This is a genomic window from Pandoraea aquatica (genome assembly GCF_902459565.1).
Classification (GTDB): domain Bacteria; phylum Pseudomonadota; class Gammaproteobacteria; order Burkholderiales; family Burkholderiaceae; genus Pandoraea; species Pandoraea aquatica.
The window spans coordinates 971,850-1,083,593 of sequence record NZ_CABPSN010000001.1; the positions used below are offsets into that span (position 1 = coordinate 971,850).

At 61.9% G+C, this 111,744-nt stretch carries 113 protein-coding genes, 5 tRNA genes and 2 pseudogenes (2 of these 120 running past the window's edge); 43 read left to right on the forward strand and 77 right to left on the reverse strand.

What is annotated here, in order from left to right:
- On the reverse strand, positions 1 to 16 hold the beginning of the coding sequence (locus PAQ31011_RS04130; RefSeq protein ID WP_150574588.1) for a hypothetical protein. Its footprint begins 1,085 nt before the window's first position; the window shows 16 of its 1,101 coding nt (coding positions 1-16); the start codon lies at positions 14 to 16; its stop codon lies beyond the left edge, outside the window.
- 206 nt (positions 17 to 222) lie between these two features.
- On the opposite strand from PAQ31011_RS04130, the gene PAQ31011_RS04135 reads away from it, so the two are divergent.
- Both PAQ31011_RS04135 and PAQ31011_RS26880 read left to right on the forward strand, forming a co-directional pair.
- Positions 223 to 462 carry a hypothetical protein gene (locus PAQ31011_RS04135; protein ID WP_246179328.1) on the forward strand — a complete coding sequence of 80 codons (240 nt, stop codon included), beginning with the start codon at positions 223 to 225 and terminating at the stop codon, positions 460 to 462.
- A gap of 127 nt (positions 463 to 589) precedes the next feature.
- Positions 590 to 712, forward strand: coding sequence for a hypothetical protein (locus tag PAQ31011_RS26880; RefSeq protein WP_281349966.1), 123 nt, complete (start codon positions 590 to 592; stop codon positions 710 to 712).
- A gap of 73 nt (positions 713 to 785) precedes the next feature.
- Here the strand turns inward: PAQ31011_RS26880 and PAQ31011_RS04140 are convergent, their stop codons facing one another.
- From PAQ31011_RS04140 to PAQ31011_RS04240, 21 genes are all read right to left on the reverse strand, one after another.
- Complete coding sequence (locus PAQ31011_RS04140) at positions 786 to 1,271, reverse strand: DUF2514 family protein (protein WP_150574590.1); 486 nt, start codon at positions 1,269 to 1,271, stop codon at positions 786 to 788.
- Positions 1,271 to 1,747 (reverse strand): glycoside hydrolase family 24 protein, encoded by a 477-nt coding sequence (locus PAQ31011_RS04145; RefSeq protein ID WP_150574591.1) that lies wholly within the window; start codon positions 1,745 to 1,747, stop codon positions 1,271 to 1,273. Before PAQ31011_RS04145 ends, PAQ31011_RS04140 begins: the two co-directional genes overlap by 1 nt.
- 67 nt (positions 1,748 to 1,814) lie before the next feature.
- Positions 1,815 to 2,108: a phage holin family protein gene (locus PAQ31011_RS04150; protein WP_150574592.1), complete on the reverse strand. Its 294-nt coding sequence runs from the start codon at positions 2,106 to 2,108 to the stop codon at positions 1,815 to 1,817.
- A gap of 103 nt (positions 2,109 to 2,211) precedes the next feature.
- Positions 2,212 to 2,421 carry a hypothetical protein gene (locus tag PAQ31011_RS04155; RefSeq protein ID WP_150574593.1) on the reverse strand — a complete coding sequence of 70 codons (210 nt, stop codon included), beginning with the start codon at positions 2,419 to 2,421 and terminating at the stop codon, positions 2,212 to 2,214.
- A 7-nt stretch (positions 2,422 to 2,428) separates the two neighbouring features.
- Entirely contained in the window at positions 2,429 to 3,436 is a 1,008-nt protein-coding gene (locus tag PAQ31011_RS04160) for a hypothetical protein (RefSeq protein WP_150574594.1), read from the reverse strand.
- Between the two features lie 54 nt (positions 3,437 to 3,490).
- Positions 3,491 to 4,153, reverse strand: coding sequence for a DUF2612 domain-containing protein (locus tag PAQ31011_RS04165; protein ID WP_150574595.1), 663 nt, complete (start codon positions 4,151 to 4,153; stop codon positions 3,491 to 3,493).
- 1 nt (position 4,154) lies between these two features.
- A complete protein-coding gene (locus PAQ31011_RS04170; RefSeq protein WP_150574596.1) occupies positions 4,155 to 5,336 on the reverse strand; it encodes a baseplate J/gp47 family protein in 1,182 nt (393 codons plus the stop codon).
- Positions 5,333 to 5,680, reverse strand: a complete 348-nt coding sequence (locus PAQ31011_RS04175) for a contractile injection system sheath initiator (RefSeq protein WP_150574597.1) — start codon at positions 5,678 to 5,680, stop codon at positions 5,333 to 5,335. Before PAQ31011_RS04175 ends, PAQ31011_RS04170 begins: the two co-directional genes overlap by 4 nt.
- Before the next feature lie 2 nt (positions 5,681 to 5,682).
- Positions 5,683 to 6,429, reverse strand: a complete 747-nt coding sequence (locus tag PAQ31011_RS04180) for a Gp138 family membrane-puncturing spike protein (RefSeq protein ID WP_150574598.1) — start codon at positions 6,427 to 6,429, stop codon at positions 5,683 to 5,685.
- A gap of 76 nt (positions 6,430 to 6,505) precedes the next feature.
- Positions 6,506 to 7,498, reverse strand: a complete 993-nt coding sequence (locus PAQ31011_RS04185; RefSeq protein ID WP_150574599.1) for a phage protein — start codon at positions 7,496 to 7,498, stop codon at positions 6,506 to 6,508.
- Positions 7,498 to 7,812 carry a phage baseplate plug family protein gene (locus tag PAQ31011_RS04190; protein WP_150574600.1) on the reverse strand — a complete coding sequence of 105 codons (315 nt, stop codon included), beginning with the start codon at positions 7,810 to 7,812 and terminating at the stop codon, positions 7,498 to 7,500. The genes PAQ31011_RS04185 and PAQ31011_RS04190 overlap by 1 nt, the downstream gene beginning before the upstream one ends.
- A gap of 1 nt (position 7,813) precedes the next feature.
- Entirely contained in the window at positions 7,814 to 8,398 is a 585-nt protein-coding gene (locus PAQ31011_RS04195; protein WP_150574601.1) for a phage baseplate protein, read from the reverse strand.
- Positions 8,395 to 10,143 carry a phage tail tape measure protein gene (locus PAQ31011_RS04200; RefSeq protein ID WP_150574602.1) on the reverse strand — a complete coding sequence of 583 codons (1,749 nt, stop codon included), beginning with the start codon at positions 10,141 to 10,143 and terminating at the stop codon, positions 8,395 to 8,397. Before PAQ31011_RS04200 ends, PAQ31011_RS04195 begins: the two co-directional genes overlap by 4 nt.
- Positions 10,136 to 10,291, reverse strand: a complete 156-nt coding sequence (locus PAQ31011_RS04205; protein ID WP_174989813.1) for a DUF6889 family protein — start codon at positions 10,289 to 10,291, stop codon at positions 10,136 to 10,138. Before PAQ31011_RS04205 ends, PAQ31011_RS04200 begins: the two co-directional genes overlap by 8 nt.
- A gap of 32 nt (positions 10,292 to 10,323) precedes the next feature.
- On the reverse strand, positions 10,324 to 10,815 hold the full coding sequence (locus tag PAQ31011_RS04210) for a phage tail assembly chaperone (RefSeq protein ID WP_150574604.1): 492 nt from the start codon (positions 10,813 to 10,815) through the stop codon (positions 10,324 to 10,326).
- Positions 10,815 to 11,255, reverse strand: coding sequence for a phage structural protein (locus PAQ31011_RS04215; protein WP_150574605.1), 441 nt, complete (start codon positions 11,253 to 11,255; stop codon positions 10,815 to 10,817). Before PAQ31011_RS04215 ends, PAQ31011_RS04210 begins: the two co-directional genes overlap by 1 nt.
- A gap of 12 nt (positions 11,256 to 11,267) precedes the next feature.
- Positions 11,268 to 12,743, reverse strand: a complete 1,476-nt coding sequence (locus PAQ31011_RS04220; protein WP_150574606.1) for a DUF3383 domain-containing protein — start codon at positions 12,741 to 12,743, stop codon at positions 11,268 to 11,270.
- 154 nt (positions 12,744 to 12,897) lie between these two features.
- Positions 12,898 to 13,452, reverse strand: a complete 555-nt coding sequence (locus PAQ31011_RS04225) for a phage neck terminator protein (RefSeq protein WP_150574607.1) — start codon at positions 13,450 to 13,452, stop codon at positions 12,898 to 12,900.
- Between the two features lie 143 nt (positions 13,453 to 13,595).
- Positions 13,596 to 14,219 (reverse strand): hypothetical protein, encoded by a 624-nt coding sequence (locus PAQ31011_RS04230; protein WP_150574608.1) that lies wholly within the window; start codon positions 14,217 to 14,219, stop codon positions 13,596 to 13,598.
- The gene (locus PAQ31011_RS04235; protein ID WP_150574609.1) at positions 14,216 to 14,911 is read right to left on the reverse strand and encodes a hypothetical protein; all 696 of its coding nucleotides are present in this window, start codon (positions 14,909 to 14,911) and stop codon (positions 14,216 to 14,218) included. The genes PAQ31011_RS04230 and PAQ31011_RS04235 overlap by 4 nt, the downstream gene beginning before the upstream one ends.
- Positions 14,862 to 15,770 (reverse strand): hypothetical protein, encoded by a 909-nt coding sequence (locus tag PAQ31011_RS04240; RefSeq protein ID WP_150574610.1) that lies wholly within the window; start codon positions 15,768 to 15,770, stop codon positions 14,862 to 14,864. Before PAQ31011_RS04240 ends, PAQ31011_RS04235 begins: the two co-directional genes overlap by 50 nt.
- 44 nt (positions 15,771 to 15,814) lie before the next feature.
- Between PAQ31011_RS04240 and PAQ31011_RS04245 the strand changes: the two genes are divergently transcribed.
- The 3 genes from PAQ31011_RS04245 (at position 15,815) to PAQ31011_RS04255 (ending at position 18,983) form a co-directional block, all read left to right on the forward strand.
- Entirely contained in the window at positions 15,815 to 16,675 is an 861-nt protein-coding gene (locus tag PAQ31011_RS04245) for a LexA family protein (RefSeq protein WP_246179329.1), read from the forward strand.
- Positions 16,647 to 17,666, forward strand: coding sequence for a LexA family protein (locus tag PAQ31011_RS26700; RefSeq protein WP_246179330.1), 1,020 nt, complete (start codon positions 16,647 to 16,649; stop codon positions 17,664 to 17,666). Before PAQ31011_RS04245 ends, PAQ31011_RS26700 begins: the two co-directional genes overlap by 29 nt.
- Positions 17,667 to 17,897: 231 nt before the next feature.
- Positions 17,898 to 18,983, forward strand: a complete 1,086-nt coding sequence (locus PAQ31011_RS04255; RefSeq protein ID WP_150574611.1) for an acyltransferase family protein — start codon at positions 17,898 to 17,900, stop codon at positions 18,981 to 18,983.
- A 34-nt stretch (positions 18,984 to 19,017) separates the two neighbouring features.
- Here the strand turns inward: PAQ31011_RS04255 and PAQ31011_RS04260 are convergent, their stop codons facing one another.
- The 5 genes from PAQ31011_RS04260 to PAQ31011_RS04280 form a co-directional block, all read right to left on the reverse strand.
- On the reverse strand, positions 19,018 to 19,341 hold the full coding sequence (locus tag PAQ31011_RS04260; protein ID WP_150574612.1) for a hypothetical protein: 324 nt from the start codon (positions 19,339 to 19,341) through the stop codon (positions 19,018 to 19,020).
- 145 nt (positions 19,342 to 19,486) lie between these two features.
- Positions 19,487 to 21,958, reverse strand: coding sequence for a putative bifunctional diguanylate cyclase/phosphodiesterase (locus tag PAQ31011_RS04265; protein WP_246179331.1), 2,472 nt, complete (start codon positions 21,956 to 21,958; stop codon positions 19,487 to 19,489).
- Positions 21,959 to 21,961: 3 nt separating this feature from the next.
- The gene (locus PAQ31011_RS04270; RefSeq protein ID WP_150574613.1) at positions 21,962 to 22,603 is read right to left on the reverse strand and encodes a methylamine utilization protein; all 642 of its coding nucleotides are present in this window, start codon (positions 22,601 to 22,603) and stop codon (positions 21,962 to 21,964) included.
- 327 nt (positions 22,604 to 22,930) lie between these two features.
- A complete protein-coding gene (locus PAQ31011_RS04275; protein ID WP_150574614.1) occupies positions 22,931 to 23,425 on the reverse strand; it encodes a DUF934 domain-containing protein in 495 nt (164 codons plus the stop codon).
- A complete protein-coding gene (locus PAQ31011_RS04280) occupies positions 23,415 to 25,421 on the reverse strand; it encodes a DUF2849 domain-containing protein (protein ID WP_150574615.1) in 2,007 nt (668 codons plus the stop codon). Before PAQ31011_RS04280 ends, PAQ31011_RS04275 begins: the two co-directional genes overlap by 11 nt.
- A gap of 219 nt (positions 25,422 to 25,640) precedes the next feature.
- Between PAQ31011_RS04280 and PAQ31011_RS04285 the strand changes: the two genes are divergently transcribed.
- Positions 25,641 to 25,886 carry a hypothetical protein gene (locus PAQ31011_RS04285; protein ID WP_039402924.1) on the forward strand — a complete coding sequence of 82 codons (246 nt, stop codon included), beginning with the start codon at positions 25,641 to 25,643 and terminating at the stop codon, positions 25,884 to 25,886.
- A 27-nt stretch (positions 25,887 to 25,913) separates the two neighbouring features.
- Here PAQ31011_RS04285 and PAQ31011_RS04290 read toward each other — a convergent pair whose 3' ends face one another.
- The 3 genes and pseudogenes from PAQ31011_RS04290 to PAQ31011_RS04305 form a co-directional block, all read right to left on the reverse strand.
- Positions 25,914 to 26,273: a hypothetical protein gene (locus PAQ31011_RS04290; RefSeq protein WP_150574616.1), complete on the reverse strand. Its 360-nt coding sequence runs from the start codon at positions 26,271 to 26,273 to the stop codon at positions 25,914 to 25,916.
- Between the two features lie 80 nt (positions 26,274 to 26,353).
- Positions 26,354 to 27,949, reverse strand: a pseudogene (locus PAQ31011_RS26940) (GGDEF domain-containing protein).
- Between the two features lie 73 nt (positions 27,950 to 28,022).
- The gene (locus tag PAQ31011_RS04305) at positions 28,023 to 28,772 is read right to left on the reverse strand and encodes a YoaK family protein (RefSeq protein WP_150574619.1); all 750 of its coding nucleotides are present in this window, start codon (positions 28,770 to 28,772) and stop codon (positions 28,023 to 28,025) included.
- 87 nt (positions 28,773 to 28,859) lie between these two features.
- Here PAQ31011_RS04305 and PAQ31011_RS04310 point away from each other — a divergent pair, with 87 nt between their 5' ends.
- Positions 28,860 to 29,255 carry a BLUF domain-containing protein gene (locus PAQ31011_RS04310; protein WP_150574620.1) on the forward strand — a complete coding sequence of 132 codons (396 nt, stop codon included), beginning with the start codon at positions 28,860 to 28,862 and terminating at the stop codon, positions 29,253 to 29,255.
- 37 nt (positions 29,256 to 29,292) lie between these two features.
- Here the strand turns inward: PAQ31011_RS04310 and PAQ31011_RS04315 are convergent, their stop codons facing one another.
- The 7 genes from PAQ31011_RS04315 to PAQ31011_RS04345 form a co-directional block, all read right to left on the reverse strand.
- Entirely contained in the window at positions 29,293 to 30,339 is a 1,047-nt protein-coding gene (locus PAQ31011_RS04315; RefSeq protein WP_150574621.1) for an ABC transporter substrate-binding protein, read from the reverse strand.
- Between the two features lie 93 nt (positions 30,340 to 30,432).
- Positions 30,433 to 31,578, reverse strand: coding sequence for an NAD(P)/FAD-dependent oxidoreductase (locus PAQ31011_RS04320; RefSeq protein ID WP_150574622.1), 1,146 nt, complete (start codon positions 31,576 to 31,578; stop codon positions 30,433 to 30,435).
- Positions 31,571 to 33,025 (reverse strand): FAD/NAD(P)-dependent oxidoreductase, encoded by a 1,455-nt coding sequence (locus PAQ31011_RS04325; protein ID WP_150574623.1) that lies wholly within the window; start codon positions 33,023 to 33,025, stop codon positions 31,571 to 31,573. The genes PAQ31011_RS04320 and PAQ31011_RS04325 overlap by 8 nt, the downstream gene beginning before the upstream one ends.
- The gene (locus tag PAQ31011_RS04330) at positions 33,018 to 33,416 is read right to left on the reverse strand and encodes a (2Fe-2S)-binding protein (protein ID WP_150574624.1); all 399 of its coding nucleotides are present in this window, start codon (positions 33,414 to 33,416) and stop codon (positions 33,018 to 33,020) included. The genes PAQ31011_RS04325 and PAQ31011_RS04330 overlap by 8 nt, the downstream gene beginning before the upstream one ends.
- A gap of 23 nt (positions 33,417 to 33,439) precedes the next feature.
- Complete coding sequence (locus PAQ31011_RS04335; RefSeq protein WP_150574625.1) at positions 33,440 to 34,234, reverse strand: ABC transporter permease; 795 nt, start codon at positions 34,232 to 34,234, stop codon at positions 33,440 to 33,442.
- A gap of 46 nt (positions 34,235 to 34,280) precedes the next feature.
- Positions 34,281 to 35,186, reverse strand: a complete 906-nt coding sequence (locus tag PAQ31011_RS04340) for an ABC transporter permease (protein WP_039397742.1) — start codon at positions 35,184 to 35,186, stop codon at positions 34,281 to 34,283.
- Positions 35,179 to 36,273 (reverse strand): ABC transporter ATP-binding protein, encoded by a 1,095-nt coding sequence (locus PAQ31011_RS04345; RefSeq protein ID WP_150574626.1) that lies wholly within the window; start codon positions 36,271 to 36,273, stop codon positions 35,179 to 35,181. The genes PAQ31011_RS04340 and PAQ31011_RS04345 overlap by 8 nt, the downstream gene beginning before the upstream one ends.
- A gap of 297 nt (positions 36,274 to 36,570) precedes the next feature.
- On the opposite strand from PAQ31011_RS04345, the gene PAQ31011_RS04350 reads away from it, so the two are divergent.
- The 3 genes from PAQ31011_RS04350 to PAQ31011_RS04360 all read left to right on the forward strand — a co-directional run bounded on the left by PAQ31011_RS04350 (position 36,571) and on the right by PAQ31011_RS04360 (position 39,033).
- Positions 36,571 to 37,440 carry an IclR family transcriptional regulator gene (locus PAQ31011_RS04350; RefSeq protein ID WP_150574627.1) on the forward strand — a complete coding sequence of 290 codons (870 nt, stop codon included), beginning with the start codon at positions 36,571 to 36,573 and terminating at the stop codon, positions 37,438 to 37,440.
- A 177-nt stretch (positions 37,441 to 37,617) separates the two neighbouring features.
- On the forward strand, positions 37,618 to 38,094 hold the full coding sequence (locus PAQ31011_RS04355) for an OsmC family protein (protein WP_150574628.1): 477 nt from the start codon (positions 37,618 to 37,620) through the stop codon (positions 38,092 to 38,094).
- Positions 38,095 to 38,226: 132 nt separating this feature from the next.
- Positions 38,227 to 39,033, forward strand: coding sequence for an alpha/beta fold hydrolase (locus tag PAQ31011_RS04360; protein ID WP_150574629.1), 807 nt, complete (start codon positions 38,227 to 38,229; stop codon positions 39,031 to 39,033).
- A 20-nt stretch (positions 39,034 to 39,053) separates the two neighbouring features.
- Here PAQ31011_RS04360 and PAQ31011_RS04365 read toward each other — a convergent pair.
- A pseudogene (locus PAQ31011_RS04365) lies at positions 39,054 to 39,954 on the reverse strand (DUF72 domain-containing protein).
- 398 nt (positions 39,955 to 40,352) lie between these two features.
- Between PAQ31011_RS04365 and PAQ31011_RS04370 the strand changes: the two are divergent.
- From PAQ31011_RS04370 to PAQ31011_RS04390, 5 genes are all read left to right on the forward strand, one after another.
- A complete protein-coding gene (locus PAQ31011_RS04370; protein WP_150574630.1) occupies positions 40,353 to 40,925 on the forward strand; it encodes a flavin reductase family protein in 573 nt (190 codons plus the stop codon).
- A gap of 351 nt (positions 40,926 to 41,276) precedes the next feature.
- The gene (locus PAQ31011_RS04375) at positions 41,277 to 42,521 is read left to right on the forward strand and encodes a GGDEF domain-containing protein (RefSeq protein ID WP_246179332.1); all 1,245 of its coding nucleotides are present in this window, start codon (positions 41,277 to 41,279) and stop codon (positions 42,519 to 42,521) included.
- A gap of 71 nt (positions 42,522 to 42,592) precedes the next feature.
- Positions 42,593 to 43,171: a TMEM175 family protein gene (locus PAQ31011_RS04380; protein WP_150574631.1), complete on the forward strand. Its 579-nt coding sequence runs from the start codon at positions 42,593 to 42,595 to the stop codon at positions 43,169 to 43,171.
- Between the two features lie 75 nt (positions 43,172 to 43,246).
- Positions 43,247 to 43,465 (forward strand): RNA-binding S4 domain-containing protein, encoded by a 219-nt coding sequence (locus PAQ31011_RS04385; protein WP_046292298.1) that lies wholly within the window; start codon positions 43,247 to 43,249, stop codon positions 43,463 to 43,465.
- Positions 43,466 to 43,603: 138 nt separating this feature from the next.
- On the forward strand, positions 43,604 to 46,240 hold the full coding sequence (locus tag PAQ31011_RS04390; protein ID WP_150574632.1) for a sensor domain-containing protein: 2,637 nt from the start codon (positions 43,604 to 43,606) through the stop codon (positions 46,238 to 46,240).
- Position 46,241: 1 nt separating this feature from the next.
- Here PAQ31011_RS04390 and PAQ31011_RS04395 read toward each other — a convergent pair whose 3' ends face one another.
- Positions 46,242 to 46,475: a DUF3717 domain-containing protein gene (locus tag PAQ31011_RS04395; RefSeq protein ID WP_150574633.1), complete on the reverse strand. Its 234-nt coding sequence runs from the start codon at positions 46,473 to 46,475 to the stop codon at positions 46,242 to 46,244.
- Positions 46,476 to 46,887: 412 nt separating this feature from the next.
- Between PAQ31011_RS04395 and PAQ31011_RS04400 the strand changes: the two genes are divergently transcribed.
- From PAQ31011_RS04400 to PAQ31011_RS04415, 4 genes are all read left to right on the forward strand, one after another.
- Positions 46,888 to 47,253 carry a hypothetical protein gene (locus PAQ31011_RS04400; protein WP_150574634.1) on the forward strand — a complete coding sequence of 122 codons (366 nt, stop codon included), beginning with the start codon at positions 46,888 to 46,890 and terminating at the stop codon, positions 47,251 to 47,253.
- A 100-nt stretch (positions 47,254 to 47,353) separates the two neighbouring features.
- On the forward strand, positions 47,354 to 47,680 hold the full coding sequence (locus PAQ31011_RS04405) for a hypothetical protein (RefSeq protein WP_150574635.1): 327 nt from the start codon (positions 47,354 to 47,356) through the stop codon (positions 47,678 to 47,680).
- A 387-nt stretch (positions 47,681 to 48,067) separates the two neighbouring features.
- On the forward strand, positions 48,068 to 48,412 hold the full coding sequence (locus PAQ31011_RS04410; protein WP_150574636.1) for a hypothetical protein: 345 nt from the start codon (positions 48,068 to 48,070) through the stop codon (positions 48,410 to 48,412).
- A 204-nt stretch (positions 48,413 to 48,616) separates the two neighbouring features.
- Complete coding sequence (locus PAQ31011_RS04415) at positions 48,617 to 48,811, forward strand: rubredoxin (protein WP_039397716.1); 195 nt, start codon at positions 48,617 to 48,619, stop codon at positions 48,809 to 48,811.
- A gap of 93 nt (positions 48,812 to 48,904) precedes the next feature.
- On the opposite strand, the gene PAQ31011_RS04420 is transcribed toward PAQ31011_RS04415, so the two are convergent.
- The 15 genes from PAQ31011_RS04420 to PAQ31011_RS04490 form a co-directional block, all read right to left on the reverse strand.
- Entirely contained in the window at positions 48,905 to 49,165 is a 261-nt protein-coding gene (locus PAQ31011_RS04420) for a hypothetical protein (RefSeq protein WP_246179333.1), read from the reverse strand.
- Between the two features lie 267 nt (positions 49,166 to 49,432).
- Positions 49,433 to 51,016 carry a sensor domain-containing diguanylate cyclase gene (locus PAQ31011_RS04425; RefSeq protein WP_150574637.1) on the reverse strand — a complete coding sequence of 528 codons (1,584 nt, stop codon included), beginning with the start codon at positions 51,014 to 51,016 and terminating at the stop codon, positions 49,433 to 49,435.
- A gap of 464 nt (positions 51,017 to 51,480) precedes the next feature.
- Positions 51,481 to 53,751: a bifunctional diguanylate cyclase/phosphodiesterase gene (locus PAQ31011_RS04430; protein ID WP_246179334.1), complete on the reverse strand. Its 2,271-nt coding sequence runs from the start codon at positions 53,749 to 53,751 to the stop codon at positions 51,481 to 51,483.
- 322 nt (positions 53,752 to 54,073) lie between these two features.
- Positions 54,074 to 54,469 carry a MerR family transcriptional regulator gene (locus PAQ31011_RS04435; RefSeq protein ID WP_150574638.1) on the reverse strand — a complete coding sequence of 132 codons (396 nt, stop codon included), beginning with the start codon at positions 54,467 to 54,469 and terminating at the stop codon, positions 54,074 to 54,076.
- 81 nt (positions 54,470 to 54,550) lie between these two features.
- Positions 54,551 to 54,943, reverse strand: a complete 393-nt coding sequence (locus tag PAQ31011_RS04440; protein ID WP_039397708.1) for an integration host factor subunit alpha — start codon at positions 54,941 to 54,943, stop codon at positions 54,551 to 54,553.
- 64 nt (positions 54,944 to 55,007) lie between these two features.
- Positions 55,008 to 57,446, reverse strand: coding sequence for a phenylalanine--tRNA ligase subunit beta (gene pheT / locus PAQ31011_RS04445; RefSeq protein WP_150574639.1), 2,439 nt, complete (start codon positions 57,444 to 57,446; stop codon positions 55,008 to 55,010).
- A gap of 84 nt (positions 57,447 to 57,530) precedes the next feature.
- Complete coding sequence (gene pheS / locus PAQ31011_RS04450; protein ID WP_039397704.1) at positions 57,531 to 58,544, reverse strand: phenylalanine--tRNA ligase subunit alpha; 1,014 nt, start codon at positions 58,542 to 58,544, stop codon at positions 57,531 to 57,533.
- A 149-nt stretch (positions 58,545 to 58,693) separates the two neighbouring features.
- Positions 58,694 to 59,053 (reverse strand): 50S ribosomal protein L20, encoded by a 360-nt coding sequence (gene rplT, locus PAQ31011_RS04455; RefSeq protein WP_010806048.1) that lies wholly within the window; start codon positions 59,051 to 59,053, stop codon positions 58,694 to 58,696.
- A gap of 25 nt (positions 59,054 to 59,078) precedes the next feature.
- Positions 59,079 to 59,276, reverse strand: a complete 198-nt coding sequence (gene rpmI / locus PAQ31011_RS04460; protein ID WP_010806049.1) for a 50S ribosomal protein L35 — start codon at positions 59,274 to 59,276, stop codon at positions 59,079 to 59,081.
- A gap of 178 nt (positions 59,277 to 59,454) precedes the next feature.
- Positions 59,455 to 59,973 carry a translation initiation factor IF-3 gene (gene infC, locus PAQ31011_RS04465; protein WP_425495086.1) on the reverse strand — a complete coding sequence of 173 codons (519 nt, stop codon included), beginning with the start codon at positions 59,971 to 59,973 and terminating at the stop codon, positions 59,455 to 59,457.
- A 52-nt stretch (positions 59,974 to 60,025) separates the two neighbouring features.
- Positions 60,026 to 61,933 carry a threonine--tRNA ligase gene (gene thrS, locus PAQ31011_RS04470; protein WP_150574641.1) on the reverse strand — a complete coding sequence of 636 codons (1,908 nt, stop codon included), beginning with the start codon at positions 61,931 to 61,933 and terminating at the stop codon, positions 60,026 to 60,028.
- Between the two features lie 237 nt (positions 61,934 to 62,170).
- A tRNA-Val gene (locus PAQ31011_RS04475) sits at positions 62,171 to 62,247 on the reverse strand.
- Positions 62,248 to 62,427: 180 nt separating this feature from the next.
- A complete protein-coding gene (locus PAQ31011_RS04480) occupies positions 62,428 to 64,698 on the reverse strand; it encodes a RelA/SpoT family protein (protein ID WP_150574642.1) in 2,271 nt (756 codons plus the stop codon).
- A 47-nt stretch (positions 64,699 to 64,745) separates the two neighbouring features.
- A complete protein-coding gene (locus tag PAQ31011_RS04485; RefSeq protein ID WP_039397700.1) occupies positions 64,746 to 65,102 on the reverse strand; it encodes a RidA family protein in 357 nt (118 codons plus the stop codon).
- 66 nt (positions 65,103 to 65,168) lie between these two features.
- Positions 65,169 to 66,047 (reverse strand): alpha/beta fold hydrolase, encoded by an 879-nt coding sequence (locus PAQ31011_RS04490; protein ID WP_150574643.1) that lies wholly within the window; start codon positions 66,045 to 66,047, stop codon positions 65,169 to 65,171.
- A gap of 164 nt (positions 66,048 to 66,211) precedes the next feature.
- Between PAQ31011_RS04490 and PAQ31011_RS04495 the strand changes: the two genes are divergently transcribed.
- The gene (locus PAQ31011_RS04495) at positions 66,212 to 67,003 is read left to right on the forward strand and encodes a 3-hydroxybutyrate dehydrogenase (protein ID WP_150574644.1); all 792 of its coding nucleotides are present in this window, start codon (positions 66,212 to 66,214) and stop codon (positions 67,001 to 67,003) included.
- Positions 67,004 to 67,235: 232 nt separating this feature from the next.
- Here PAQ31011_RS04495 and PAQ31011_RS04500 read toward each other — a convergent pair whose 3' ends face one another.
- Together PAQ31011_RS04500 and PAQ31011_RS04505 are read right to left on the reverse strand one after the other, a co-directional pair.
- The gene (locus PAQ31011_RS04500; RefSeq protein ID WP_039397694.1) at positions 67,236 to 67,874 is read right to left on the reverse strand and encodes a CoA transferase subunit B; all 639 of its coding nucleotides are present in this window, start codon (positions 67,872 to 67,874) and stop codon (positions 67,236 to 67,238) included.
- 23 nt (positions 67,875 to 67,897) lie between these two features.
- Positions 67,898 to 68,596 (reverse strand): CoA transferase subunit A, encoded by a 699-nt coding sequence (locus tag PAQ31011_RS04505; protein ID WP_150574645.1) that lies wholly within the window; start codon positions 68,594 to 68,596, stop codon positions 67,898 to 67,900.
- A 227-nt stretch (positions 68,597 to 68,823) separates the two neighbouring features.
- Here PAQ31011_RS04505 and PAQ31011_RS04510 point away from each other — a divergent pair, with 227 nt between their 5' ends.
- Positions 68,824 to 69,369, forward strand: coding sequence for a PAS and helix-turn-helix domain-containing protein (locus tag PAQ31011_RS04510; protein ID WP_039397689.1), 546 nt, complete (start codon positions 68,824 to 68,826; stop codon positions 69,367 to 69,369).
- 3 nt (positions 69,370 to 69,372) lie between these two features.
- Here PAQ31011_RS04510 and PAQ31011_RS04515 read toward each other — a convergent pair whose 3' ends face one another.
- From PAQ31011_RS04515 to PAQ31011_RS04525, 3 genes are all read right to left on the reverse strand, one after another.
- On the reverse strand, positions 69,373 to 69,846 hold the full coding sequence (locus PAQ31011_RS04515; RefSeq protein WP_150574646.1) for an acyl-CoA thioesterase: 474 nt from the start codon (positions 69,844 to 69,846) through the stop codon (positions 69,373 to 69,375).
- 196 nt (positions 69,847 to 70,042) lie between these two features.
- Positions 70,043 to 71,107, reverse strand: coding sequence for a DctP family TRAP transporter solute-binding subunit (locus tag PAQ31011_RS04520; RefSeq protein WP_150574647.1), 1,065 nt, complete (start codon positions 71,105 to 71,107; stop codon positions 70,043 to 70,045).
- Positions 71,108 to 71,334: 227 nt separating this feature from the next.
- Positions 71,335 to 72,111 (reverse strand): SDR family oxidoreductase, encoded by a 777-nt coding sequence (locus PAQ31011_RS04525; RefSeq protein ID WP_150574648.1) that lies wholly within the window; start codon positions 72,109 to 72,111, stop codon positions 71,335 to 71,337.
- Positions 72,112 to 72,289: 178 nt separating this feature from the next.
- Here PAQ31011_RS04525 and PAQ31011_RS04530 point away from each other — a divergent pair, with 178 nt between their 5' ends.
- A complete protein-coding gene (locus tag PAQ31011_RS04530; protein ID WP_150574649.1) occupies positions 72,290 to 73,960 on the forward strand; it encodes an electron transfer flavoprotein-ubiquinone oxidoreductase in 1,671 nt (556 codons plus the stop codon).
- A 53-nt stretch (positions 73,961 to 74,013) separates the two neighbouring features.
- The gene (locus tag PAQ31011_RS04535) at positions 74,014 to 74,331 is read left to right on the forward strand and encodes an MliC family protein (protein ID WP_150574650.1); all 318 of its coding nucleotides are present in this window, start codon (positions 74,014 to 74,016) and stop codon (positions 74,329 to 74,331) included.
- A 122-nt stretch (positions 74,332 to 74,453) separates the two neighbouring features.
- On the opposite strand, the gene aroC is transcribed toward PAQ31011_RS04535, so the two are convergent.
- Genes aroC through PAQ31011_RS04550 form a run of 3 tightly spaced genes read right to left on the reverse strand, consistent with a single transcriptional unit; the run spans position 74,454 to position 77,965 of the window.
- The gene (aroC, locus tag PAQ31011_RS04540) at positions 74,454 to 75,557 is read right to left on the reverse strand and encodes a chorismate synthase (protein ID WP_150574651.1); all 1,104 of its coding nucleotides are present in this window, start codon (positions 75,555 to 75,557) and stop codon (positions 74,454 to 74,456) included.
- 36 nt (positions 75,558 to 75,593) lie between these two features.
- On the reverse strand, positions 75,594 to 77,513 hold the full coding sequence (locus PAQ31011_RS04545) for an MFS transporter (RefSeq protein WP_150574652.1): 1,920 nt from the start codon (positions 77,511 to 77,513) through the stop codon (positions 75,594 to 75,596).
- On the reverse strand, positions 77,510 to 77,965 hold the full coding sequence (locus PAQ31011_RS04550) for a CBS domain-containing protein (RefSeq protein ID WP_039397675.1): 456 nt from the start codon (positions 77,963 to 77,965) through the stop codon (positions 77,510 to 77,512). Before PAQ31011_RS04550 ends, PAQ31011_RS04545 begins: the two co-directional genes overlap by 4 nt.
- A gap of 375 nt (positions 77,966 to 78,340) precedes the next feature.
- On the opposite strand from PAQ31011_RS04550, the gene PAQ31011_RS04555 reads away from it, so the two are divergent.
- The 3 genes from PAQ31011_RS04555 to PAQ31011_RS04565 all read left to right on the forward strand — a co-directional run bounded on the left by PAQ31011_RS04555 (position 78,341) and on the right by PAQ31011_RS04565 (position 80,897).
- The gene (locus PAQ31011_RS04555) at positions 78,341 to 79,648 is read left to right on the forward strand and encodes an O-acetylhomoserine aminocarboxypropyltransferase (protein ID WP_150574653.1); all 1,308 of its coding nucleotides are present in this window, start codon (positions 78,341 to 78,343) and stop codon (positions 79,646 to 79,648) included.
- Positions 79,645 to 80,460 (forward strand): alpha/beta fold hydrolase, encoded by an 816-nt coding sequence (locus tag PAQ31011_RS04560; RefSeq protein WP_150574654.1) that lies wholly within the window; start codon positions 79,645 to 79,647, stop codon positions 80,458 to 80,460. The genes PAQ31011_RS04555 and PAQ31011_RS04560 overlap by 4 nt, the downstream gene beginning before the upstream one ends.
- A gap of 104 nt (positions 80,461 to 80,564) precedes the next feature.
- Positions 80,565 to 80,897: an Mpo1-like protein gene (locus tag PAQ31011_RS04565; RefSeq protein ID WP_150574655.1), complete on the forward strand. Its 333-nt coding sequence runs from the start codon at positions 80,565 to 80,567 to the stop codon at positions 80,895 to 80,897.
- Here PAQ31011_RS04565 and PAQ31011_RS04570 read toward each other — a convergent pair.
- A complete protein-coding gene (locus tag PAQ31011_RS04570) occupies positions 80,894 to 82,300 on the reverse strand; it encodes a YihY family inner membrane protein (RefSeq protein ID WP_246179337.1) in 1,407 nt (468 codons plus the stop codon). The genes PAQ31011_RS04565 and PAQ31011_RS04570 overlap by 4 nt on opposite strands.
- 313 nt (positions 82,301 to 82,613) lie before the next feature.
- Between PAQ31011_RS04570 and wrbA the strand changes: the two genes are divergently transcribed.
- From wrbA to gudD, 11 genes are all read left to right on the forward strand, one after another.
- Positions 82,614 to 83,201 (forward strand): NAD(P)H:quinone oxidoreductase, encoded by a 588-nt coding sequence (gene wrbA, locus PAQ31011_RS04575; RefSeq protein ID WP_150574656.1) that lies wholly within the window; start codon positions 82,614 to 82,616, stop codon positions 83,199 to 83,201.
- Positions 83,202 to 83,250: 49 nt separating this feature from the next.
- Positions 83,251 to 83,688, forward strand: a complete 438-nt coding sequence (locus PAQ31011_RS04580) for a DUF2069 domain-containing protein (RefSeq protein ID WP_150574657.1) — start codon at positions 83,251 to 83,253, stop codon at positions 83,686 to 83,688.
- A gap of 86 nt (positions 83,689 to 83,774) precedes the next feature.
- Positions 83,775 to 85,196 (forward strand): FAD-binding oxidoreductase, encoded by a 1,422-nt coding sequence (locus tag PAQ31011_RS04585; RefSeq protein WP_150574658.1) that lies wholly within the window; start codon positions 83,775 to 83,777, stop codon positions 85,194 to 85,196.
- A 648-nt stretch (positions 85,197 to 85,844) separates the two neighbouring features.
- On the forward strand, positions 85,845 to 86,231 hold the full coding sequence (locus tag PAQ31011_RS04590; protein WP_150574659.1) for a hypothetical protein: 387 nt from the start codon (positions 85,845 to 85,847) through the stop codon (positions 86,229 to 86,231).
- A gap of 194 nt (positions 86,232 to 86,425) precedes the next feature.
- Complete coding sequence (locus PAQ31011_RS04595) at positions 86,426 to 86,950, forward strand: MerR family transcriptional regulator (protein WP_150574660.1); 525 nt, start codon at positions 86,426 to 86,428, stop codon at positions 86,948 to 86,950.
- A gap of 35 nt (positions 86,951 to 86,985) precedes the next feature.
- Positions 86,986 to 88,590 carry an MFS transporter gene (locus PAQ31011_RS04600; RefSeq protein WP_150574661.1) on the forward strand — a complete coding sequence of 535 codons (1,605 nt, stop codon included), beginning with the start codon at positions 86,986 to 86,988 and terminating at the stop codon, positions 88,588 to 88,590.
- 96 nt (positions 88,591 to 88,686) lie between these two features.
- A complete protein-coding gene (locus PAQ31011_RS04605; RefSeq protein WP_150574662.1) occupies positions 88,687 to 89,538 on the forward strand; it encodes a M90 family metallopeptidase in 852 nt (283 codons plus the stop codon).
- 153 nt (positions 89,539 to 89,691) lie between these two features.
- Positions 89,692 to 89,958: a type B 50S ribosomal protein L31 gene (locus PAQ31011_RS04610; protein WP_150574663.1), complete on the forward strand. Its 267-nt coding sequence runs from the start codon at positions 89,692 to 89,694 to the stop codon at positions 89,956 to 89,958.
- 319 nt (positions 89,959 to 90,277) lie between these two features.
- Positions 90,278 to 92,008 (forward strand): ArnT family glycosyltransferase, encoded by a 1,731-nt coding sequence (locus tag PAQ31011_RS04615; RefSeq protein WP_150574664.1) that lies wholly within the window; start codon positions 90,278 to 90,280, stop codon positions 92,006 to 92,008.
- Between the two features lie 21 nt (positions 92,009 to 92,029).
- Positions 92,030 to 93,409 (forward strand): MATE family efflux transporter, encoded by a 1,380-nt coding sequence (locus tag PAQ31011_RS04620; RefSeq protein WP_150574665.1) that lies wholly within the window; start codon positions 92,030 to 92,032, stop codon positions 93,407 to 93,409.
- Positions 93,410 to 93,696: 287 nt separating this feature from the next.
- Positions 93,697 to 95,025 (forward strand): glucarate dehydratase, encoded by a 1,329-nt coding sequence (gene gudD, locus PAQ31011_RS04625; RefSeq protein ID WP_150574666.1) that lies wholly within the window; start codon positions 93,697 to 93,699, stop codon positions 95,023 to 95,025.
- 288 nt (positions 95,026 to 95,313) lie between these two features.
- Here gudD and PAQ31011_RS04630 read toward each other — a convergent pair.
- The 7 genes from PAQ31011_RS04630 to PAQ31011_RS04660 all read right to left on the reverse strand — a co-directional run bounded on the left by PAQ31011_RS04630 (position 95,314) and on the right by PAQ31011_RS04660 (position 100,480).
- Positions 95,314 to 95,390 (reverse strand) — tRNA-Asp (locus PAQ31011_RS04630).
- Between the two features lie 99 nt (positions 95,391 to 95,489).
- A tRNA-Asp gene (locus tag PAQ31011_RS04635) sits at positions 95,490 to 95,566 on the reverse strand.
- Between the two features lie 98 nt (positions 95,567 to 95,664).
- Positions 95,665 to 95,740: transfer RNA gene (locus PAQ31011_RS04640), tRNA-Glu, on the reverse strand.
- A gap of 169 nt (positions 95,741 to 95,909) precedes the next feature.
- Positions 95,910 to 95,985 (reverse strand) — tRNA-Ala (locus PAQ31011_RS04645).
- Positions 95,986 to 96,168: 183 nt separating this feature from the next.
- Positions 96,169 to 98,325, reverse strand: coding sequence for a polyribonucleotide nucleotidyltransferase (pnp, locus tag PAQ31011_RS04650; protein ID WP_150574667.1), 2,157 nt, complete (start codon positions 98,323 to 98,325; stop codon positions 96,169 to 96,171).
- Positions 98,326 to 98,648: 323 nt separating this feature from the next.
- The gene (gene rpsO / locus PAQ31011_RS04655) at positions 98,649 to 98,918 is read right to left on the reverse strand and encodes a 30S ribosomal protein S15 (RefSeq protein ID WP_039397648.1); all 270 of its coding nucleotides are present in this window, start codon (positions 98,916 to 98,918) and stop codon (positions 98,649 to 98,651) included.
- 287 nt (positions 98,919 to 99,205) lie between these two features.
- Positions 99,206 to 100,480 carry a branched-chain amino acid ABC transporter substrate-binding protein gene (locus PAQ31011_RS04660; RefSeq protein WP_150574668.1) on the reverse strand — a complete coding sequence of 425 codons (1,275 nt, stop codon included), beginning with the start codon at positions 100,478 to 100,480 and terminating at the stop codon, positions 99,206 to 99,208.
- A 154-nt stretch (positions 100,481 to 100,634) separates the two neighbouring features.
- Between PAQ31011_RS04660 and PAQ31011_RS04665 the strand changes: the two genes are divergently transcribed.
- The 5 genes from PAQ31011_RS04665 (at position 100,635) to PAQ31011_RS04685 (ending at position 103,115) form a co-directional block, all read left to right on the forward strand.
- Positions 100,635 to 101,231: a hypothetical protein gene (locus tag PAQ31011_RS04665; RefSeq protein WP_246179338.1), complete on the forward strand. Its 597-nt coding sequence runs from the start codon at positions 100,635 to 100,637 to the stop codon at positions 101,229 to 101,231.
- Between the two features lie 16 nt (positions 101,232 to 101,247).
- Positions 101,248 to 101,841 carry a sigma-70 family RNA polymerase sigma factor gene (locus PAQ31011_RS04670; RefSeq protein ID WP_150574669.1) on the forward strand — a complete coding sequence of 198 codons (594 nt, stop codon included), beginning with the start codon at positions 101,248 to 101,250 and terminating at the stop codon, positions 101,839 to 101,841.
- Positions 101,828 to 102,037, forward strand: a complete 210-nt coding sequence (locus PAQ31011_RS04675) for a zf-HC2 domain-containing protein (RefSeq protein ID WP_150574670.1) — start codon at positions 101,828 to 101,830, stop codon at positions 102,035 to 102,037. Before PAQ31011_RS04670 ends, PAQ31011_RS04675 begins: the two co-directional genes overlap by 14 nt.
- A gap of 134 nt (positions 102,038 to 102,171) precedes the next feature.
- Positions 102,172 to 102,558 (forward strand): DUF4148 domain-containing protein, encoded by a 387-nt coding sequence (locus PAQ31011_RS04680; protein ID WP_150574671.1) that lies wholly within the window; start codon positions 102,172 to 102,174, stop codon positions 102,556 to 102,558.
- A 77-nt stretch (positions 102,559 to 102,635) separates the two neighbouring features.
- Positions 102,636 to 103,115, forward strand: coding sequence for a DUF417 family protein (locus tag PAQ31011_RS04685; protein WP_150574672.1), 480 nt, complete (start codon positions 102,636 to 102,638; stop codon positions 103,113 to 103,115).
- A gap of 135 nt (positions 103,116 to 103,250) precedes the next feature.
- On the opposite strand, the gene PAQ31011_RS04690 is transcribed toward PAQ31011_RS04685, so the two are convergent.
- The 7 genes from PAQ31011_RS04690 to PAQ31011_RS04720 form a co-directional block, all read right to left on the reverse strand.
- Entirely contained in the window at positions 103,251 to 104,795 is a 1,545-nt protein-coding gene (locus tag PAQ31011_RS04690; RefSeq protein WP_150574673.1) for a 2-isopropylmalate synthase, read from the reverse strand.
- A 349-nt stretch (positions 104,796 to 105,144) separates the two neighbouring features.
- On the reverse strand, positions 105,145 to 105,633 hold the full coding sequence (gene lysM, locus PAQ31011_RS04695) for a peptidoglycan-binding protein LysM (RefSeq protein WP_150574674.1): 489 nt from the start codon (positions 105,631 to 105,633) through the stop codon (positions 105,145 to 105,147).
- A gap of 194 nt (positions 105,634 to 105,827) precedes the next feature.
- Complete coding sequence (locus tag PAQ31011_RS04700) at positions 105,828 to 106,703, reverse strand: CDP-alcohol phosphatidyltransferase family protein (RefSeq protein WP_150574675.1); 876 nt, start codon at positions 106,701 to 106,703, stop codon at positions 105,828 to 105,830.
- 214 nt (positions 106,704 to 106,917) lie between these two features.
- Positions 106,918 to 107,553 carry a phosphatidylserine decarboxylase gene (locus PAQ31011_RS04705; protein WP_150574676.1) on the reverse strand — a complete coding sequence of 212 codons (636 nt, stop codon included), beginning with the start codon at positions 107,551 to 107,553 and terminating at the stop codon, positions 106,918 to 106,920.
- Positions 107,554 to 107,763: 210 nt separating this feature from the next.
- Positions 107,764 to 108,780: a ketol-acid reductoisomerase gene (gene ilvC / locus PAQ31011_RS04710; protein WP_039397631.1), complete on the reverse strand. Its 1,017-nt coding sequence runs from the start codon at positions 108,778 to 108,780 to the stop codon at positions 107,764 to 107,766.
- Positions 108,781 to 108,857: 77 nt separating this feature from the next.
- Positions 108,858 to 109,349 (reverse strand): acetolactate synthase small subunit, encoded by a 492-nt coding sequence (ilvN, locus tag PAQ31011_RS04715; protein ID WP_069343112.1) that lies wholly within the window; start codon positions 109,347 to 109,349, stop codon positions 108,858 to 108,860.
- Between the two features lie 90 nt (positions 109,350 to 109,439).
- A complete protein-coding gene (locus PAQ31011_RS04720) occupies positions 109,440 to 111,209 on the reverse strand; it encodes an acetolactate synthase 3 catalytic subunit (protein ID WP_150574677.1) in 1,770 nt (589 codons plus the stop codon).
- 458 nt (positions 111,210 to 111,667) lie between these two features.
- Here PAQ31011_RS04720 and PAQ31011_RS04725 point away from each other — a divergent pair, with 458 nt between their 5' ends.
- On the forward strand, positions 111,668 to 111,744 hold the beginning of the coding sequence (locus tag PAQ31011_RS04725) for an RNA polymerase sigma factor (RefSeq protein WP_046292342.1). It continues 496 nt past the right edge of the window; the window shows 77 of its 573 coding nt (coding positions 1-77); its start codon is at positions 111,668 to 111,670; the stop codon falls past the right edge of the window.

A 111,744-nucleotide genomic window follows, 5' to 3' on the forward strand; every position in this document is an offset into this window, starting at 1 on the left:
CATAAGCCGTCGTCATATTCTTTCCTAATTTAGTAGTACTTACAAAATAAAACCGACCAGGGTGTCGGTTACCTTAAGTTCCGGGACCACGACGAAGATTTCGCCAGTGCCGCGCTAGCACTTTTGGACTGACAACTTACGTCGCGCCGGTATACTGTTTTTTTATACAGCATTTATCAAACACATCTCGGAATCAATCAAGCCATGCGAAATCGATCTGACATGAAATTCATCGTCGTCCCTTTCCGTAAAGGGCCGGACGGTAATTTGCTGCCCGCCGAAGTCCGATCAGCCGGTACCGACGTCGGGGCGGTTCGTGTAGCGCACTCGATGCGCGAGAGGCACGCTGGAGTTGCCGCCTACGAAGTTCTATTCGATCCCGAAACGGGCGCGATGTACGCGCCCAAGGTCCTCTTTCAGCACGGCCGCGTACCAGCGCTCGACGAGCATGCGACGGCTTAGCAGACACGGAAATCTGCACCGGTGAACTGCGATTTATCTCAGATGACCGTGAGTTCGAGGCTCGCTATTCTGGCAACACGTCGAAAGCATCTTTCCTCAAGCACTCACTGAAATCCGGAGATTGATCATGCCCCTCGCAGCCCTCACTTATCTTGGTGCAAAGTGCGCCGTCGGTGCCGGTGCCCTCGTCGGCGTACTCAAAGTGAACTCGATGGTTTTTGACTACGCGCTTTCATTGATCGGCGGCTGAGTGTCCAGTTGAGTACTCAAAACCACGCACTAAAAAGATAACAACAACTATCTTTTTAGTTGTTTTGATCACTTTAATTATCTTTTTTCGTCAACGCATCGTAGCTCCGCTCACAGGCAAGTCCTGCGATGTGGGCATCGTCAGCGAATTTAGCGAGCGCTCCCGCAGCTTCGTCAGTCCGATTGAGCAGCCCTGAGAGCATATCGAGGGGATCTTCTCCTCCATCGGTTGGCGCGCTTCCGCTGGCAGCGGAGGAACGTCGTGCGGCAACGACGTACTGGCCGAGTTGCTTGCGCAGCCCGTCAGCGACGAGATCAGAAGTACGAGCGGCAGCATTCGCGGCATCGGCAGATCTTTTTGCATCGATCGATATCCCAGCCAGCGTTTGCGTCGTCTGGCGATAGAGGTTGTTGGCAGCGGTGAGGTCGCCGATCCGCTTGGCTTGCAAAGCAACCGTTGCCGACTGACCGGCGTCATGGCGCCCCTTCCAATAGCCACCGCCAGCAGCCAGCACGATGGCGAGCAATAGCCCGCCCCACAGGCGAGGATCGAACCACATCACATTGAACCTCCGGCCTTCACATACTGTTGAAGCAACGGCGCGAGCGCGTGCTCCATCTGACCGTAACCCGCGCCGGGCAAACTGGCCCAGATGTTTCTGCACTTCGAAATCGCCGACTCGATCCTTCCCGCCATGATGTCGGGCAGCGCACCGCGCTCGCAAATCTGCTGTATCGCGATCTTGTCCTGACTCACGGGCGAGAAATCCGGCAGGCCCAATTGCCGCTTGTACACGTCGTAATAGCGCGAGAGCAACTGATACCGCCCAGCCGCCGTCGACCACACATTGAAGCGCGAGATCCACACCGATTTCCTCGGATGGTCCGCGTAGCTGGTGAACGTCCCACCGCCGACGATCACGTTGTAGCCGTCGTCCGAACCTGCGATGCGTGATGTGAATTCGGACCACGCCAGCATGTCGAGGAACGCGCACACGTTCTGATCACTTGCCATGACCAAGTCAATCCGAGCCATGTCCCCTCCCCTTGTTCAAGCGCGACGCCGGTCTGCCCAACGAGTATGAGAACTTCATGACCATCGCTCATCCCTTCCCGCTTCGAAACGATCCTGCGCGACGCTTCAGCTGCAATTCGATGAACTGCGCGCCGACCGTACCAAGCACACTGCCAATGCCAAGCAGCGCCAGCGGCGGAATGTCCGGTATCTGGATGAGTGCGACGCCCGCGATCATCGAAGCACCTGCGCCCAAAATCGCGCGGCCGACAATCAGCCGCCACGTCAAAATCTCATCGCTGACGAGCAGCTTCCCTACGCCCATCACAGCGCCCAATACCAAAAGACCCAGAATCGTCCAGGTAGTCTTGTGGTCGTCCATCGATAATTCCCCGCTTACGAAAGAATGACGCCGCCCGCGCGCGTAGATGCGGCAGGCGGCGAGACGAGTGTGTTTTCTCGTTGACCGTAGCCAGCATGGCGCATCAGGGCGCTGCGTCTGGCCCGGCTGGTTGGATCATCCACAGCCGCGAGCGGGCGTAAGCATCGATTTTGTCGAGAAACGCGTCGTACCGCGGATCATTGCTTTGAACAACGCCCTGGTGCCGGTACACCTCTGGATCACCGACACCCCCAAGAAGCGCAACGACCTCCTCTTCGGTTTGGTCAAAAAATTGCACGTAAATCCGTTCCATAGTCACCTCAGAATCGATAGCCAATTACCCCGACTGAGTACGTCGGCGATCCTCCGCCAGACACCCGGCGGCTATAAAGTGTCTGGGTAGCGACAATCGGCACCCAGCCGTTTGCTGTGCGCCCCGTGCCGACAACCGGGAGAAGGCCGTCGCAGACAAGCAACGCGCTTCCCAACGCATCTGACGCAACATCGAGTTCCATCGTGATGTTTGCCGTTCCATTTGAAATCGACGAAACGACGTTCACGGCGACCGCCCCCGGTGCGACAACAGCCCCAACAGGAAAACTCGTAAAGGTGGACTGATTTGTCGTGGTCGAAAGCACATTGACCGCGGCAAACGAAATGTCTCGGTCGCGCAAAATGCAAGGGGTGAACTGCCTGGAGGCGTTGGTCAGGAAAATCCCGCGCAGCGACGAAGCCGTGTATCCCGTCGGCATGTTTGCCCCGGGATAGATTTCAGTAGGGGTGCCCGTCACATTCCAACCGAGCATCGCTTTCGCACCGGTAGCAGGGTTGTAAATGAGATACAACGCCACGAAGCCGGTTGCCGGCGCAGTGCCCGTGTCCATGCCCCCCGCGCCAGTAGTGGCGAGATTGATCGACGCACTGACACCAGACAGGCAGTATTTGAGACCACCAAGCGCGGACGAGACAACAACCTCGTCGGCTGTGAATGTCGCGCTCGAAGCAACAGTCGTGATCGTCATTGCCGCGTTACGACTGGCCCCTGCGACGCCGACGGATCGAGCGCTAACGGCCGCTTTCAGATTCGCAAGAAGCGTGGCCGTCGTGCCGTCGTCGACTGCGTTCTGCCCTGTCGTGTCGACGATCAGTTGCGCCAGAACGGCCGCCATGATGCTGGACTGCCGCCAGACCTTGTTCACCTGCGCGGACTGGGCCGTTCCCGCCTGAAAGCCTGACGCCAGAAGCGCGCTCAGCGCTGCGTAGTCCGCTTGTGAAAGTACATTCGCCGAGGCACCGCTAGCGAAAGCCAGGAAATCGTTTGTGGTCATGTCTTACCCATAAAAAAAGCCGCCCGAAGGCGGCTGATGGAACTGAGAAGTGAATCAGAGCGGTGTTGCCCACGCGCCGACGTCAAAACCGGCGACATACTCGTTCGACACGTCGAACCCGAAAATCGGCGAGTCGTTGACTGACGTGACGATGTAGAAGTTAATCCGAACGGACTGCGGCTTGATCGGGATATACCCGCCTGACAGCAGCGCGAGAAAAAGGGCCGAAGGAATCTTGCCGGAAATGCCGACCGTGATCGACATGTCCTGATTGTCCTGAATAAACACGTGGGTGCCGGTGTTGAAAATCTGGCCGAGAATCGCCTTCGATCCCGCCAGCGTTCCATCCCAATGGTTCGCGCCGATACGCGCTCGGATGAGAAGCCGGCAGGTCTCGTCATCCAGCGTCGTCAACCCTGTGTCCGGATCGAACGGACCTCTCCATACCCCTTGATCGAAGCCTAGCCCCGCCATATCGAACGAGAAGTACACCCCGGACAACGGTGCACGGATGTGGCGGGACACACCCACCCACAGCCCCACGTCGTCGAGCTGCTTCCCTACAGCGCGGTCCAGATCAAAACGTGCGGGCAGGCTTGAGAGCGCATTCTTCACGTCGACAAAGCACTGCGTGACTGCACGAACCATCGCCGCATAGCGCGGCTTGTCCGCATGCTCAGACGTGATCTTTCCGGTGTAATCGGTAATGTCAGCCATATCAAACCGGTGTCAAAGTGATGCTGGCAGGCGTGCACGTTGCGGCCTGATTGAACGCAAGTGGCACGTCCGGGGAGCCAGCCCCAGTCGGGCCGCTCAACGTGAGGGATTTGATCTTGAACGTGGTCGCCCCCGGCACGCTCTTGGCGGCCGCAATGCACGCGTCCCACTCGACGACGCCGGGCGTGCCGCCGCCAATCGCCACAGCGTTGATGTAGTCCGAGATGGCCTGCTGAACCGACTGACCGATGGCCGTAGTGAACCCGGCAAGGGCGTTGAACTGCACCACCGCTGTCATCGCCTGGGGCACGGGCCGATAGAACCGGATGACGATTGGACGCCCGTACACGTCGTTGACGCTGACGGCTGTCGTCCCGTATGTGCCTCCGCCCGGCCCCTTCTTCGCAGCGATCGCATTCGCGATAGCCATCGCGTCGCCCCCCTCTACAACCAACGAGATGGTGTGCGGCGGCAACGTGTTCGCGTCAGTGGCATTGGTGTCGTTCTCATAACCGGCGCATCGCGTCACACCCTGCACATTGGCCACGGCACCGATCGTCCCCTCGAACACCGTCAGCGACGGAATCGCGGTCGACGTCTTTTGACGAGCACGCAGCGCAGCGTCCGACTCGACGGGTGCCCCTGTCGTTGCGGACGTCAGGTTCGTCACCGTCTGCCAGCCGCGCGTGGGCGTCACGATTCTGGTGATGGTACCGGCGGGCGCGCCGACTGCACCAATCTTCGTGCACGTCACCGTCACCGTCATCTGCCCCGACGGCGGAAGGGTCACGGTCGCCGGGAGGGCCCAGCTAATCTGGTTGGCATCCTGCACCAGTCCGTCGGTGATCGTCGTGCCCGCCTGACCGACGAGCAACACGTCACTGGTCGAGTACGACGCCACGTGCCGGGCAATGCCGTTGATTCTCACATTGCTCGACAAGGCAGCATCCTGCGCCGTCGCCGGACTGAAGCTGTTGTAAATGGCAAGGCTGACACTGTTGCCGTCGTTGATCGCGGAAGCGATGACAGCAAGGAACTGGCCATCCTGACTGTCCGGTTCAAGGTAGGCATCCTGACCATAAATCGCGCGAAACTGGGTCTGAAGGAAGTCCAGCACGTCGGCGTAGGTCGGCGCGTGAATGCCGGTGGCATCGATGGTGGGAGCGGTTGTCGTGATGGTCACAGCGTTTCCTGTATCGTCGTTGTGCCGTAGATCGTGGTGATCGTTGCGGTCACTGTCATTGCCCGGGTGTCGGGCGCCAGGCGGCTGGCATAGTCGGTGATCTCGACGACGCCCTGCGTGCCGAGAATGCACGTCCGTATGGCGCTGTCTGCCGCACCCTGAGTGTGCTTGCCGAGCACTTTGTCCCAAGGCATGCCGACCGTGGTGTCGAGGAACCACTCGCCACGGATCAGTCGCAGGCGAGTCGCGACAGCTTGCGCCACCGCTTCCGGCGAATTCGCCAGGAATGCGGCGGCCCCGCCGAGGACGTAATCGCCGTCAGCGTCGAGTTTTCGATATCTCATGGTCAGTTCACCGTGCCGGAATTACCCGAACCGGGTTGCACGTTGTTGTGTGTATGTGTGTCGTCGACACGCTTGCCGTTAGCCGTGATCTGGCCAATAACATTCAGCACGCCGTTAAACACGGCCGCAGCACCACTCGTGGCGCTTCCGACCATGCCACCGATGAACGTCAGCAGGCCGCCAATCGTGACGGCCTTCGAGAACGTGGCCAATGGCGTAACGACATCGAGCCCGCCGGGGGCAACGATGCTGACTTTTTTCGTTACCGGATTCAGATCGATGAAGGTTGCGCCATCGTCGCTGCGCAGTTGCGCCGACGCAGTGCTAACGCCCGAGAGCGCTCGCGGACGCGATCGCGTGCCCAACAGCACAAAACCGTCGGAAAGGTCATGCATACGCGGCTCCGCCTGCGCTTGCACGCCGCTCGACTGCCACCAGCCATCGATACAGCGTGAGCCAAAGACAATCAGGCATTCGTCGCCCGGGGTGACGGGAAATGTCAGCGTGCAATTGCCGCCCGCAGGGAACTGGACGGGACAGTCGACCAGCAGGGGCAGTGAGAGCGAACTCTCAGTGCCGTCCGGGCCACGCGCCCGCACCTGGATCGCGGGCTGCACGGTGCAGGTCATCGCGACAGCGTCGAACGACTGAATAACGCCCGGAAGCGCAGTCCATACCTCGGACAGCGCGCCGCGCATCGCGAGCAGCAGCATCTCGTTGGGGTCGCCAACGCGCTCTTGTCGATTCATGGGGAAACTCGGGGAAAGAAACTAGTTGGCCCGACGTGCCGGACACTCGGTGAGCAAATCCGGTACGGCGAGTTTGCTAACCGTGACTTTTGACCGCGTTCGGAGCGGGTTCCACAGCGCTGAACATCGGGCGATTGAGCAACGCCGATGACCGGATGACCGTGGGATCGGCCGCGAGACACGTCAGTTCTGTGTACCAGTTGTCGCCCTGCGTATCACCATGGTGTTCGGCAACGGCGACGTAATACAGCTCGTTCGAAACAAGACGGCTTTTCTGAACGCCCTCGCCGGAGGGTTTGGCGTCCGGCTTGGCACCCGAACGGGCAAGACTCTGCTCGCTCAACTGAATCGCTGCGTTATCGAGCTGAACGAGCGTGCCGATCTTGATGTTCGGGTTGAGCAGTACCTTCACGGAGATGCCATTCTGCGTTTGCGTCGGCATCCCGAGCATGCCGGTATCCGCATTGATCACCGGGATCGTGCCAGGCATGTAACTGGTTTCGGGGATGACCACGATCTGACCGTCCTGAATGCTCCAGGTCGTCTGCGTGGCCCGCGCAACCCCTCGCATGAAATTGCGGGCCATGCCGAAAATCGCCTTACCACGAGGCAACGGGTTCGACTGTAATCCGGCCGTGTACCCCACGCCCACGCCATACCGCACCATCGACTTCGCGACCGCGTCGAAATGATCCTGTGCGGTCGATCCCGCAGCCAGGGTCGTATTGACGACGGCAAAGTTGTAAGCGGCATCGCCATCGGCTGCGGTGATTTCCAGCTTCGTGTCGAGCGCACTCTCACGGCCGCGTCGTGTCTGCACCACGGTCCCGTCGAAGATCAGCCCGTAATTGCCCTTATAGCCCGCCTGAATCACGACGCGCTTGAACTCCTTCTGCACGCGCGTCATCGTGTCCGGGCTCATGTTGAAGACGCGAATGTGCGCGCTGTTCGGCGTTTGACTATCCCCGCGCTTCACATCGAATGCGAAGCGCAGGTCGGACAGGTCGAGGGCATCGCCGGCCTTCTCGCCGATGATGAGGGACGCCTTTCGGAGATATTGGTCGGTCATCAGTCCGTCACCCAGAAAACATGCGAACCAACACCCAGATCATCGAACGTTGGTGTGTTGTCCGGATGACCCGCACCCTGCACCCAGAGACGTCCGCCTAGCCCGAGGTAGGCATAAGGCGCCAGCAGATCCGTTCCGGTCACGAGCGGCAGACCACCGAGGATCGGCGCACCATTCGCGTCCGCGATGTCCAGCATCCATCCGGCGTTATCCGCCGCTCGATACTGCACAGTCAGCGTGTACTCGACGCCCGACAACGTGACGCGAAATGCCTGGGGGGTTGGCGAGAACGGGATTTCGTAGAAATTGGCCATGTCATTGCGGGGCGACTGAACCGCCCGGTGCCGGCGTTGCCGGAGTTGCCTGCTTCGACCCAACGTTCTGCGTCTCGGCGGTGCGAGACGGGTCGGCCTGATCGTCGCGAGGCGGCAGTGTTGTCGCCCGCGTCTCCACAATGCGGAGCTGCTGCAACGTTGCCGTGAGCATCAGTGCTTCGCTCGTCTTGTCGTTGTGAGTCACACTCAGGCTGGTCAGCAACATCGCGTCGTAATTCCGGCGCGACGTCACCGCACGGAATGGCCTCCGGCTGGCTTGCAGCGCTAGAAGCTGCGAGTAAACGGTATCGATGTAACCCGACTGCGTTGTCGATCCCTGAGGGAATTGGGAGACCGCGCCCGATGCCTTCAGCGCCGCATAATCGGCGTTCGACCACCCGCATTTGATCACCACCTTCGGCGGACTCTTGTACGCGTGATCCGTGATCGGCGCGCCCTTTTCCACCGGGAACTGAGTGAACATCAAGTCGTCGGTGTACGTCTCTTCGATGGTGACGCCGATCCGGATCTCGTCAAGCGACTTGGGAATGATCGTCATGACATCGAAGAATTCGAGGATGTTCATAACAGTGCACCTTGCAGATTGCGAGTGAGTTCTCGATTGACGCCAGCTTGCTCGTCGCGCACCGCGCGCCCTGTCGCCTGCGGATCGCCACCGGATACGTTGATGCTGGTCTGATTGTTCTGCGTGATGATCGTTTGACGCGAGCCACCACCGGCAGTCCCGAGAATGGTGTCCGGCACGAACGGGTTGCGTCCGTTTTCGGGGCCATTGATTTCCCTCGTCAGACCGGCAATGACATTGGGATCGCCGAAATTAATCGCCGGGTCGTCGCCAACGCCGAGACGCTTCGCCATTGCGCCGACATACGCACCGGCCTCGTTCCCGGCCAGCGGTGCCCGGCTGATGGCACCACGTACGGCGCTCAGGCCACGACGCGCTTGACCGCGCAGCAAATCCCCTTTGGCACGCAGGCTGTCGTCGGACATCACGAAGTCGGCAAAATCGTCTGCGACCTTCCCCACCTCCCCCTGTCCGAAGCGGACGTTGCCCGAGGTGATGTTGTGAGGGCCTCGCGGCGAAACACCGGGCGGCAACACATTCGACGTCGTTCCGTTAGGGTTCGAGACGGTCATGCCGAGTTTTCGTCGGCGTGCGAGATCTTCCGCCTCGCCTTGATTCAGCCCCTCACTGTGAAACAGCAAGCCGAGCGCGCCTCCGATACGCGCCAGCGGCGCGAATCGACTCAGCAATCCGGCAGCCCGCCCGCCGACGGCAGCGACTGCACCACCGGCAGCAGCACCACCGACACCACCGGCCCCCGCAAGGCCGCCTATTGTCGCTGCGGCGCGACCCACGGCGAAAATCGCCTCGGCCATCTTGAAGACACCCCCGACCAACTGAAAGGCACCGAGTGCGCGAAGGACAAACACACCACCGAGAATTTTCGTCGACCAGCCATCAGTCGACTTGTCGAGATCGACGAACAGGTCGAATAGCCCGCCCACTATCGGCGCGATTGCCTCACCTGCACCAATGACCGCCATCGCAACATCGCCGACACGCTTCTCGATAAGTGGCCCGTTGCGTTGGAACCAGTCTTGAAACTCATCGAGCTTTGGCCCAAGGCGCTGAATCAAACTGCCCTCAAGCCGCGTGACGAAACCTTCCCAGACTGCGTCGAGCTCTCGCAGAGAAAGCATGAAGCGGTGCGAGTCTCGCGATGCCCCGTCGAAGTCCGTCTGCGCGCTCAAATTGCGATATTGCTGCATGGACTGTGCAAACTCGTCCTCACGCATCGCCGACATCAGCCCTGCGTCGATACCGAGAGCACTACCGTACTCACTGGCGACCTTGGCTGGCTTCTTGGCAAGCTCGCTACCAAGACTGGCCATAATGTCCACGGTGTCGAGCAACTGCCCGTTGGCATCGCGTGTCTGCACACCCAAACGCTTGATATAGCTCTCACCGGCGGGATTGCTGCGCATGAAGCGTGCAAGCGCCTCAACGCTGTTGCGCGCCGTCTCGGACGAAACACCCAGATTTTTGGCCGAGAATTCGAGAGCTTTCAGGTTGGCGACCGTCGCGCCACTGCGCTGTGAGACGAAATACAATCCTTCCATCTTCGACGCAAAGGCAGCGAGGTTTTCGCCCAATGCAACGGCCGCGCCCTCGATCGCAGCCACCATCCGGACAGCACCTTTGGTCGCACTCTCGACGCCGTCTTTGAATGTCTTCAGGCTTCTCTCGTCGACCTTGTATCCCAGGGTGACGAGAAAATCCCGGATGACTGTCGGCTCATCAGCCATTGTCGTTCTCCCTCATGCGCTCGGCTTGTGCGCGGTTGTCGTTGCGCACAGCCAAGGCATCATTCATCAGGGCCATGTCGTGCAGGCTTAGCGTGCCGTCGAGCAAAGATTCGTACTTGCACATGCCGGCGAGTACCGGCGCGAGCAACCAATCTTCACTGCCCGGCAGGTGCGCCCACGCTACGCCATCGCCGGTGGGTGACTCGCGGGGCTGGTAAGCCACCCGGCAATAAAAGGGCCGAGACTATCCGCAATGACCTTCACGGACAGCTCGATCATGATCGACAGATCGATGTCGTCGTAGATCGGCAGCTTTGCCGCGGGCGACCAGATCGAAAACCAGGCATTCCCCTGGAAGCGCTGCACAACGGCGAGACACTCGCCGATCACGTACTCCGCCTGATCGTCCGGAAGACTGGCCAGACCGTCCGCGAACGGTTGAAGCAATCGGGGCTGCGACAGCAGCGCGCTGCCATCGCTCCCGGCCGCTTGCGTCACGTTGCCTGCGCCAGCCTGAACCGGCGTATCCCCTTTCGGGGACGCCAGTTCCAGCATGATCGGCAGAAGCGCCGGCACCAGCGGCGCGATCTTGCGCGACACGTGCAGTTGCTTCATCGCCGAGAGCTTGCCGATGCGGTACTTGACTTGGCGAATCTCGATGTCGGAGGGCATCAGTAAGCCCCCAGAATCGAATCGATCTTGCCCGCGTCGAACGTCCACTCCATCTTGGCCCCGGCCTTGTCGTAGACCACGTTGGGCTTCTTGGAAAACGCGCAGTCGCGGCAAACATGAAGGTCGCTCGAAGCGGCGTTGGACACCGTAATGATGTTCTTGCCGTGCAGGGCGCTGCTAAGTGACTGCACGTCGAACGCGGCCTGCAACAGTGCGTTGAGCGGACTGGTCTTCAGCAACGTCACCTTGATCGTGCCGGACTTGTCGGCGTGCAGCGAGTGCATCACTTCGCCGTCGGCGCCCACCGTCATGGTGTTCTTGCCGCCGCCGGCTTCGATGGAGATACCCTCCTCTGAGCTGGCCGAGCCCGCGCCAATCGAGAAGGCTGCACCCGGACCCACGATGGCGGCTTGAACGTCTTGAAAGCTGTAAGTGGCCATATTTGGCTCCTGTTATCGGTTGACGTTGACGAGAATGTCAACGGAATGGATCGCACCGGCTTCCTTGGCAGCGATCTGGAACGGCACGGACTTGCGAGCCTCACGATCCGACTGCGCCTGCATTGCGATCGAGGGCGTGTACACGTAGTAGCCCTTGGAGAGCGCGCCGCCCTGCTTCAGGGCACCAAACCCACCCGAATTCCACACGCCGGGCGCCAGGTAGCCGTTGTTCACCGCAGCTGCGCATGCCGATTCGATGACCGTCGCGATCAGCGCGTTGCCCGCGTCCGTCTGCGGGATCTTCGTCGGGCTCTGGTAAAGCAGGTTGTACACATCGGTCTGGATACGGCTCTGGAACCAGATCGAGTTGTAGATCGAGTCGATGAAGATGCCGCTCGGCGTGACGCCGGTCTGCACGATTGCCGTGTCGTTCGAGTAATTCACGAACACGTTGCAGTTCTTCGCCTGCAAGGCGTTGGCCTGCGTCGTCGACAGCGTCTCTGCCACGATCCCGGGCTCCTGCTTCCACATGAGCGTGATCGTGGTGTTGTTCGCGTTGAAGTCCACCGTCAGGAGTCGGCCGAACAGCGACACACCGGCGTAAGGCGTCGCGCTCGAATACTGCGTGAAGCTGTACTTGAACTTCGCCGCCTTGAACCGGCTCGCCAGATCGGACGAGACCGTCGTGTCCAGCGTCTGCGGATTTTGCGTCGTCGCAGCATAGAGATGCTTCTGGTCGGCCTCGATCAAGGCGGCCACCGCAACGTGCTGGTCGTCGGTCACACCGGTGTCGGCGAACGCGAGGCCCAGGAACTGGTTCGCGAAACGATCGAGGAAGATCGCAACGGCATCGGTCGGCGACTCGGCCGCGATGCCCTGCACCGGCACACCCGCCAGCGTCGATGTCAGCCCCAGTTGGGCCGAAATATCCACGCCGCTCGCCGGCGCCTCGGCATAGCCAACGGCCGACGTTGCGCCCGTGCTGTTCGACGTGATGACGAACTTCGAACCGTTCCAGGCGCACGTCGCGCCGGTCAGCGAGCCGTTGATCACGGTCGCAACGCCGTTCAGGTTCGTCTGCGCCGAGAAATCGAGACCGGAGACCGTCTTCGCCGTTCCGTCGACATTCACCTTGAAAGCGCCGCTCGTGACCGACGTCCAGTTCGTCATCGCCTGCTGGGTGCTCGAGAGCGCACCGCCACGAAGCACGCCGGAGGCCGCCGTTTTCGCCCATCGACCAATGCAAAGCGTGGACGGCTGCGGCGTCTGCTGGAAATACAGCGCGGCGGCGCGGTATTCAGGTGCTGTCGTGCCAAAGTCGGCCGCGACGTCTGCAATCGCACCGTAGGTACGCATGCGTTCGCCGGCGTCGATGACGGTCGACGCACCCAGCAGGAGTGCGGTGTTCAAGTTCGCACCCTGTGCCGCCAGTGGCGACATGTTGATCGTAACGTTGATCAGCCGTGAAACCGGCAATCCGTTGGACATTGTGATCCCCATAAAAAAAGCCCGCCTAAGCGGGCTTGAAACGAAAATGGCGGGCTGGCGCGAATCGGGTTACGCGCTTCGCCAGCACAGTGAAGTGGAAAATTACGGGGGAAGCCTCCCCCAAAGGAAGTGCGCGAGGTTTCGGTTGTCAGGCCTAGCGCTCGCTCGCCACCGAAGTCTGCACCGACGCGAGGTTCAACACCCGATAGGTCCGCGTCACCTTACGGCGCAGAAACATACTGATATCGCAGCGTCGCTGCACTTGCTGGTCGACCACACTGGGTGTGGAAACGATGCTTGAAGTGTCGACAAGGCCGAAATCGTTGAGCTGAAGCTGCTCGCGGTTTTGCGGCACATAAAGTCCGTCGCGCAACGTCCGGGCGTATTGACTGGCGTTGCGCCCGTAGAACTGGCACTTGACCTCGATGTCTTCGTGCCGAACGTAGGCGTCGCTGCCGTCGTCGGCAGGCACGTGCAACAGGCCAGCGTTTGCGTCCGACTGGAAGCCGGTCACGGTGAAGCCGCACCAGTTGACGCCGGATTCCGGAGGCGTCGACGTCGGCGGCTGTGGAAGCGAAAGAACAAGATTAGTGTCCAGCCCAGTCACGCCCGCGATCATCGTCCGAAGAAAATCCTCCAGCACTGAATCTTCGATCGGCGGCGTCGACTGCACCGGGGCCAGATATCCACCTGTCGAACTGTTATTCATGGGCTATCCCGGAGAGTGGTCTGTTTCGATTCACCAATAAAAAAGGCCCGCGTTGAGCGGGCCTTGGATGCAATTGCGGTGAGTATGGGCAAATATTAGATGCTTTGTCGCAAGAGTGCAAGCACTTTTTTTAGTAGTCCTTATTACGCAATGAATGACGAGAACTCGTAAGAAGCGTCACATACCGGCGGGACGACACCGTGCCGCACAAAACTGACTTCGAGTCGTGCGACGGCCATGTTTTCCAGCTCCGTGAAGTGTGTCGCCATCCACTTGGCCGCCCGAAACGCCTTGTCCTTCGATACTTTGTGGCGTTCGGCCAGTTCGCGGATCGACGTCCCCTCCTTTCTGGTACGAGGGAGATAGTTCCACGCGGCGAGATCCCGCAGCAGCGCAACCGCCGTAATGCCGCTGGATTTGCGCGACCAGACGGCAAGCGCGCTGATGCCCTGAATCTTCTCGTCGCCGTGGGCGAAGCGCGCGAGTACTGCCGCGTATTCGGGCGACGGCAAACGCGTGCGCGCCGCCGCAGTGATCATGGCGCACTGCGCGCGAAATTCTTCCATCGTCAGCCGATCCGGATCGAATTCGCGTTGGGGGCCGCGCAACTGGTTCAGCCACATTTCCTGCCCCTTCGTCGGTTTGTCCACGGCTTCCATGACCTGGATGAGCATGCTTCGGAATGTCGCTTTCTGACGCGGCGGCAACGAGAGGATGAGGTACGCCACATGCAGCGCCTGTCGAGTGTCCTGAAATGCTTCGTTCATTGGTCGGTTTCCCCGTAAAAATTGTCCATTCCCGTTTCACTGCCCAGCGCCGCTCGCATGCGGCCCGGGCGACCGGCCAGCAACGCAGCAAGCATCGCCCTGGCCGAAACCTTGTCCGTCGTCGCCTTGCCGGGGGCCGACAGCGCCAGCGCCTTCGGTGGGACCGGCGGCACGATACCTTCTTGTCTCACGGCCTCCAGAGCCACCGCGAATCGCTTCGTCAGTTCAGTGCGACCGAGCGTGCGCATGTCGTACCCACCGACACGTTGTGCTGCCCAGAACAGCACGGGGTCGGGCCAAACGTCGGTGCTATCGGAATCCCTGCGATGCAACTGCGCGATGGCGATGTCGAGCAACTCGTTGACGTGTTCGCGCGGCCTGCACAGCAAACGGAATTCGGGGCATGTCGGCACATACGGCCGATCACGCAAAGCCTCGATACCGCGTTGCCACTCGGCGGGCGTCAGATCGGCAAGATCGAGCGCCCACTGTCGCTTAACGCCATCAACATGCCGTGCGACCGTGTCCGGCTTCGACGGATCTCCGCCGCGCCACATGTCCGCAAGCCTGGCGCCGTAGCGATGACCAAGCACCGTGAACAAACGCTCGATAAGTCGCTGGGGTGCCGCGTCGCGTGGCCAGTCAGGCGACCAAGTGCGCGTCGACGTCGAGGATGCAGGCGTTGTATTCATCGTCGTATCCCAATGGGTCACCGGCGAGGCCGGAAAGAATGGCTGCGTTGTCGACACTTCGCGGCGAAGCACGAGGTATCCCTTGGTTGGCGAGTACACGGTCGACGTAGGCGGGCAGAAACACGATGCCCTCAGTCGCCTTGTCCTGCGCCTCAGCAATAGCCGCCCGCATGCGGCCGACCGACACACGAGCGTTGCACCAGGCCGTCGCGAGTGGCACGAAGCGCTTTCGCTCATGGGCACTGGCCGGGTCGATGCCGATACCGTGCTCATCGCCGAAGTACGTTGCCCACTGCGCAGCATTCACCGGCACACAACCGTCCGACGTAAGGTCATCGTCGTGAGACGTTTCTTCATGACCTACGACGACTGAAGCACCGCTGCCCTTAGGTATTCCATTCCGTTCCTCTCCTCTCCCTTCCGGGGATGAACGCTCGGCACCCACTCGACGAGCATTCGCCGGGTGTTCGCCGAACACGCGTCGAACGCTATCCGAACGCTCGCCGTCGATTCCGCGATCACTCGCCGAATGCTGCGTTTTCATACGGGCTTGCCGACGTCTCGGGGTACCGGACGGCACGGTGCCGTCCGGACCGGGGTGTTTAAACGTCGGCTGGTCGATCTTCTGGTGGTGCCAACCGGTGACGATCCAGAATCGCTGACCGGCCACTTCGTACTCGTCGAGCAATCCGACACGCAGTAGTTCATCGATCATTCGACGAACATCCGTCGTCGTCAGATCGTCGGCAGGGAACACTTCCGCCTTCAGGCGTCTTTCGTTGGCCGAGTGGATTCCCGCGTCGTCGCAAAAATTCCACATGCCGATGAATAGGATGCGGGCATCGCGAGAGACATCCATCACCTGCTCGGACGTCCAAAATTCGGGTTTGACGGATCGAATTCGTGCCATTGCGCTCCCGCTTACGCGTGCCCTGCCAGATCGCTCGAAAAGATCAGCGTCCCGTTGGGATGATCAGTTTTGGTTGTGTTCATGCTAAAATTAAACACCATGTTTATTTAAAAAACAAACACGCCGTTTATAAACGTTGCGTTTACTTGAGCGAAGATCGGGTTATGGGAAAAGAGATGCACGAGACGTTCCGGCGGCTATACGAGGCAGCCAGGCAGGTACGGCCCGCGATTTCGACAGTCGCCGATCTTGCACGCGCGCTCAATCAGAGCGAGCAGACGATCAACAACTGGGCCTATCGCGGGAATGGCGTTTCGAAACAGGGCCGCCTGATTGCGCAGCGCGAGTTGGGGATCAACGCCACATGGATCGACGATGGCCAGGGCCAAATGGTCGCGGGCAGCGATCCCGGCAACGCCAACGTGCGTCCAGCGGACATGGGTTTGCGCCGCATTCCGCTGATTAGCAGTGTTCAAGCGGGTCAAATGACCGAAGCGATAACCCCCTTCCCGCCGGGCGCTGCGTTCGAGTATTTGCTTACGGACCTAAAGCTGTCCGAGCAGGCCTTCGCGCTTGAGATCGAAGGCCAATCGATGGAGCCTGAATTTAAGGAAGGGGATCGCATCATCATCGACCCCGCAGTCCGGCCGCAACCCGGTGACTTTGTCGTCGCAAAAAACGGCTGCGAAGAAGCGACCTTCAAAAAGTATCGCCCTCGCGGCATCGGTCAAGACGGCCGTGAAGTCTTCGAACTCGTTCCCTTGAACGTGGATTACCCAACGATCAGCAGCGTCAACGAGCCAGCTCGAATCATCGGCGTGATGGTTGAGCATCGTCGGTATCGGCGCCGGTAGCCCCTTTATGACCATGAACCCAATGCGCGAAGCCGAAAGACCTGTCACCCGTGCACACGACGGGCTTGCTGCCCGTATCGCCGCAGTCCTCACAGCTGAAGAGGTTTCGCCAGACCAATTTGAGGCCGAGGCAGGGCTTGCCGCGGGCGCCACCGTTGCATGGCTTTCCGGCGAAGCGACAGACATCGCCCACGATCAGGCCGCCCGAATCCAGGAGCGGTATCGCTTCAACATGTTCTGGCTGATCACCGGCCGTGGGAAGCAACGCATTCCCTCACTTAGCCCGCAGCACGCCAAACCCTCGCCAAAATTCCTGAACGCTTATCCACCAGAGAGCTTTCCTGCCCGGCTGAAGTTCGCCATGGACCTCCGTGGTGTTCGTCAACAGGGTGATGTTGCGCAAGCAAGCGGAGTCACTGCAGCCGCGGTGCGTCTCTGGTTCAACGGCGGTGAAACAAAGATCGAGGCGGACCAGATCGCCGCACTGTCGAAGTTCCTTCGGGTTGAGCCAGATTGGCTTCGTGCCGGGATCGGCCCGATGGAAGGGGCGGCGAATGTACGGTTGGCAGCGGTAGGCACACGCCGCATTCCGCTCATCAGTAGCGTACAGGCGGGGTTGATGAACGAAACGGTGACGCCGTTTCCGCCTGGCGCCGGCTTCGAGTACCTGCTGACGGATCTCGAGCTTTCGGACGGTGCCTTTGCGCTTGAAATCGACGGGCGGTCCATGGAGCCGGAGTTTCGGGAGGGGGACCGGATTATTGTCGACCCGGTGATTTCCCCCATTCCAGGCGATTACGTCGTGGCCACCAATGTTCGAAGCGAAGCGACATTCAAAAAATACCGCCCTCGTGGACTCGGCCCCGATGGAATGGAAGTGTTCGATCTGGTGCCGCTGAACCCCGACTTCCCGACAATCCGCAGCGAACAGGAGCGGGCAAGAATCGTTGGCGTCATGATCGAACACCGACGCTACCGACAGCGAAAGTAAGACGTCCTGGACAACGCTCACTCGGGTTGCGACGCAGCATTTGGCTGTGCGGGTTTTTTCGTTTGCGCCGGACGATTGAGATCCGCTCTCCAAAATGCGAACAACCCGAAATATCCTGTTTGGGTTGCTCTACCTTGGCGTGTCTGCCTGCCTGTAGAATGAAGTCGATTCCCAATACGCTTTCACCACATTACGAAAGCTTGACTTCTATATTTACGCTAAGCACGCCTTGTGAAGAACATCTACCAAATCGATGCACTCCGCGGAATCGCAGCGCTACTCGTAGTTTTGTTTCACATGATCCCATTCTGGGTATATGTGTTTCCGGGAGCGACTGCCGCGCTTGCTGGGGGAAGCTATCTCGGCGTGTCGGTGTTCTTCGTAATTTCCGGATTCGTGATGGGCGCAGCGACCCAACGCGATGCGCGCGTCTCATCCTTTTTACTGAAGCGCGTTTTCCGCGTCTACGTCCCGACGGTGGTGGCGATTGCTCTGTATTGCGTCATCACACAAAAGTCGGCGAGTCTCGTCGATATCTTCAGAATCCTGCCATCCGGTGGTTTCGCCCCGTACTATGGCTACGGCACGTACTTCATTACGTGGACGCTGACCTACGAAATCGCGTTCTACTTTCTCTACGCGATCGCCATGCGCATCTCGTGGCGGTACCGCACGGAAGTCGCTGTCGGGCTGATCCTGCTGAACGCTCTTCCAATGCAGTATCTGCTCACGGGGCACATTACGTTCAATCCCAGTGCCGTGCAACAAGTGAGCGTTTTCGGGCACAGCTTTCTCAACGTTGCAGCATCGATTGCGATAAATCCAATCAACCTTCTTTTTGCTTTCGGATTGGGGTGGTACCGCGTCTTCGACCCGGTTGCTAAACGAGTTCGTGGCATCGCGCCGACGACGCTTGCCTCATGGCTTTTCCTGTCGGGCGGAATGGTCACGACCGCCTACTTTTTCGCAAAAGGATATGGCGTTTTTCAGATGGGTTTTTTCGCCCTCGTGCTGTTTTCCTCGTTCGTGGTCCTCAACATGGTTCAAGGGCCGGGCAAACCGAATTTCGGCTGGCGCGCAGGAAAAAACCTCGGAAAGGTATCCTTCTCACTGTATCTTTGCCATTACTTGGCTATCGATCTGCGAACGCATTACTTGCCAAGCAGCCTCAACGTCGCGTGGCATCCGTTCATTGTCGGAACAGCCGTTGTCATTCTGACAATGGCGTTCTACTTGCTCATCGACGCGCCGATTCATCGCTTGGGCAATCGTCTTGCGGCGAGACTGCCTGTGGGCCAAGCATCCGCAACTGCTTAGGTCATCTATTCGACGCGTTCCGCGCTGCCGCAACCTAATCCGACACCGGAATATAAGCCTTCAACGTATAGCGCGCGTCCGGCATCACGACTAAGCGGGCTTCGATCACGCGCGTGCCTTCGAATCGTACGCAGACCGGCATCACGTAGACGCAATCGAACACACGCTGCACGGTCGGTTCGTCGCCGGGCTCTGTCGTGCGAAACCGCATCGACCGCAATCGATCCAGCAAGAAGCCCCGGACATCCTGCTCAGAAGGTGTCTCGACACCGATGGCGCGGGCGAATTCATCGTGTGCGAATTTGCGGACGAGATCCACCGTCTCGTCCAGATTGGCCTGAACCGCGACTGTCTTCATGATGTCCTCACATCGTTGCGCCGTGGTAACCGTTATTGGTTTGTCAGTTTGTCGGGCTGATGCATCGTCGCCCGCCCAACTGCCCCCTCGCGAGCGCGACGATGGAAAGATAGGACAAAATTTCCGCTTTCAAAAGACTGAATTTTTATACAGCCTCGCACCCCGGCTTTCGCCATGCCTGCGCCCAGTCGACAAGCTCGGTTTCCGGCAGCGGCTTGCTCAGGAAATAGCCTTGCGCGAAGTCGCATCCGAGCGCGCGCAGCTTCTCCAGCGTCGCGGCGTCCTCAATGCCTTCCGCCACGATGCGGATGCCCATGCTGTGACCCAGCGCAATCGTCGAACGCACGATCAGCGTGTCGTTTTGCTCATGCGCCATCCCTTTCACGAACGACCGGTCGATCTTGATTTCCTCGACAGGCATGCGCTTAAGATAAGACAGCGATGAGTAACCCGTGCCAAAGTCGTCGATCGCAATACGCACGCCCATGCGATGCAAACGCTCCATCGTGATCAACGCCTGCTCCGGATCGTCCATCAGCGCGCTCTCCGTAATCTCGACACACAACCAATGCGGCGCAAGCGCGTGTTCGCCCAACACCCGCTTCAGGTAATCCGGTAGATCGACGTCCACCAGATCGCGCGCCGACAAGTTGATCGACATGCCAAGCGCAATCCCCCGCGCATGCCAGGCGGCGCACGTCGCGATAGCCTCGGCCGCGACCCACCGGGAAATCACGCGGATGAACCCCGTCTGCTCCGCAAACGGAATGAACTCGGCCGGCGGCACGATCCCCCGCTTCGGGTGACGCCACCGCACCAGCGCTTCGACACGCACGGCCCGGCCGTCTGACAAGTCCACTTGCGGCTGATAGCAAAGGTACAGGCCGCCATGCTCGATCGCGTGACGCAGATCGCTCATCAGCGACAAGCGGTCCCGGTCGCGGCTCTCGGTGTCCGGCTCGTACACCGCGACACCCAGATTCGAACGCTTCGCCGCGTACATCGCGAGATCCGCGCGCCGCAGCAACGTATGCATGTCCGAGCCGTGATCGGGATAGACGGCAATGCCGAAGCTCGCGCCCACGTCCACCGTCTGACCGTCGACGACGATAGGCGCATCGAGGGCGCTGGCAAGCCCCGTCGCACACCGATGCGCCGCCGCCTGATCGCCGCCGCGCACGAGAATCGCGAATTCGTCGCCACCCAGACGCGCCACCATATAACCCGACGCCTTAAGCTCGGTGCTCAGCCGGTGCCCCGCCTCCCATAGCAAGTGATCGCCGACGTGATGCCCCAGCGTGTCGTTCACGTCCTTGAAGCGGTCCATATCCATGAGGATGACGGCGAACGGCGCACCGCCTCGATACGCGCGCGTGATGTCGTCCTGCATCTGCTCGCTGAACGCCGCGCGATTCGGCAGCCCGGTCAGCGTATCGACGTAAGCCAGCTCGGTAATCCGCTCCTCGCGCTCGGCAATCGCATTGCGCATCAGGTCGAACGCACGTGCCAGATCGCCGGTTTCGTCGCGGCGCCGCACGTCGATGGCCGCCGCGTAATCGCCCTTGCCGATGCGTCTTGCCAAATCCACGAACGCGGCCAGCGGACGCGTCACGCTACGCGCGATCAGCGCCGCCCCGAGCACCGAAATTACGATGCCGCCGAGCGTCAGCCAGAGTAGCGTCGAGCGCAGTTGTCGGAACGGGCCCGCCGCCTCCGTCAACGAGCGTTGCAGCACGGCGACCACGGGGGCGTCCGTGCCGGAGAGATTGACGACGCGCGCGGCATATCCGCTCACGCGCGACGTCGTTTCCTTCCCTGTCACGCGTATGACGTGTTGGGTCAGCGCCGTTTGCAAGTCGGTGCGATCGGCCGCCGGCAGCGAACTCGCCACCACCTCCCACCGACCGGAAGCACCGCGATGCACCAGCGATACCTCCAGACCGGACAACTCGTGCATGTCGCGCGCGAACGCATCGTCAAGCGCAAAGCCCATCGTCACCCAACCGATGATCAGCGGCGCTTTGACCGGCACGCTCACCAGTTCATACGCGCGGCCGCCGAGCATGCCGATCATGGAGACGGAGGTGCCTGCCTTGCCTCTTAGCTTGCCGCGCGGTATGCCGGGCAACGCGGGATCGGTCGCATCAGTGTCGGCATCGTCGCGCGCCACGCCCGACACCCGCGAATCGGCGATCACCGCGCCGCTCAGATCGACGAGCAGCGCCACGTCCGCGTGCACACGCTCGCGTACGTTCTCCAGCGCCGAGTGCATCGTCACCGGATCATGCAGCGCCACCGCCTCACGAAATCCGAAGTCGGCTGTGACGACCTGAGCGACCTGCGTCAGTTCGTCCGCCTTGGTTTGCAGCGCCCGGCAGAACACGCGCTGGCCGACCGACAGTTGCTCCGCGACCTGCGCAGAGGACGCGTCGTTGAGTGCCCGGCTGGCCGTCATCTGCATGACGGCCAGCACCACCAGAATCAAGGCGACGAACACCAGCGTGATCTTCGTGCGTAGACGATGCAAGCCAAGACTCGCCAGCTTGCCTCGCGTCATGCCGCGCAATCTGCCACGCAGCATGCCGGGCATTTTCAGGAATACGGAAAAGAACGACACGCGTCAGTCCCCGCGCAGCGGCAACGTCAGGGACAACGGTTCGGCCCCGGCCGGAGCGCTCGCCGGTCGGGTGAACGCCCCGACGACCACCGCCGGCGCGTTGCCCAGACGCGGGTGCCAGACCGCCACGCGATACCGCCCCTCCGGCACCTGCGGCAACTCGCCTCGTCCGGTCGAGCCGGTCTTCGCAAAGTACGGCGTGTCCACGACTACGACGTAAGCGATCATCATGTCGTGAATGTTGCAGCCGATGGTGACCACACCGGGCTTGTCGAACACCACACGCTTCGACCCGCCGCGATACAGCTTCAGCTCAAAGCGTTTCGCGTCGGAAAGCGAATAGACGTCGTGGGCGATGTCGTCCCGATTCGGGAAATCGACGGCTGCGCCCTTCTGCACGACCGTGACCAGCGGCATGAACATCTTGTGTTGCTGGACGATGGACGCCGGTGCCGGACGCGGCGGCGGCACCTTGCCGTCCTCTGGGGTGAGATAGACGACCGCGTCGTCCAGTGCAGCCCCGGTGCTGTCGCGCACCTGGAAATCCTGCGCCACGGCGGCCGCGGCGTGCAAGGCCAGCGCCAACACCGCCAGGCGCGCCCCCATAAGGGCCGCGCGCAGCGGCAGACGTCCTGTTGTCTTCATGATGGAATTGCGATGTCGCGCAGTGCAGACGGAAACGGGAAACCGGGAACCCGGAAACGGGGGAAAACGGGTAGTGACGGGGAGATAACGGCACAAGCCCCCGAAATATTCCTACGCACCGGTAGGAAATTTGCCGTCGTGCAGTATGCGTCAGGCGACCTTGCGTTGCCTTTCAACGCGCCATCAACCTGAACGCGTCCGCAAATGCTGGGAAATTCGCTTTACTTTCGTTTTTCTTTGGGAATTTCTGCTTTGACGGGTGCGTGCACGGCGGCGCACGGGAATGCGCCGGGCCGTGTCACGTCGGTTAAGTCGTCAGACCCTGTGTCAGGCCGTCAGACGGGCAAGCAGCGTGCGCGGACGTCCGGCACGGACTTGCGCGGCCAGTGCCGCTTCGCGCCAGCGTGCCGTGGGCACTTCCGACGGCGAGAGCAGGCTGTCGAAGCCGCACGCCCACAACATCGCCAACTGGTCGGGCAACAGCGGGCCAGCCGCACGGATGGCGCCCTGGAACTGCCACTTGTCGCGCAGGAACTTCGCCAGCGTGAAGCCACGGCCGTCGCGCGTCTTCGGGAACTCGATCACGACGAGTTCCAGCTTCGGCAGCAGGGCCGCGATGCGCTCGGGGTCGTCGTGACCCTGCACGCGGATACCGGCGGGTGCCACACCCTGTGCGTCCGCCGCGAGCCACGCGTCGAGCGGCAGCACGGTTTCACTGCTCACTTGATCCGACGCGCTGGCGTCATTGGCCGCGTCCGACGCGTCGGCCGCGACATAAGTCCAGACGTCCTCGGCGGGCAGTCCGTTACGATCAATCAACATGCAAAGCTCCCTTGAATTCTTCCGCGCCCACGCGTCCGAGCGTATCGATGAAGCGCTCACCTTCGCGGCGCACCTTCAGATAGCGTCCGAGGATGTTCTCGATCACTTGCGGCACCGCTTCGTATGAGACGCCCGGGCCGAGGATCTTGCCGACGGCCGCGTTATCGTCAGCCGAACCACCCAGCGTGATCTGATAGTTTTCCTTGCCCGCCTTGTCCACACCGAGAATGCCGATGTGGGCCACGTGGTGATGCGCGCAAGCGTTGATGCAGCCGGACACATTCAGCGTCACCGGGCCGATATCGCGCTGTTGCTCCTCCGTGAAGCGCAGCGCGATGCGCTGGGCCACCGGCACCGAACGCGCGTTGGCCAGCGCGCAATAGTCCAGCCCCGGGCACGCAATCGCGTCCGAAATCAGACCGATGTTCGGCGTCGCCAGACCGTTCGCCTTCAGTTGCTTCCACAGCGCATGCAATTCGTCGCGCTTCACGTGCGGCAGCACGAGGTTCTGCTCGTGCGTGACGCGCAGTTCGCTGAACGAGTACTGATCGGCCAGATCGGCCAGCACCAGCATTTCCTGTGAGCTCGCATCACCCGGAATACCGCTCGCCGGCTTGAGCGAGACGACCGCGCTGATATACCCCGGCGCTTTGTGTTCATGCGTGCAGGTGTCGACCCAATGCTTGAAGTCGATGTCGTTCGCGTAGGCTTGTGCGAAGACGGTCGACTCGGCCGGCAGCGTTTCGAATTCGGGAAGGATGAATCGCTCGCCGATCGCCGTGATGACGTTTTCCGCGAGCGGACGATGCGTCTGTGCAATGCGGGCGAACTCTTCCTCGATCATCTCGATGAACTTCGCGGGCTGCATTTCCTTGATGAGGATCTTGATGCGCGCCTTGTAGATATTGTCGCGACGGCCCAACGCGTTGTACACGCGCAGAATCGCCTCGACGAAGCGCAGCAGATCGGCCTCGGGCAGCCACTCGCGCACGAGCGTGCCCACGATCGGGGTGCGGCCCAGACCGCCGCCCGCGTAGATCTGGAAGCCGACTTCGCCCTGCTCGTTCGTGCGCGCCAGAATGCCGATGTCATGGAAACGCACGGCGGCGCGGTCCGTCTGACCGCCGGTAATGGCGATCTTGAACTTGCGCGGCAGGTACGTGAATTCGGGGTGGTCGGTCGACCATTGACGCAGAATCTCGGCGTACACGCGCGGATCGACGACTTCGTCCTTCGCCGCACCGGCGAACTGGTCCGTCGTCACGTTGCGAATGCAGTTGCCGCTCGTCTGAATGGCGTGCAGATCCACGTCCGCCAGCGCCGACAGAATGTCCGGCGAATCGGTCAGCGTCGGCCAGTTGAATTGCAGGTTCTGACGCGTGGTGAAGTGGCCGTAGCCCTTGTCGTAACGGTTCGCCACATAGGCCAACTGGCGCAGTTGAACCGCGCTCAGCGTGCCGTACGGAATTGCTACGCGCAGCATGTAGCCGTGCAGTTGCAGGTACAGGCCGTTCATCAGACGGTAGACCTTGAAGTCGTCCTCGCTCAGCTCACCGCTCAGACGACGCGCCACCTGCTGACCGAATTCGTTCGCACGATCCTTGAGGTACTGGCGCTCCGACGGGTCATACCGATAAATGCCTGCATGTTCGGGGGCGACGGTCAGGGCCGGGGCGTGCGCCAGTGCGGCTTGCGTGTCGGCGTCGGCAGCCTGCTTGCCGAGGTCTTCGCGCACCGACGGGCCACGCGAGCGCAGTTGCTCGCGAAAGTCCACCGGCACCGGTCCGGCTTCGCTCACTTCGGCCGGACGCGGCACGGGATCGACGATCAGATTGGCAGCAGCGGACGCCTTGGCGGCGGCTTGCGCCTGCTCGAGGCCGTCGGCATCGAACACGTGCGCCTGCGTCAGTTCGTCTACCCAGTTGTGTTGTTCATCCAGCCAGACGACCAGACCGTCTTTGAGCCGGTTCGCCGAAATCAGATTACCTGCGTTCATTCGATGCTCTCGATACTTGTAGTTTTGGCCGCGAGTTGGTGGGAAAACAATTCGCGATTAGAACCGCAGGCTATCAAGACGCACGGGAATATACGAATATTGACTAGTTATGTCGACATTACGAGATGTTGTATGGCGAAAATTTGATGCGAATACCTGTTTTTTTATACAGTAGTCGTGCTACATTTCCCATCATTCAATTTCATCGTGAGTGACACCATGAGCGACGCCAAATCCATCAAGTTCATCGTCGTGCCGTATCGCAAGAACAAGGACGGCGTGTTGCAGCCGGGCGAGTTGCGTCAGGCGAGTACGGAGTTCGGCGCGGTGCGCATTGCGCAGTCGATGGCCTCCGGCTTCGCGGGGATTGCCGCCTACGAAGTGCTGGTCGACGAAGAGGACGGCACGATGGATGCCCCGCGCGTGTTGTTCCAGGAAGGTGCCATTCCGGCGATGGCCGACTGAGTCAGCTGATTGGGCCGATTGCGCTGATCAATCCGGGCGCGACGGACGGGCAATGCTGTCGAACCGCTTGGTCTGACGCGGATGCTGCAAATTGCGCGTGTCGAGCGCGTTGTTCGTCGCCGCCATTTCCTGATCGCTCGGCCCCGTGGACGGCCCGTTACGCTCGCTCGCCGTGCGATTGATGCTCGCGCTGGCGGCATGGGCGTCGGTGACCGTTGCACTCGGCTTGCCCACGGCGGCCACGGCGGTACTCACCGCCGGCGTCTGATTCGACTGACGGATACTGCCGAGATCGCTCGAGCCGAGGTACGACTGCGCGTTGGCATGACCGAACGCCAGAAGGCCCGTCAGGCACACGATGGCTGCGAAGAGTTTGGTGCGGATCATAAGGCCCCCGTTAGTTGATTCGTTAGCTTTCGACATGGGGGCATTGTCTCAGCGTCTTTTGGCGTTGTCGCCGGCATTAATCACAGTTGACGCTCCCCGCCCCCACCACTGTCCCCGCCGCCGCCTCTCGTCTTCGTCCTAAGTACCACTGCACTGACGCGATTGCGGCCATTTTGTTTAGCCAGCCGCAGTTGCTCGCCTGCCGCCTTCAAGATCGCCTCGGCGCTATCGCACTCGGCCACCCGCCCCGTGGCGGCTCCCACGCTCACCGTCACCGTTCCCGCCGTGCTGCCTGCATGGTCGATATGCAGACGCTCGATATCGCGGCGCAACTGTTCGGCCATCACCTCGGCCGCATGTGGATCGGTGTCGGGCAATACCACGGCAAACTCTTCGCCGCCTTAACGCGCCGCCATATCGCTGTCGCGCCGCACGTGCCCGCCGATATTCTTCGCGACGGCACGCAGCACGTCGTCGCCCGTCGAATGGCCGTAGGCGTCGTTGAAATGTTTGAAGTCGTCGATATCGGCGAACAGGATCGACAACGGGCTGCCTGAGCGTTTCGCGCGCCGCCATTCGCTGCCGAGTTTGGCGTCGAGCGCGCGACGATTGGCGAGTCCCGTGAGCCCATCGGTCATCGACAGGCTCATGAGCCGTGCAGCGGCTGCAGCCCGTGTGCGCATCGCGGCCACGAGCAACCATGAGCCCGCCATGAGCGTGGCAGCGCACGCGAGGGCAATCGCACCGAACAATAGGGCGTGCCGCTGCCATTCGTGCAGAAGGTCATCCGTCGACGGCGTGACCACGACGAACATCGACGCCCCCGGCACCCGCACGGACCGGTACGCTTTCGCCCGCGTCCCACGCGGAAACGCCAGCGCTGCCGCGAGATCGCCGTTACGCGCCGCGTCACCCGGCAAAACGACGAGTTGGCCTGGTTGCGCACCCGCGCAAGGATCGCACGCCAGCACCGTGCCCTTCTCTTCCACGATGTCGATGGATTTCAGATCGGCCGAATCCACGTCGCTCACCAGCGTGTTCAGACGATCGAGCCGCAGCGCAAGCACCGCGACCCCGGCAAACGAATGATCGGGTGCCGCGATACGGCGCGTGAGCGCCACCGACAAGCGGCCACCGTGCGTGCGTGACGCGTAGGGCTGCGAGATGTACAGACCAAGCGATGGGCTGCTCTCATGCGAGCGAAAGTAGTCGCGATCGGCCACACTGACGGGCGCGCCCTGTGTCCGGTCGAGCGGCGCGGCAATGCGCCCGGTCTTGTCGACGACGTAAGCGTCGTCCAGAAAGTCCCGGCTCAGCGCCTGTCCGAAGCGCACGCGGTCACGCACCCGATCCGGAAACAGCGGCGTGGCGGGATCTTCCGCCTCGCGCACCATCTCCATGAGTAGCGCGTCGTAGACCGCGATGTTGCCCCCCAGGCTCGCCGCGACCACCGACGCCACGCTTTGCGCTCGCTCCAGCGCGTGTTCGTGGCGCGCCTGTCTGTCGGTGCGCAGCAGCAGCGCCACGCCGGCGAGGATCGCCAGCGCGATGATCGTGCCGATTACACCGATCATCCACGGGTAGTCGTCGAACTTGCCGGACACCGCGTGCAGCCGCCTACGGGTCCAGCCTCCAGCCGCATTGCGCGAACTGGGTACACCTGAGCTTGTAGTCATAGCGAATGGCCTGACAGCGATACCGGTGTGAGGATCGGCGAGGATGCCGTGCGCCAACGTCCACTAATGTGCACTAACGCACATTCTGCGAGATATCGTCGAGTAGCGGCACAATGGCCAGCATGATGAGCACCACGGCGAGCGGAATCGTGGAGACGAAACCCAGATGCTTGAAACCCAGCGCGCCCGTCATGCCGCCCAGAAAGAACATCCCCAGCAACGCACAGAGCAGCCGCAGCTTCTGCCGGTCGACGGCCACACGCGGCAACTCCTGCGCTACACCCGGCCGGTTCCAGTAACTCATCTTGCCGAGTTCGATGCCGATGTCCGTCACGAGACCGGTCACGTGCGTCGTCCGAATTTCGGCCCGGGATATCTTGGTGATGATGGCGTTCTGCAAACCCATCACATAGCAAAGCAGCCCCACCGTGGCGGGCACGTACAACACACGGTGACTCTCCAGATTCGCGCCCATCACGCCGAACGTGAGAAGGAGCAGCGCTTCGAACATGAGCGGCGCCGCGTACTCGCTTTGGGTGTGGTGGCGGCGTCCCCAGTGGATCAGCACGCTCGAGGTGGCCGCCCCGAGCAGGAACGCCAGCAAAGCACTGAACCCCGCGAGCACCAGCACCAGCTGGCCGAGTGCGAGATTATCGGAGAGCGACGCCACGATCCCCGACATGTGCGACGTATATTGCCCGACGGCGAGGAAACCGCCTGCATTGGCCGCCCCGGCAACGAAAGCGAGCGAGCAGCCCAAACGCCGGTTCGCCGCGTCCGTGCGCACCGGTTGGGTAAAGCCACGAAGAAAGTTGATCGGCATGACGCAGGAGTCCCCGGCTTCGCACTTGGAGTATTCTAATGTGCGTTGACGCAAAGTCGACGAGTGACTTGGGGGACATCAATAATAATGATCGAGTGCTACGCATACACCAGCCGAGCCCTGCCCGATCTTGATCCGGTGGCGCTCTCGAAAATCATCGTGCATTCCCGTGGTTTCAACGAGACCTACGGCATCACCGGCTTGTTGCTCTACGACGGCACGACCTTCTATCAGTACATCGAAGGGCCCGCCGAGCCGTTGGCGGACGCGCGCCAGCGCATCGAGGCGTCGCGTCACCATTCGTCCATTCAGGTGCTGCTCGACGGCACGCCCCGCCAGCCCGGCGCGTTCTCGACGTGGAGTCTCGGCTATCTGATGCTCGACGAGCCGGCGCACGCGCTGCATGCCTTCGTGATGCCGGCCGACCACGCGCAACTCGTGGGGGCCTTCAACGTGCTGGCGGCGCAGGCCGACGTGATGTGACGTCGACCTGCGGTATCGCTGCCTGATTACTGCCTGATTACTGCTCGATCTGACGGTTCCAGCGCTGATCCCACTGTGCACGACGCTGGTTGATGGCGTCCCAATCGACCGTCTTGATGTTCTTGGTCAGGTCGTCGAGCTTGCCGAGACGCGTCTGCATCGTGGCCGGGATGATAGCCTTCGGGTTCGTCGGGATGTAAGCACCGGCGGCAGCGGCCAGCGACTGGCCCTTGGCCGACAGCAGGTACTGCGCGAGCTTCTGTGCCATCGCGTTATCCGGGCTGTTCTTGACCACACACAGGTCGACGAGCAACTGCACCGCACCTTCCTTCGGCGCAACATAGCCGACCTGAATGCCCTTGTCCTGGAGATCGCTCACAGCGGTGGGCGTCAGCGGGAAGATCGCGGCTTCGCCCGTCTGGATCATCTCCGAGAGCTTGGCCGAGTTCGGGATGTACTCAACCACGTTCGGGCCGACCGTCGACGCCCACTTCGTGAAGCCCGGCTCGACGTTCGTCTCGCTGCCACCCCAGATGCGGTTCAGCGCGAGGAAGCCATGCAGGCCGAACGTGCTGCTCGATGCCGACTGGAACACGACCTTGCCCTTGAACTTCGGATCGGCGAAGTCGGTCCACGAGGTCGGTGCGGCCCAGCCCTTCTCCTTGAACAGCTTGGTGTTGTAGCCGATACCGGTCATGCCCAGTTGCACGCCAGCGCCCATGTCGTCCTTCACGCGAGCGGACGGCATCAGTTCCTTGAGCACGGGCGAGTCGTCGAGCTTCTGGCACACGCCCATGCTGATGGCGCGCGCCATCACGCCGTCGTCCAGGAACACGACGTGCATTTGCGGGCTGTTACGGTTGGCAAGCAGCTTGGCCAGCACGTCCGACGACGTGCCCGGCACCACCACGACCTTCACGTTGTTGGCCTTCTCGAACTCCGGGAAGACCTGGCTCGTGTAAGCCTTTTCCATCGGGCCGCCATTCATGCCGATGTAGAGCGTTTTGGACTGCGACCAGGCTGCGCTGCTCGCGCCCAATGCCAGCGCCGCAGCGCACATGACGACCTTCTTAGACAGCTTCATCGTGGTTCTCCTTGCGTTTCCAGGGTGTTAGGAATGTTGTTTGGGACGGACTCAGTAAGACGGACTCAGAACGATTGGGATGCGTCGGGTTCCTCAGACTTCGGCGTTCGTTGCCGGGACGGTCGCGAATCGGTCGACGGCAAACGCATCGATCGGGGTGGCCGTCTCGCCTTGCGTGACCAGATCGGCCAGCACTTCACCCACGCCCGGCGCGAGCAGAAAGCCGCCCCCCGAGAAACCGAACGCGTGCACCAGACGCGGTGTCGTGCGGCTCATGCCGATGATCGGGTTGTCGTCGGGCGTCTCGCCTTCCACACCGCTCCACGTGCGAATCAGCAGCGCATTGCGCAGCGCTGGCAGTAGCGCACAGGCTTCACGCATGACGGCGCGCGTAGTGTCGGCCGACGGCTGGGCGTATTCGCCGTCGCCGGTGCCGCGTCCACCACCGATCACGCAGTTGCCGCGCTCGACCTGCCGCGCATACACGCCGCCGCCGTACACGCCGAGGTTGTGTCCGACAAACTTGGGCAACGGCTCCGTCACCCACATGTTCGGGTAGATGGCATGCATCGGCACTCGCTCGCCGAATGTGCCTGCGATGTGATTCGCCCACGCGCCGGACGTATTGAGCAACCAGTCGCAACTCACGTGCAGTTCGTCACCGGTGTCCGGTTTGGCCGTCAGTTGGAAGCGCACGCCGTCGTGCGTCACCGACGTAATCGGGGTGCGCTCGCGCACGTCCGCACCAAGGGCGCGGGCGGCACGCGCGAAGGCGGGCGACACCAGACGCGGATTCGCGTGGCCGTCGCTCATGCACAGCGAACCGCCCACGGCACCATCGCCAAGCCACGGAAAGCGTTCACGAAACTCCGTGCCGCGAAACACCGTCGTCGACAAACCATAGTTCTGCGCCATCGCCGACCACGCGTCGAGCGGTTCGAGATCGCTCTCGCGACGCGCGAGGCGCAGGTGGCCCGAGCGGACGAATTCGCCGTCGATGCCAATGAGTTCGGGCAAACGATCCCAGATCCGGCGGGCCCGCATGGCGAGCGGCAACTGCACCTCCGGACGGCCCTGACAGCGAACGCCACCATAGTTCACACCGCTGGCCTGCGCGCCGCAATAGCGCCGCTCGAACAACGCGACCTTCAGGCCACGCTCGGCCAGCGCCCGTGCAGCCGAGGCACCGACCAGACCGCCGCCAGCAACGACCACGTCGTAATGCAAGGTCTCACTCATCGCGCGCCTCCTCGGGAATGGCGGCGACGTTTTCGTCGAATAACATCGGGGCAATCGGAATCGGTTTGATCGGCGCCTGCGCACGCAGTCGCCCCACTTGCGCATAGGTCTGGCCGCTGGCGTCGGCCAGCACATGACACGCGGCTTCGCCGCACATGCGGCCCTGACAGCGCCCCATCCCCACGCGGGTGAGCGCCTTCAGACGGTTGATTTCGGTCACACCGTCCTGACGAACACACTCGCGCAACGTACCCGCACTGACTTCCTCACAACGGCAGACGAGCATGTCGTCGGGCCATTGCGCCGCGGGGTCTTTCGGCAACGCAAACGCCTGCTCGATGCCTTCGCGAAAACGTCGGATGCTCGCGAGCTTGCGTTCGATGGTCGCTGCGTCCAGCGCTTCCGGCATGGACGGGGCTGCGATGCCCAAGTCCTCGAGCAAGGCCAGCGCCGCGCGGCGTCCTGCGAGTTCTGCGGCGTCTGCGCCGGCAATGCCCGCCCCGTCGCCCGCGAGATAGATGCCGGGTTGCGAGCTGCGTCCGGCGGCGTCGCGCTCGGGCAGCCAGCACCGGTTGAGATCGTCGAACACGAAGCGGCAACCCGCGAGATCGGCCAGTTGCGTCTCCGGCCGCAGGCCGAAGCCCAGACCGACGGCGTTGCATTCGACGCTCGACTCGCGACCGTTGTGCTGCCAGCGAATCGCGCGCACGCCTGCCGTGCCATCGATGCCTTCGAGCGTCACGCCGTATTCCACGCGCACGCCGCGCGCTCGCAGCCATCCCAGGTAATAAACGCCCTTGGCAAACGTCGACGGTTGGCTCAGCAGACGCGGCGCAGCCTTCGCCTGTTCCACAAACGGACTGGTGTCGAGCACGGCGACGACATTCGCACCGGCCTTCGCATATTGGTACGCCACGAGATACAGCAGCGGCCCGGTGCCCGCGAACACAACGCGCTCGCCAATGGCACAGCCTTGCGCCTTGAGCGCGACCTGCGCCCCGCCCAGCGTGTACACGCCTGGCAGCGTCCAGCCCGGCACGGGCAACACGCGGTCGGTCGCGCCGCTGGCAATGATCAGATGACTGAATGGCACCGGCGCTTCACGTCCGCCATGCATCGTGTGCAGACGTTGCGGATCGCACGCCCACACGAGCGTTTCAGGCCGGTAATCGACTTGCGGCAGAAGCGCCGCCATCGCGTTGTGCACGGCATCGGCCTTCGTCGCTTCGAAACCGTACAGCGCCTGCTTGCTGCGTGCGAAACCTGCGCCTTGGGGCGGCTGACGATAGATCTGACCGCCCCAGCGAACGTTCTCGTCGAGCACAATCGGACGCACACCCGCGGCGACCAGCGTTTGCGCGGCACGAATGCCCGCCGGGCCTGCGCCGACAATAACAACGTTCGCGACGTTGGCGGCAACGTTCGACTTCACGGTGTGCTCAGCCATGCGAGCCTCCGTGCACCTCGTTGGCATCGGCCGCACGCGTGACGATGCGCATGCCCGCCTGCACCGTCGTGGAACAGGCGCGCAGGCGCGTGAGCTGTGCGTCGCCCCCCTCGGCGTGCACCGTCTCGCAGCGCACCCAGCAGTCCTGACACGCACCGATCATGCAGAAACCGGCGCGCGGCGTGCCGCTGAATTCGCTGATACGTACGTGCCGCTGATGCGTGAGGATGGCGGTGAGCAACGTGTCACCGGTGAGCGCCTGCACCGGCTCGCCGTCGATATAGAACGTCACGGGCGCACGGCCGGTCTCGGCCAGACGCGTCAGTTGCGGATAACAAGCCGACGGACCCGACGCGCGCACGTCTTGAGGAAATTGGGAAGAACTGGACATAAGAGTCGTCGTGGAGCGCGCGTTCAGTGCTGGCCGATGAGAATGCGATTCAGACCGTAGATGCGGTCGAGCAACAGCATCGCGCCGAGCGTGACGGCAATGACGAGTGCCGAGACGGACGCCATCATCGGATCGATCGACTCGGTGGCGTACATATACATACGGACCGGCAGCGTGACGGTTTGCGGCGCGGTGAGGAAGACCGACATCGTCAGTTCGTCGAAACTGTTGATGAACGCCAGCAGCCAGCCGCCGGTAATGCCCGGCAGAATCATCGGCATGGTCACGCGGCGGAACGTCGTCCACGACCCCGCCCCGAGCGAGGCCGCCGCGTTCTCGACGCTGCGGTCCAGACCGCTGATCGAGGCGAGCACGAGCCGCATGATGAACGGCGTCACGACGATCATGTGCGCGAAGATGAGCGCGCCGAACGAGCCCGTCACGCCGAGCATGGCGAAGAAGCGCAGTAGCGCGATGCCGAGCACGAGACCCGGAATCACCAGCGGCGAGAGCAGCAAACCGTTCAGGAAGTTGCGTCCCGGGAAGCGCGACCGGCCGATGGCGAGCGCAGCGGGCAACGCAATCGCCAGCGAGAGCGTAGCCGAGATGAACGCCAGCTTCAGACTGGTGAAGAACGACGCGATGAAGTCGGGATAGTCGAGAATCGCCCGGAACCAGCGCAGCGAGATACCGCGCGTGGGCAGCGAGAGCGTCTGCTCTGGGGTGAACGCGACCAGCACCACGATGATCATCGGGGCGAGAACGAAGAGGATGACGAGCGTATGGAACGCGAGCGCCAGGGGACTGTTTTTACGCATGATGGCGAGTGATTTCTGTTCTGCTTCAGTTCGGCGAGCGTTGGCCTTAGCCCATGCTGCGCGAGTAACGGCGGTCGAGCAGACGGTAGTACGTCAGCATCACGATCAGGTTCGCCACCAGCAGCAACACGGCGATGGTCGCGCCCAGCGGCCAGTTCAGCGAGCTGAGGAACTGGTCGTAGACGGCAGTGGCGGCCACTTTGAGGCGGCGTCCGCCCAGCAGACTCGGGATCGCGAAAGCGCTCGCCGACAGACCGAACACCATCAGGCTGCCCGACAAAATGCCCGGCACCAGTTGCGGCAGCACGATGCGGCGCAGCGTGGTTGCTTGCGACGCCATCAGCGAGAGCGCCGCGTTTTCCGTTTGCGGATCGAGGCGTTGCAGCGACGTCCACACCGGAATCACCATGAACGGCAGCATCACGTGCGCCAGCGCCACAACGATGGCGAAGTTGGTGTACTCCATCTTGAACGGCCCCATGCCGACCAGCCCGAACGCCTGATTGATCAGGCCGCCCGAACTGAGCAACATGCTCCAGCCGAACGCGCGCACCACGATGGAGACGAGCAGCGGCGAGAGAATGATCAGCAGGAACAGCGAGCGCCACGGGTCGCCCATGCGCGAGAGCACGTAGGCTTCGAACGTCCCCACCACGGCGCAGATCGCGGTGACCGTGAGCGAGATGCCGAACGTGCGCAGGAAGATCGTGTGGAAGTACGAGTCGAACAGCACTTCCTTGTAGTTCTCGAACTGGAACGCGGCAATCGGGCCGCTGGCCGGGTCGAACTGATAGAACGTGAGTGCCAGCGTCATGAGCAACGGGATCAGCACCAGCGCCACGAACAGCAGCATGGCGGGCGCACTCATCACCCACATCGGCAGATAGGCGCTCCACGGCGCACGCGCGACCGGCGCGGCATCCGTGCGCGGAACTTGCAGCGTCTCAGCCATTCGAGCACGCTCCTGCGGAAACGAAACGCACCGCTTCCGGCTGCCAGTCCAGACCGACCGCCGCCCCTTCGTTCAACGGCTCACCGCCTTCGTTCTGGCAGCACACGAGCACTTCGCCCAACGGGCTGTCGACGCGGTAGAGCCACTGGCTGCCGAGGAAGAAGCGGCTCGTCACGGTCGCCGACAGACGGCCGGTCGACGGGGCGCACAGGCGCACCTTTTCCGGACGCAGGCACATGGTGATGGCGTCGCCCACTGCCATGCCACGGTCGCGCGGCGCGAGGTCCGCGAGCGCGGCACGCTGCGTGAGTTGTGCGCCCAGTTCGATATGCAGATGTTCGCCATCGCGCGCGGCCACGCGTCCGTCGAGCATGTTGGCCTTACCGATGAACTGCGAGACGAATGGCGTTTCCGGACGCTCGTATGCGCGGTACGGCGTGTCGACCTGCGTAATGCGTCCGGCTTCCATGACCACGACGCGATCGCTGATCGACAGCGCTTCGGACTGATCGTGCGTCACCATGATCGTGGTCGTGCCGATCTTGCGCTGGATCGAGCGCAGCTCGAACTGCATGTCTTCGCGCAGCTTGGCGTCGAGGTTGGACATCGGCTCGTCGAGCAGCAGCACCGGCGGCGCGATCACCACGGCGCGGGCGATGGCCACGCGCTGACGCTGGCCGCCCGAGAGCTCACGCGGGAAGCGATGGCCGAGCGCTTCGAGCCGCACGAGCGCGAGCGCCTCGCGAATGCGGTCTTTGCGTTCCGACTTGTCGACACCTCGCATCTCCAGACCGAAGCCGACGTTATCCGCCACGGTCATGTGCGGGAACAGCGCGTAGCTCTGGAACACGATGCCCAGACCGCGCTTGTTCGGCCGCATGTTCGTGATGTCGCGCCCATCGAGCGTAATGCGCCCGGTGGTGGCTTCGACGAAGCCCGCGATCATCTGCAACGTGGTGGTCTTGCCGCAGCCCGAGGGGCCGAGCAGCGAGACGAACTCGCCCTTCTCCACCGAGAGATTGACGTTCGAGACGGCGTTCAGCTCGCCAAACGTCTTGGAAACATCCGTCAAAGTCAGAAAAGACATGGTCACTACCTTCGGACGCTCGCGCGTCGCATGAAATGCAATTGCATCGAACAGTAGCGAGCCAAATTGCATGTCGCAAGATAACGATTCCACGAAATGAGATAAATTTTCAGATTATTTCGTTTGACGGAATGTTTCATGGATGGACAAAGCCTTTCATTTCGCGTCACCGTCTCGGGATAATCCCTAACTTATGCTGAATATTGGTTGTTTTTGCGGGTTTCGACGCGTCACGCCAGTTTTCAACTCGTAGCCGCTTACGATAGTATTTCGTTTGACGGAATATTCGAGACTCTGATGACCACCTCCGATTCACCCCGCGCAACGGCAAGTGCGCCTACGGAATCCGCCGGCGCGGGCATATTGCAACGCACGTTTGCCGTCATCCGCGCCCTCGGCGAAGCCAAGCCCGAGGGCGAGCGCGTCACCCACATCGCCAAAGCCGTCGGCTTGAGTCAGGCGACGGTGCACCGCATTCTTCACGCGCTCATCGCCGAGCAGGTCGTGGAACAGGACGAGTCGTCCAAGCTGTACCGGCTGAGCATCGATTTCTTTGCGATGGCGGCGCAGGCGGGCAATCCGAGCGGCATGCGCACGCTGTGCCGTCCGTCGCTGTTGCGGCTTTGCGCGAGTCTGGGCGACACGATCTTTCTGTTGGTGCGCAGCAGTTTCGACGCCGTCTGCCTCGACATGTGCGAAGGCCCTTTTCCGATCCGCTCGTTCACCGGCGACATCGGGGGACGCGTGGCGCTGGGCGTTGGTCAGGGCAGCCTGGCGATTCTGGCGTTCCTGCCAGAGGCCGAGCGCGAGGAGATCATTCGCTTCAATGTGCCGCGACTGCGGGGCTACGGCGTGCTCGACGAGGTCTATCTGCGCACGGAGATCGAGCGGGTGCGCCAGTTGGGCTATGCCGGGAGCAACAGCGGCGTGCTCGACGGCATGGCCGGGGTTGCCGTGCCGGTGTTCGACCGCATGGGGCATGCCGTGGCTGCGCTGAGCGTGGGCACGCTGGCCGCGCGGCTGTCGCAGGACCGCCTGCCGATGGTGGTGGAACTGTTGCGGCGTCAGGCTGAGTTGATCGGCCCGCAGACGAATCCGTTCGACGTCGCCATGCGCCGCCCGATGCACGGCCTCACGCGCGCGCTCACGACGGAGCCATTGGCCTGACGTCTGACTCGTTCGACGGACAAACGCAGCGCGTGGCGTCGAGGACGGGATCCGTCCTTTTGATGGCCGAAAATGGCCAGCATTTCATGCACGGGACTGCGAGAATCACGAGCGGGCCCGGCTCCCCTTCCCCTTTCTCATATCCCCATCGGCCGCGGCCTTCAGTGGAGAGCAGACATGGCATCAGGCGAACACGAGTACCGCGTCACCGTGGAATGGATCGGCAATCAGGGTAGCGGCACATCGGGCTATCGCGCGTACGGACGCAATCACGAGATTCGCACTGAAGGCAAACCCACGATCCCCGGTTCGTCCGACCCCGCCTTTCGTGGCGACGCGTCGCGCTGGAATCCGGAAGATTTGCTGGTCGCGTCGGCGAGCGCCTGTCACAAGCTCTGGTATCTGCATCTGTGCGCCGAGGCCGGGATTGTGGTCGAACGGTATGAGGACAACGCCGTCGGCACGATGCTCGACACGCCGACCGAAGGCCGCTTCACACGCATCGTGCTGCGCCCACACGTCGCGATTCGCGCAGGTGGCGACGTCGCGCTCGCCGAACATCTGCATCACGCCGCGCACGAGAAGTGCTACATCGCGAACTCGGTCAATTTCCCCATCGATTGCGAGCCGGTGATCGAGACGGTCGAGGTTTGACGTCGCTCGATTCGAAAGATCGATTGACCCTCTCGTGACGGCTTGATATGATCGGTTCACTTTGAAAACGCCCTCCCGGTTCGCCGGGAGGGCGTTTCGTTTTGGTTCCACTCACAACGTAGGAACCAAGACATGACTATTTCCGCTGAACGTTTCGCCGGTGCTGGCAACCTCCTCGGCCATGCACGATACGGCAACGGTCCCACGCCCGTGCTCGTCATGCACGACTGGCTCGGCGATCACACCAGCTTCGACGCCACGATGCCATGGCTCGACGGTAGCGCCTTCACTTACGTCTTCGTCGATCTGCGCGGTTACGGGCTCTCCATCGATCTGACGGGCGATTACACGGTGAACGAAATTGCCGCCGATTGCCTCAGGCTCGCCGATCACCTCGGCTGGTCGCGCTTTCACGTGATCGGTCATTCGATGACGGGGATGGTGACGCAACGTCTGGCGGTCGATGCACCGTCGCGCGTTGCCAGCGCCATCGCCGTGTGCCCCGTGTCGGCGGCCGGGAACCGACTGCCCCCCGAAGCCCTCGCCTTCTTCTCCAGCACGACACAAGACGACGATGCCCTGCGACGATTGTTCAAGTTCGTCAGCGGCGGGCTGTCCGACGTCTGGGTGGATCGTAAAGTCTGGCAGAACCGCACCACGGTCTCACCAAGCTGCCGCGCGCGATACCTCGATATGCTGGTGACGACGGATTTCGCCGCAGAAGTTCAGGGGGTAGAAAGGATGAAAACCCCATTTCTGGTGATCGTCGGTGACAAAGATCCCGGAATCGATGCGGCCGCAATGGCTCAGACCTTTCTCGCATGGCATCCCAACGCCACGCTAGAAGTCATGCCGAACTGCGGGCACTACCCGATGCAGGCGTGTCCGCCGTATTTCGCGACCACGATCGAGGCGTTCCTCACGCACCACAGCGTCTGATCCCGTCAGTCTGACGTCCGTCATTCATCCAGCAACGCCATGAGGGTCATGGCGTTGCGCTGGCCCTGATCCTCGTAGTTGTTGTTGAACACGACGTACACGCGCGCAACGACTTTGGCGATCACGCGGATCGGATCGACCAGCGCGGCCAGTTCCGCTTCGCGATAGTCGTAGTTGAAGCGGTCGGACGCCGCCGTGCTATCACGCGCATTCCACGTCTGCTGATTACGCCCATGCAGACGCACGACCGCCGCGAGTGGCGACGTCGTCTCCCAGACTTGCGCAATGCTGTTCGTGAAGCCCTGCGGCTCGTCCACCGTCGTGTTGACCCAGCCCATCTCACGCAACCACGCGAGTGTCTTGTCGCTACGGTCGCCGTCGAACCATCCGCGATGCCGGAACTCGGCAGCGATGCCATAACCCGTCATGCGTTGTGCGCAGGCTTCGACATGCTCACGGCTCGTCTTGTCCCCCGTCAGCCACGGCGGAAACTGGAAGTGGACCAGACCGAGCTTTCCGGCCTCACGTAGCGGCTCGATGGCCTCCAGATAGCGCCGCCAGATCTCGTCGATCAGCTCGCTCGGCAGGTCTTTGTAATAGACGTTCGCGCGCGGTCCCGGTGGCAATTCAGGCTGGAGATCCTTTGGGAAAGCGATGCGCGGGGTCTGGTGGCCCGTGAGCAGGCGGAATGCTTTGATATTGAAGACGAACGCGTCCGGGGTGCGCTCGACCCACAGCTGCGCATTGGATGGATCCCGAAGGCATCGCGTAGTAGCTGCTGTCGACCTCGACCATCGGAAACTGGCTGGCATAGAAGCGCAGGCGCGCTTCGGCAGACGTGTGTCCCGGTGGATAAAACCGCTTGCAGGCAATCAGCGATTTGTCCGTCCACGACGCGGTACCGACATAGATCTTGCCCATCCCGGAGCCTCCCATTGGCGCGACGCCAGCGGCGCTTGCGCCAGCTCGCCATCCCCTGCTGCCATCTCGGGCAGCCATTGCGCACCGCGTTTGCGACGTCCCGATATTTCGGCATCTTTCGCACCAGTATAGGCGTGCGTTCATGCGCTCCGGCGGCGTGGCTTTCGACGTTAAGCGCCGGGTGAAGCCAAGCTCGGCGGACGGGGACTGGACTAGGACGAACGCATGAAATACTGCATGCACATCTGATCCGGCACGCGCTCCCCGCGGCGTGCCGTTTATACGGCCCGCAGCTGACCCTGCGGGCCGCCTTTTTCGGATGGCATACCGCGCGCTATCATGGTCCGCCATCAACATGCGGCCCGACAACGGATCGCCGCCTGCACGGACCTCTTGCCATGACCGAACGCCTGCCCGTCGAACTCCCCAAAGCCTACCGTCTGCTCAACCACGGCCCGACCGTTCTCGTGGGAAGCGCGCACGACGGCCGCCGTAACGTGATGGCCGCCGCGTGGTCGATGCCGCTCGACTTCTCGCCGCCGAAGGTGGCCGTCGTCATCGACCGCAATACGCTCACGCGTGAACTGGTCGAAGCCTCGGGTGAGTTCTCGCTGAATGTGCCCGCGCGCTTGATCGCGCGTGAAACGCTGGCGGTCGGCTCGGTGTCCGGACGCGACACCGACAAGTTCGCCGAAGGCACCGGCCTGACAGCCTTCGCCGGCTCGCACATCGCCGCACCGCTCATCGACGGCTGCCTCGCCTGGCTCGAATGCCGGGTGATTCCCGAGCCGCACAACCAGGATCGCTACGACCTGTTCCTCGGCGAAGTCGTGGCGGCCTGGGCCGATCCGCGTGCGTTTCGCGACGGACACTGGCAGTTCGAGCCCGGCACGTCGCGCAGCCTGCATTACATCGCCGGTGGCAACTTCTTCGAGACCGGCGAAGCCTTCGAAGTCAAACCCGGCGCCTAGCCCGACACTTCTCTGCGACAACACTCAATGAGCCACACTCTGCCGCCGCGCCGCACGACCGACAGCACCGATAGCCTCTACAGTAGCGATCGTCCCGCACAGACCGCGCACGCCCTGTGGCGCACGGGCGGTATGAGTGGCTTGGGTGGCATGCACAATGCGGCAGACAGGGTCGACGTCGTGGATGCGGGTGCGGGGACCATCACGTCGCCCTATTTGCCAAGTAGCCCCGGGCGGGGCAGAATTGACAGCGTTACGGATGTCTTCGATCGTGAGTCCACGTGGCTCCACGCCCGTTCGACCGTAGCGGCTGAACCCTCTGCGAAGTCTGTGCCGAGCGCATCGCCTTTCATGGCTGCGGCGTCCGGCGTGTCGCTTGCATCTGCTGTGCGCTTCGAGCATCACGAGTCGTTCGAACCTTTCGTGCAGTTGCCGAATTCGCGGCCCGAACCATCTCCGTCAACGGCACTGCTGTCGTCCACCCGCTGGGCCCTGCCCACCCGTCGCGACATGACTGCATCCGGCCACGATTCCTCCGACGCCAACGATCTCAACGACGCCCGCGCCCGCCTCCTGCGCTCGGCCGGCTCGCCCCTTGGACGCGCCACCGGCGTGGGCCTCGACGAGGCGGAGCGCCTCGCCGCGCTGCGTCGTTACGAGATTCTCGACACCCCGCCCGAACCCGCCTTCGACCGTATCGTGCGGCTCGCCTCGCACGTGCTGGGCGCGCCGATCTCGCTCGTCTCCCTGATCGACGAATCGCGCCAGTGGTTCAAGGCGCGCCGCGGCATCGACGCCTCGCAAACGCCGCGCTCGATGGCGTTCTGCGCCCACGCCATTCTCAGCGACGACGTACTCGTCGTGCCCGACGCCCGTGCCGACCGGCGCTTCGCCGACAATCCGCTCGTGACCGGCGACCCGAACATCCGTTTCTATGCCGGTGCGCCGCTGCGCACGCCCGAAGGGCATCGGCTGGGCACGCTGTGCGTGATCGACCGCCGTCCCCGCGATCTCGACGACGAGAAACGCGGCTTGCTGGCCGATCTGTCCGCCCTCGTGGTGGATGAACTCGAACTGCGCCGCGTGAACCGGGTGCTCGGCGACATGGCGATGCGCGACGGCCTGACCGGCCTGCTCAACCGCCGGGCTTTCCTCATGCAGGCCGACCGGCTGTTCGCGGTTGCCCGCGCGCAGCAGCGTCGCCTGGCGGTGCTGATGCTCGACATCGACCACTTCAAGGGGATCAACGACACCTGGGGCCATGCCATCGGTGACCGGGTGATCGTCGAGTTGACGCTGGTCTTGCGGGCCGCGCTGCGCAAGAGTACTGTGATCGGCCGTCTGGGCGGCGAGGAGTTCGCCGTACTGCTACCCGAGGCCGATGCACAACGTGCCTTGCAGGCGGCGGAGCGCATGCTCGTCGCGATCAACGGCGCGAGCGTGCCTGGCCCGAACGGTCCGGTGCGCTTTTCTGCCAGCATCGGCGTCGCAAGCCTCGGCCCGGACGACGCCGATTTCGGCACCCTGCTGCAACGCGCCGACCGCGCGCTTTATGCGGCCAAGCAAGCCGGCCGCAATCGTGTGGCCGTGCTGTGATTTTCAACCCCCGTCGACCGATCACGACCGATCACGACCGGGATCGACTGAAGACGTAAGCCACCACCCCAATGGGCAAGAGCCGACTCGAAGCATTTAGCGATGGCGTGATCGCCATCATCATCACCATCATGGTGCTGGAGATGAAAGCGCCGCACGGCAGCGAACTGGCGGACCTGCTGCCGGTCGCGCCGACGTTCCTCACTTACATCCTCAGCTATGTCTATGTCGGCCTGTACTGGAACAACCACCACCATCTTTTCCAGGTGGTCCAGAAGGTGTCCGGCGGCGTTCTGTGGGCCAACCTGCACCTGCTGTTCTGGCTGTCGCTGATTCCGTTCGTCACGCACTGGCTTGGTGAGAACCACTTCACCGCCTGGCCGACGGCGCTCTACGGCGTGGTGCTGTGCATGGCCGCCATTGCCCACTACATTCTGTCGCGCACCCTGCTGGCCGTGCACGACGGCGGCAACAAGAAACTGGCCGACGCCCTCGGGCGCGACTACAAGGGCAAGCTGTCGGTGGTGGTCTACGCCGTGGCCATCGGGCTGGCGTTCGTCGTGCCGGCGGTCTCGCTGGCGCTGTACGCGCTCATGGCCGCCGTGTGGCTGATTCCGGACCGCCGCATCGAACACGTGATCGAGAAGTGATCCCTACGGCACCAACGCTGCACGCGGCGGCGGCAGTCGACGCGCACCCAGTTTTTCCGTAGTATCCGCACCACTATGCAAAACGTAACTTTTGAACTGACGGGCGAATTCGTCGCCCTGAACGACCTGCTCAAGCTCACCGGCGTCGTCGATTCCGGCGGCGCGGGCAAAGTCATGGTGGCCAACGGCGCGGTCAGCGTCGACGGCCAGATCGAGACCCGCAAGACCTGCAAGATCCGTGCGGGTCAGACAGTCGCGGTCGACGGCGTGCGTATCCGGGTCAAGGCCGCCTGAAGAAAGCCTGAAGGGAGCCCGAAGGGATTCTCCCACGTGAGCCTGCCCCCGCAGGTCGCTATACTTGAAAGCGATTTTGGCGTGTCAGCCCCAGTCACCCCCGACAATGATTGCAGGACGTCCGAGGAGGCCCTTGCGATGGTCGTGCCCGGATCACCGTCCGCCACGGGCGCCACACCGGCCCCCGGACGCGAAGCGCTGCTCGAAGCTCTCGACCGGTCGCTGGGCACACTCACGCTCACGCCGAACGGCCTCATCGCCGACGTTAACGACAAATTCCTCGGCGTCTTCGGGTACACCCGCGCTCAACTGGTCGGCAAACCGCACGCCATGCTATGCGACCCGGCCGACCCGACGTGCGGCGACGCCCTCGCGCAGGTGCTCACCACGCGGCGCTCGCACACCGATCAAGTCCGCCGCTTTCGCCATGACGGCAGCACCGTGTGGCTCGAAGCGACGTACAACCCTATCTTCGACGACGACGGCAAGCTCACCTTTGTGATCAAACTGGCCGTCGACGTGACGGCCCGCGTAGCACGTCAGGCCGCCGACGACGCGCGCCTGCATCTGCTGTCGCTCGGTGTCGACGAGACGGACAATGCCGTGCTCATCACCGACGCCCAGAGCCGCGTCTGTTACGTGAACGCAGGCTTCACCCGCATGCTCGGTTACGCGGCGAGCGAGGTCGTCGGCCAGTCGGTGCACGCGTCTTCGAGCGAAAGTCCGATGGACGAATTCGCAAGCGGTGCGGCAGCGGTTGAGGTCAAGCAAGCCATCTCCGGGTGCCTCGTCTCCGCGCGCGACGGCCGCAGTTGCCATTGCGAAGTGCTGGTGCGCACCGCGCAGCGTCAACCGCTGTGGGTCTCCGTCGTGACGAACCCGATTCTCGACGCACAGGGCAAGCTCGTGAACGCCGTGGTGCTGTTCACGGACATCACGCAATCGAAGATTCAGGAAGTGTTGCAGCACAAGGCGCTTGCCGCGATGGTGCGCGACGCGCCGCTCGTGGAAGTGCTCACGCTCGTGTGCCGCGAACTGGAGCAGATTGCCCCGGAAGTGATGGCCTCGGTCGTGCGCGTGGATGCCGAAGGCAAGCTGCGGCCGCAAGCCGGGCCCAGTCTGCCGGCGCAATATCACCAGACCATCGATGGCATCGCCATTGGCCCGAACGTCGGCACATGCGGCACAGCGGCGTTTCTGGCGCGGCCGGTGACCGTGACCGACATCGCCAACGATCCGCGCTGGGCCGATTATCGCGAGATGGCGACCGAATTCGGACTGGCGGCGTCCTGGGCCATGCCGATCATCGCGAACGACGGCCGGGTGCTCGGCGTGCTGGCGTTCTACTACCGCACGGCGCGCGGCCCGGACGCCCTGCACGAGCGGCTGGTCGACGTCTGCGTGCATCTGTGCAAACTCGCCTTCGAGCGCGACGAATCGCGCACACGCATCCGTCAACTGGCGTTCTCCGACAGCCTGACCGGGCTGCCCAATCGCAGCATGCTCGGCGTGCTCGCCGCACAGGCCATCGCAAGTGCGTCGGAGCTGAACACGCGCATGGCGGTCATCTTCATCGATCTGGATCGCTTCAAGCAGGTCAACGATTCGCTCGGCCATCAGGCCGGCGACGTCTTGCTGCGCACGATTGCCCAGCGCTTGCGGCGTTCGCTGCGTGGCGCGGATATCGTGGCGCGGCTCTCGGGCGACGAGTTCGTTGCCGTGCTCACCGAATGCGATCCGGAACGGCTCGACATCGCCATCGAGCGCATGCGCACCGCGCTGACGGCCCCGTGTCAGGTCGACGGCGTGACGCTCGTGCCGTCGGGCAGCTTCGGCATCAGCCTATACCCGAACCACGGACGGGAATTCGACATCCTGCTGCAACGCGCGGACATGGCGATGTATCAGGCGAAGATGACGAGCCCGGGGAGCGTGCGCTTTTACCACGAGGACATGAACGTCCACGCGCAAGAACGGCTGGAGCTGGAGACCGCCATGCGCGACGCGCTGCGTCTGGGCAAGCTTCAGTTGTTCTATCAGCCGCAGATCAATCTGCTCGACGAGTCGGTGTACGGCGCGGAGGCCCTCTCGCGCTGGACGCACCCGCAGTACGGCGAGGTGCCGCCGTCGCGCTTCATTGCGCTGGCCGAGGAATGCGGCCTGATCGGCGAGCTGGGCATGTGGACGCTACGCGAATCGTGCCGTCAACTGGCCGACTGGCGTCGGCGCGGTGTCGGCATCAGTAACGTGTCGGTCAATCTGTCGCCGACCAACTTCCACGATCACGATCTGCCGCACATGATTGCCGAGGCACTGGCCGATCATGAACTACCGCCGTCCTGTCTGGCCATCGAAATCACGGAAAGCGTGCTGATGGATCACAACCCCAGCACGCTGCGCATCATCGAGGAAGTCCACAACCTGGGCGTGCGCCTGTCGATGGACGACTTCGGCACCGGGTATTCGAGTCTCGGCTATCTGCGCCGGTTGCCGGTGTCGGAGCTGAAACTCGACCGGAGCTTCGTGCACGACATTGCGCGCGACGAAACGGTGCGTGCGCTGACCAATGCGATCATCAGCATCGGTCGCAATCTGCATCTCACCGTGGTGGCCGAAGGGGTGGAAGACGAAGCCCAGCGAGACTTGCTGGTCGCGCAGGGCTATCGTGTGGCGCAGGGGTATCTGTTCTCCCCTGCCCTGAGTGCGGACGATCTGGAACGCTGGCTCGAACGCTGGTCCGCTCAGCGACGCTCGCCCGACCCTGTTCAATCCTGAATCAAGGCGCCAGCCCCAATTCCATCTGATGCAGGGCTGTCTCGATAGCCTGACTCTGCTCGCCGTTGAGCGTATCGGCCGCCACGCTCGTCTCGCGGCGGTAGATCATCTCGCCGTAGATGTTCGCCAACACGCGCGCTGCCGGACACAACGACAGGTTGCTGTCTGCTGCCTGATGACTGGTCCAGTAGTTGATCGCCTGCTCGATGTCGGCGATGGAATAGTTGGCTTTCATGAGATGTCGTGTCTCGCCGTGGAGTGGAATACTGTAATTATATACAGTATTCGCGGAGTCGGAGAATGGCCCTATCCCGGACCCATTGACGTCAATTCTCAGGCGCACGTTTCGGAACTGCAACACTTGATGCTCGACGTCGGGTGCAGAGTCGCCAGAGCGCGCCGACAATCCAAGCAAAATCATCCACTTAGCAACTCCGGCACGATATTGGCTTAAGGCAGAGGAAACGCCGCGCAACGTCCCCGCCGTTCGCAAAGCGCCCCTCACGATTGCCCCGACGGAGCCCATCATGCCGCCGAGACACGTCACACCCTGCACGCGCGTTTGCTCGCCGGCTCTTTGCCCGCTGGTTCTTTGCCCGCTTAGTCACGACGGACGGCGCTGCCCGGACATCCTCCGATGGCTCGCATTGCTGGCGATCGGTCTGCTGGCCGCGATGGCCGCCCCGCACCTCCATGCGCAATCGATGCCGCCGGCCACCGCGAAACCCGTCGATGCGTTTCACCAGCCTTGCGTCGCCGTACGGGCCGCACCGAACGAGGCAGCACGTGACGTTTCGGGTGCGGCGCGTGCCTTCGTCTTCACCTCGCGCTTTCCGGGCAAACCGCACAAACAGTACGTCGATCTGGACGATCGATGCGCCACGCCACCGGCGTTCGCACCGACGCGCGACGTCGACTCGACCTCTGTCTGGTACGTCGACGCGCCTGCCGCGGGCGTGCACGCACCGTCGCGTCATCCGGGCGCACTGACCTTACACGGTGTGACGTCCTGAGCGACGGGCCGCCGCGTTTGTTATGCTGCGACTTTCGCGCACCGGTGACACATGTTTTCTCACATGTCGCCGTCGCGCTTCCCGATTCTCCCAGAACGCAATGTCCGCCAAGATTCCTGAGCCCCAGAAGACCACAACCAACGCCACGGGCAATGCCCGCAACAAGCCGGCAGCCGACGTGTCGCCGCCCCCGCCGGGTGCCATTCCGCTGGCCTGGGTCGGCCTGCTCGCGGCGGTTGCCTGGGTGCTCAAGAGCCCGAATCCCACCTGGGGCGTCGGCGTGCTGTGTCTTTGCGCCGGACTGATATCGTCGTTCGGCGCTCGCCGTCGTGGACGCGCGCCGTGGCCTGCGTTCTTTACGGGATTGCTGCCGGTCGGCGTTGCGCTGTTCTTCGCACTGCTCATGCTTCGTCCGCTGCTGCGGTGACAGTTCACGTGCGGGTCACGGCAATGACACTTGCCGAGATCCGCATCGTCCCCCTTAAGTTACCCACAACTTCTGTGGATAACCCACTGGATAACCTGACACCGCCCTCTTGAAAGGCCCGTCGTTACACGCTGTCAAGAGGATTGCCCGTTTCGGCATCAGCATTGGACAAATTTTTTGCGCTTGACGTTTTGCGCCGCTTCTGTGCGCAAACGTCACGGGTTTGACATACGATCGGATGGCGTCGTCCTCAGGGTCGCAGAGTGGGCAACGAGGGCACCCGGAGAGGGCGCAGAGGGTTCGCAGCCCCGACGAATCGGCCTATGATGGAGTCATGCGACGCGTCGCAATGCATCTTTTCAGTGACTTTTGGGGAGAACGTCTCGTATGACCCAATCCGACAAGCCGTCCGTGAACGCTACGTCCGCCGATGCCAACGCCCGCCAGGTGGGACAATCCGAGCCGTCCGGCGGCCCCGTGACCGAAGCCGAGCGCGTGCATCTGGATGAGTTGCTGGCACGCCACTCGGTCACCGAGACCGTCGACCGGGCCTCGGTCATCGATCTGATCAACCGCCTGCGCGAACCGGACGTCAAAACATCCGAGGACCGCGACCGCGTGGTCAAGGAAAGCCGTCTGTGGAAGGAAGTGTCGCACCGCGACACTGCCATGTCCCTGCTGAACTCGCTGGCGCAAATGGCCCCTATCTTCCTCAACCAGATTCACTGGTAACGCCCGCTGCGCCGGCACCCGCCGGCGCACATCCCTTCTGCATCCGCTTGCCCCCTCAGCCGACCGCCAACGCGTCGGCTATTCCGGCACCTTCCGATTGATCTGGATTAAGTTCGTGTGCGCACGCGCGCGCCCGAGCGGGACGTTGTCGTGCGCGTGCCTTACAATGCGGGTCGCGCAAGTTCTCCCTGTTGACTCAAGATCATGACCACCACGCTGGACACCCCGACTGAATTCAAGAGCTGGATCTGCCTGATTTGCGGCTGGATCTACAACGAAGCCGAAGGCGCGCCGGACGACGGCCTCGCCCCCGGCACCCGCTGGGCCGATGTGCCTGCCGACTGGCGTTGCCCGGAATGTGACGTGTCCAAAGAAGACTTCGCGCTGTCGGAGTTCTGAAGCCGAAAGCCCGGTTGCTGCACTAGGCCGCAACCGGGTCGTTCGACTGGGGAGACGGTGCAACACCCGCCGTTTCAGCGCACTGCAACGGCATCAGTGGTGCCATCCCCATCCACGGCCCCAACCGCGGCCACGCCAGCCACGGTAGTAGCCCCCGCCGTAATACCCACCCACGCCGACCGTCACCACCGGTGCCGGTGCGACGGCGTAACCCGGCGCGTAATAGCCCGGGGCATAGGCGTATCCGTTGTCGTATGCGCCGCCGTATGCAGGCGCGCCATACGGCACCGCCACGCAACCGCCCAGCAACATGGCGACGGCAGCGCCGCCTGCCAACATCAGTCTGCGTTTCACGATAATCTCTCCCGCGCGAATCGATGGAATCCGGTGCGACGGCGACCGTTATCGTTGATTCCGCGTCGACCCCGAGCGCACCTGCTTGATTCGTTAGACAGGAGAGTTCCCGCGAAATGCGGAATGCGTGCACGCTCTTTGGTTACCAAACGTGACATTGGTAACGGCGGCGAAATTCGGTGGAGGCAATGCGTGTCGGGATGTCCTGGTCACAACATCCCGCAACATCCCGATTGAATGACCGGCGCTCGGGGCGCACTGCCCGGCTCAGAACACCCAGCAGCGGTCGCGCCCCGCGCGCTTGGCGCGATACAGTGCCATGTCTGCGCGTTCGACCATGTTCATCGGCGAATCCGAATCCTGCCACTCCGTAATGCCGAAGCTCGCGGAGAATTGCAGCGGCGGCTCGCTCCCTTCGACCGATTCACGCTTGCAACGCTCGCGAATCCGATCGGCCACGCGCAGCGCATCGCGCTCACTCGCGCCCGGCAGCAGGATGGCGAACTCCTCGCCGCCGATGCGTCCGATCAGATCGTCGCCCCGCAGCGTCGACGAGCACACCAGCACGAAACGACACAGCACCTGATCGCCAATGGCGTGTCCATAGGTGTCGTTGATCGTCTTGAAGTGGTCGAGATCGGCGACGATGAGGCTCATCGGCTCGTTCTTGCGCTGCGCGGCCTCCAGCAGTTGCTCGAAGCGATGGAAGAAATAGCGGCGCGTCAGGCTGCCCGTAAGTTCGTCGTAGCTGGCTTCGAACGCCAGTTGGTTGTTCGCCGCGCGCAATTCCTCGTTCGACTGACGCATCTCATGGTGCTGCGTGCGCTCGCGCCAATACGTCCAGGCGACCAGCGCCACGATGATCGCGCCCCCCAGATACAACAGGAAGCACAATGCGAGATCCTTGGCATGCTGACGCGTGAGGGCATCCCACGCATCAACGCCTTCCACCGCGTAGACGATCAGATCGTTGCTCGCACTCGGGCGCGACGAGATCACGAACGGCTTGCGCAGATCGTTGAATTCCGACATCCGGTCCAGTAATTCCTGCGGCACCCAGGCATTCGAGCGCCCCGGCGCACGTTTGAATTGCGAAATCGGCATGCGTGCGAAATCGTTGCGCTGATAAAGCGCCTGCCGCTCGGCGTCGGAGAGCGAGCCGAGCTTGCCGTCGATCATGAAGCTGTTTTCGAAGCGCGGGTCGTTGGCCATGATGACCACGCCGTTGCCGTCGGTGACGAACGATTCACCGCTGCCGACCCAGTGGCGCAGACGCGTCAGCCCGATCTTGGTCATGACCACGCCGATCAGCAATCCGTCGCGGTACATCGGCGCGCTGAAGTAGAGACCCGGTGCCTGATGTTCCCAGCCCGACGCGTAGCGCTCGAAACGATCGCCGAGCAGCGCGTTCGTGACATAGGGCATGTCGGCCACAGACCCGCCGAGCGGTGACGGGACGTCCCGGTAGTTGCTGGCGGCGACACACACGCCGCTCGCATCGATCACCCACACGCGGTCCACGCCAAAGTAGCTTTGTGCGCCGCGCAGGAATTCGTTCGCGCGATCGACGACATCCGCAGCCGCCGGCTTGCCGCCCGCTGCGGGCACGACCTCGCGCAGCAAGTCGACATCGGCCAGTGTCGAGGGAATCGCGCGCACCATCGACAAGTCCGTATTGATGGCGTGCACCATGCCGTCGGCGACGCGGTCGGCCACGATTTGGCCAGCGTCGACGCTTTGCGCAAGCTTATCGCCCACCAGCGACGTGGCAGTGCGATCCGCCGCAACCCAGCAGGCGACCAGCACGCCGACCGAGATACAGGCGGCATAAAGCCAATGCCTTATCCTCATCCGAAAATCAAACGCTCGTTCTAATATTTTTCACTTATTACGTTGGCAAAGTACCCGCCTCATTCGAAATCGCGTTTCTGTCACTTCCCCGGACAGAACTTCTGGTCGCGACCGGCATTCGTTTTGCCAGCGAATTCCCGCCAATTCTGGTCTGCGCGTCAAACTCTTTCCCTCGTTTCCGATCCTCGGCTTTGTCGCGCCCCGCGCCTTCGGACCCCTGCTGCCACACCATTGTCTACCCCAACAATGGCAGGCCGTTGACAGCCCGCGCTCCCTACCCCGGTCTACTGCCGGTTGGGGCGTACGGCCATCCGTTCATGCGTTTCGGAACCACCGCGAGAACCCGATGATTCTATAGTACTCCGACGATCCTGCCGTACGAAAACCGTCCGATCGTCGACTTATTATGCATAGCTATTTAACCTATTAACTAGCTCGTTTTGTGTTTCTCATTTACTTCGTCATTATTGGCAAATACCGAATCGGGCAATTAGCAAATCCAGCTGTTCGATTTCCACCGGCCGGGAAAACAAATAGCCCTGCGCACTGAGCGGCACAAAATGACGAAGCCAATCGAGCTGGCGTTCGTTCTCCACACCTTCGACAATCAGATCGATGCCCAGCGAGCGCGCAATATTAACGATGTTCGAAATCATGAGACACGACCGCGACGAATCGGGAATCGATTCGACAAACGATCGGTCGACCTTGAGCGTATCGACGGGGAAGCGCGTCAGATAGGACAACGACGAGTACCCCGTGCCGAAATCGTCCAGTGCAATGCGCAAACCTGCCCGTTTGAACTGCTCGATCTTCATTTCCACCAGCGCCGGGTTCTTCACCATCACCGATTCGGTGATTTCCAGTTCCAGACGATGAGGCTCGATCGCGTACTCCTTCACGAGACGCTCAACGAGTTCGCCGATATCACCGCGCCAAAATTGCACGGACGAGACATTCACTGCCAGTCGCAGCGCCCCCATCGGCGTGCCCCGCCATGCCACGAGCTGGCGACAGGCTTGCGTGAGCGCGAATTCGCCGATGGCCACGATCTGCCCGGTCGTCTCCGCCAGCGGGATGAACTCACCCGCGCTGAGAATGCCGCGCTCCGGATGACGCCAGCGAATCAGCGCTTCCATGCCGCATACGCAATCGTTACCCAGCGAGATGATCGGCTGATAGGCGAGGAAGAACTCGCCATTGGCCAGCGCCTGCTCCATCTGACGCTCCCACACGACAAGCTGGTGCGCCTGATGCGTCATTTGCTGCGAATAGACCCGCACGACGCTCTTGCCCGCATCCTTCGCGGCATACATGGCCAGATCCGCTTTCTTGATGAGATCCGCCTCCGTTTCTTCCGGCTTCGACCAGAACGTCACGCCGATGCTGGCGTGCAACGCGAACGAGGTGCCGTCGGCGACCATCGGCGACTTGAGCGCAGCCAGTAGCGTCTCACCCAGCGGCTCCGCCTGATCGGGTGCGCCGTCGCCTTCGAGCAACACCATGAACTCGTCGCCCGCGAAGCGCGAGAGCATCGCCCCGGCAGGCATGCGCGGAATGAAGCGCTCCGAGACCTGACGGATGATTTCGTCGCCCTGCGAGTGACCGAGCGTGTCGTTCACGCTCTTGAAGTTGTCGAGATCGATATGCAGCAGCGCAACCTTGCCGAGCTGATCCGGCGCGGACAATGCCCGACGCAGCGACTCCATCAGCGCGTAGCGATTAGGCAGGCCGGTCAGCGCGTCGTATGAGATCAGGCGCGTGAGCTGCTGATCGCGGCCGATCAGACGCTGCATCAGATACGCAATGAGCGCAAAGAAAACGACAAGCGCGACCGAGATAAACGTCGCCATCGTCAGATAGACGCGTTCCACGTGACGATATTCGGACAATTCCTCGTCGAGCGACAACCCGACCTGTACGGCCAACGGATAGTCGCGCAAATGCCGATACGCGACGACGCGCTCGACACCGTCGATCGGGTCGCGCTGCACGCCGGAGCTCCGTTGCTCTGCCGTGAACGGCGGCAACTCGCCGGTGCCGGTGATGGCAACGCTCGCTCCGGTGCTACGCGCAAGCAGTGCGCCGTCATCGGCAATCACGGCGATCTGGCCGTACTGCCCGAGCACGGCATTCGTGTAGAAGTCGGAGGTGAAGTAGCTTGGCTCCTGCGAGACCACCACGACACCTGCGAAGGAGCCGTCAGGATGATTCAAGCGGCGGCTGAACTGGAGCACCCACTTGCGAGACACACGGCCGAATACCGGATGGCTGATGTAGAGGCCGTCGCTCTCGTCGTCGAGATGCACGCGAAAATGCTCGCGATCCGCAATGCTCACGCCCGCGCCGCCCGGCATCGTGGCAGCCACCACGATGCCGTTGGCGTCCGTCACGCTCACGAGCACCATGAAGCGCTCGGCGACAATCCCCTCGGCCAGCGTCTGCTTCAGATCGAAGTCGCCATGGCGGCGCTCGTACTCGTATTTCACGAAGCGGGTGATCTGGTCGACCTGGCGAATCGCACGTAGCGTCTGTTGTTCGAGAGCGGTCGCGACGGTCGAGGCGGACGCCGCCGTGTCGCGCAGAATGGCTTTGTGCTCGATGGAGATGCGCCATAGCACCGCTGTCCACAGAAGGACAAGGATCAGAAAACCGAAAATCAGGATTGCGACGATAGAGCGATAGGAAGTCGCCCAACGCCCGCGTCGCGCTCCCGTCATGCTCGGTTCCGCCATAGGTCGAGATCCTTTCAGCCTTCGCGCCCCCGCGCGAAAAGGTCGGTGTTGGCCCGGTTTTCAAGAGGATCCAGGGACGCCGCTGACGGGCGTCATAGTTTCCGGCAAGTGTAAGACAATCCCAGCGCCCCCGGAAGTCGTTCCGCGTCGTCTCAATCCGGGGATGTATGGAGTTCATCCGGCCGGACGAGCGCGCCCCCGCCTTGCAGCGTGCCATATCTCGGATTACGGAAGTTTCGGCCACCGCCGTATTAGGAGAATCCCGAAGTCGGGCGGACGGAGGTGAAGCGGGAGGTCGGGAGTGCGGAACGGCGGAGATCGCTCAGGACTTCAGCAGATCGATGACGGATTCGAGACGGCGGCGCAGATCGCCGACATCGAGCGCCGCGTCGCCCGGCTCGCCGGCGGTCTGGGCATCCGCCTGAGCGCCAGCGCCCCCCGAAGCGCGCGCGCCACGCGGCGTGTCGGCTTCGAGACGATTGCGTGCACCGTTGATGGTGAAGCCCTGCTCATAGAGCAGCTCCCGGATACGCCGGATCAGCAGGACTTCGTGATGTTGGTAGTACCGCCGGTTGCCGCGTCGCTTGACCGGACGCAGTTGCGTGAACTCTTGCTCCCAATAGCGCAGCACATGCGGTTTGACACCACATAGCTCGCTCACCTCACCGATGGTGAAGTAACGCTTGGCGGGAATCGGCGGCAAGGCAACGTGATCCATCGCGGCGTTAGCGGAATGGGACGACGGTTAAATTGCGGACGAAAAACCAACGGCCGCCACAGAATGCGGCGGCCGGGGGAATTACTTGCTCAGTACGCCGGACTCGACCATCGTCTTGAGCTTCTGGCTGGCGTGGAAAGTCACGACACGGCGCGCGGCAATCGGAATCGCTTCGCCCGTCTTCGGATTCCGACCCGGACGTTGCGGCTTGTCGCGCAACTGGAAGTTACCGAAGCCGGAGAGCTTGACGCTGTCGCCCGATTCGAGCGCGTCGCGGATCGACTCGAAGAACGCTTCGACCATATCCTTTGCTTCGCGCTTGTTCAGGCCCACATGCTCGAACAGCAACTCGGCCAGTTCGGCTTTGGTCAGTGTCGGCGCCTCGGTCGAGACCTCGTTCACTTCGCCGCGACCCAACGCAATGCGCTGCGCCGCGAGCATGGCTTCAAATTCACCAGGATTCATTTCGTTCATACGTCCCACGCGATGGCGATGACAGTGCGATAACCCACTCGCACCCGGATTTTTTTACTGAGCTTTAAGCGCGCAAACGTGCGCCGAACCCTTCTACCCGTTGTACCAGTGCGTTAATGGCGCCCTGGACCGTCTCGTCCTGCAACGTACCCGAGGGGTCTTGCAGAGTAACACGAAACGCCACGCTTTTGTCCTGGGCTCCCAGGGAGCCCGAAGCCGCGCCCGCCTTGGGCCGGAACTCGTCGAACAGGCGCACCGACTGCACCACGCTGCATGCCGGATCGTCATGACGCGCAGCCAGCATCGCGTCGAGCAGCACCTGTACCGGCTGTGCCTGATCGACCACCAATGCAAGGTCACGCGTGACCGGCGGGAACTTCGAGATGTCCTCGTAGCTCGCGACGTCACGACCGAACAGTGCCTCTGCCTCGATCTCGAACAGCACCGGTGCCTGCGGCAGATCGTACTTCTGCTGCCAACGCGGATGCAGCTCACCGATGAAGCCGACGCGCTTGCCATCCACTTCGATCGCAGCACTGCGTCCCGGATGCAACGCCGGATGCTCGGCCTTCACAAAACGCGCCGCGCGCGGTGCCAGCAGTGCTTCGAGGTCGCCCTTCACGTCGAAGAAGTCGACCTGACGCGCCGCTGCGCCCCACTGCTCTTCGAGCACGGGACCGTAAGCGAGCGCCGCGACCGTCAGCGGCTGACGATACCCACCCACGCTCAGCTCGCCGGACGCCACCGTGTTGTCACGGTGATAGGTACGACCGATTTCGAATACACGAACGCGCGATGCCTTGCGATTCAGGTTGTAACGCGCCGTCGCGATCAGGCTGCCGATGAGCGTCGAGCGCATCACGGCGAGGTGGCTCGCAATCGGGTTCAACAACTTTATCGGATTGTCGTTGCCCGCAAAGTCGGCTTCCCATTCCACGTCGACGAAGCTAAAACCGACCGTCTCGTGATAGTCACGGGCGGCGACCGCGTGACGCACGGCATGCTGCGAGCGGCGACCTTCCTGCGTCGGACGCATTTCGCTCGCCGCCACCGGCGGATTGGCCGGAATGCGGTCGAAACCATAAATACGTGCGATCTCTTCGATCAGATCCTCTTCGATCTCGATATCGAAGCGGTACGACGGCGGCGTGACTTCGAACACACCATCCGTCAACGTGAACGGCAGGCCGAGACGCGTGAAGATCGCGCTCATTTCCTGCTCGGTAACCGGCACGCCGAGAATCTTGACGGCACGTGCCACACGCATCTTCACCGGCTGACGCTCGGGCAGCTTCGCGACCTGGTCTTCCAGCGGACCGGCCTGACCACCGCAGATGTCGAGAACGAGTTGCGTAGCACGCTCAAGCGCGCGCACGTTACCGGCGAAGTCGACGCCACGCTCGAAGCGGTGCGACGCATCGCTGGTGAAGTTGTACTTGCGAGCACGCCCCTGAATGGCTTGCGGGAAGAAGAACGCGCCTTCCAGGAAGATGTTCTGCGTCTCGAGACCCGCCTTCGTCGAATCGCCGCCCATGATGCCGGCGAGACCGATCGGGCCGCTGGCGTCGGTGATGGCGAGTGTCGTCTCGTCGAGCGTGACCGTCTGCTCGTTGAGCAGCTTGAGCGTCTCGCCCGCGCGGCCGAAGCGCACGTCGATCCCGCCCTGCAGACGATTCAGATCGTAGACGTGTAGCGGCTGACCCAGTTCGAGCATCACATAGTTCGTGATGTCGACCAGTGCCGAGATGCTGCGCTGTCCGGCGCGCTCCAGGCGCTCCACCATCCAGCGCGGCGACGGTGCCGCAGCGTTCACATTGCGGATGATGCGGCCACCGAAGCGTCCGCAACCGTCCGGCGAGCTGATGCGCACCGGCAGCGTGTCGGCGATGGTCGACGCCTGTGCGCCCTGCCCCGGCAGATCCTTGAGCGGTGCGCCGGTAATCGCCGCGACTTCGCGCGCGACGCCGAGCAGCGACAGACAGTCCGCCTTGTTCGGGGTGAGCTTGACGACGAAGATCGTGTCGTCGAGATCGAGATACTCGCGGATGTTCATGCCGACCGGTGCATCTTCCGGCAGGATCATCAGACCGGCGTGGTCTTCCGAGAGCTTCAGCTCACGAGCCGAGCACAGCATGCCGAAGCTTTGCACGCCTCGCAGCTTGCCGATCTTGATCTGGAACGGTGCACCGCCCGCTTCAGCCGGCGGCAAGGCCGCACCGACGGTGGCGCACGGCACCTTGATACCCGGTGCCACGTTCGGTGCGCCGCACACGATGGTGAGCGTCTCGCCGGTGCCGGCATCGACCTGGCAGACGTTCAGACGGTCGGCATCCGGGTGACGCGCGACTTCGAGCACCTTCGCCACAACCACGCCGTTAAACGGCGGGGCGACGGGATCGGTTTCCTCGACTTCGAGCCCGGACATCGTCAGGGCATGCGCCAACGCGTCCGTCGACAAATCCGGGTCGACCAGGGTACGCAGCCACGATTCAGAGAATTGCATGGATCAGTTCGCTCGCAGTTAAGTCTTCACTTCCGAAGCCCGGCGGCAGCAGCTTTGCGCGCCAGCCAGGGGCTACGGCATCGATTACATGAATTGGCGCAGGAAGCGCAGATCGTTCTCGTAGAACAGACGCAGATCCTGCACGCCGTAGCGCAGCATGGTCAGACGCTCCAGCCCCGAGCCAAACGCGAAACCGATGTAGCGCTCGGGGTCGAGACCCATATTACGGACCACCGACGGGTGCACCTGCCCCGATCCCGAAATCTCCAGCCACTTGCCGGCGTTCTTGCCGGTCTCGAACTGCATGTCGATTTCGGCGGACGGTTCCGTGAACGGGAAGTACGACGGGCGGAAACGCACCTGAATGTCGTCGCGTTCGAAGAACTTGCGCAGGAAGTCGGTGTACACGCCCTTCAGGTCGGCGAAGCTGATGTCTTCGGCGATCCACAGACCTTCGACCTGATGGAACATCGGCGAGTGCGTGGCATCGGAGTCGACACGATACGTACGTCCCGGGGCGATCACCTTGATCGGCGGCTTGTTCATGCGCGCATAGCGCACCTGCATCGGGCTCGTGTGCGTGCGCAGCAGCAACGGCTTGCCCGCATCGTCATTGCCTTCGACGTAGAAGGTGTCCTGCATCGAACGCGCCGGATGGTTCTCGGGGCTGTTCAGGGCAGTGAAGTTGAACCAGTCGGTTTCGATCTCGGGGCCGTCGGCCACGTCGAACCCGATGGAACGGAAAATCTGTTCAACGCGCTCCCAGGTGGTGAGCACGGGGTGCAGACTGCCAGCCCCCAGGCCTCGCCCGGGCAGCGTGACGTCGATAGCCTCGGCGGACAGGCGCGCATCGAGCAGCGCGTCGGCCATGGCCTGGCGGCGCGCCTGCAGGGCGCCTTCGATCTGTTGCTTGGCCGCGTTGATCCGTGCGCCTTCGGTCTTGCGCGTTTCGGGATCAAGCTTGCCGAGGCCCTTGAGCAACTCGGTCAGTTGGCCGGTCTTGCCGAGAAAGCGGGCTTTCTCGTTTTCCAGCGCGGCGGCGTCGGGAGCGGCGGCGAACGCACGCTGCGCTTCGCTGACGATAAGTTCCAGATCCATATGCTACAGACTCAAGTTAGGCGGTCGGAATGGCCGCGTGTACCAGCGAAAACAAGCGGAAAGGCAAGCAAAAAACAAAAGGGGGCTCCGATGAGAGCCCCCTCTTGGCGAACGGCGCGCATTAAAACGCGCTATACGCTAACTACAGCTTAGGCTGCGACGGCGGCTTTCACCTGAGCGACAATCGCGGCAAATGCCGGCTTGTCGTTGATGGCCATGTCGGACAGCACCTTGCGGTCGAGTTCGATCGAGGCCTTCTTCAGACCAGCGATGAACACGCTGTAGGTCATACCGTGCTGACGCACACCTGCATTGATACGCGCAATCCACAAGGCGCGGAACACGCGCTTCTTGTTACGGCGATCGCGGTAGGCGTATTGCCCAGCGCGCATGACCGCTTGCTTAGCGATGCGGAAGACGTTATTGCGGCGGCCGCGGAAACCCTTGGCTGCTGCGATGACTTTCTTATGGCGGGCCCGTGCGGTGACCCCACGTTTGACTCGAGGCATGTTTCTCTCCTATCTAAGTCGGGGTTTAAGCGAAGGGCAGCATTGCGCGTACGGAGTTCAGATCAGACTCATGAACGCCGACGGCACCGCGCAGGTGACGCTTATTCTTGGTGGTCTTCTTCGTCAAAATGTGACGCTTGAAGGCCTGACCACGCTTGACGGTACCGCCAGGACGCACGCGAAAGCGCTTCTTGGCACCGCTCTTGGTTTTCATCTTAGGCATGAAAAACTCCAGGGTTTTTAACATGATCACAGGTGTGACGCCAAAATCGCGCCCCTTTTAGAACCTGAGACCACTTATTTTCAGGGCCGGACTGCGCCCTGCATCGCTGCTGCGCTCTTAACGAACGACGGCGGCAATTCTTTGCTGCCCGGCGGTGCCACTCGACACCGCCACGGCATTACTTCTTCTTCGGCGCGATGACCATGATCATCTGACGGCCTTCCATCTTCGGCATCTGCTCCGCCTGACCGAACTCTTCGAGATCGGTCTTCAGACGTTCCAGCATACGAGCGCCGATTTCCTGGTGAGCCATCTCACGACCGCGGAAACGCAGCGTGATCTTGGTCTTATCGCCGTCTTCGAGGAAACGCTTCAGATTGCGCAACTTGACGTTGTAGTCACCGTCGTCGGTGCCAGGTCGGAATTTGACTTCCTTGATCTGAACAACCTTCTGCTTCAGCTTGTTCTCGTGCGCTTTCTTCTGTTCCGAATACTTGAATTTGCCGTAGTCCATCAGACGGCAAACCGGCGGATTCGCGGTCGGTGCAATTTCCACCAGATCGACATCAGCCTCTTCGGACAGACGGAAAGCTTCTGCCAGTTTCACAATGCCGAGCGGCTCGTTGTCGACGCCATTTAGACGCACTTCGGGCGCAGTAATCTCGCCGTTGATGCGATGCGACTTATCGGTAGCGATGTTGCTTATCCTCGAAAAAAGTCAAAAATTTAGCCGCGCTGTCCGACAGGCGTTATTGGAACGATGCGCATTCTTGCGCAAGACGTTCGATGAGCGCGTCAACGGGCATCACACCCAGATCCACGCCGCCACGGGCACGCACGGCTACCGTATTCCCCTCCTGCTCCTTGTCCCCCACTACCACGAGATAGGGAACTTTCTGCAGAGAGTGCTCGCGTATTTTATAGCTAATTTTCTCGTTGCGCAAATCGCTCCGAGCCCTAAGCCCTTGTTCTTTCAACTTTTTCGTCACTTCCTGGGCGTAATCGGCCGTTTTTTCCGAGACATTCATCACGATCACCTGCTCCGGCGCCAGCCAGACAGGCAATGCACCAGCATGGTGCTCGATCAGAATCCCGATAAAACGCTCGAGCGAACCGAGGATTGCGCGGTGAAGCATGACCGGACGCTTGCGGCTGTTGTCTTCGGCCACGTACTCGGCGTCCAGGCGCTCCGGCATCGAGAAATCGACCTGCATCGTGCCACATTGCCACTGACGGCCGAGCGCATCCTTGAGCGTGTACTCGATCTTCGGACCGTAGAATGCGCCGTCGCCTTCAGCGATCACGAATTCGCAGCCCGAACGGCGCAGCGATTCCATCAGCGCGAATTCGGCTTTATCCCAATTTTCATCCGAACCGACACGATGCTCAGGGCGCGTTGCGACCTTGTAGATCATGTCCGTAAAGCCGAAATCCTTATAGACCGCGTGCAGAAGCGCCGTGTAGTTCACGCATTCGTCGAGGATCTGGTCTTCCGTACAGAAGATGTGACCGTCATCCTGCGTGAAGCCGCGCACGCGCATCAGGCCGTGCAGACCACCCGACGGCTCATTGCGATGGCACTGGCCGAATTCGCCATAACGCAGCGGCAGATCGCGGTAGCTGTGCAGCGCCGAGTTGAAAATCAGGACGTGTCCCGGACAGTTCATCGGCTTGAGCGCGTAGGCGCGGTTCTCCGATTCCGTCGTGAACATGTTGTCCTTGTAGTTCTCCCAGTGCCCGGACTTTTCCCACAGCGAGCGGTCAAGAATCTGCGGACCCTTCACTTCCTGGTAGCCGTTGTTGCGGTAGACGCGGCGCATGTATTGCTCGACCTGCTGCCAGAGCGTCCAACCCTTCGGGTGCCAGAAGATGAGGCCCGGCGCTTCCTCTTGCATGTGGAAGAAGTCGAGCGCGCGGCCGAGCTTGCGGTGATCGCGCTTTTCGGCTTCTTCGAGCATGTGCAGATACGCGTCCTGGTCTTCCTTCTTCGTCCAGGCCGTGCCGTAAATGCGCTGAAGCTGTTCGTTCTTCGCGTCGCCGCGCCAGTAGGCGCCGGCCACCTTCATCAGCTTGAAGACTTTGAGCTTGCCCGTCGACGGGACGTGCGGACCACGGCACAGATCGACGAACTTGCCTTCGCGGTACAGACCGATTTCGTCCGTGGCCGGGATCGATTCGATGATTTCGGCCTTGTACTTCTCGCCCATCGACAGGAACAGACGCACGGCATCGTCGCGCGACAACACTTCGCGCGTCACCGGCTCGTCTTTCTTGGCGAGCTCGTGCATCTTCTTCTCGATGGCTTCGAGATCTTCCGGCGTGAAAGCACGATGGAAGGAGAAATCGTAATAGAAGCCGTTTTCGATGACCGGACCGATCGTGACCTGCGCTTCGGGGAACAGCTCCTTGACGGCGTAGGCCAGCAAGTGCGCCGTCGAGTGACGAATGACGTCGAGGCCGTCGGCGTCCTTGTCCGTGACGATGGCGAGGCTCACGTCACGATCGATCAGATAGGACGTGTCGACCAGCTTGCCGTCGACGCGGCCCGCCAGGGCAGCCTTGGCCAGACCCGTGCCGATCGAACCGGCGACTTGCGCCACCGTCAGCGGGGCTTCGTACTGGCGTTGCGAACCGTCAGGCAAACGTACCGAAATCATGTCGCACTCCCATGCGCAAAAACGTCACGCGCGGCCCACGCCACGCGGCAAACCACGAAAAAAAACGGCCTCGACTGTCGTCGAGGCCGTCTCTTCATTCCTTGCATCCAGACGAAAAACACCCTCGACTTAACGTCGCACCTTCACCACTGTGAAAGTTCGGGCAGTCTTCAACATGAGTGTTTTCCAGCGCCTGTGTCTGCGGGGTTTCGCGGACTGTAATGCATTAAATTTCGTTGGTAGGCTCGATTGGACTCGAACCAACGACCCCCACCATGTCAAGGTGGTGCTCTAACCAGCTGAGCTACGAGCCTACTGCAAGAGAACGAGATTCTAGCAAGGTTTCGGCACATCGCCAAGCGATTATTGTGCCTGCCGACGAAAAACCGCATCAATCAAGGCTTTCGCGCGGGGTCACGACGTCGAGCCCCATCGGAATATTTGCGGCGGGCCCCGGGCAATTCCCCCGGCAAATCCCGCCACCAACAGCCCTTTCAACGTCTGCGCGACGACACCACACCCGTCACACCACTCAACTGCGCCAGGGCACGCTGCAACTGCCCGCCGTCGCGCACCTCGACCGTGAACTGCATGAACGCCTGCGTACCACGCGACTGCGTGCTGACGCCCGTCACATTGAGTTTCTCCCGCGAAAACACTTCGGAGATGTCGCGCAGCAAGCCCTGACGATCCGTCGCCTCGATCTGGATATTGACCGGATAAGCCGCAACGCCACGCCCTTCGAGCACATCGGACGACCACGCCGTCTGAATCACCCGCTCGGGCGCGCGCGCCTTCATCGACTGGAAACTACTGCAATCCTGACGGTGAATCGACACGCCCTTGCCCCGGGTGACGAACCCCACAATCGGATCCGGCGGCGCCGGCCGGCAGCACTTGGCCAATTGCGTCAACAACGCCCCGACGCCCACCACCAGCACACCGCTCTTTGCACCCTGCGCAACGCTCGTATCGAGACTCTTTTTGGCGACGACCGTGTCGTCGTCCTTCGGCTCGGGCCCCGGCAGATTGCCCGAGAGCGCCTGTTCGACGTGCCGCAGGCTAAATTCGTCTTTCGCAATCGACGCGTAGAGATCGTCCGGCGCGCGAAAACCCAGACGCGCCGCCAACTCCTCGAGGTTGACGGACGTCTTGCCCTCGCGTTGCAACGTCTTGTCGATGATCGTGCGACCGTGCGCAATCGTTTCTTCGAGGTCGATGGTATTGAACCACTGACGCACCTTCTGACGCGCCCGATGGCTCTGCAAATACCCGAGCTGCGAATTGAGCCAGTCCCGCGACGGACCACCCTGCTTGACCGTAACAATCTCGACCGTCTGCCCGTTATGCAGCGGCGTATTGAGTGGCACCATCGCACCGTCGACACGCGCACCGCGGCACCGGTGCCCCAGCTCCGAATGCAGGTGATAAGCGAAGTCGACCGGCGTCGCCCCTTGCGGCAGCGCAATCACACGCGCCTGCGGCGTGAGCACGTAGATGTGATCGTCGATCGTCGCGCGCTTGAGCTGCTCCCACGGCTGCACGGCAGCCTCAACTCCGACGGTATCGGCGACATCATCCTTCCACGCGAGCAACTGACGCAGCCACGCGATCTTCTCGTCGTAAGCGTCGTTCGCCGAAAACGCACCGCCGTACCCCCGCTGCCCGGCTTCCTTGTAGCGCCAGTGCGCCGCAATGCCGTACTCGGCGAAGTGGTGCATTTCGTTGGTCCGAATCTGCACTTCGAACGCTCGCCCGTCGTCGCCGATGACGACCGTATGCAGCGACTTGTAGCCGTTCGGCTTCGGACGCGAAATATAGTCGTCGAATTCTTTCGGAATCGGCTGCCACAGGTTATGGACGATACCGAGTACCGTGTAGCAATCCTTGATGTCGTCGACGATCACGCGAAACGCACGCACATCGTAAAGCTCGGCGAAATCGACCGCCTTGCCGCGCATCTTCTTCCAGATGCTGTAGATGTGCTTCGGCCGCCCGGACACTTCGGCCTTGACGCCCGCACGCGACAGTTCGTCCTGAAGCCGCTGGATCGCGCCTTCGATAAACGTCTGACGCTCGACGCGCTTCTCTTCGAGCAGCTTGGCGATCTGCTTGTACGTGACCGGCTCCAGGAAACGGAACGCGAGGTCTTCAAGCTCCCACTTCAGTTGCCAGATACCGAGTCGATTGGCCAGCGGCGCGTAGATCTCCAGCACCTCGTGCGGCATATCTTCGGGCGGTGCCTTTTTCTCGGCCGCATACCAGCGCAGCGATTGCAGACGCGACGCCAGCCGGATCATCACAACGCGAATGTCCTGCGCAAACGCCAGCAGCATCTTGCGCAGCCCTTCGACTTGCGACTTACGCTCCGCGATGGCGTCACGGTCACGACCATCGATCGGCATCGCCTGCGCGGCACGCGCGCCAGCGCCCGAGAGCCGTTGCAGCTTGCGCACGTCGATCACGAGCGCGGCGACTTCTGCACCGAACATCTGCGTCAACGTCGTCTGCGGATCGGGGAGGAATTCGACGGCCGAAAAGAGCGCCGCCGCCTGGTGCGTCGCCTCGTCCACGCGCAGCGTGTCGAGAATCGCGATCATGCCGCGCGCATGCGCCATGATCGGTTCGCCGGACGAGAGGACGTGCTCGCCGCACAGCGTCGCAGCGAACGCGAGTGCGTCATCCAGCGTGGCGGGCAATGATGCATCACCCACACCCGGCGTCGAACGCGACTCAGTGGATGTCGGTGCTTGATGTTGGTTCATGTCGGAGCACGGGGCGTCCAGCGCCCCGGATGTTGCGGGTCGTGCACTCAGCTTTCGCGCTGAGCTGCCACAACCACGATTTCAACAAGCATGGCAGGGTCGGCGAGCAACGCCTGCACCGTAGCACGCGGGGGCGCATTGCCTGCCGGCACCCACTCGTCCCACACCTGATTCATTTCACCGAAATACTTCATGTCCGAGATGAAGATCTGACAGGACAGAATGAGCGACTTGTCGCTGTTCGCTTCACCGAGCAGGCGATCGATATGCGCGAGCACCTGACGTGTCTGACCCGCCATATCCTGTGAGCGGTCATCGGGGGTCTGACCGGCCAGATAGACGGTGCCATTGTGCACAGCCATGTCCGACCAGCGCTTTTCGACGTAGAAACGTTGTACTGCCATGATGTAAGACTCCTCGTGTTCTTCTGACTCTGGACCTACCGCCACGCCACGTCGCACGGACGCGTCTCAGTCGGCATATCCCTCATAAAAGCGGCGTGCGATCTCGATCTGATCCGCATGCACAAAGGTCGGCGCGTGTCCCACGCCGGGAATTTCGACGGCGCGCGCGTGTTGCGCGTGCGCCAGCATCTGGTCAAGCGTCGTGCGCGAGAGCAGGTCGGACTGCTCACCCCGCACGATCAATGTCCGCCCCGGGAACGCGGCAAGCGACGCCCAGAGCATGGCCTCTCCCGCCGCGATGGCCTCAGGCGTCACCGCCGAGAATGCCGCCCCGATCGAGGGGTCGTAACGCAGCACATAGCCATCGCCGTCCGCCTTGAGCAACGGCTCGCTCAATGCGAGCCACTCCTCACGGGTATGCGGCCCGAACGCCGACGAGATCGACCAGATGTAATCTGCGCCTTCGTCGATGGATGCAAATCGCTTCGGGATACCAACATACTGCCCGATGCGCGTAAGGGCTGGCGCATCGATATGCGGCCCCACGTCGTTGAGCAACAGGTTACGAATCGGCGTATCCGGCAGACCCGCGAGCCCCATGCCGATGAGGCCACCCATCGACGTACCGAACCAGTCGACGGTCGCGACGCCGAGACGGGCGATGAGCGTCACCATGTCCGCGACATACTGCGGCACAACGTAACCCGCGGGGTTCAGCAACCAGGACGACTGACCACGCCCCACCACATCGGGGCACACCACACGGTAGTCGTTTGCGAGCGCATTCGCCAGCGCGTCAAAATCGCGACCGCTGCGCGTGAGCCCGTGAACACAGACCAGCACACGCGGGTTCTCGGGATCGCCCCACTCGGCATAAGCCATCCGATGCAGCCCGGACGGACTCAGACACTTAACGTTCGACAGACGCGGCGCGTGACTCGGCATGGCAGACTCATCGGATCGGTTTCCAGACTCGAATTCTACCGCGCTTGCCGCAAACCGTAAGCTAGAATGAGGTCACTCATGAGTCGCATCAAACCGCAGTTCGCGGGCCACGCTCGTCGACATCGTATTCCTCCCCCACCCTCCTCCCGCACGGAGACGATGCAATGCTGAAAGGAAAAATCGCCCTCGTGACCGGCTCGACCAGCGGCATCGGTCTGGGCATGGCACAAGCACTCGCGGCACAAGGCGCCACCCTCATCACGAATGGCTTCGGCGACGCCGACGCAGCACGCAAGGCCATCGCCGATGCCGCAGCGAAGGCGGGCCATACGGGCACGCAAGTCGGCTATCACGCGGCCGACATGAGTCGCGCAAGCGAGATCGAGGCGATGATGCAGTACGCCGAATCGGAATTCGGCGGCGTGGACATTCTGGTCAACAACGCAGGCATTCAGCACGTCGCGGAGATTCAGGATTTTCCGACGGACAAATGGGACGCGATCATCGCCATCAATCTGACGTCCGCCTTCCACACCACGCGACTTGCCTTGCCCGGCATGCGCACCCGCAACTGGGGACGCATCATCAATATTGCGTCGGTCCATGGGCTCGTCGGCTCGGCGGGCAAGTCGGCGTATGTCGCAGCCAAGCACGGCATCGTCGGCCTGACGAAGGTCACGGCGCTGGAAAATGCGCAGACCGGCGTGACGGCCAACGCGATCTGTCCGGGCTTCGTGCTCACGCCGCTCGTGCAAAAGCAGGTGGACGACCGCGCCGCCCGTGACAAGCTGTCTGGGGATGAAGCCAAGCGTTCGCTGCTCGGCGAGAAGCAACCCTCCGGCGAATTCGTCACGCCCGAGCAACTCGGGGCGCTCGCCGTTTTCCTGTGCAGCGACGCCGCGGCGCAAGTCCGCGGCGCAGCGTGGAATATGGATGGGGGCTGGACGGCGCAGTGAAGCGAAAAAGGCCGCGACAAAGACATTGAAGCGACATTTCACGCGCTAGCCAGCAACGCTGACCACCAAAACAAAACGGGCGGAGAAATTCTCCGCCCGTTTTGCCTTGCACAGTCCAACTTCCTACATCATCGACGACCGGGTTCAACGGCCCAGGTCATCCTCAGCAATCCGGCACTGCCGATGCCGCTGATGCCCGGCAACCCGGCCATCGGCGGCAATCGCTTCGACCTCAGACAGCGCTCGTATCGAGCTGTGCCCCGGTCTTCTGCGAGATTTCTTCCTTCGTCACGCCCGGTGCCAGTTCGATGACCTTGAGGCCATCCGGCGTGATGTCGATCACACCGAGGTCGGTAATGATGCGATTGACCACGCCCACGCCGGTGAGCGGCAGATCGCAGGCCTTGAGGATCTTGTGCGCATCGCCCTTGGCCACGTGCTCCATGAGCACGACCACGCGACCGACGCCCGCGACGAGGTCCATCGCACCGCCCATCCCCTTGATCATCTTGCCCGGGATCATCCAGTTCGCGAGGTCGCCCTTTTCGCTGACCTGCATCGCACCGAGAATCGCCAGGTTGATGTGACCGCCGCGAATCATCGCGAACGAATCGGCCGACGAGAAAATCGACGAGCCCGGGAGCGTCGTCACCGTCTGCTTGCCTGCGTTGATCATGTCGGCGTCGACTTCGTCTTCGGTCGGGAACGGACCGATGCCGAGCAAACCGTTTTCCGACTGCAGCCAGACTTCCATACCGTCCGGCACATGGTTCGCCACCAGCGTGGGCAAACCGATGCCGAGATTCACGTAAAAGCCGTCTTCAAGCTCTCGCGCCGCGCGCGCAGCCATTTCATCACGATTCCATGCCATGGTTATCTCCTTGATCTCGGCGCTTACTTGGCACGTACCGTGCGTTGTTCGATGCGTTTCTCCGGATGTGCGTTCAGCACGACGCGCTGAACGAAGATCCCCGGCAGATGCACGTCGTCCGGATCGATCGAACCGGTTTCGACCAGTTCTTCGACTTCGACGATGGTGATCTTGCCGGCCATGGCGGCCATCGGATTGAAGTTACGGGCGGTGCGATTGAACACGAGGTTGCCAGCACGGTCGGCCTTGGCGGCCTTGACCAGCGACACATCGGCACGCAGCGAGCGCTCCATGACGTACGTCTCGCCGTCGAACTCGCGCGTGTCCTTACCTTCGGCAACCACAGTGCCCACGCCCGTCTTCGTAAAGAATGCCGGAATACCAGCACCGCCGGCGCGCAGCTTTTCAGCCAGCGTGCCCTGCGGCGTGAATTCAAGTTCGAGTTCGCCCGCCAGATACTGACGCTCGAATTCCTTGTTCTCGCCCACGTACGACGAGATCATTTTCTTGATCTGACGCGTCTCAAGCAGCAGTCCGAGGCCGAAACCGTCGACGCCCGCATTGTTGCTGATACAGGTGAGCCCCTTGACGCCCGAGTCGCGCAATGCGGCGATCAGGGCCTCCGGAATGCCACACAGGCCGAAGCCACCGACGGCGAGCGTTTGCCCGTCTGCGACGACACCGGCGAGCGCCTCCTTGGCGCTGGCGTATACCTTGTTCATCGTTTGTCCCTTTCCCTCGGTTGAGAATTGAAATTATGCCGCGCAAGCGCGCGTTGCGAGGCTTGCGACAGCCCACACACACCGCGGACCGCGCACCTCATGCAATCTCAGAGCTTACGGTGGCACGCAAATGGGGCACAATACGTGAAATTACATATCTTCCCGCGTACCGGGCCGCCACACGCCGCGCCCACGCGGAAGACCCGACCGGACCCGTATCTTCCCCAATGCCGACGTTCGATTACCAGACAGCTTTTCACATCGCCCCCGTCGGTCTGGTCATTTCGCGCCAGCGCATCATCGAGGACTGCAACCGCCAGCTCGGCAAGATATTCGGCTACGCGCACGAAACGCTCATCGGCCAGTCTTTTCAGGTCCTGTACCCATCACCGAAGGAATTCGAGCGCATCGGCGAACGTATTCCCCCGATCATGAGCACGCAAGGCGTCTATTCGGACGAACGCATCATGCGACGCGCCAACGGCGAATTGTTCTGGTGCCATGTCACGGGCCGCTCGCTCGACGTCAAGGATCCGCACGCCGCCGGGCTCTGGACCTTCGAAGACATCTCCGCCACACGCCGCGTCGCCGTCGCGCTAACGGCCCGTGAACGCGAAATTGCGGCGCAACTCGTGCAAGGCAAAACGAGCAAGCAGATCGGCAAAATTCTCGAGATCAGCCCGCGAACCGTCGACATCTACCGCGCCCGCCTCATGCAGAAATACGGTGCCGGCACGGCAACGGAACTTGTTCAACGCCTGCTCGGCAACTGAATATCAGCCCTCGGCGACCAACGTGCGCACGGCCTCCGGCAACGGCACCGACTTCTCCGCTTGATAATTCACCCAGACGATTTTCGCGCCGCCTTCGGCCACGAGAATGTCCGGCGTATCGGCGCGGCGCAGTTCGAAGCGCGTGTCGATGCTGCTACGTCCCGGCGCACCGATGAACATGCGGCACTCGATATCGCCGGGGTATCGCAATTGACGCAGGAACGTCATGTTGGCATTGACGATGACGGGGCCCTCGCCCGTATCACGCTCTTCCGACGCAATGTCCAGCGTTTCCAGCCACGAAATACGCACCTGCTCCATGTAACGAAAGTACACGGTGTTATTGACATGCCCGAAGGCGTCCATATCGCCCCAGCGAATGGGCATGCTCATACGAAAGACTTCTTTGTACTCAGACGACACTGCAATTCCCCATGATGAAAATCGACGCCCTGCCGTGAATTGACAGGGCGTCATGGGGATAAAGTGTAGCGCTTCGCATGGCGTGGCGCGTGCCAGACTGCCGAGATTCACCTCGACGCGCCGCCATTTAGGAATGACGAGAGGGCTTGGTATCGGAAGATTCCGAAGCTGCCAAAACATCGAAAGCACCGAAAGCGTCCAACGCGTCCGATATACCGCGCGACATCCGGCAATGCGACGGGCCTGCGTCTTACTTGCGCGTCCCGACGGATGGCGACTTGCTGCTGATCGACTCATCCCTGACGGCCGCTTCGGCCTTTTCGACCAGATCGCGCCCGACCAGCGCCTTCCACTTCACGTAGACGGGCCGAGTCGCGTCGACAAAGCGCTGGCGCTGCTCGGGGGTCAGCCGCGTGACCTTCACCCCGCGAGCTTCCAGGCTTTCCCACATCCCCTGCCCGCTGCTGAGCAGATCCTCACGCGCCAGCGTGACTTCGAAGCGCGCCGCCTCTACCGCCGCGTCGCGCACGATATCGCGATCCTGCGGCGACCAGCTATCCCATACCTGACGATTGACGACGAAGACGATGGGGTCGGCCACGTAATCCCATACCGTCAAATAGCGCTGCCCGACAGTATCGAGCCGCGTATTGTTGAATATCGTGATCGGATTTTCCTGACCGTCGATCTTACGGGCTCGCAATGCGCGAATGGCCTCGCCCCACGTCATCTGAGTGGGCACTGCACCGAGCGCCGTGAAGATATCGTTGAACAGTAGCGAGCCGACAACGCGAAAGCGCAGTCCTCTCATATCTTCCGGCGAGCGAATCGCGCGACGCGAATTGGTCACCTGGCGAAAACCGTTCTCCCCCCACGCCAGCGGCACGACCCCCTGCTCCTCCACGCGACGGAAGAGCTCACGTCCGACTTCGCCCTGTGTGAGCGCGTCGAGCGAGCGATACCCGCGCAGCAGGAACGGCAGCGAGAAAATGTTGAACTCGGGAATCGCCGACGACCAATTGATCGTCGAGCCGACAGCCATGTCGATGACGCCCTGACGCAGCGCCGTGAATTCGCGCGTCTGATCGCCGCCCATGAGCGTGGCGTTGGGGTGGAGCCGGATGTTGATGCGCCCCTGCGTGCGCTCGCGCACCATGTCCGCCCAGAGCTGCGTGCCCTTGCCCCACGGTGTGCCGCCGTCGGGCACGATCGACAGCGTGTATTCGGCCTTGTAAGGTTGCGCGGCCACTGGCAGCGCGATTGCGGCGAGGGCAAGCGCGACTCCGACGAGCCCCCGCCAGCCTTGATTACGCATGTTGTCCTCGAGATGATTCGGGATCCGACGTCAACGCGACGTCCTTCGTGATCCGCTGTGCGTCAATGAACGTCAATAAGCGTTCAGGAGCGCCGGGAAATTATGCGCTCGTCGTCAGTGCGCTGACTGCCTCGGACAATCCCCGATTGCCGCATTGCAGCGAGCCTGCGCAATCGGCCGGCCGCCCTCGATGGCGTTGCCCGGCGGCCTTCTGACGGCCGTTGCGTTCAGCCCACCGCCAGACCGTCGTCGATGGTCATGATTGAGCCATTAATAAAACGGGAATCATCTGAGGCCAGAAGCAGAATTAACCCATCAAGGTCACCGGGTTCGCCAACGCGCTGGCGCGGCAGCATTTGAATCAGTTTGCGGCCGGCTTCGGTCTGCCAATGATCGTGGTTGATTTCGGTATCGATATACCCCGGACAGAGCGCATTCACATTGATGTTGTAACGCCCCCATTCGAGCGCCATCGAACGGGTCATGTGAATCACCGCTGCCTTGCTCATGCAATAGACACCGAGCATGGAAATCGCCCGTTGTCCGGCAACCGAGGCCACATTGATGATCCGATGTTGCCGTTGCGGATCGCCCTTGCTGCGACGGATCATGCGCTTGGCCACTTCCTGCGCCACGAAGAATGCACCGCGCGTGTTCGTATCGACGACATAATCGAAGTCTTGCGGTGTCACGTCGATCAGCTTTTGCTGGGTGGACACCCCGGAGTTGTTGATCAGAATGTCGATGGCACCGGCCTCGGTCTCGGCATGCGCCACGCCGGCACGGATGCTGTCGTAGTCCGTGACATCGAGCGGCACAACGTGCGCCGCGCCGCCCTGGGACTCGATTTCCGCCCGCAATTCCTTGAGTCGCTCCACGCGACGGCTGGCCAGCACGACCTTCGCGCCCGCCTGCGCGAGCACCTTGGCGAACTGCATGCCAAGCCCGCTCGACGCCCCCGTGACCATTGCGACCTTGCCTTCCAGATTCAGCGAACGCCCCATCGTCTTCTCCCTCGTGCCTCGACACCCGTTGAGCAACGGCGTCGCCACCCGGCTCGCCGCTAGAGCTTCCTACCTACCAAATCGCACGACCGTACTATTAATATGCGGTTGCGAGGTGTTCCCCATTCCCGGAAAATGGCCGCACCCACGAATTCTAACGTTTATAACAGGAGCATCAATGGATCCCAAGCTGCTTGAGCAGTACGGCCCGAGGGAGTCGATGGAGTATGACGTCGTCATTGTTGGCGGCGGTCCGGCCGGCCTGTCCACGGCTATCCGTTTGAAGCAACGCGCACAGGAAGCGGGCAAGGAAATTTCCGTCTGCGTCCTGGAAAAAGGCTCGGAAATCGGGGCCCACATCCTGTCTGGCGCGGTCATGGATCCGCAAGCCCTGACCGAACTCATCCCCAACTGGAAGGAACTCGGCGCACCGCTCGACACCCCCGTCGTCGAAGACCGTTTCCTGTTCCTGAGCGAAACGGGCGCAACCTCCACGCCCTCGTGGTTGCTGCCGGCCTGCTTCCAGAATCACGGTAATTACGTCATCAGCCTGGGCAATGTCGTGCGCTGGCTCGGCCAGCAGGCCGAAGCGCTGGGCGTCGAGATCTTCCCGGGCTTCCCTGCCGCCGAAGTGCTTTACGACGAAAACGGTGCGGTCATGGGCGTGGCGACCGGCAACATGGGCGTCGGCAAGGACGGCGAGCCCACCGAGAACTTCCAGCTGGGCATGGAGCTGCACGCCAAATACACGATCTTCTCGGAAGGTGCGCGCGGCAGTCTGGGCCGCCAGTTGACGCGCAAGTTCAACCTCGATGAGGGTCGCGACCCGCAGGCGTACGGTCTGGGCATCAAGGAATTGTGGGAAATCGATCCGTCCAAGCACAAGGAAGGGCTGGTGATTCACACGGCGGGCTGGCCGCTCAATTCGAGCACCTACGGCGGTTCGTTCCTCTACCATCTGCCGAATAATCAGGTGGCTGTCGGTTTCATCGTCGGTCTGGACTACAGCAATCCGTATCTGTCGCCGTTCGAAGAGTTCCAACGCTACAAGACGCATCCGTCGATCCGTCATTTCCTCGAAGGTGGCAAGCGCATTTCGTACGGTGCCCGCGCCATCACGGCGGGCGGATTGCTGGCGCTGCCGAAGCTGGTGTTCAAGGGCGGTGCGCTGGTGGGCTGCGAAGCCGGCTTCCTCAACGTCAGCCGCATCAAGGGTAGTCACGCTGCCATCAAGAGCGGCATGATGGCCGCCGATGCCGCGTTCGATGCCGTCACGGCAGATCGCCAGCGCGATGAGCTGACGACCTACCCGGTGGCGTTCGAGCAATCCTGGTTGCACGAAGAACTGAACAAGGCGCGCAACTTCAAGCAGTGGTTCAAGAAGGGTTTGACGGTCGCTACGCTCATGACCGGCATCGAGCAAAAGCTGCTCGGCGGCAAGATGCCCTGGACGATTCACCGCAAGAAGGCCGACCACGAATGCCTGCTGCCGGCCGCACAATGCCAGCCGATCGTCTATCCGAAGCCGGACGGCAAGCTCACGTTCGACCGTCTGTCGTCGGTGTTCATTTCGAACACCAATCACGAAGAGAACCAACCGGCTCACCTGACGCTCAAGGACGCGAGCGTGCCTGTCGGTATCAATCTGAGTGAGTACGCCGGGCCGGAACAACGCTATTGCCCGGCTGGGGTGTACGAGTTCGTGAAGAACGACGACGATTCCGAGCGCTTGCAGATTAACGCCCAGAACTGCGTGCACTGCAAGACGTGCGACATCAAGGACCCGACGCAGAACATCGTGTGGGTCACGCCGGAAGGCGGCGGTGGCCCGAACTACCCGAATATGTGACGTTGTATCGCCGCCGGTTCGCCCGGCGGTTTTTGTTTGTCCACACAGGAGGCATGATGTCGAGAATTTCCGTATGGATGTCGGGCGCGACGTTGGCAAGCGCCCTCGCACTGACCGGCGGCGCCGTCCAGGCCAAGACGGTGAGCTATCTGTGCGATAACCAGCACGTCGCCGTGCTTGTCTACGACGATCACAACCTCGGTGGCGATGTCACGCTGTACTGGATGGGCAAACGCGAGGTGCTCAAGCCGGCACGCGCAGCGAGTGGAGAAAAGCACGTCGGGCGCACACTCATCTGGTGGAGCAAAGGCCCCGAAGGCACGCTATACACCGCCAAGGGCGAACAGCCCATCACACAATGTCGCGAGTGATCTCGTCAACGAAAAAATGCGGCCGCAGAAGTGAAAAACGCCAGACTCACTGTCTGGCGTTTTTTTATCGGCTCAGCGGGTCGGCTCACCCCGCCTCACTCAACTGACTCAGTTGACTCCGCTTAATCCGGTGCGCGTGCCGGGATGACAGGCGTGTTCACCTGAACATCACCGCACTGCGCACGATGACGCAACGCATGGTCGATCAACACGAGCGCCAGCAATGCCTCGGCAATCGGCGTCGCGCGAATGCCGACGCACGGATCGTGACGGCCAAACGTCTCTACCGTCGACGGCTGTCCGTTGATGTCAATCGACTGACGCGGCGTACGGATACTCGACGTCGGCTTGATGGCAATCGAGACATCGATGTCCTGGCCCGTCGAAATGCCCCCCAGAATCCCGCCGGCATTGTTGCCGACAAAGCCCTCCGGTGTCAGCTCGTCGCCATGCTCGGACCCTTTCTGCGTCACGCTGCGGAAGCCCGCGCCGATCTCGACACCCTTGACGGCATTCAATCCCATCATGGCGTGCGCGATGTCGGCATCCAGACGATCGAACAGCGGCTCCCCAAGACCGACCGGTACACCCGTCGCGATCACACGCAACTTCGCACCGACCGAATCGCCGGCCTTACGCAGATCGTCCATGTACGTTTCCAACTGCGGGACAACCTCCGCGTTGGCGGCAAAAAACGGGTTCTGAGGCACTTGCGACCAATCGGTCTGAGGAATTTCGATATCGCCGAGCTGCGTCATACAGCCGCGTACCTGCACGCCAAAGCGCTCCGCCAACCACTTCTTCGCCACCGCACCTGCTGCCACGACCGGTGCCGTCAAACGCGCCGACGAACGTCCGCCCCCGCGATAGTCGCGAACGCCGTATTTCTGCAGATAGGTGTAATCGGCGTGTCCGGGACGGAACGTCTGCACGATGTTGCCGTAGTCCTTGCTGCGCTGATCGGTATTGCGAATGAGCAAGGCGATGGGCGTGCCCGTCGTCACACCTTCGAATACGCCAGAGAGAATCTCGACGGCATCCGGCTCGTTACGCTGCGTGACGTGACGCGACGTACCCGGGCGGCGGCGATCCAGTTCCACCTGAATGTCGGCTTCCGTCAGCGCCATTCCCGGCGGACATCCATCGATCACACAGCCGATGGCCGGGCCATGCGATTCGCCGAAAGTGGTAACGGTAAACAAGGTTCCAAGCGTATTGCCAGACATACGGGGATCAGATTGGGGTGTGACGGGAATTGCCTATTATACCGGCCAGGGGCCGCGAAGCTTGAGTACCTTGTCGCGCAACGATTCGGGCGTCGCCTGCGCCGGCGCGACCGGCTCGCCGATCACCAGCTCCAGCCGGTTCAGAATGCCTCGCTTGAACGGGCGCGTCATCGCTGCCCCGCCATGCCGCGAGAAAAAACTGCCCCACAGCCCACGCAGCGCCATCGGCACTACCGGCACAGGCGAACGCTCGATGATGCGTTGCACGCCCTGCCGAAACACTTGCAGGTCGCCCGACGCCGTAAGCTTGCCCTCCGGGAAGATGCAAACCACATCCCCCGCGTCGAGCGCTTTGGCAATCTGCGCATAGGCCCGCTCCAGACCCGCTGCGTCTTCATGTGCCGGTGCAATCGGAATGGCACCCACCGTCCGGAAGAACCAGGACAGCACGGGAATCTGGAAAATCCGATGGTCCATCACGAAACGCACCGGGCGACGGATCGACGCACCGATCACCACCGCATCGGCAAAGCTCACGTGATTGCACACCAGCACGCAAGGCCCTTCGTCCGGAATCTGATCCGCACCTTTCACCTCGATCCGATAAATCGTGTGAAGCATTAACCACATCACGAAGCGAATCAGGAACTCGGGGAGCAACGTATAGAGATAGATGGCCACGAGCGCGTTGAGAATGCCGGTCACGAGATACAGCTGATCGATGGTCAGCCCGGCTTTCGTGAGCATCATGGCCATCAGCGCAGAGACGACCATGAATAGCGCGTTCAGAATATTGTTCGCCGCAATGATGCGCGCGCGATGCGAAGGCGCACTCCGGCTTTGAATCAGGGCATACAACGGCACGCTGTAGAAGCCGCCGAACATCGCCAGCAGGAACAGATCGGCGAGGATGCGCCAATGCGCGGGTTGCGAAACGAACTGCCCGACCGTCAGCAACGCTCCACCGGGCGCGCCGCCCCGGCTCGCGAAGTACAGATCGACGGCGAATACCGTCATGCCGATGGACCCGAACGGCACCAGCCCAATTTCCACCTTGCCACCCGAGAGCCGCTCGCAGAGCAGCGATCCCATGCCGATGCCGACGGAGAACATGGCCAGCAGCAATGTCACGACGTCGGGGTTCGCCCCCAGCACGTCGCGCGAGAAATTGAAGAACGATGCAAGGAACGTGGCGCCGAGAAACCACAACCACGAAATGCCGAGCAGGCTCTGAAACACCGCGCGGTCGTTGCGCGCGATGCGCAGATTTCGCCACGTCTCGGTGAACGGATTCCAGTTGATGCGCAGGTCCGGTTGCGCGGCAGCGGTTTGCGGCACCCAGGTGGAGACCAGACGCCCTAGCACCGCCAGACCGATACATACGCCGCCGATCCACGGCAGTGCGCCTGCGCCCGCTCCCGCTAACTCGCCGCCGATAATCGTGCCGACGAGAATCGCCACGAACGTGCCCATTTCAACGAGCCCGTTGCCACCAACCAGCTCATGATTGGCGAGGTGCTGTGGGAGATACGCATACTTCACCGGCCCGAACAGCGTCGAGTGCAAGCCCATCAGGAACGTGCAGACGTACAGCAACGGCGCGCTCGTCCAGACGAACCCGGCAGCGCCCACGACCATGATGGCAATCTCCAGCGTCTTGACGAAGCGGATCAGCCGAGCCTTGTCCCACTTGTCGGCAATCTGTCCGCTGGTCGCGGAGAACAGGAGAAATGGCGCGATGAAAATGGCCGAGATCAGGAACGCCGCAGTCTTGCCGTCGACGTCCTGAAAAAGCGATGCGTGGTACGTGACGAGCGACGTGAACGCGATCTTGAACACGTTGTCGTTCATCGCGCCGAGGAACTGCGTCCAGAAGAACGGCGCGAAACGGCGTTCCTTCAGCAGTCGTGATTGGTGGCCGTCGCCGCGAGCCTCGCGCTGACTGGCCTCACTCACTTTGCGTTTTCCGCTTCCTCGGCCGGCCAGTCGCGAATATAGGCCTTGAGCATACGGTTCTCGAAGGATTGCTCTTCGACGACCGCGCGGGCCACATCGTAGAAGGAAATCACGCCCATGAGCGTGCGGCTTTCCATGACCGGCAGATAGCGCGCGTGGCGCTCGAGCATCATGCGACGCACTTCGTTGACGTCCGTCTCGGGCGTGCAGGTCAGCGGATGGTCGTCCATGATCTTGCGAATCGTGGAACCGCCGACCGTGCCGCCGTTCTTGCTGATCGTGTTGATGATCTCGCGGAACGTGAGCATGCCCACGAGATCGCCGTACTCCATCACGACGAGCGAACCGATGTCATGCTCCGCCATCGTGTCGACGGCATCTGCCAGCGACGTCTCCGGGGTCACGGTGAAAAGGGTGTTGCCCTTCACTTTCAGGATGTCAGACACACGCATGGCACACACTCCTCATTGTGTTGCTCTGGCAATCGTGGCAGAACGCTGCCGCCGACGTTGCCGGACTCGGCTTGCAAGACGGATGGCCGGCGCGTACGCCCGCTGTCTCCGTGTCAAATAGTGATTGGAACCTGTTCGATGGATGCTATCGGAAAGCGCCCCAAAAGGAAAGGCGCAGGACGCCGACATGGCCGTACGACGCGGGTTTTCAGCCGATTCTGCGCCCCCTCTCGGACAACACCTTACCCCTGACATAAGACAACACCGCAATTTCCCTGATCACCCCCGTAATGCGTGCCGGCGCGCACGAAGGTGGTGCTAGGATTGCCGTATACGTAAAGTTCACGGTCCACCACCTGCGAGGCCATCCACGACATGTCAGTCCCGCACTTCGATACGCTCGCCCTGCACGCCGGGGCAGCCCCCGATCCCACCACGGGGGCGCGTGCCACACCGATCTACCAGACCACCTCCTTCGTGTTCTCCGACGCCGATCAGGCGGCCGCCCTGTTCAATATGGAGCGCGCCGGACATGTTTATTCCCGGATTTCCAATCCGACGAACGCTGTCTTCGAAGAACGCATGGCTGCGCTGGAGAACGGCGTCGGCGCAATTGCTACCGCGAGCGGACAGGCCGCCCTGCATCTGGCCATCGCCACACTGATGGGGGCGGGTGCGCATATCGTGGCGTCGAGTGCGCTCTATGGCGGCTCGCACAATCTGCTGCACTACACGTTGCGCCGGTTCGGCATCGAAACGACGTTCGTTCGCCCCGGTGACCTGGCGGGTTGGCGGGCGGCCGTTCGCCCCGAGACGCGTCTGTTTTTCGGCGAGACGCTGGGGAACCCCGGCCTCGATGTGCTCGATATCGCGCAGGTCGCCGGCATCGCGCATGACGCGGGCGTGCCGCTGCTCGTCGACAGCACGTTCACGACGCCATGGCTCATCCAGCCCTTCGAGCACGGCGCGGACCTCGTTTATCACTCAGCGACCAAATTCCTCGGCGGCCACGGCACGACCATCGGCGGCGTGCTGATCGATGGCGGCACGTTCGATTTCGAGAAGAGCGGCAAATTTCCCGAACTGACCGAACCGTACGACGGCTTCCACGGCATGGTCTTCGCGGAGGAAAGCTCCGTCGCGCCGTTCCTGCTGCGCGCACGACGCGAAGGGTTGCGTGATTTCGGCGCATGCCTTCACCCACAGGCTGCCTGGCAACTGCTTCAGGGGATCGAAACACTTCCGCTGCGCATGGCACGCCACGTCGAGAATGCACGCAAGGTTGTCGAATTCCTCGCGGGTCACGAAGCGGTCGAGAGCGTCGCCTACCCCGAGTTGCCCTCGCACCCCGATTACGCGCTAGCGAAACGGTTACTCCCGCGTGGTGCCGGTGCCGTGTTCAGTTTCAACCTGAAAGGCGACCGCGAAGCGGGTCGGCGATTCATTGAAGCGTTGCAGTTGTTCTCGCACCTCGCGAACGTCGGCGACGCGCGCTCGCTGGTGATTCATCCCGCGTCCACCACGCACTTCCGCATGGACGCCGCCGCCCTCGCCGCGGCCGGTATCGGTGAAGGCACCGTACGCCTGTCCATCGGCCTGGAAGACGCCGACGATCTGATTCAGGACCTCAAGCGCGGCCTCAAGGCAGCGGTGAAATCGTCTTCGAAGGGGCAGGCACGATGAATTTCGACATTGCCGGCAATAACGTCTACGCCTACACCGCAGGCAAGCCCATCCAACCGGCGCAGCCGACCGTCGTCTTCCTGCACGGCGCACAGCACGATCACAGTGTCTGGGGATTGCAGAGTCGATATCTGGCGCATCACGGCATGAACGTGCTCGCGCTCGATCTGCCGGGACATCATCGCAGCACCGGCGCGCCATTGAAGACCATCGGTGAGATGGCGGATTGCGTGGTCGCAGTGCTCGACGCGGCGGGTGTGGCGCGTGCAACATGGGTAGGCCACAGCATGGGGTCGCTGATCGCGCTGGACGCGGCGGCACGCCATCCGGCACGGGTCTCGCGTATCGCGCTGGTGGGCACGGCCTACCCGATGAAGGTCGCCGATACGTTACTCAGCGCCGCCGCCGAGCGCGAACCGGAGGCCATCGCACTGGTCAACGCCTGGTCGCACAGCACGCTGGCGGCCAAGCCTTCCGCGCCGGGGCCGGGATTCTGGACATGGGGCGGCAACCAGCGGTTGATGGAGCGTGTTGCGCAACGAAATCCGGCCAAGGTGTTTCTCACGGATTTCGATGCCTGCAACGGCTACGATCAGGGCATGGAAGCCGCGGCACGGATTCAGTGCCCGGTGCTGGCCGTGTTGGGGCAGCGCGACCAGATGACGCCGCCACGCGCCGCGCAGGCCCTGCTCGATGCCTTGCGCGAGAACGGTGCGCCGGTCACGGTGGAACTCGTCAACGCTGGCCACGCCATCATGACGGAGCAGCCGGATGCACTGCTCGATACGCTCAAGCGATTCGTGCAAGACTGATCCGGTCAAGTTTGATGCTTGCAGGACCGAGGTAACGAGATCGGGACGCGCGGCGTCGCAAAGTCGCCGCGTCACTTTCGCCCACCAGAACAAGGAGGCTTGCCATGACCGAGGGCCATGACCCCGCACCGGCATCACGAACGTTCGACCGGTTCGCGGACTTTTACCCGTTCTATCTTGGCGAACACCGGAATACCACATGCCGTCGGCTGCACTTCGTCGGCTCGTGGGGCGTGATCGCTTTTCTGGTGACGTTCGCTGCGACGGGCAATGCGTGGTGGCTGCTTGCGGCAGTCGTCTGCGGCTATGCGTTCGCGTGGGTCGGGCATTTCTTCTTCGAGAAGAATCGGCCCGCCACGTTTCGGCATCCCATCTACAGTCTGATGGGTGACTGGGTGATGTTTCGCGACATCTGCGTCGGCCGCATCAAGCTTTAGCGCTTGCCGGGCGCGGGAGTCCAGTGCCGGACGTCTTGCGTCGAAGGCGTGTCGGCCCCACGGCGGGTGTCGGCGCGCGAATCGCCCTGATCCGACGGTTCCGGCGCTTCCGATGCTTCCGACGCTTCCGGTACGTTTGATTCGTCCGACGCGTCCACATCGGGTGACGACGGATCTCGCGGGAGCGCATCGGCCAGCGGCACGTCCCACTTCCCTTCGCGCAGGATCTCGGCCACGTGCGCACCGTCCAGCGCATGACGCTCCATCTGCCGCGCCAGTTCGTCGACGTTGAGTGCCAGTTGGGCAACGAGCGGTGACAGGGTCGTCGTGCGTGGGTTTGCGAGCAGCAACCAACGCTCGGCGGGGGGTTGCATGGTCATGCGTCCGACCCAGCCCATGCGTTCGAGGCGGCACAGCAGTTCGTTGGCGTGTTCGAGACTCGTGCGCATGGTGCGCGCCAGTTGCTGCGTCGTGTAACCACCGCCACCGGCTTCACGATCCTGATTGAGCAGATGGATGAGCGTCAGGCCGTCGAGCAAGTCGCTGCCGGGGAAGCGCGGATACTGGAAATGTCCAAGGCGCAACGCGGGGAGGACCGATGTGATCGTCGCACCGACCAATGCCACGAGCCACGACAGGTAAATCCAGAGCAGGAAGATCGGCACGGCCGCAAAGGCCCCGTATACCGCCGTATAGGTCGGAAACTGCCGGATGTACATGCCGAAGCCGCGCTTGGTCAGATCGAACGCCAGCGCCGCCACCACCCCGCCCACCAGCGCGTCGCGCCAGTCGACCTTGCAGTTCGGCATGTAGACGTACATCAGCATGAACGCCACGCTCGTGAGCGCGAGCGGAATCAGACTGAGCAGCGACGCCACGGCGGGCGGCAAGGTGCTCACCAGCGACATCGACTGCGTGAAGACGTAGGAACTAATCGACAGACTCACACCGAACAGCAGCGGTCCGAGCGTCAGCAGGCTCCAGTAGATGAGCAGACGCTGGGCCAGCGGCCGCGGACGCGGCACACGCCAGATGACGTTGAACGCCGACTCGATCGTCATCAACGTCAGCACGGAGGTGAAGAGCAAACCGATCAGGCCGAACGCCGTCAGGCTCTTCGCCTTCGAGGCGAACTGATTCAGGTAATTGAATATCTGCGCGTTGACGCTCTCCGGCATCAGGTGCTCGAGCAGAAAGCCCTGAAGCGCGTCGCGAAACGAATTGAAAATCGGAAAGGCCGTGAACAAGGCGAACGTCACGGCGAACAACGGCACGATCGACAGAATCGAGGTGAACGTCAGACTGCCCGCCACTTGGGGAATCCGATCGTCCTGTGCCCGCGCGAGCGCGTACCTCAGCAGTTGACGAACGTTATTCCAGTTGATGCGGGACAGTTTGAACAAATCGGGCTCCTTACCAGACACTACACAAGCACCACTCAAGCACCGCCCAAGCACTAGTCAGACACGACGCGGACAGAACATGGGTACGAAAACGTGACACGAATCTGGCGACGGCAGCAGGTCGAACGCCATCCGCCGCATCCGCCCTGCCATGCATTCACGCCACCAGGAACGCCCTATAATACCCGCACTTTTCGCAGGCTTTTCACTCAGGACGCGCGGCTTTGGCAGGGTTGCCTGCCTGCGCCGAAAGATGGAAAGCCAGCGATACCGGTCAACCGGCTCGCATTCGATCCCTCGCTCACTCGCATCAATGACTGAAATCCTCGTTTTGTACTACAGCCGTCACGGCACGACCGCACAACTCGCCCAATGCATCGCCGCCGGGATCGACAGCGTGCCCGGCGCTCAGGCGCGCGTGCGCACCGTGCCCGCCGTGTCGACGGTATGCGAAGCGAGCGCACCGGATATTCCGGACAGCGGCCCGCCGTACGTCGAACTGCGCGATCTGGAGGAGTGCGCGGGTCTCGCGCTCGGCTCGCCGACCCGCTTCGGCAACATGGCCGCCGCGCTGAAGTACTTTCTCGACGGCACCACGCCCCAGTGGTTATCCGGCGCGCTCGCTGGCAAGCCCGCGTGCGTGTTTACGTCCAGCGCCAGTCTCCACGGCGGCCAGGAAAGCACGCTGCTGTCGATGATGATTCCGTTGCTGCACCACGGCATGCTGCTCATGGGGCTTCCGTACACCGAACCCGCGCTCTCGAGCACGCGCACCGGCGGCTCGCCTTACGGTGCGACGCACTTCGCACACGACGGCAATCCGCTCTCGACGGACGAACGTCAGTTGGCCTCGGCACTCGGCGCACGACTCGCACGCGCGGCCTGCAAGCTGGCAGAATGAACACTTTCCGCAGTACTAGTGCCAGTAGTACAGGCCACGAGACAAGCCCATGACTGCCACACCGCCCGACCATCAGCACGACCTCCCGCATGTCGATGTCCGTAGCGCAGCCACGCCGGGGCACGCGCATGGGTTGCGGTGGGTGAGTATCGCTAGCTTGCTGGCGCTGATCGCGTTGTCGGTGGCCTGGGAGTTGTGGTTGGCACCGTTGCGTCCCGGCGGTTCGTGGCTGGTGCTCAAGGCGTTGCTTTTGCTCCTGCCGCTGCGCGGCGTACTTCGCGGCGATCTGTATACGCTTCAGTGGTCGAGCATGTTCATCCTGCTATTCCTGGCGGAAGGCGTGGTGCGTGGCATGAGCGATACCGGCCCGTCCGTCACGCTTGCCTGGATCGAGACGGCGCTGTCGCTGGTCTTTTTCTTCGCGACCGTCTTTTATCTACGCCCCTTCAAGCGCGCCGCGAAAGCCCGGGCGGCGAGCGCCCGCTAACGCGCCGCGATTGCGCTTCAGGAGATGCGCTCCCCGCTCTGCCTGCCTTCCCGCCCCCGCCCCCGCCCTCGCCCCGCATTCGTCAGATGAACCACGCCGAATTCCTCACCGCTTGCCGCGACCTGCTCGGTCGCGATCATGTGCTGACCGAGCACACCGACACCGGCGCGTACCTCACCGACCAGCGCAAACGGTATGTGGGTCACGCGCTCGCCGTCCTGCGTCCCGCCGATGCCGCCCAGACCGCCGCGCTTGTGCGTCTGTGCGTGGCGTATGGCGTGCCGATGGTGCCCCAAGGGGGAAACACCGGCTTGGCCGGCGGCGCGACGCCCGACACCAGCGGGCGTCAGGTCGTCATTAGCCTGCGACGCCTCGACCGCATCCGGCAGGTGGACGCCGATAACCTGACGCTGACCGCCGAAGCCGGGTGCCTCCTCGCCAATGTGCAGGTCGCCGCCGCAGCCGCCGAGCGCCTGTTCCCGCTGAGCCTCGCGGCCGAAGGCAGTTGCACCATCGGCGGCAATCTGGCGACGAACGCAGGGGGCACGGCGGTGCTGAGATACGGTAACGCGCGCGAGTTGTGTCTGGGTCTGGAAGTCGTCACGCCGCAGGGCGAGTTGTGGGACGGCCTGCGCGGCCTGCGCAAGGACAACACCGGATACGATCTGCGCGATCTGTTCATCGGCGCGGAAGGCACGCTCGGCCTGATCACGGCGGCGACGCTGAAACTCTTCGCGCAACCCGCCGCACGCATGACGGCGCTTGCCGCGCTCGACAGCCCCGCCGACGCCCTCGCTTTGCTGAATCTTGCGCAGCGCATGGCTGGGCCGTTGCTCACAGGCTTCGAACTGATGTCCGATTTCTGTCTGCAACTGGTCGCTCAGGTCTTCACGTCACAGCGTTACCCGTTCTCCCAACCCTACGCGCAGTCGGTACTGCTCGAACTCTCCGACAACGAGAGCGAGGCGCATGCGCGCGAGCTGCTTGAACGGATCTTGAATGCGGCCATCGAGCAGGGCATCGTGCGTGACGCCATCGTCGCCAACAGCCTCGCCCAGTCGAACGCGCTCTGGCATCTGCGCGAGAGCATTCCGCTGGCGCAATCGGCGAGAGGCCTCAACATCAAGCACGATATCGCCGTGCCCGTCTCGCAGGTACCCGCGTTCATCGCGGCGACGGATCCCATCGTGCAACGCATTGCGCCGGGCGCGCGGATGGTGACGTTCGGCCATCTCGGCGACGGGAATCTGCACTACAACGTGATGGCACCCGACGGCATCGACCCCGCCGCCTTCCTCAAGCAATATCAGACACCCGTCACCACCGCCGTCCACGACAGCGTGCATGCACATCGTGGCACGATCAGCGCCGAGCACGGCCTCGGACAGTTCAAGCGCGACGCGTCCGCCCATTACAAATCGCCCGTGGAAATCGCGCTGATGCGCGCGCTCAAGTCGGCGTTCGATCCGCTCGGGCTGATGAATCCCGGCAAGGTGCTGCCTGACTGAGCCGATCAGGGCTTCGCAACAGGCAAGCGGCGCGATTGGTGCAATCAGCGACTGCGCATTAAAAAATCGCCTTTTTCTGGAGAAATGTCGTCAATTTCGCGACAAAATGCCGCGAAATCCCGCCATTTTCTTTACAGACGCGCATCAAATCCCTAGAATGAGTGCTTTCCAATTACGACGGAGTTTTCCGTGGGCAGTTGCTCTAGTAGCACGCAAGCGTCGGCAATGACCGGCGAGGCGTTGGCCCGGTAACCCGCAGTCGTCCTCCGACTGCCGCTGCCGGGCTCAATACCGCAGCGGTAGTGCATCGAGCGCACCGAATCCCGATGACGTCAGCGTTATCCAAAACTTCGGCAAGCGACTCAGATTTCCCGCACCTATCACCGCAGTTCAGCGTTTGTTTGATGGATGACGATGCGTCATCCAGAACAAGGCACGCTTCTTAGCGCCACCATGCGACCGACATGGCATCGTCGGTTATCCGAGGCGCGATCAAGCCTGCCGACGCTTGCGTCGAATTCCTGTATCAGTGACGTTATACGTACGCCTCCTGCGCCCTCCACGGCCCGGAAGCGGCCGTCGATGCCACACGATGCATCGCCAAGCCCCGGCATCCGCCGTCTCAGGCCCTTGAATCAGGAGGACACCATGACGCTGCAAATGCTTATCCCGTCGCTGTTCGATCGCGCTCGCACCCGTCTCGCACCGGCATCTGCCACATCGAATGCCACGCCGGCGCCCCACGCCACGACGTCGCATCCGTCGCCCCAGTACCGCCTCGTTGTGCTGACGCTGGCGTCCCGGGCGGACACCATCGACGCCACCGTGCGTAACGCCCTTCGCGCGCAGCGGATCTCGCCCGAAGTGGCGACCCGCGTCGACCGTTCCGGCGGCTACCTGCTGGAACTCGACTACGTGTTGCGTTGCGACCGCAGTGGCCGCGCCGCGCTCGTACACCTTGTCTCGACGCTCGGCGACACCGCCGGTGTCCGTGCAATTCGCTGGGAAACTGCGCCGAATCTGGCTGCGCGCTAGTTCCCCTCCGCCCCCCCCTCCCTCCCATCGGCCCGGGCAGCAGCGACGTTTCAGGCGTCCATGCTCCCCGGGCCGATTGCCTTTGCGCCGCCCCCCCTCTCTCCTTCGATTCAGTTTCATTACTCACCCAAACCTGTACGTTCACGTACATGTTGTGCTAATATTCCGTCCATCATTCGATCGGAGGCACGTTCATGCCCGCAGATCTTTTACCGGCAGCCCCCGGCGCAGCCTCGCCGGACGAGGCATCGCTATTGACCGTTGGTCAGGCAGCTGCCGCGCTCGGCGTCACCGCGCGCACCTTGAAGTATTACGAGGAGCTGAACCTCGTGGTCCCAGCCCGCAGCGGCGGACGCTATCGCATGTACACCCCCGCCGATCTCGAAACGTTCGGCCGCATCCTGCGCATGCGCTCGCTCGGCTTCTCGATTGCCGCGATTACCGAAATGCTCAAGCGGCCGCGTCGAATGGTCGAAGCCGGCAAATCGCGCATGAACGAGGAAGACCTGCAAGTCGTGCGAGACGCCCTCACGTCGCAACTCGACACACTGCGCGAGCGCACCGCGCAAGTACGTCGCGAATTGCGCGATGCCGAAACGCTGGAAGCCCAGATTCGCCACGACCTTCGCTACATCGAACAGCGCCTTGAGGGCGTACCGGCCGACGACTTACTCGCCGAGCGCGCTGCCAAAGTGCGCAAGACGTCCTCATCACACTGAGCACTGAGTCCAGCTAAGTCACGCCAAGTCCGATCATGCCGCCCGTCGTGCCTCCGACCTCGCCCGCCGCACCGCCAAGCCCGCCGTCTTCGGGCAACACCGGTGGCGTGGACCCGCTGCGCCCCATGCGCATCGAGGCCTACCGTTACGCCCTCGGCCTGATCCCCGGACTGGAGTTCTTCGAGAACGCACTGCTCGTGTATTTCGCCGTCTATGTTTCCGGCGGCGTCGATGCGTCCCCTAAAGAATTCGTGTGGATGACGACGGCGTATGGCATTGCCTCCGTGCTCGCCATTCTCAAACAACAGTGGTTCGTCGAGCGCACCGGCTACCGCCGCTATCTGACCGCCTCGCTGCTGCTCTACGCGTGCGGCGCGGTGCTTGCCGGCACGAGCGAAAGCGTGACGCAACTTGTGATCGCACGGGCGTGTCAGGGCTTCTGCGCCGGCAGTTGGATGAGCTCATGCCGGATCCTCGCGCAAGTGAGCGTACCTGCCGAGCGTCGCGGCAAAACGGTTCAGACGTTCGCCCTGTTGCTGTTCACCGGCTCGGCTGCCGCTCCGCTCATCGGCGGCCTGCTGGTCTCCGAGTACACCTGGCGCACGCTTTTCCTGTGCACCGCGCCGCCGGCCGTGCTGCTCGCCGGCCTTGCATGGTTCGCCATACCGGACGTCGGTCGCCTGCGCGATCGCGCCACCGGCGGCGGCTATCCGTTCGCGCCGTTCATGGCATTCGCCCTCGCGATGGGCGCATTTCAGGTCGTGCTTCAGGAGATGCGTTACACCCTGTGGCTGCAAACACCCGTGCTGCCGTTGCTCACGGTTGTGGGTGTGGGCGCGCTGGTGTGGTTCGGCTATCACCAATGGCAGCATCCTGCGCCATTCATCCGTTTGCAGTCGTTGCGTCGACGCGAGTTCCAGGTCGGGCTCTTGCTCTACGCGGCTTACTACTATCTGGCGAACACGCAGAGCTATCTGATGCCGCGGTTGCTGGAGCAGGGGTTCGGCTTCACGGTCGAGCGCACCGGGCAACTGCTGGGCTACTCCGCATTGCTCACTGTGATCCTGCTGCTCGCCTACTTCCGCGTGGCGAAATACATCACGAACAAGAAGCTGCTGATTGTGAGCGGCTTTCTGATGACGATTGCCACCAGCATGTGGCTCGGCGCCATGCCACCCGACGCCGGGCAGTCGCAGCTTTACGGCGTGCTCGCGCTCAAGGCGGTATTCGGCATCTTCACCGTGTTGCCGGTGGCGAACCTCACGTTCCGCACCTTCGATCACGAGAGTTTCGTGCACGGGTATCGCCTCAAGAACATTCTCCGGCAGCTCTCCGGCTCGTTTGCCGTCTCCACGATCGTGGCGTTCGAGCAGCACCGCGAAGCGCTGCATCGCACCCGGCTCACGGAAGTGGTCAACCCTTACAACCCGATCTTCACGCAGACGCTGGAATCGCTGACGAACGCACTCACGCATGCGGGCATCGCCGCTTCGCAGGCACAGGGGGCGGCGCTCGCGCAGATTGCCCGCATGATCGAGCGACAGGCGTCGTTTCTCTCGTTCATCGACGGCTTTCATTTCATTGCCATCGTGGCGTTGTGCGGTGGGATTTTTGCGGCAATTCAGAAGCAGCTAAATTAGAATCGTTGCGTCATTGTTCTTTGTGCGGCCCCGTCGCACACTGCAATCCATCCTCCGAATCGGTTGCAGCAGCACTAACGCCCGGCCACGCCCGTCATGCTCAAGACCCTTTTCGCCCGCCTCGGACTCTCCCAACAAGCCACGTCCATCGAAGACGACGTCTGGCACGAGGTCGTCAGTGCATTACCGTTTCTTTCGCGACGCAGCGCCACCGATCTGGAAAAGCTCCGCGCGCTGGCAGCCGACTTTCTGGCCGGGAAGCATTTCTCGACGGCACACGGCCTGCCGCTGACGCAGGCGATGTGCGTCTCGGTCGCGGCGCAGGCCTGCCTTCCGATTCTGCATCTGCCGCCGGCGCTGTATCGCGGATGGACCGGCATCGTGCTCTATCCCGGCGAATTCCTGATCCGAAAGACGGTTCAGGATGAAGCGGGCGTCGTGCATGACGTCGAGCAGGAAGCCAGCGGCGAAGCGTGGGAAGGCGGTCCGGTGGTGCTGTCGTGGCAGGACGTGCAGGCCAGCGACGTGCTGGCGTACAACGTCGTGATTCACGAGTTCGTCCACAAGATCGATATGGAAGGCGGGGAAGCGGACGGCGTGCCGCCCATGCTGCGCCGCCTTCATGGCGACCTGACCCCCGAGACATGGTGCGAAGTGTTCGATCCGGCGTACGAGGAGTTCTGCCACCACGTGGCGAACGTGCCCGACATCCATTGGGATACCTTTGCCTCGACATCGCTGCTCGATCCCTACGCGACGGAACACGAGTCGGAGTTCTTTGCCGTCTGCGCCGAGGCGTTCTTCGTGGCGTCCGAAGCCTTCCAGCAGGAGTATCCGGCCCTGTACACGCTCTTTTCGCGCTATTTCCTGCAAGATCCTGCCGCCCGGACAGGCGCTGCGCCGGATACCGCCGCCACCCCGCCGGACGGGCCTGCCGCAACCCCATGAAAACTTTGCGAAAGTTGTTGTTTTCATGGCATAATGCGCGTTTTCCAAATCCGGAAAGTGGTTGGCGCGTTTCCCGTCAATAATCGGACGGCGATAGCGTTAGCGGGCAAGGGGCTCGCGCAGACTGGCTACCGACTTAACTCAAGGTGCACCATGAAAGAAGGCATTCACCCGAATTACCGCGAAGTCCTGTTCCGCGACATGACGCCGGGCGTCAACTTCGAATTCGTCTCGCGTTCGACGATCAACACGAAGGAAACGGCTGAGTTCAACGGCAAAGAGTACCCGCTCGTGAAGCTGGATACGTCGTCGGCATCGCACAACTTCTACACCGGCGAAACCCGCATCATGGATGCTGAAGGTCGCGTGGACAAGTTCCGCAAGAAGTTCGGCGCCCGCGCCGGCGGCAAGGCAGCGTAAGCTTCATCGGCTACGCGCCGAACAACGTGATGCGGGACCGGACAGACGTTTGCCGGTCAGCGCATCAGGGACAAGATCCCGACGTTGTGAAAAGCATTGGAAAGGGGCAGCTCAGGCTGCCCTTTTTTCTTTGGGCTGTGCTGCGCCAAGTCATCGGTTACTGTCATACTGTCGGCTTTCCAGGGTGCCGCGCGTTTTCCCTTAGGTCTGCCCTGAGCGTTGGTCACGGCTTCACCCCGAGCGTCACCCCCGAGCCAGTTCCGGCTCAGCCCCTCTGTCTTTCCGATCCGGCTACCCTGCCGATCCTGTCGTATCGCCTATGAAACGAGTTCGCATCACTGCCTCCGCCACCAGCGCGCTACCGCGTTCGCTGTTGATCGCCATTTGCGTCATCTATGTGCTGGCGGGGTTGTTCGGTCGCGATCCGTGGAAAAACGAAGACGCTGCCGGCTTCGGCATCATGTGGACGATGGCACACGGCCACCTGTCCGACTGGCTGCTGCCGAACATCGCAGGCAAACCGATTTACGACAACGGCCCGCTCGTCTCGTGGCTTGGCGCACTTTCCATCCGCGCCTTTTCGTGGCTCGATGCGCCCGACGCCGCCCGCATCGTCACGGGCTTTTGCTTCTACATCACCTGCACGTTCATCTGGTACGGCACCTATCTGCTTGGCCGCCGCCCTGAAGTGCAACCGTTCAAATATGCTTTCGGCGGTGAGCCGGAACCGCGCGACTACGGCCGCACCCTCGCCGATGGCGCGCTGCTGATTCTGCTGGCGTGCTTCGGTCTGGCCGAGCGCGGCCACGAAACGACCGCCACGGTCGGGCAACTCACGCTGATCTCGATGGCGATCTACGGCCTCGTGCGCAGTCTGGACAAGCCGCGTCAGGGGGCCGTGTGGTTCGGCCTGGCACTCGGCGGCATGGCACTGGCATCGTCCCCGCTGATGACGCTCTCGCTGTGGCTCGCAGGCATTATCGCGGCCGTGGTGTGCCGTGCGCTTCCGCTGCGCATGCTGTTGCTCGTCTCCACCCCGATCACACTGCTCATCGCCTGTACGTGGCCCCTCGCAGCCCTTAAATTCGCCGACGGTGCGCGTCGCTGGCTCGGCGAGTGGGCCGATATCGGGATGGACGCTTTCAGCGGCCCCACGATCGCCTCGCTGAGCTACATCGCCAAGAACCTGGCGCTGTTCGCATGGCCTGCCTGGCCGCTCGCTGCATGGTCGCTGTACTCCTGGCGCGGCATGCGACGCGCCCCGCACATTGCGATCTCCCTCGTCTTCGCCATCACGATCCTCGTGCTGATCGTGCTGCAAGCGCATCAGGGCAACCAGCTCTTCATGCTGGTCCTGCCTGCGCTGTCGATCATCGCCGCCTTCGGCCTGCCGACGCTCAAGCGCGGCACCGTCAACGCCATCGACTGGTTCGCTGTGCTGTCGTTTACCGTGCTGGCTGGCTTCGTGTGGATCGTCTGGCTCGCAGGCATTACCGGCTTCCCGGCATCGACGGCACGCAACCTGCGGCGCCTCGTGCCCGGTTTCAACCCGGAATTCAGCTGGATCACGCTGATCAGCGCCCTGATCGTCACGGGTGCGTGGGTCGCGCTGGTGGCGTGGCGCGTATCGCGCAGCCCGAAGGTGCTGTGGCGCAGCGTGGTGCTGTCCTCCGGCGGCACGACGCTGATGTGGGTACTGCTCATGACACTCTGGTTGCCCGTCGTCAACTACGGCAGAACGTATCGCGACGTGGCAGCGCAGATTGCGTCCCATCTGCCGCCGGATTACACCTGCATTCGCACGGCACGGGTGGGCGACGCCCAGCTCGCGTCGTTCGCTTACTTCGGCAAGATGCGCTTCGGTTCGGCCGATGACGATTGCGACGTGTTGCTGCGTCAGGATTCGCAGGACTACAGCGAACCGCTCTCGCTCGCGCCTTACGAGTGGCGTCAACTGTGGGAAGGCCGTCGCGCAGCCGACCGCGACGAACGCTTCCGTCTTTACGTCCTGCAAGAGCGCCCGTGGCGTCGCGCTGCGCGTCCGCGCTAATTGCCCGACACGCCCGACACCATGTGGCAAGACCTCAAACGCATTGCCGCGCTGGCATGGCCAGTGCTGATCGGCCAGTTGGCGGTCATCGCCTTCGGGGTGATGGACACCGCCATGGTCGGCCGCGCCTCGGCCTTCGACCTCGCATCGCTCGCGCTCGGCGGCTCGATTTACATCACCGTGTACGTCGGCCTGATGGGTATTCTCGTCGCCCTCTCGCCCATCGCCGCGCAACTTTACGGCGCGGGCGAGCGCATCGCCATCGGCGAGGAAGTGCGTCAGACCTTCTGGCTCGCCCTGTTCCTCGCCGTACCCGGCTTCCTCGTGCTGTCGCATCCGCAATTCATCCTGCGACTCTCCGAAGCGACGCCCGAACTCGAAGCGCGCGCGACCGCCTACCTGCATATCCTCGCGTACGGTTTGCCTGCCGCGATGCTGTTCCGCGTGTACTCGTCGCTCTCGACGGCCGTGGCGCAGCCGCGCATCGTCATGATGATTCAGGTGACGGGGCTGGCGCTGAAGGTGCCGCTCAATCTCGCGCTGATCTACGGTGTGGATCGATTTGGCATCCCCGCACTGGGCAGTACCGGGTGCGCCATCGCCACGACCGCGATCAACTGGGTCTCCTGCGGGCTCGGGTTGTTGCTGATGGCGCGGCATCCGAAGCTGCGCGAATTCGGCGTCTTCACGAAGTTCTGCTGGCCGCAGTGGCAAGCCATTCGCGCGCTGCTCAAACTCGGCGTGCCGATGGGGTTGAGCTACCTCATCGAAGTCACGGCCTATTCGTTCATGGCGATCTTCATTGCCCGACTGGGCGACGTGACGCTTGCCGGCCATCAGATCGCCGCCAATCTCGGCGCGCTCATGTACATGCTGCCGATGTCGATCGGTATCGCAACGGCAACGCTCACCGCACAGGCGATCGGCTCACGCGACTACAAAGCCGCACAACTGGTCGGACGGCGTGGCGTCGAGCTGGCCGGAACGCTAGGACTGGTCGTGGCGCTGCTGATGTGGCTCGGTCGTCCTCTGGTGCTCGCCGCCTACACGTCGGACCCGCTGGTCGCCGCTGTGACCGCGCCGCTGCTGACCATCGTCGCCTTCTATCACATCTTCGACGCGCTTCAGGTGAACGCCGTCTTCGTCTTGCGCGCATGGAAAGTTGCGGTCGTACCGACCGTCATCTACGCCGTGTCGCTATGGGGCGTGGGACTAGGCGGCGGCTATGTGCTCGGCTTCGACATCGGCGGTCTCTCGCCCGCCTGGCTTCACGGCGCCACCGGCTTCTGGGCCGCCAACAGTGCGAGCGTCGCGGTCGCGGCCATCGGATTGCTGATGTATCTGCGCTGGGTTGTCCATGTCAAAGGCGCTGCGACGTCCGTGGCGAACGCGCAAGCTTGAGCGGCAAGCCTCCGACCGCTCTTCGGCAACCTGCCCCGCCCCGCGCGACGCCGAGCGAAGTGGCGACGGACTGAATTCAGTCCAAGTTGTACGACAACAAAAAACACTACGCACGCCGCCAGCGCCATCCCGACTTCGTCTACTGATAGCGTCATTCAGCCGAGATTCCGAGAAAACGGGTATACCCGCAAAGGCAATCTCGGGAACTTTCCATAGAATGTTGTCTGACGACATACAACAATGTGTCGAACCCTTCGTTCCCTTTGGTCTGATCAACGTTCCCTGCCATGAGCCGAACCCCCATCGTCACCGAATTGCGCGTTGTTCCCGTCGCCGGCCGCGACAGCATGCTGCTGAATCTGAGCGGCGCACACGGGCCGTTCTTCACCCGCAACCTCGTCATCCTGACGGACAGTGCCGGCCATACCGGCGTTGGCGAAGTGCCCGGCGGTGAGTCGATTCGCAAGACGCTCGAGGATGCACGCCCCTACGTCGTCGGCCAATCGGTCGCCAATATTCAGGCGATTCTCGGTCAGACGCGTCGCGTCTTCGCCGACCGCGATGCCGGTGGGCGCGGCCTGCAAACCTTCGATCTGCGCACGACGATCCACGCCGCGACCGCACTCGAAGCCGCCCTGCTCGACCTGCTCGGTCAGCACCTGGAAGTCCCCGTCGCCGCCCTTCTGGGCGAGGGACAACAGCGCAGCGAAGTCGCGATGCTCGGGTATCTCTTCTTCATCGGCGATCGCAACGCCACCGATCTGGCGTATGCCGACAATCGTGGCGCGCGCGACGACTGGGAGCGCGTGCGCACGGAAGTCGCGATGACGCCCGATGCCGTCGTCAAGCTGGCTGAGGCGGCCCATGCGCGTTACGGCTTTCAGGACTTCAAGCTCAAAGGCGGTGTTCTGGAGGGCGACGCAGAGATCGAAGCCGTTACCGCCCTTGCCAAACACTTCCCTCAGGCACGCGTGACGCTCGATCCGAACGGTGCATGGTCGCTAGCTGAAGCCGTCCGTCTGTGCCGCGATCAGCACGACGTGCTGGCCTATGCAGAAGATCCGTGCGGCGCAGAAAACGGCTATTCGGGTCGTGAAGTCATGGCGGAATTCCGACGCGCAACGGGGCTGCCGACCGCCACCAACATGATCGCGACGGACTGGCGTCAGATGGGACATGCGATCCAATTGCAGTCTGTAGACATTCCACTCGCCGATCCGCATTTCTGGACGATGCAGGGCTCGGTGCGCGTCGCGCAGATGTGCCACGAGTGGGGGCTGACGTGGGGCTCGCACTCCAACAACCACTTCGATGTGTCGCTTGCGATGTTCACCCACGTGGCCGCCGCCGCGCCCGGCAAGATCACCGCCATCGATACCCACTGGATCTGGCAGGACGGTCAATACCTGACCAGCAACCCGCTGCAGATTGTCGGCGGCAATGTACAGGTGCCGACCGTCCCGGGGCTGGGTGTGACGCTGGACATGGATGCCGTTGAGGCCGCCCACGCGCTATACCTCGAACACGGCCTCGGCGCGCGCGACGACAGCGTTGCCATGCAACATCTCGTGCCGGACTGGAAATTCGATCCGAAACGCCCTTGCCTGGTGCGCTGATTCATCGGCGTTTCTTGCATCCTTCAAAGCATCATTCGGAGCGTCGGAGCATCAACATCCCGACGCTCTTTCACTGTCCAGTCGCAATGCGCATGAATTGCGAAATTTCAAAAAACGACGCGAAAAATCCGCAAGCCCGTTGCAGAGGGAATCAATAGGGGGAAAATCGGTATCGAAACCTTCGAAATGTCTCGTTGCGAGACCTTGCGATACCTGTGTAATGCTCGATGGCCGAAGGATTTCGGACATAAAAAAAGCCCAGGCCGTTAAGCCTGGGCTTTCTTCGTTTGGCGGAGCGGACGGGGCTCGAACCCGCGACCCCCGGCGTGACAGGCCGGTATTCTAACCAACTGAACTACCGCTCCAAACTTGCTGCAGCATCGTGATGTCACTCACTTTGCTTTCCTGCTAGTTGTCCGGCATTGCTGCATTTTCATGCGCATATCACCGAACTTCGTAGGTTTTGGCGGAGCGGACGGGGCTCGAACCCGCGACCCCCGGCGTGACAGGCCGGTATTCTAACCAACTGAACTACCGCTCCAAAACCGACAAAAAAACCCGCCTAACTTTCAGCGGGCTTTACGCCACAAACTGCCTGGCATTTTTAAACTGATACCGACTCGCTACCGGCACCAATTCTGGCGTCCCCTAGGGGATTCGAACCCCTGTACTCACCGTGAAAGGGTGATGTCCTAGGCCTCTAGACGAAGGGGACAAAATCGTCAAAACTTTGTCTGTTTCGCTACTGCTTACTGCATTTCGCGAAGAACGCTATTCTAAACAACATTTCTTCGCTTGTGAAGCTTTATTTTCAAGTTTTTTGCATCGTTTTTGCAAGAATCTTGCTTTTTCGACGCAGCCTGAAAATCAAGCTTCTGAATCCGTGGTGGAGGTAAGCGGGATCGAACCGCTGACCTCTTGCATGCCATGCAAGCGCTCTCCCAGCTGAGCTATACCCCCGAACAGAGAAATGAGATTCTAATGACAAACCCATTTCCTGTAAATACCCTCCTCGCATTTTTTCCGCATTATTTTGCGAATCCGTGCGAAAGATAAAAAAACGGCGACTCGCAAGAGTCGCCGTCTTCTTTTGACGCACGTGCGGCGCGCAAGCACGCCGCCCTGCCTCATTGCGATACCCGATTACTGGGCGTCGCCTTCGCGCTTAACCAGCAGTGCACCGCCTTGCTTCTCTTCTTCGGTCAGTGCCTTGTGCGACAGACGCAGACGACCCTTGTCGTCTTGCTGGATCACCTTCACGCGCACGGCTTGACCTTCCTTGACGTACTCGTTGATGTCCTTGATGCGCTCGTTGGCGATTTCCGAGATGTGCAGCAGACCGTCCTTACCCGGGAGCACCGAGACGATGGCGCCGAACTCGAGCAGCTTGAGCACGGTACCGTCGTAGACCTGACCGACTTCAACTTCGACCGTGATCAGTTCGATGCGACGCTTCGCTTCGGCAATGCCTTCGGCGCTCGGGCTGGCGATGGTCACCACGCCGTCGTCCGAGATGTCGATGCTCGTGCCGGTCTCTTCCGTCAGCGCGCGGATCACCGAACCCCCCTTGCCGATCACGTCGCGGATCTTCTCCGGATTGATCTTGATGGTGACCATGCGCGGTGCGAATTCCGACAGCTCCGTACGCACGCCCGACTGGGCTTCCGTCATCTTGCCGAGGATATGCAGACGGCCTTCCTTGGCTTGCGCCAGCGCGACCTGCATGATTTCCTTCGTGATGCCCTGGATCTTGATGTCCATCTGCAGTGCGGTCACGCCATTCGACGTACCGGCCACCTTGAAGTCCATGTCGCCCAGGTGATCTTCGTCGCCGAGAATGTCGGTCAGCACGGCAAACTTGTTGCCTTCGAGGATCAGGCCCATAGCGATACCGGCGACCGGCGAGGTCATCGGCACACCGGCGTCCATCATGGCGAGGCTACCGCCGCAGACCGATGCCATCGACGACGAACCGTTCGATTCGGTGATTTCCGACACGACACGCACGGTGTAACCGAAATCGTCGGCACCCGGCAGGCACGCGACCAGCGCGCGCTTGGCCAGACGGCCGTGACCGATTTCGCGACGCTTGGGCGAACCCACGCGACCCGTTTCGCCCGTCGAGAACGGCGGGAAGTTGTAGTGCAGCATGAAGCGATCGCGGTACTCGCCTTGCAGCGCGTCGATGATCTGCTCATCGCTCTTGGTGCCCAGCGTGGCCACCACGAGTGCCTGCGTTTCGCCACGCGTGAACAGTGCCGAACCGTGCGCACGCGGCAGCACGCCGGTGCGGATCGAGATCGGACGCACGGTACGCGTGTCGCGACCGTCGATACGCGGCTCGCCGGCCAGAATCTGGCTGCGGACGATCTTGGCTTCCAGATCGAACAGGATGTTGCCGACTTCGATGTCGTCCGGTGCAGCTTCGCCCTTGGCAGCAGCGGCTTCGCCCAGCTTGGCGATCACGTCGGTGCTGACAGCGCGCAGTTGTTGCGTACGTGCTTGCTTTTCACGCGTCTGGTAAGCAGCGCGCAGTTGGCCTTCGGCCAGTTCGCCCACTTGCGAGATCAGTGCGTCGTTCTTGGCAGCCGGGGCCCATTCCCACTCGGCCTTGCCACCATCGCGTACGAGTTCGTGAATCGCGTTGATGGCCGTTTGCATTTGCTCGTGACCGAACACGACTGCGCCCAGCATCACGTCTTCCGGCAGCTCCTGGGCTTCCGATTCCACCATCAGCACGGCTTGTTCCGTACCGGCGACGACCAGGTCGAGCTTCGACTTGGCGATCTGCTCACGCGACGGGTTGAGCACGTACTGGCTGTCGACGTAGGCAACGCGTGCGGCGCCAACCGGGCCGTTGAACGGCAGACCGGAGATGGCCAGCGCGGCCGAAGCACCGATCAGGGCCGGGATGTCGGCCGGGACTTCCGGGTTCAGCGAGACGACCTGCACCACCACCTGGACTTCGTTGTAGAAGCCTTCCGGGAACAGCGGGCGAATCGGACGGTCGATCAGGCGCGACGTCAGCGTTTCGTTTTCCGACGGACGGCCTTCGCGCTTGAAGAAGCCACCCGGGATCTTGCCGGCGGCGTAAGTCTTTTCAAGGTAGTCGACCGTCAGCGGGAAGAAATCCTGGCCAGCCTTGGCCTTCTTCGCACCCACGACCGTGGCGAGCACGACGGTATCGTCCATGTCGACGAGCACAGCACCGGATGCCTGGCGAGCAATCTCACCGGTTTCCATGCGAACCGTGTTTTGTCCCCATTGGAAAGACTTGACGACTTTATTGAACATTTGCACTCCTATATCGAATCGCGCGAATGCAGCAGCGGCGCGATATCGCTGCCGGGGTGATCCCGACGCCTTACAGGGGGGAGTGTTATGCCATTCCAGCGTAGCCCGCTGCGAAAATCCGCCAGCGCGCTTCTGAGACGACCCTGGAATGACACAAGCCCTGCTTGCCGACGAGGCCCCGTAAATCGGTAACGGAGACCGGAAAACCGGCGCAACCGCTGGGTTATTCGTTCCAAAAGAGACGCTCAACGCCTCGATCGGGTACCGCCCAAAAACAAAATGCCTGCATCAGCACGCTGATACAGGCATCTCGTCGTAATCGTAATCGCTTACTTACGCAGGCCCAGCTTCTCGATCAGGGCGCGGTAGCGGTCTGCATCCTTGCCCTTGAGGTAGTCGAGCAGCTTACGACGACGGCTCACCATGCGCAGCAGACCGCGGCGGCTGTGGTGATCCTTCATGTGTGCCTTGAAGTGCGGGGTCAGTTCGTTGATGCGCGTGGTCAGCAGCGCAACTTGAACTTCGGGGGAGCCGGTGTCATTGGCGGCGCGGGCGAATTGCGCCACGACGTCCGACTTCTTGATATCTGCGTTCGACATTTTCTTTCCTTTGGATATACACGCGGTCACGGAAGAATGGCCGTGCCGTGAACTTACAAAAACATGTACGTTGCCGTACATAAACAAAACTGCAAGTGCGCGATTATACGGGAACCGGCATCACGACGCCACTTTTTTCCGCGCTTTGCCGCAGCAGACGGGCCTGAAAGCCCGTTTAAACCGCTCAAAACACCGATTTCGGACGAATAATCCGAGAAAATTCGCCGAATTATCAAGAAAATCACGACAAATCAGCCATTCCGGCCACCGCCCATTGCGACCACCGCTCAGCGCTGACGCGCCATCCGACACGTGCTCGGCAACGCCACCTTGTTCATCGGCAGCTCCATGACAGTCCGGAATCCGTAGCCCGAGCCTTCGTTATCGAACTTCACACCCGGCTCACCCGCGCGACGCATCACCGAGACGTACAGGGGCTCGATCATCTGATGGTCGTTTGCCCGCATCCATGCGTCGGCAGGGGCTTCGCGCACACGACGGTTTTCGAGCGCGCGCGCAACGGTCGTCACATCCGTGGTGCCCGCCTGTTCGAGCGCGGCGGCAATCATGTCGACCATCACACTCATACGCAGCAGTGGGTAGTCGTCGCGCGCTTCCGGATAGCGTGCGCGGAACGCCTTGTAGTACGCATCCGACGCCTCACCCCCGACATTCGGGTGCCACTCGGCGACTGCGTACACGCGACCGACACCGGCATCGCCCAGCGCCGCCGGAGCACCGAGCGCGTTGCCGTAGAACGTGTAGAACTTGAGCTCCATGCCCTGCTCTCGCGCGGCCTTGACGAGCAGCGTCAGGTCGTTGCCCCAACTGCCCGTGACCACGGTATCGGCCCCGGCCGCACGGATACGTGCCAGATACGGCGTGAAGTCCTTCACACGGCCCACGGGGCTGAACTGTTCGCCCACGATCTGTACGTCGGGACGCTTGGCGCCGATCATCTGGCGCGCCAGCGTGGCGACCTGACGCCCGAAGCTGTAGTCCTGATTGAGCAGATAGACCTTCTGAATGCTGTCGTCCTGCTTGATGGCTTCGGTGAGCGCCTGCATACGCATCGCGGCATTGGCGTCGAACGCGAAATGCCAGAAGCTGCACTGCTCGTTGGTCAGCGCCGTATCGACAGCGGAGTAGTTGAAGAACAGCATGCGCTGGCCCGGCTCACGGGCATTGCGCTTGTTGATGGCATCGATCAGTGCCGACGCGACCGCCGAACTGTTGCCTTGCAGGACGAACGGGATACCGAGATCCCCGGCGGCCTTGAGCTGCACGAGGCTGTCTTCGACCGCGCCCTTGCTGTCGAACACCGTCAATTCGAGCGGATGCGCGCCGTCGCGCAACTTCACGCCGCCACGCGCGTTCACGCGATCGATCGCGAAACGCAGATTCCGCTCGACCATCGCCCCGGCATTGCCGAAAGGCCCGCTCATCCCTTCGATGAGGGCAAGCCGAATCGGCGGCGCGGCATTGGCCACACCGGTGGCGGCCAGCAGGCCCATAGTGCACAGCACCGCGCAAAAACGCGCCAGCAAGACGTGAGATTTCATCGAGGCCTCTAGAACTGTCCCGGCGCGAATCATAACTGCCACCACCCGCCCGGGCAAGCCGAGGCACCCCACGATACGGAACGACGGCGGTATGCTATCAACACGCGACCATCGTCCATTTTTGGGCAAATTCCCACCCCATACGAGGCCAACCATGACGTATCGTTCTCACGTGATTATCGACACCGATACTGCGTCGACGCCATCGACTCCCAGCACAGATTGCGCTGCGGGCCAACGTTCGTCGACCCGCGCCATTCGCTGGGCCGTCGCCGGTGCGCTCGCCCTGTCGTTGACAGCCTGTTACACGCCGCCGTGGCAACAATTGCCCGCATCGGCGTCGCAGGCGGAAGTGCAGGCGCAATTGGGCAAGCCCAAAGAGGTCTACCCGCTCGCGCCCGGCGTCACACGCTGGCTTTACCCGACGAAGCCGTTCGGCGAGGAAACGATTGCCGCCGACTTCGACGCGCAGGGTCGGCTGCTGCACGTCACGCAGGTGCTGTCGACGCAGGAGTTCAACAAGGTCGAGATCGACAAGTGGACCAAGACGGATGTCCTGCATCACTTTGGCGAGCCCGTCGAGACCTCTGCGTTCCCGCTGATGAAGCGCGAAGTCTGGACATACCGTTTCAAGCAGGACGACGTGTGGTTCTCGATGATGAACTTCTATTTCGACCCGGACGGCATCGTCAAGACCACCCAAATCAGCCCGGATCCGCTGCACGAGAAACGGGATAACAATCTGTTCTAAGTCAGGAGAGCGCCCTATTCCCGCGAATTCGTATCTGGACCACGCGTATCTCGCGGACCTGCGTCGCGACCTGCTGCGCTTTGCCAGGTTGCAATTGCGCGACGAGCATCTGGCAGAAGACGCCGTTCAGGAAGCGCTGACGGCGGCTTGCTCGCCGTCGAGCGAATTCTCGGGGCGCGCCCAACACAAGACGTGGGTCTTCGCGATTCTGCGCAACAAGCTGATCGATACCATGCGAGCGCGACGCCGCACGATCAACGCCTCATCGCTCGAAGACGACGCCGACGAGAACTCCGTGTTCGATCGCGAGCTTTTCGACGAGCGCGGTCATTGGAACGATCACGCCCGCCCGCACCCCTGGCCTCGCCCCGAGACGGTCGTCGCCCGTCAACAGTTCTGGACATTGTTCGACTGGTGCCTGAACGCCCTGCCCGAATCCACCGGTCGCGTGTTTTCCATGCGGGAATTGCTCGACATGGACATCGCCGAAATCTGCCGGGAACTGGATCTCGACGCCAATCATTGCAGCGTATTGCTGTACCGCGCGCGCACTCGCTTGCGCACTTGCCTGTCGGCCAAAGGACTGGAAACCAACGATGCCCTTGGGTAACTGTGCCACCGTCACCCGCTCGCTTTCTGACGAGCTCGACCGGCCGTTGAGCGCACTCGCCACCCTTCGCGTGCGTGCGCATCTGCTGACATGCACGGGCTGCCGCGCGTACGCATCGCAAATCGCCACGCTACGCGCCTTATCGCGGCACGTTGCCGGTCATGACGATGTCGCAGAACCGCCGAATCGCCGATAGACGATTAGCAAAAAAAATTTTTTCGTCACCCAGTCATATCCGGCGCCTCCCTACGACTAAACGGTGCGATCAACAGCCAACGTGCTGCGCGATCGAACTTTTCCACCCTCGTTTATCGTTTGGAGATATCCACCATGAAGAAGACGTCCATTCTCTACGCTGCTGCGCTTGCCATCACCACCGCTTCGACCGTCGCCTTTGCCGCCCCGCAGAGCGGACTGACGCGCGAATACGTCGTCGCCGAACTCAAGGCGCTGCAAGACGTCGGTTATGACGGGACGACCGACCGCACCCGTTATCCGGCCAACCTGCTGGCCGCAAACGCGGAACTGGCAAAACGCGAACTGGCGCGCAACGCTGCACCTGACACCGCTCACGATGCATCAAACCCGGCGATGGCTCGCACGGATATCACCACGGGCGTTGCCACCGGCGACGCCATGCCGGCATCCGCCTCGGCGACGAAACGCGCAGCTTACGGCGGTGCGTTGCTGCATGCACACACCTATCGCGGTCAGTAAGCCGTCGATCGGCAGTCACTCGCCGCCGGGGCGGCGGCGAGCCGGGACACAGGACTAATTTCGGAGTGGGTCCACCCATGCATAACTCTCATGTGACGTGCCGCACGGCGGCTCGGCTGGAGCGCTTCGCTTATCACTTTGCGCTGTACAGCGTCGTCGCCATCTTCATCGGCTACGGCCTCTTCAAGTTCACCGAACGCGAAGCAGCCGCCATTTTCCCGCTGGTCAGCCACCATCCGCTGCTGAGTTGGCTTTACCTGGGTCTGAGCGTGCAGTCAGTGTCCAACCTCGTCGGCATCTTCGAACTCGCCTCAGCGTTGGCAATGGCGTACACGGGCCACTGGCGCGTGCGTCTGGCAGGCAGTCTGGGTGTGGCGCTCACCCTGATCGTGACCGTCTCATTCCTCGTGACGACACCGGACATCGGCGGCGGCACCTTCGGTTTCCTGATCAAGGATCTGACGCTGTTGGGCGTCGCCCTGCTGGTCGCGGCACGCACCTTCGCGCAAGGCCACGAGCAGGACGCTCACTGCCCTCACCATCCGGCGCTGAGATAGCAAAAATGCCCGCCCCTGACGTACAGGGTGCGGGCATTTATCGGCGTAGTTTCGGCGTAGGCCAGCGACGCGCCGGCCGAAGCATCGATCGACCGGGGCTATCGCGTCTACCGGCGCTACCGGCGCGACTGACGATTACGGCGTGAGCTGCGGGTTCAGCTTCTCGGCCTTCGAGTACAGCTTGTTGAGCGCCGACAGATACGCCTTGGCGGATGCCGCGACGATGTCCGGGTCCGTACCGACGCCGTTCACGATACGGCCCGCCTTCGACAGACGCACCGTCACTTCGCCTTGCGACTGCGTGCCGGTGGTGATCGCGTTGACCGAATACAGCAACTGCTCCGCGCCGCTCTTCACTTGTGACTCGATGGCGTTGAGCACCGCATCGACCGGCCCGTTACCGTCCGATTCGCCCACGAGTTCCTTGCCCTGCGCTGTGAACACCACGCGTGCACTCGGACGCTCGCCGGTCTCGGAATGCTGCGCCATCGACACGAGGTAGAAATGCTCGCCGCCTTCGGCCTGTGCTTCGTTCGAGACGATCGCGAGAATGTCTTCGTCGAAAATCTCCGACTTCTGGTCGGCGAGTTCCTTGAAGCGGGCGAACGCGGCATTCACGTCCTGCTCCGATTCCATCTCGATGCCCAGTTCTTGCAAGCGCTGCTTGAACGCATTACGGCCCGAGAGCTTGCCGAGCACGATCTTGTTCGCGGTCCAGCCCACATCTTCCGCACGCATGATCTCGTACGTATCGCGCGCCTTGAGCACGCCATCCTGGTGGATGCCAGACGCGTGAGCGAACGCGTTAGCGCCGACGACCGCCTTGTTCGGCTGCACGTTAAAACCGGTGATCTGCGAGACGAGCTTCGAGGCCGGCACGATCTGCGTCGTATCGATGCCAAGTTCCAGACCGAAGTAATCCTTGCGGGTCTTGAGCGCCATCACGACTTCTTCGAGCGACGTATTGCCTGCCCGCTCGCCCAAACCGTTGATCGTGCACTCGATCTGACGCGCACCGCCCAACTGCACGCCGGCCAGCGAGTTCGCCACGGCCATGCCCAGATCGTTGTGGCAATGCACCGACCAGACCGCCTTGTCCGAATTGGGCACGCGCTCACGCAGCGTGCGCACGAGTTGGCCGTAGAGTTCCGGCACGCCATAGCCGACGGTATCCGCGACGTTGATGGTCGTCGCGCCTTCGTTGATCACGGCTTCGAGCACGCGGCACAGGAAATCCAGATCCGAGCGGCTGCCGTCTTCGGGCGAGAATTCGATGTTATCGGTGAACTGGCGCGCATAACGCACAGCAAGCTTCGCCTGCTCGAACACCTGGTCCGGGCTCATGCGCAGCTTCTTCTCCATGTGCAGCGGCGACGTGGCGATGAACGTGTGAATACGCGACGAATTCGCCCCCTTGAGCGCCTCGGCGGCCCGCGCGATGTCTCGGTCGTTCGCGCGTGCCAGCGAGCAGACCGTACTGTCCTTCACGATGCCGGCGATGGCCTGAATGGACTCGAAGTCACCATTCGAGCTGGCCGCGAAACCGGCTTCGATGACGTCCACACGAAGTCGCTCCAGTTGACGGGCGATGCGGATCTTCTCGTCGCGGGTCATCGACGCGCCCGGCGACTGTTCACCATCGCGCAAGGTCGTATCGAAAATGATCAGCTTGTCGGCCATGATTTGCTCCTGTGGGGATTTCGTAGGGTTCGGTATTTTTTTGATATCAGCGCGCGGCGCGCGCAGGCATGGCCGGCCCGAGGGCGGAGAAACAGCGTGGCGTCAGTGGCACCGCGAATAACGCCGAAAGCGACGTCAACAGCGCTGCGTGAGGAAAGCCCGGAGCCGGATGGGCACCTGAAATCATGAGCGCCAATATAGTCGCAAACGGGTGATTCCGCAACGCGGGCGGCGCACGCAAAGCCCCGTGCACACGGGCATTCCCGGCCATCGGCCGGGACGCTAACAGGTCCAAAAACGAAACAGCCCGGCGCAAGGCCGGGCTGGCAATCACGGGACGAACGCCCGATCAGAGCGGCGGAATCCGCAGCACCTGCCCCGGATAAATCTTGTCCGGGCTGGAGAGCATCGGTTTATTTGCTTCGAAAATGCCGTTGTACTTGTTGGCATCGCCATAGACATTCTTGGAGATGGCCGACAACGTGTCGCCCGACTTCACCGTGTAGTACGTGGCTTCGGCCGATGCGGTCGAGACCGACATCTGGTCGTCCACCTTCTCAACACCCTTCACGTTGCCGCAGCACAGCAGGATCTTTTCCTTCGTCGCCTGATCGGCCGCTACACCGTAGACCTTGACAGTGCGTGTTGCGCCGTCGAACTCCGCGTCGAGGCCGGTTGCATCCAACCCTTGCGACTTGATGTAGTTTTCGATGGCTTCACCGGCAGCGCGGTTGGCCGCATCGGCATCGGGGCCCGGCGCGGGCGGCGGCGCGTCTGCCGCGTGTGCATTACCGAGCAGCGCCTGACCGGCTTCCTTCACGAAATCGAGTATGCCCATGATTTCTCCTTCGTCACTTCGAACTATGGAAAATAGCGCCGGGCCCTGCCAGATCGGCGGAAAACGACCCGTGCCACAAGGGTACTTCGCCTACCAACGTCAAGATTAGCGCATCCCAACGATGTCATACCTGACAACTCTGACAGGTAGATATGACAAGGGGCGTACCGAGACGCCCCTTGTTTCCTGCCCTGTTATTCGTCGACTTCGCCGAAAATCCGCTGACGGCGGCCTTTGACGAAGCGGAATGCCCACAGCACATAGCCCGACACGCTGTACACGCAGAACATGCCGAACAGCGCCAGCGGCGGGTCGGACGACACCAGAATGAAGCCGACCATGAACAGCAGCACCACGCCGAACGAGACGCGCTGGCGCACGTCGAGCGCCTTGCCGCTGTAGAACGGCGCGTTGGACACCATCGACATCCCTGCGTAGATCGTGAGGAAGAAGGCGACCCACGGCATCCAGAACACGTTCACGGGCAACTTGTTGTCGATTGTGATCCAGACGAACCCGGCAATCAGCGCCGCCGCCGCCGGGCTGGCCAGCCCCTGGAAGAAGCGCTTGTCGACCACGCCGATGTTGGCGTTAAAGCGCGCCAGACGCAACGCGGCCCCTGCCACATAGACGAACGCCGCGAGCCAGCCCCACTTGCCGATCTCGTGCAGGATCCACTCGTACATCACCAGCGCCGGCGCGACGCCGAACGAGGTCATGTCGGAAAGCGAATCGTATTGCTCGCCGAAGGCGCTCTGCGTATTGGTCATGCGGGCCACGCGCCCGTCCATGCCGTCGAGCACCATCGCGAAGAAGATGGCGATGGCCGCTTGCTCGAAGCGGTCGTTCATTGCCTGCACGATGGCGAAAAAGCCGCAGAAAAGCGCGGCGGTCGTGAAAGCGTTCGGCAGCAGATAGATGCCGCGATTGCGCGGACGCACGGGCACATCTTCCTCCACACCCTGATCGTGGTCTTCGTTCATCGATGGCTCTGATGGATTCTTGTGACGGCCGAACGGCGAGAGATGCCTGACATTGTTGCGCAAGCGGCCGCGATGGTTTTCCGGCATCTATAACTCCTTGTCGATGCTAGGGTCGATGGACAGACCCCAAAACTGCGGGCGAACCCGCGACGGATCACCGCTATTTGAACGCGAAAAGCGAAAGCAGTTGCAGGCCATATCGTCAGGCCCCGGCACCCCGTGGCAAAGCCTGACGACGCGGCGGCGTGCGAGACCTGAAGGTCACGCGGCCGCCAACGGCCTCGATGCAGTAACGAGTGGCTTACAGCTCGGCGAGAATCGTCGAGGTGGCGGACACCTTATCGCCAATCGCCACGCGCGGGCGCGAGCCCAGCGGCAGGTAGACGTCGACGCGCGAACCGAAGCGAATGAAGCCGTAACGCTGACCGCGCGAGAGACGGTCGCCCGCCTTCACGTAGCACAGGATACGACGGGCGATCAGGCCTGCGACCTGCACGCTCGTCACGATCTGGCCGCCCACGTCGATCACCAGCGCATTGCGCTCGTTCTCAAGCGACGCCTTGTCGAGATCGGCGTTGAAAAAACGTCCCGGGAAATATTCCACCTTGGTCACCGTGCCGTCAACCGGGGCACGATTCGAGTGAACATTGAAGACGTTCATGAAGACGCTGATTTTCAGCGCTTCACGGCCTGCGTACGGGTCCTGCGTGGTTTCGATGGCCACGATGCGACCGTCTGCCGGGGAGAGCACGGCATTGGCCTGCTGCGGCACTTCGCGCGGCGGGTCGCGGAAGAACTGCAGAACGAACAGGGCGATCACCCAGAACGGCGCGGCCCAAAACACGCCAGCCATAAAATGCACGACGAGCGCGACGGCGACGGCGATGCCCAGGAAGGGCCAGCCCTCGCGGGCGATGATCGGGTGAGGATAATTCATGCGATTGAACTCGCGTCCTTGGTAAAACGGTTGAGTGAGCGGGTCGGTCTGCTTTGGACCAAACCGTGGCGTGGCGGCATTGTAGCAATGCGCGCGGCGCGGCGACACTTTTTCCCCAACCGACACGCGGATGTCATAAAAAAAACCGCCCGTTTTACCGCAGCGAAAGCTACGGCAAAACAGGCGGTCAGCGACGTCAGTTCAGAGAACTTAGTTCTTCGACTGGTCGACCAGCTTGTTCTTGGCGATCCACGGCATCATTGCGCGCAGCTTGCCGCCCACTTGTTCGATCTGGTGCTCGGCCGTGATACGGCGACGCGAGATCAGGGTCGGCGCGCCAGCCTTGTTTTCCAGGATGAACGACTTGGCGTACTCGCCGGTCTGGATGTCGGTCAGGCACTGCTTCATGGCCTTCTTCGTCTCTTCCGTCACGACGCGCGGGCCGGTGACGTACTCGCCGTATTCGGCGTTGTTCGAGATCGAGTAGTTCATGTTGGCGATGCCGCCTTCATAGATCAGGTCGACGATCAGCTTCAGTTCGTGCAGGCACTCGAAGTAGGCCATTTCCGGCGCATAACCGGCTTCCACCAGCGTTTCGAAACCCGCCTTGATCAGCTCGACGGTACCGCCGCACAGCACGGCTTGCTCGCCGAACAGGTCGGTTTCCGTTTCTTCGCGGAAGTTCGTTTCGATGATGCCGGCACGGCCACCGCCGTTAGCGGCAGCGTACGACAGTGCGATGTCGCGAGCAGCGCCCGACTTGTCTTGTGCCACGGCGATCAGGTGCGGCACGCCGCCACCTTGCGAGTACGTCGAGCGCACCGTGTGGCCCGGGGCCTTCGGGGCGATCATGATGACGTCGAGGTCAGCGCGCGGGATCACGCAGCCGTAGTGCACGTTGAAGCCGTGCGCGAAGGCCAGTGCTGCGCCTTCCTTGATGTTGGCGTGCACTTCGTTCTTGTACACGTCGGCGATTTGCTCATCCGGCAGCAGCATCATGACGATGTCGGCCGACTTCACGGCTTCCGCCACTTCCTTGGTGTTCAGACCGGCGTTGACTGCCTTGTTCCACGAAGCGCCGTCTTTGCGCAGACCGACCGTCACGTTCACGCCGCTGTCCTTCAGGTTCTGTGCGTGGGCGTGGCCTTGCGAGCCGTAACCGATGATCGTGACTTGCTTGCCCTTGATGAGGGAGAGGTCGGCGTCTTTGTCGTAGAAAACTTTCATTTGGAGTGTCCCGTATTACCAAAAATAAACTGAAATCAGAATGGATCGAAATCCGCTTACCGCGTTGCCGTTGCCGGTCAGACCTTCAGGATGCGCTCACCGCGCCCGATGCCCGAGCCACCGGTACGAACCGTCTCGAGAATCGCCGTCTGGTCGAGCCCTTCGATAAATGCGTCAAGCTTCGACGAATTTCCGGTGAGCTCAATCGTATAGGTCTTTTCCGTAACGTCAATGATGCGGCCGCGGAAAATATCCGACATCCGCTTCATCTCTTCCCGCTCCTTGCCTACCGCGCGAACCTTGATCAGCATGAGTTCGCGCTCGATATGCGCACCCTCGGTCAGATCCACCACCTTCACCACTTCGATGAGCCGGTTCAAGTGCTTCGTGATCTGCTCGATGATGTCATCGGAGCCGGTCGTGACCACCGTCATGCGTGAGAGCGACCGATCTTCGGTCGGCGCAACGGTGAGGGTCTCGATATTGTAGCCACGCGCCGAAAACAGTCCGACCACGCGCGACAGCGCGCCCGGCTCGTTTTCGAGCAAAACAGAAATAATATGCCTCATGGTGTATCCCGGATTGTCCTGGTTGGGGACGTCGCGCTTGCGCCCCGGCCATGCCGGAAGCGACTGGCAGCGCGTACGTGCCGCTTCGTCTTACAGATCTTCCGAACCGAGCAGCATCTCGCTGATGCCCTTGCCCGCCTGAACCATCGGCCAGACGTTTTCGGTGGGATCCGTTTGGAAATCCATGAATACCGTGCGGTCCTTCAGGGCCAGCGCCTCGCGCAGTGCCGGCTCGACGTCCGACGACTTCTCGATGCGCATCCCCACATGACCGTACGCCTCGGCGAGCTTCACGAAGTCCGGCAGCGCATCCATGTACGAACTGGAGTAACGCTTGCTGTATTCGATCTGCTGCCACTGACGAACCATGCCCAGATAGCGGTTATTGAGCGACAATATCTTGACCGGCGTGCGGTACTGCAGGCACGTCGAGAGTTCCTGAATGCACATCTGGATCGAGCCTTCGCCGGTGATACAGGCGACTTCGGCATCCGGATGCGCCATCTTCACGCCCATCGCCGCCGGCAGGCCGAAGCCCATCGTCCCCAGACCGCCCGAGTTGATCCAGCGGCGCGGCTTGTTGAAGCGATAGTACTGAGCGGCCCACATCTGGTGCTGACCGACGTCCGAGCACACGAAGGCTTCGCCGTCGGTGAGCTTCCAGTAGGTCTCGACCACGTGTTGCGGCTTGATGATCTCGCTCTTGCGATCGAAGGCGAGGCAATCGCGCGAACGCCATTCCTCGATCTGCTTCCACCAGTCGGCAAGCGCCCCGGTATCCGGGCCGTGCTCGGCGGTTTGCAGATTTTCGATCATCTCGCGCAGCACTTCCTTCACGTCGCCGACGATCGGAATGTCGACCTTCACACGCTTGGAAATCGACGACGGGTCGATATCGATGTGAATGATCTTGCGGGCGGTCGAGGAGAAGTGTTCCGGGTTACCGATCACACGATCGTCGAAGCGCGCGCCGATGGCGATGAGCACGTCACAGTGCTGCATGGCCATGTTGGCTTCGTACGTGCCGTGCATGCCCAGCATGCCGAGGAACTTGGGATCGCTCGCGCGATACCCGCCCAGGCCCATGAGCGTGTTGGTCACCGGATAGCCGAGCAGGTCGCAGAACTGGTTCAGTTCCTTCGACGCGTCGGCCAGAATGATGCCGCCGCCGGTGTAGATGTAGGGACGCTTGGCCGAGAGCAGCAGGCTCATCGCCTTGCGGATCTGGCCCGAGTGGCCCTTCGTCACCGGGTTGTACGAGCGCAGCGACACCGACTTCGGATAGTCGAAGCGGCAGCGTGCCTTGGAAACGTCCTTCGGAATGTCGACCAGCACCGGACCCGGACGGCCCGTCTTGGCGATATAGAAGGCTTTCTTGATGGTGGCGGCGAGGTCGCGCACATCCTTCACGAGGAAGTTGTGCTTGACGCAGGGACGGGTAATACCGACCGTGTCGCACTCCTGGAAGGCGTCCTGACCGATAGCGGCCGTGGGCACCTGCCCGGTAATGATGACGAGCGGGATCGAATCCATGTACGCCGTGGCAATTCCGGTGACCGCATTGGTCACGCCCGGGCCAGACGTCACGAGGCACACGCCGACTTTGTCGGTGGAACGCGAATAAGCGTCGGCCGCGTGTACGGCTGCCTGCTCATGGCGCACCAGAATGTGCTGGATCTTGTCCTGCTTGTAGAGTTCGTCGTAGATGTAGAGAACCGAACCGCCGGGATAACCCCACAGATGTTCGACTCCCTCTTCTTGAAGCGAGCGCACGAGGATCTCGGCGCCAATCATGTCTTCAGAAGTATTTTGGTGGCGTGTAGCTTCCGCCTCGGAGAATTCCGCGCTTGGCATGTTCATCGTCGACCTTTCAAAGTTTCGGCAAAAATTTTGATTGGGTGCTCTCCCCGCGAACTTGTGGTCCGGGCTCAAGCTGCGCGTCTAAATGATGGACCCACCTGATGGGTGTGCCGATATTGAGACAATCACAGATATTGCGAACTGGCAACGTTACCGGTTTGCAGCAAAATGGTCAAGCGAGATTATGCATTTGCAGCATGATTGCGAAGTCCGGTTCGCAAATTTCCCACACCGTACGGCGCACATCCCCACGCTGGTGCACAATCCTCACATCATAGGAAGCTGGCATCGATCCAGCCGACCTAAGTCGACATGACGTGACGCAACCGGAAGCAAAAGCGGTTACAGGCAGGCGCGTTTTTGGTAGCATCCGCACCGACTACGCGATCTTTACGTAATCTTTACGCTTACACGGCATTTCACAGGCGCAGCGGCCGACGCTGCGTGTACCCCACCGGATGGCATCTGACAAGGAACTGGCGGATTTTCTCGCGGGCATCGAACGGCGCGCTTTCAAGCAGGCCGTCTATGCCGT

Bases quoted from the DNA above. Each gene is read 5' to 3' on its own strand.
- PAQ31011_RS04615 (WP_150574664.1), top strand. From the start codon at position 90,278: ATGAAACGAGTTCGCATCACTGCCTCCGCCACCAGCGCGCTACCGCGT.
- PAQ31011_RS04520 (WP_150574647.1), bottom strand. From the start codon at position 71,107: ATGCGTAATCAAGGCTGGCGGGGGCTCGTCGGAGTCGCGCTTGCCCTC.
- PAQ31011_RS04175 (WP_150574597.1), bottom strand. From the start codon at position 5,680: ATGAGATATCGAAAACTCGACGCTGACGGCGATTACGTCCTCGGCGGG.
- PAQ31011_RS04430 (WP_246179334.1), bottom strand. From the start codon at position 53,751: ATGGCGGAACCGAGCATGACGGGAGCGCGACGCGGGCGTTGGGCGACT.
- PAQ31011_RS04200 (WP_150574602.1), bottom strand. From the start codon at position 10,143: ATGGCTGATGAGCCGACAGTCATCCGGGATTTTCTCGTCACCCTGGGA.
- PAQ31011_RS04550 (WP_039397675.1), bottom strand. From the start codon at position 77,965: ATGCGTGTGTCTGACATCCTGAAAGTGAAGGGCAACACCCTTTTCACC.
- PAQ31011_RS04410 (WP_150574636.1), top strand. From the start codon at position 48,068: ATGACCCAATCCGACAAGCCGTCCGTGAACGCTACGTCCGCCGATGCC.
- PAQ31011_RS04235 (WP_150574609.1), bottom strand. From the start codon at position 14,911: ATGAATACAACGCCTGCATCCTCGACGTCGACGCGCACTTGGTCGCCT.
- PAQ31011_RS04180 (WP_150574598.1), bottom strand. From the start codon at position 6,429: ATGAATCGACAAGAGCGCGTTGGCGACCCCAACGAGATGCTGCTGCTC.
- rpsO (WP_039397648.1), bottom strand. From the start codon at position 98,918: ATGTCGAACGCAGATATCAAGAAGTCGGACGTCGTGGCGCAATTCGCC.
- PAQ31011_RS04525 (WP_150574648.1), bottom strand. From the start codon at position 72,111: ATGGGGCGTTCGCTGAATCTGGAAGGCAAGGTCGCAATGGTCACGGGG.
- PAQ31011_RS04505 (WP_150574645.1), bottom strand. From the start codon at position 68,596: ATGAACAAGGTATACGCCAGCGCCAAGGAGGCGCTCGCCGGTGTCGTC.
- PAQ31011_RS04620 (WP_150574665.1), top strand. From the start codon at position 92,030: ATGTGGCAAGACCTCAAACGCATTGCCGCGCTGGCATGGCCAGTGCTG.
- PAQ31011_RS04395 (WP_150574633.1), bottom strand. From the start codon at position 46,475: ATGAAAGCCAACTATTCCATCGCCGACATCGAGCAGGCGATCAACTAC.
- PAQ31011_RS04425 (WP_150574637.1), bottom strand. From the start codon at position 51,016: ATGAGGATAAGGCATTGGCTTTATGCCGCCTGTATCTCGGTCGGCGTG.
- PAQ31011_RS04310 (WP_150574620.1), top strand. From the start codon at position 28,860: ATGATCGAGTGCTACGCATACACCAGCCGAGCCCTGCCCGATCTTGAT.
- PAQ31011_RS04580 (WP_150574657.1), top strand. From the start codon at position 83,251: ATGACTGCCACACCGCCCGACCATCAGCACGACCTCCCGCATGTCGAT.
- PAQ31011_RS04700 (WP_150574675.1), bottom strand. From the start codon at position 106,703: ATGCCGGAAAACCATCGCGGCCGCTTGCGCAACAATGTCAGGCATCTC.
- PAQ31011_RS04280 (WP_150574615.1), bottom strand. From the start codon at position 25,421: ATGAACGCAGGTAATCTGATTTCGGCGAACCGGCTCAAAGACGGTCTG.
- PAQ31011_RS04240 (WP_150574610.1), bottom strand. From the start codon at position 15,770: ATGGATGTCTCTCGCGATGCCCGCATCCTATTCATCGGCATGTGGAAT.
- PAQ31011_RS04530 (WP_150574649.1), top strand. From the start codon at position 72,290: ATGGATCCCAAGCTGCTTGAGCAGTACGGCCCGAGGGAGTCGATGGAG.
- PAQ31011_RS04135 (WP_246179328.1), top strand. From the start codon at position 223: ATGAAATTCATCGTCGTCCCTTTCCGTAAAGGGCCGGACGGTAATTTG.
- ilvC (WP_039397631.1), bottom strand. From the start codon at position 108,780: ATGAAAGTTTTCTACGACAAAGACGCCGACCTCTCCCTCATCAAGGGC.
- PAQ31011_RS04140 (WP_150574590.1), bottom strand. From the start codon at position 1,271: ATGTGGTTCGATCCTCGCCTGTGGGGCGGGCTATTGCTCGCCATCGTG.
- PAQ31011_RS04600 (WP_150574661.1), top strand. From the start codon at position 86,986: ATGCCGCCCGTCGTGCCTCCGACCTCGCCCGCCGCACCGCCAAGCCCG.
- PAQ31011_RS04680 (WP_150574671.1), top strand. From the start codon at position 102,172: ATGAAGAAGACGTCCATTCTCTACGCTGCTGCGCTTGCCATCACCACC.
- PAQ31011_RS04675 (WP_150574670.1), top strand. From the start codon at position 101,828: ATGCCCTTGGGTAACTGTGCCACCGTCACCCGCTCGCTTTCTGACGAG.
- PAQ31011_RS04485 (WP_039397700.1), bottom strand. From the start codon at position 65,102: ATGGCAGTACAACGTTTCTACGTCGAAAAGCGCTGGTCGGACATGGCT.
- PAQ31011_RS04665 (WP_246179338.1), top strand. From the start codon at position 100,635: ATGACGTATCGTTCTCACGTGATTATCGACACCGATACTGCGTCGACG.
- PAQ31011_RS04185 (WP_150574599.1), bottom strand. From the start codon at position 7,498: ATGACCGACCAATATCTCCGAAAGGCGTCCCTCATCATCGGCGAGAAG.
- PAQ31011_RS04150 (WP_150574592.1), bottom strand. From the start codon at position 2,108: ATGGACGACCACAAGACTACCTGGACGATTCTGGGTCTTTTGGTATTG.
- PAQ31011_RS04390 (WP_150574632.1), top strand. From the start codon at position 43,604: ATGGTCGTGCCCGGATCACCGTCCGCCACGGGCGCCACACCGGCCCCC.
- PAQ31011_RS04190 (WP_150574600.1), bottom strand. From the start codon at position 7,812: ATGGCCAATTTCTACGAAATCCCGTTCTCGCCAACCCCCCAGGCATTT.
- PAQ31011_RS04510 (WP_039397689.1), top strand. From the start codon at position 68,824: ATGCCGACGTTCGATTACCAGACAGCTTTTCACATCGCCCCCGTCGGT.
- PAQ31011_RS04350 (WP_150574627.1), top strand. From the start codon at position 36,571: ATGACCACCTCCGATTCACCCCGCGCAACGGCAAGTGCGCCTACGGAA.
- PAQ31011_RS04565 (WP_150574655.1), top strand. From the start codon at position 80,565: ATGACCGAGGGCCATGACCCCGCACCGGCATCACGAACGTTCGACCGG.
- PAQ31011_RS04315 (WP_150574621.1), bottom strand. From the start codon at position 30,339: ATGAAGCTGTCTAAGAAGGTCGTCATGTGCGCTGCGGCGCTGGCATTG.
- PAQ31011_RS04440 (WP_039397708.1), bottom strand. From the start codon at position 54,943: ATGAACGAAATGAATCCTGGTGAATTTGAAGCCATGCTCGCGGCGCAG.
- PAQ31011_RS04160 (WP_150574594.1), bottom strand. From the start codon at position 3,436: ATGACCACAAACGATTTCCTGGCTTTCGCTAGCGGTGCCTCGGCGAAT.
- PAQ31011_RS04325 (WP_150574623.1), bottom strand. From the start codon at position 33,025: ATGGCTGAGCACACCGTGAAGTCGAACGTTGCCGCCAACGTCGCGAAC.
- PAQ31011_RS04210 (WP_150574604.1), bottom strand. From the start codon at position 10,815: ATGCCCTCCGACATCGAGATTCGCCAAGTCAAGTACCGCATCGGCAAG.
- aroC (WP_150574651.1), bottom strand. From the start codon at position 75,557: ATGTCTGGCAATACGCTTGGAACCTTGTTTACCGTTACCACTTTCGGC.
- PAQ31011_RS04145 (WP_150574591.1), bottom strand. From the start codon at position 1,747: ATGGCTCGGATTGACTTGGTCATGGCAAGTGATCAGAACGTGTGCGCG.
- PAQ31011_RS04490 (WP_150574643.1), bottom strand. From the start codon at position 66,047: ATGCCGAGTCACGCGCCGCGTCTGTCGAACGTTAAGTGTCTGAGTCCG.
- PAQ31011_RS04660 (WP_150574668.1), bottom strand. From the start codon at position 100,480: ATGAAATCTCACGTCTTGCTGGCGCGTTTTTGCGCGGTGCTGTGCACT.
- PAQ31011_RS26880 (WP_281349966.1), top strand. From the start codon at position 590: ATGCCCCTCGCAGCCCTCACTTATCTTGGTGCAAAGTGCGCCGTCGGT.
- PAQ31011_RS04360 (WP_150574629.1), top strand. From the start codon at position 38,227: ATGACTATTTCCGCTGAACGTTTCGCCGGTGCTGGCAACCTCCTCGGC.
- PAQ31011_RS04435 (WP_150574638.1), bottom strand. From the start codon at position 54,469: ATGGATCACGTTGCCTTGCCGCCGATTCCCGCCAAGCGTTACTTCACC.
- PAQ31011_RS04495 (WP_150574644.1), top strand. From the start codon at position 66,212: ATGCTGAAAGGAAAAATCGCCCTCGTGACCGGCTCGACCAGCGGCATC.
- PAQ31011_RS04285 (WP_039402924.1), top strand. From the start codon at position 25,641: ATGAGCGACGCCAAATCCATCAAGTTCATCGTCGTGCCGTATCGCAAG.
- PAQ31011_RS04270 (WP_150574613.1), bottom strand. From the start codon at position 22,603: ATGAAGACAACAGGACGTCTGCCGCTGCGCGCGGCCCTTATGGGGGCG.
- rplT (WP_010806048.1), bottom strand. From the start codon at position 59,053: ATGCCTCGAGTCAAACGTGGGGTCACCGCACGGGCCCGCCATAAGAAA.
- PAQ31011_RS04260 (WP_150574612.1), bottom strand. From the start codon at position 19,341: ATGAAGACAGTCGCGGTTCAGGCCAATCTGGACGAGACGGTGGATCTC.
- PAQ31011_RS04355 (WP_150574628.1), top strand. From the start codon at position 37,618: ATGGCATCAGGCGAACACGAGTACCGCGTCACCGTGGAATGGATCGGC.
- PAQ31011_RS04515 (WP_150574646.1), bottom strand. From the start codon at position 69,846: ATGACGCCCTGTCAATTCACGGCAGGGCGTCGATTTTCATCATGGGGA.
- PAQ31011_RS04500 (WP_039397694.1), bottom strand. From the start codon at position 67,874: ATGGCATGGAATCGTGATGAAATGGCTGCGCGCGCGGCGCGAGAGCTT.
- PAQ31011_RS04705 (WP_150574676.1), bottom strand. From the start codon at position 107,553: ATGAATTATCCTCACCCGATCATCGCCCGCGAGGGCTGGCCCTTCCTG.
- PAQ31011_RS04415 (WP_039397716.1), top strand. From the start codon at position 48,617: ATGACCACCACGCTGGACACCCCGACTGAATTCAAGAGCTGGATCTGC.
- PAQ31011_RS04555 (WP_150574653.1), top strand. From the start codon at position 78,341: ATGTCAGTCCCGCACTTCGATACGCTCGCCCTGCACGCCGGGGCAGCC.
- PAQ31011_RS04480 (WP_150574642.1), bottom strand. From the start codon at position 64,698: ATGAACCAACATCAAGCACCGACATCCACTGAGTCGCGTTCGACGCCG.
- ilvN (WP_069343112.1), bottom strand. From the start codon at position 109,349: ATGAGGCATATTATTTCTGTTTTGCTCGAAAACGAGCCGGGCGCGCTG.
- PAQ31011_RS04290 (WP_150574616.1), bottom strand. From the start codon at position 26,273: ATGATCCGCACCAAACTCTTCGCAGCCATCGTGTGCCTGACGGGCCTT.
- PAQ31011_RS04375 (WP_246179332.1), top strand. From the start codon at position 41,277: ATGGCTGCGGCGTCCGGCGTGTCGCTTGCATCTGCTGTGCGCTTCGAG.
- PAQ31011_RS04155 (WP_150574593.1), bottom strand. From the start codon at position 2,421: ATGGAACGGATTTACGTGCAATTTTTTGACCAAACCGAAGAGGAGGTC.
- PAQ31011_RS04585 (WP_150574658.1), top strand. From the start codon at position 83,775: ATGAACCACGCCGAATTCCTCACCGCTTGCCGCGACCTGCTCGGTCGC.
- PAQ31011_RS04195 (WP_150574601.1), bottom strand. From the start codon at position 8,398: ATGAACATCCTCGAATTCTTCGATGTCATGACGATCATTCCCAAGTCG.
- PAQ31011_RS04720 (WP_150574677.1), bottom strand. From the start codon at position 111,209: ATGAACATGCCAAGCGCGGAATTCTCCGAGGCGGAAGCTACACGCCAC.
- PAQ31011_RS04275 (WP_150574614.1), bottom strand. From the start codon at position 23,425: ATGTTGATTGATCGTAACGGACTGCCCGCCGAGGACGTCTGGACTTAT.
- lysM (WP_150574674.1), bottom strand. From the start codon at position 105,633: ATGGGCATACTCGATTTCGTGAAGGAAGCCGGTCAGGCGCTGCTCGGT.
- PAQ31011_RS04230 (WP_150574608.1), bottom strand. From the start codon at position 14,219: ATGAACGAAGCATTTCAGGACACTCGACAGGCGCTGCATGTGGCGTAC.
- PAQ31011_RS04320 (WP_150574622.1), bottom strand. From the start codon at position 31,578: ATGAGTGAGACCTTGCATTACGACGTGGTCGTTGCTGGCGGCGGTCTG.
- wrbA (WP_150574656.1), top strand. From the start codon at position 82,614: ATGACTGAAATCCTCGTTTTGTACTACAGCCGTCACGGCACGACCGCA.
- PAQ31011_RS04330 (WP_150574624.1), bottom strand. From the start codon at position 33,416: ATGTCCAGTTCTTCCCAATTTCCTCAAGACGTGCGCGCGTCGGGTCCG.
- PAQ31011_RS04690 (WP_150574673.1), bottom strand. From the start codon at position 104,795: ATGGCCGACAAGCTGATCATTTTCGATACGACCTTGCGCGATGGTGAA.
- rpmI (WP_010806049.1), bottom strand. From the start codon at position 59,276: ATGCCTAAGATGAAAACCAAGAGCGGTGCCAAGAAGCGCTTTCGCGTG.
- PAQ31011_RS04590 (WP_150574659.1), top strand. From the start codon at position 85,845: ATGACGCTGCAAATGCTTATCCCGTCGCTGTTCGATCGCGCTCGCACC.
- PAQ31011_RS04215 (WP_150574605.1), bottom strand. From the start codon at position 11,255: ATGGCCACTTACAGCTTTCAAGACGTTCAAGCCGCCATCGTGGGTCCG.
- gudD (WP_150574666.1), top strand. From the start codon at position 93,697: ATGAGCCGAACCCCCATCGTCACCGAATTGCGCGTTGTTCCCGTCGCC.
- PAQ31011_RS04385 (WP_046292298.1), top strand. From the start codon at position 43,247: ATGCAAAACGTAACTTTTGAACTGACGGGCGAATTCGTCGCCCTGAAC.
- pheT (WP_150574639.1), bottom strand. From the start codon at position 57,446: ATGCAATTCTCTGAATCGTGGCTGCGTACCCTGGTCGACCCGGATTTG.
- PAQ31011_RS04370 (WP_150574630.1), top strand. From the start codon at position 40,353: ATGACCGAACGCCTGCCCGTCGAACTCCCCAAAGCCTACCGTCTGCTC.
- PAQ31011_RS04225 (WP_150574607.1), bottom strand. From the start codon at position 13,452: ATGAATAACAGTTCGACAGGTGGATATCTGGCCCCGGTGCAGTCGACG.
- PAQ31011_RS04345 (WP_150574626.1), bottom strand. From the start codon at position 36,273: ATGTCTTTTCTGACTTTGACGGATGTTTCCAAGACGTTTGGCGAGCTG.
- PAQ31011_RS04340 (WP_039397742.1), bottom strand. From the start codon at position 35,186: ATGGCTGAGACGCTGCAAGTTCCGCGCACGGATGCCGCGCCGGTCGCG.
- PAQ31011_RS04405 (WP_150574635.1), top strand. From the start codon at position 47,354: ATGTCCGCCAAGATTCCTGAGCCCCAGAAGACCACAACCAACGCCACG.
- PAQ31011_RS04685 (WP_150574672.1), top strand. From the start codon at position 102,636: ATGCATAACTCTCATGTGACGTGCCGCACGGCGGCTCGGCTGGAGCGC.
- PAQ31011_RS04595 (WP_150574660.1), top strand. From the start codon at position 86,426: ATGCCCGCAGATCTTTTACCGGCAGCCCCCGGCGCAGCCTCGCCGGAC.
- PAQ31011_RS04335 (WP_150574625.1), bottom strand. From the start codon at position 34,234: ATGCGTAAAAACAGTCCCCTGGCGCTCGCGTTCCATACGCTCGTCATC.
- PAQ31011_RS04380 (WP_150574631.1), top strand. From the start codon at position 42,593: ATGGGCAAGAGCCGACTCGAAGCATTTAGCGATGGCGTGATCGCCATC.
- PAQ31011_RS04305 (WP_150574619.1), bottom strand. From the start codon at position 28,772: ATGCCGATCAACTTTCTTCGTGGCTTTACCCAACCGGTGCGCACGGAC.
- PAQ31011_RS04535 (WP_150574650.1), top strand. From the start codon at position 74,014: ATGATGTCGAGAATTTCCGTATGGATGTCGGGCGCGACGTTGGCAAGC.
- PAQ31011_RS04560 (WP_150574654.1), top strand. From the start codon at position 79,645: ATGAATTTCGACATTGCCGGCAATAACGTCTACGCCTACACCGCAGGC.
- thrS (WP_150574641.1), bottom strand. From the start codon at position 61,933: ATGATTTCGGTACGTTTGCCTGACGGTTCGCAACGCCAGTACGAAGCC.
- pheS (WP_039397704.1), bottom strand. From the start codon at position 58,544: ATGGATCTGGAACTTATCGTCAGCGAAGCGCAGCGTGCGTTCGCCGCC.
- PAQ31011_RS04605 (WP_150574662.1), top strand. From the start codon at position 88,687: ATGCTCAAGACCCTTTTCGCCCGCCTCGGACTCTCCCAACAAGCCACG.
- PAQ31011_RS04610 (WP_150574663.1), top strand. From the start codon at position 89,692: ATGAAAGAAGGCATTCACCCGAATTACCGCGAAGTCCTGTTCCGCGAC.
- PAQ31011_RS04165 (WP_150574595.1), bottom strand. From the start codon at position 4,153: ATGGCTGACATTACCGATTACACCGGAAAGATCACGTCTGAGCATGCG.
- PAQ31011_RS04220 (WP_150574606.1), bottom strand. From the start codon at position 12,743: ATGTCCAACGGATTGCCGGTTTCACGGCTGATCAACGTTACGATCAAC.